Raw genomic sequence first — 109,695 nt, 5'->3', positions numbered from 1 at the left:
CCGATTACGACTTCCACCGCGCCGTGGCCGCCGCCAGCGGCAACGCGCTGTTCGTCGAGATGCTGGAAGCGCTGAACGAGACGATCCACCAATCCATGACCGTGGCCCTCGGCATCACCAATACCCGCTCCCGCGAGCGTGCCCGCCGCGTGATCGAGGAGCACGAGGCAATCGCCGAAGCCATCCGGCGCGGCGATGCCGAAGGCGCCAGCCTCTCCATGCGCTACCACCTCCACCGCGCCCGGCAGCGCGTGACCGATGGGCAGCGGGATCTCTGACCTGCTGATTGCCGGAGAGGGCTCTGCCCTCTCCGGACCTCACCTGCCAAGGGCCTGAGGCCCTTGGAACCCCGTCTGGCTGCCACGGATACGGTGCAACACGGGGTTTCTGCCCCCATCCTGCCCTTGCAGTCGCCTCCGGTCATGGACCGGAGGCGCACCGCCAGCCGAGCCTCTCCAACTGATAGAAAAAGATGATGGTGAGGGGTCCGGGGAGAGGAAGAATTCCTTCTTCCTCTCCCCGGGGCAGCGTCAGCGGCCAGGGCTGACCTGCCCCGGCCAGATCGGGGTTGGCGGCTCGATCACGTCACCACGGACCTTTCGAAGCCGGGGGATCGCGGCGCCGTGACCCTTGTCCTCACCGAGGAATGTTAGGCTGCCGGTTCGGTCAGGAGGGTGCGATGGACCAGACGCAGCTTCAGGCTCCTGATGTGTATGGCCGCACCTTCCAGATGGATGAGCAGACGCTTGGCGTCATCGCCACCCGGCTGGAGGCGCGGGGCAGGCACCCGTTCTTCCTGCGCGTCATCGACGAGTACATGGGCGAGCTGTCCCTCACTGCTGGCGAGAGCGTCCTCGACATCGGCTGCGGCACAGGGGTGGCGGCGCGCGCGATCGCCCGCCGCCCGGATATGCACGGGCCGATCACCGCGATCGACATCAGCGAGCATCTCGTGAAGGCGGGCAGGCGCCTTGCCGAGGAGGAAGGCCTTGGCGACCGGATCGACTTCCGTGTCGGCGACGCGCATGGCCTCGGCCTGCCCGAGGGGGGCTTCGACGTGGTGGTGATGCACACGCTGATCAGCCATGTGGCCGATCCGGCGGCGGTGCTGGCCGAGGGAAAGAGGCTGCTCAGGCCTGGCACCGGGCGGATGGTGGTGTTCGATGGGGACTACGCCTCGCTGACCCTTGCCACCGATGCGGCGGATGGCGGCGAGGCGACGGACCGGGCCGTGCAGCGCGGCATCATCGCCCAGCCGCGTGTCATGCGCGCCATGCCGCGCCTGCTGGCCGAGGCGGGGCTGGGGCTGCTCTGGTCACGTGCCTATGTCGTCGCTGACATCGGCCGCGCCGATTACTGCGCGCCGATGATCACGTCCTTTCGCGTACTGCTGCCGAAGGTCGGCGTGATGACCGAGGCGGAGGCGAACAGCTTCGCCGATGGGCTGGAGCGGGCATCGGCGGAGAACCGCTTTTTCGGCGCGAGCAACTTCTACACCTATCTCGCGGGGCGGAGCGCCTAGGGCAGCGGCCCGGTTCCGGGACAAGCCCCCTCCGTCTCAGCCGCCACCGCGCGCCGCCAGCCGCAATGCCTCCGCCAGGGCCCGCGCAGGCGGCGAGAGGGAGCGCCCGGCGCGCCGGATCAGCAGCACCTCCCGCTCCAGCTCCGGCGCATCCACGGAGGCGGCTACAACCGCCGGCGCAAGCGCCGCATCCACGGCCGATGAGGGCAGGATCGCCACGCCCAGACCCGCCCGCACCAGCCCGATGGCGGTGCTCATGTAGGTCACCTCGTAGGCCGGGCTCACCGGCAGTCCGCGCATGCTGAGGCAGCGCTCCACCAGCACGCGCACGCTGCTCTGCGGGTCCGTCAGGATCAGCGGCTCCCGCGCCAGCCGCTCGGGCGGAATCGAGCCGCCGGCCAGCGCGTGGCCACCCGGCAGCACCGCCACCATCCGGTCGCGCAGCAGAAGCTCCGTCCGCAGCTCCGGCTCCGGTCCCATGTCGGTGCCGATCGCCAGTTCCACCTCGCCCGCCTTCACCAGCGCGCCGATCCGGTGCGCCACCGCATCGCGGATCAGCACGCGGATGCCCGGGCTGGCCGCGCGCAGGCGCGCCAGCGCCTCCGGCAGCACCGTGGTGCCCACGGAGGGCAGCGCGGCCAGGCGCACCAGCCCCGCGCGCTGCGCCGCCACCTCCCGCGCCTCGCCCACCAGAAGGTCGAAATCCCCCACCAGCCGCCCGAAGGCCTCGGCCAGGCGCTGCCCTTCGGCGGTGGGCAGGCTGCCGCGCACCCCGCGGTCCAGCAGGGTCAGCCCCAGCGCCTCCTCCAGCCCGCGCAGCTGCACGGTCAGGGTGGGCTGGGAAACGCCCAGCGCCTGGGCCGCGCGGGTGAGGCTGCCCAGCCGCACCACCGCCACCAATGCCCGCGCCTGCCGGATCGAGACGTCCATAGAATAACTCTATGGAAGGCATCAGAACCTTTCCATTGCCTGATGACCCACCCCGTGCAGGATGCCCCGGTTCAGGCAAAGCCGCCGGTCCCAAGGGCCGCACCCACAGGAAACGTCCATGCCCCAGCCCACGCGCCGACTGCTGCTCGGCGGCCTCGCCCTTTCCGCCCTGCCGCGCCTCGCAATCGCCCAGGGAACCGCCCAGGGTGGCTATCCCAGCAAGCCGATCCGCATGATGGTGCCCTTCGGCGCTGGCACCTCCACCGACATCATGACGCGCCTCGTCACGCCCCGCATGTCGCAGACCCTTGGCCAGCCGATCGTGGTGGAGAACCGCGCCGGCGCGGGCGGCGTGGTCGGCTCGGACGTGATCGCCAAGTCGGCGCCGGACGGGCACAGCCTCGTCATGGGCTCCATCGCCTCGCATTCGGTGAATGCCTCGCTGATGCCGAATATGCCCTATGACGTGCTGCGCGACTTCGTGCCGGTCTCCCTTGTCACCAACGCGCCGAACCTGCTCGTCGTCAGCCCGCAGATCCCCGTGCGCACGCTGCCCGAATTCATCGAATGGGCGAAGAAGCAGCGCTCCGTCTCCTACGCCTCCGCCGGCAACGGCACCTCCTCCCATCTCGCGGGGGAGCTGCTGAAGCTGCGCACGGGCGCGCCGCTGGAACACGTGCCCTACCGCAACGCCGCCCAGGCGCTCACCGATGTCGTCGCCGGCCATGTGCCGATGACCATCTACCAGGTCACCGCCGTCCTCCCCTTCGTGCGGGAGGGCCGGATGCGCGCCCTGGCGGCCACCTCCGCCAACCGCCTGCCCTGGACGCCCGACGTGCCCACCGCGATGGAGCAGGGCGTGGAGAATTTCGAGGTTTCCGCCTGGCATGGCCTCTTTGCCCCGGCCGGCACGCCCGGCCAGATCCGGGACGCGATCTACGCCGCGCTGAAGGGCGCGCTGGAGGCCCCGGATCTTCGCCAGCAGCTTCTCGACCAGGGGCTGGAGCCTGTCGGCATGCCGCCCGTTGAATTCGCCACCTGGCTGCGCGGCGACATCGCCAAATGGGCCGAGGTGATCCGCGTGTCCGGCGCGAAGGCGGATTGAGGCTCCGCATGGCCCCGCTCCTCCGCATCGGCTGCGGCTCCGGCTTCTCCGGGGACCGCATCGACGCCCCCGGCCCCGTGGTGGATGCCCTCATTGCCGCCGGCGGTCCCGCCGCGCTGATGCTGGAGGTGCTGGGCGAGCGCACCCTGGCCCTGGCGCAGCGGGATCGCCGCGCCAATCCCGATGGCGGGTACGAGCCCGCGCTGGAAGCCCTGCTGCGCCCCATCCTGGCGCGCTGCGCGGCGCATGGCATTCCCATCGTCACCAATGGCGGCGCCGCCAATCCGCGCGGGGCGGCCAAGGCCGTGCTGCGCCTGGCCCGGGAGCTTGGCCTGCCCGGGCTCCGCGTCGCCGTGGTGGAAGGCGACGATGTCCGCGGCACCGATGCGCTGGACGACCTCCAGCCCTGGGAAGGCGACGAGGGCGCGGTGCTCGATCCCGCCCAGGTCATCGCCGCCAATGTCTATCTTGGCGCCGCGCCGATCGCGGAGGCCCTGCGCGGCGGCGCGCAGGTGGTCATCACCGGCCGCGCCGCCGATCCCGCCCTCGCCCTTGGCCCGATGATCGCGCATTTCGGCTGGGCCGAGGATGACTGGAACCGCCTGGCCGCCGGCACCGCCTGCGGGCACCTGCTGGAATGCGGATCCCAGGTCACCGGCGGCTACTTCGCCGATCCCGGCTTCAAGGACGTGCCCGGGATGCACGAGATCGGCTTCCCCATCGCCGAGATGGAGGCCGATGGCGGCTTCACCATCACCAAGCCCCCGGGCACCGGCGGCGTGGTGGACCTGCGCACGGTGAAGGAACAGCTCCTCTATGAGCTGCACGACCCCGCCGCCTATCTCACCCCCGATGTCACGCTGGACATCACGGGCATCACCCTCGCGGAGGATGGCCCGGACCGCGTGCGCGTCACCGGTGCCCGCGGAACCCCGCGCCCCGAGCGGCTGAAGGCCACGGTCAGCCTCCCCGGCGGATGGCTGGGCGAGGGCGAGATCTCCTATGCCGGCCCCAATGCCCGCGCCCGCGCCGAGCTCGCCGGCCGCACCCTGCGGGACCGCCTGCCGATGCTGGGCATCGGGGGCCGCGTGCGCGTGGACCTCATCGGCGTCGTCAGCGTCTTCGATGGTGATGCGGGCATCCTTGGCGACACCAGCCTCACCGCCGACCCCGCGGATCTCCGCCTGCGCCTTGCCGTCGCGACGGAGACGAAGGAGGAGGCCGAGCGCGCCGCGCGCGAGGTGCTCTCCCTTCTCTGCTGCGGCCCGGCGGGCGGCGGCGGCGCGCGCACCCGCGTGGTGGACCGGATCCGCACCCTGTCCTTCATGGTCCCGCGTGAGCGTGTGCATCCGCGCGTGACGATGCTGGCCCTCGGAGACGCGGCATGAGCGACATGGTCGAGATTCCCCTGCACCGCCTCGCCCATGCCCGCGCGGGCGATAAGGGCAACCGCCTGAATATCGGTCTCTTCGCCTACTACCCCGAAGCCTGGCCCCTGATCGCCGGGCAGGTGACGGAGGAGCGCGTCCTCGCCCTTTTCGCCCATCGCGGCGCGGCGCGCGTGCGCCGCTACGAGCTTCCCAAGCTGGATGGCTTCAACTTCGTCATCGACGACGTGCTCCAGGGCGGGGTGAACGGTGCCCTGAACCTGGACGGCCACGGCAAGACACTCTCCTTCCGCCTGCTCGGCCTTACCCTGCGCGTGCCGGAGGCGCTGGCGGAACGCGCCGGGCCCTGAAGCGCGGGAGTGGAACGGGGAAGCGGGGTTCCGCCTCCCGGCTCCACCCCGCCCATGCTATCGCCATGCCTGCGAATCCGGAGGAAAGCTGCATGCCCCTGAAGATCTATGGCGTCCTGCGCTCCCGTGCGACGCGCCCGGTCTGGGCCGCGATGGAGATGGGCATCGCCTTCGAGCATGTGCCTGTCATGCAGGCCTACCGGCTGAAGGATCCCGCCGCGGCGGACGCGCCCTTCAACACCGCCTCTCCCGGCTTTCGCGCCATCAACCCCAATGGCCTGATCCCGACGCTGGACGATGACGGCTTCATCCTGCACGAATCCCTGGCCATCACCCTCTACCTCGCCCGCAAGTACGGCAGCCCGCTGGGGCCGCAGGACGCGAAGGAGGAAGGGCTGACCGCCATGTGGTCCCTCTGGGGCCGGGGCATCGAGGATGACTGCCTTGCCATTCTCCAGAAGCGCGAGCCGGAAGCGGCGGCCGAGCGCCTGCGCGCCCCCTTCGCCGTGCTGGATGCCGCGCTGAAGGCCGGGGGCGGTCATCTGGTGGGCAAGCGCTTCACCATCGCCGACATCAACCTGGCCGAGGTGATCCGCTACGCCCAGCCGGACCGCTCGCTTTTCGAGGCGGCGCCGCATGTCCAGGCCTGGATCACCGCCTGCCAGTCGCGCCCGGCCTTCCAGGCCATGATGAAGAGGCGCGAAGCCGAGCCAATGTGAGCCGACCCCCTCGTGAAACCGGCGGCGGGCGTCCTATATTAACTTCCTGTGAGAATAACCCTCGGGAGGACCACCCCCATGCGCCGCCGCGCACGTCTCCTGGCTGCCTTCGCCACCCTGGCGCTCGCGCTCGGCCCCGCCATCGCGGAGGCCCGGCCGGGCGGCGGCTTCTCCTCGGGCAGCCGGGGCAGCCGTAGCTACAGCGCCCCGCCGAGCACCAACACGGCCCCGGGCACCGCCACCCCCTTCAACCGCAGCGAGGCGCCGCGCCAGGCCCCCGGCTCTACCCAGCCCGGCGCCATGGCCCCGCGCCCCGCGCCTTCCTACACTACCCCCAACCGGGGCGGCGGCTTCATGACCGGCCTGATGGGCGGGCTGCTGGGCGCCGGCATCATCGGCATGCTCTTCGGCAGCGGCGCCTTCGGCGGCATGTCGGGCGCGGCCGGCTTCCTCGGCTTCCTGCTGCAGATCGCGATGATCGCGGGCATCGTCTGGCTTGTCCTGCGCCTGGTGCGCGGCCGCCGCGCCGCCCCCATGGGCACCCCGGCCATGGCGGGCGCCACGGCGCATGGCATAGCCCCGGGCTCCTATGCGCGTGAGATGCACCAGGGCGCCGGCATGGGCGCGATGGGCGGCACGGGCAGCCGCGCCACCCAGCGCCCCGTGCAGATCACGCCGACGGACTTCTCCGCCTTCGAGAACGCTCTGGTCCGCGTGAACCAGGCCTGGTCGAACCGCGACATGGCCGCGCTCCAGCGCCTGGCGACGCCCGAGATGGCCCGCTACTTCGAGAACGACCTGCGCGACCTCGCCGCCCGCGGCTGGAACAACGAGACGCGCGATGTCCGCCTTGAATCGGGCGACCTGGCCGAGGCCTGGGCCGAGGATGGGATGGAATACGCCACCGTCGCCATGCGCTTCAGCATGATCGACGTGACGCGGGACAATACCGGCCGCGTAGTGGAGGGCGACCCCGATGCCCGCCAGGACGCGACGGAGATCTGGACCTTCGTCCGCCGCCCGGGCCAGAACTGGCTGCTCTCGGCCATCCAGCAGGCGCGCTGATCCGGACCAACCGGGCCGGATACCCGGCCCGGCCTGGGCCCAGGGGTCTGCACCCTGCGGCGACACAGGCACAAAAGAAGGGCCGCCGGCATTGCCGGCGGCCCTTTTTCGCGCCCAGGAACAAGGGGCCGCGCGGCCCCGGGTCCCTGCCTCAGGAGTGCTGGCCACCATTGCCGGTCGCCCCGGACCGCTCGAGAAAGGTCTGCGCGGCATTCGGGGCGGTGCTGCGGCCCGCCAGCGGCGTGCGGCTATCGGCCTGCTGCGTCCAGGCGGGAAGGGCAGTCGGGCCGGCCACATAGAAGCCCTCCGCCAGGGAAGGGGCAGCGGTCGCGCCGATCAGCGCGGCGGCAAGGCCCAGGGTGCGGAGAGTCTTGGACATCATCGGGTTAGACATCGCTCATATCCTGTTCGTGGATGGCGGCGGCATCATGTCGTCGTCTGGGCCCGATATATGTCCCGGCTGCCCGTCGCTCCAACGCGAACCCCGGATGGCTCCCATTTGTCCCATGGATAATGGAGCGGCTCCCCGGCTTCTTCCGGGGCGTGCTTGTTCTGATTTTTTGGCGCTCTTGGACCCCCGGGGAGAGGAAGAAGGAATTCTTCCTCTCCCCGGACCCCTCACCATCATCTTCTCGGCATGGGGCAGCAGCATCCACCAAATTCCGAAATCGGGTTGGGGCATCAGTCACTTAGGTTGGATCAATGAGCCGGAAGTACCGCTCCACTGAGAGAAGGGCTACCGGGCTTCCGGGCATAGGCTGCTCTTGAAGGCCACGGGCGCCGAAGCCGCAGCCTGCATCATCGGCAGACCTCGCTTCCGTAGCGGAAGGCACCCAGAACCTCCCCAAGTATCTGGACGCCCCGGACAATGGTTTGCGGATTGAGACTTGCGTAGCCAAGCACCAGTCCTGCCGCGTTGGGCCGGTTCGTTGCCGAAGACGGGGTGTAGAGAGGGGTAACGGGGTACACACCGAGGCCCGCCGCGCGTGCCCTGATGATCAGGCTGTCCTCCTGGTCCCTTGGTACGCCATTCAGCCAGACGACCACATGCAGCCCGGCCTCACCGCCGATCACCGTCACCGCATCACCCAGCGTGGCCGACAGCGCGGCGAGGAGCGCCGCCCGGCGTTCACCGTTGCGGCGGCGGACGCGGCGGACATGCCGCTCGTAGGCGCCGCTCTCCATGAAGTCGGCAAGCGCCTCCTGTTCCAGGCTCGGCGCGTGCCGGTCGGCCAGCCGCTTTGCCTTGGCAAAGGGCACCGACAGCACTTCCGGGACGACGGCGTAGCCGAGACGCAGGGTTGGCGAGAGCGTCTTGGACACGGTGCCGAGATAGATAACCCGCCCAGCGTCATCCATGGCCTGGAGTGTCGGGATCGGCGCGATGTCGAAGCGGTACTCGCTGTCGTAATCGTCCTCGATGACATAGGCACCGGAGCGTTGCGCCCAGGCGAGGAGTTCCCGCCGACGGCCGACCGACATGACCGCGCCGAGTGGGAACTGGTGGGAGGGCGTGACATAGGCCAGCCGTGCCGCAGGCAGACCTTCCGTCCGCATGCCCTCCCGATCCACGTTGACGGGAACCACCTCTGCTCCGGCCGCGGTGAACACCTGGCGCGCTAGACTATAGCCCGGTTCCTCCATCACGGCTCGGTCGCCCGGGTCGAGCAGCAGCCGCGCGCAGAGGTCGAGACCCTGCTGCGAGCCATTTACCACGATGATCCGCTCCGGCTCGCAGCGCAGGCCGCGGGCCCGCCACAGGTAGCCCTGCAACGCAGCCCGCAGGCGAAGTGAGCCGCAGGGATCGTCGTACCGGAGGCGTGGCTGTCGGCGCAGGATGACGCCGGTGACCGCTCTCCTCCAGGGAAGCGCGGGAAAGTCTGCTGCCGACAGATCCCCGTAGCGGAAGTCGGCCACAAGCAAGGGCGAGGTGGCGACGGAAGGCAGCGAGAACTCGGATAGCCGCCGTCCGAAAGCCGAGAGCTGGTCGTTGCTCACTGTGGGAGAGGGCCGTGCTGGCTGAGTGGAGGGTAGGCCAAGACCCCGCGCCACCTCGGCCCGAGCGCCCTGCCGCGTCTCGACGTATCCCTCTGCGATAAGCTGATCGTAGGCAGCGGTGACTGTTGTCCGGGAGACGCCCCACTCCGCGGCCAGCGAGCGGGTGGAGGGCAGCCGGTCGCCAGGACCCAGCAGGCCGGAGGCTATCTGGGCCTTGATGGTGTCGCAGATCCGCTGGGTGACCCGGGCTTGCGCGGGTGCATCCGACGCCATGGCAGAACTGGCCCTCTGTAATGCGCGAGAACTGGATGTTCCTTGTGGGCCAGGGTTCGGGCACCGTCCAGTCCGATCGAGGAGCCCTTCTGATGTACGTTCCGCCCGCCTTCCGCGAGGAGGATATCACTGCCCTGCACGGGACGATGCGGGACGCACGCCTGGCAAACCTTGTCACCGCCACGGCCGAGGGCCTGATCGCCACGCCATTGCCGCTCTTCCTGGCACCCGATGAAGGCCCTTACGGAACGCTCTACGGCCATCTGGCGCGCGCAAACGGTCAATGGAAGCTGCCGCCGATGGGCGATGCCATGGCCCTGTTCATGGGCCCGGACGCCTATGTCAGCCCCGCCTGGTACCCGTCCAAGCAGGAGCACGGGAAGGTGGTGCCGACCTGGAACTACATCGCCGTCCACGCTTATGGCCCTGCGGAGTTCTTCGAGGATTCCGACCGCCTGCTGCAGGTCGTGACGCGGCTGACGAACCTGCACGAGGGACCCCGCCCTGAGCCCTGGGCCGTGACCGACGCTCCCGAGAGTTTCATCCGGGCACAGCTCAGGGGGATCGTGGGCCTTCGCCTGCCCATCACTCGTCTGGAGGGCAAGCGGAAGATGAGCCAGAACCGAAGCGCCGAGGACCGGGCGGGGGTGGCCGCCGGGCTTGCAGCGAGTGACCGGCCCTCCGACCGGGCCACGGCGGCTTTGATCCCGACCTGACTTCTCCAGCCCTCGCCAAGGTTCCTACCGTGCCAGATCTAACTCAGCTCGCCCTCTACTTCGCCGCCGCCCTGCTGCTCGCCATCACGCCTGGCCCAGGCATTTTCTACGTCGCCGCGCGCACGCTCGCGGGTGGCCGCGCGGAGGGCGTGGCATCCAGCTTCGGGACCGGGCTCGGCGGCATGGTCCACGTGCTCGCGGGAAGCCTGGGCGTCTCCGCCGTCGTGCTCGCGAGTGCGGAGCTCTTCACCGCGCTGAAGCTGGTCGGTGCCGCCTATCTGGTCTGGATCGGGCTCCGCACCGTCCAGGCCGCTCGACGGGATGCATCGGCGGCCCTGGCCGACGGAGCCGCGGCGCCGCCGATCGGACCCCGCCGCGCATTCCGCGAGGGCGTGCTGGTCGAGGCGTTGAACCCCAAGACAGCGGCGTTTTTCCTCGCCTTCGTTCCGCAATTCGTGGATCCGGCCGCAGGCCCCGTGGCGCTGCAGTTCATGGTGCTTGGCTCCGTGTCGGTCGCCCTCAACACCCTTGCGGATGTCGTGGTCGCCTTTGCGGCGGGCGGCATCCGGGACGGCGCAGCGGCGCGCCCCGCGCTGATCCGCCGCCTCAGAGAGGGTTCGGGGGCAGCGATGATTGTCCTGGGCGTCGGGCTGGCGTTGGCGAAGCGCCCTACAGGCTAACCAATGTCCACTCCCCATCCGACCTGACCTTTGGACCTTCGGCGAGCTAGGTCCGCTTACGGGACGTCGGGTGAGACCGCCTCACGACCGCCATGGGCGCAAAGCAGAAATGGCAAGCCTAAGACTACTCCTCCGCCATGAGCGGACGTCAGGCGGACGGTCCAGGAATGTTAAAATTGAGGCCGCCCCGCGACCGCCATTCGCTTTCACGTTCGCTGCGGGGCTGCTCACTTGTGGACACTGCTACCCCATGCCGCATCTTCTTCTAGTAGTTTGGAAGGCTCGGCTGACGGTGCGCCTCCGGTCCATGACCGGAGGCGACTGCAAAGGCAGGATTAGGGGCAGAAACCCCTGCTTGCACCGTATCCGCGGCAGCCAGACGGGGTTCCAAGGGCCTCAGGCCCTTGGCGGGTGAGGTCCGGAGAGGGCAGCGCCCTCTCCGGGAACCGGCAGTTCAGGACCTGCGCCGCACCCCTCAGATCATTCCCTTCAGCCGCAGCATCCCGAAGGCCGCGATGCTCATCGCGTCCTGGATCACCCCGTCCCGCAGCATCGTCTCCAGTTCCGCCAGCGAAAAGTCGCGGCAGATCAGGTCCTGCTCGGTACTCTCGCGCGCCGTCTCGCCGCGCGTCAGCTCGGTTGCCAGGAACACGTGGCCGCGCTGGTTGCAGTAGCCCGCGCCCTGGAACATCCCGCCTGCGTACGTCATGCGCCCGGCGGTCCACCCGGTTTCCTCGCGCAGTTCGCCAGCCGCGATCTCGGCGGGGTCGGTGCCGGGGCGCGTTTCCCACATGCCCATCACGAATTCCCACATGCGCTGCTGCACGGGGTAGCGGAACTGCTCCACCAGCGTCACGCGCCCGTCCTGCACGGGCACCACCACCACGAAGTCCGAGCGCTCGACGACGCCGTAGAGGCCCTGGGAGCCGTCCGCGCGGCGGATGATGTCCTCCCGCACGCGAGTCCAGGGATTCTCGTAGGCCAAACGCGTGGAAAGCGTCTCGATCGTCACGCCATGCCCCCGTTGATGGAAATCACCTGGCCCGTGATGTAGCCCGCGCGCTCCGAGGCGAGGAAGGCGACGAGCTCCGCCACCTCTTCCGGCCGCCCCGCGCGGCGGGCCGGCACCAGGGCGCGGATCTGCTCCTTGCTGAACGCCTCCGTCGCCGGGCTTTCGATCACGCCCGGCGCCACCGCGTTCACCGTCACGCCCCGCGGCGCGCATTCGATGGAGAGCGACTTCACCGCCCCGTGCAGCCCCGCTTTCGCCGCCGCGTAATTCGCCTGCCCCCGGTTCCCCATGATGCCGGAGACGGAGGAGATGGCGATGATCCGCCCGCGCCGCGTGCCGATCATCGGCAGCAGCAGCGGCTGCACCAGATGGAAGAAGCCGTTCAGCGAGACATCCACCACGGAATGCCATTGCCGCGCGGACATGCCGGCCATCGGCGCGTCGTCATGTGTGCCCGCATTGTGCACCACGGCCTGCACCGGCCCCGCTTCCAGCAGCCGTGCCAGCGCCGCCTCGCAGGCCGCGGCATCCGTCAGGTCGAAGGCCAGCGCTTCCGCGCTGCCGCCCGAGGCGGCGATCTCCGCCGCCACGGCCCGCGCGCGGTCCGGGTTGCCGCTGCCATGCACGACCACATGGTGCCCATCCCGCGCCAGCGCGCGCGAGATGGCGGCACCGATCGGGCTCGCGCCCCCGCTGACGATCGCGCGGATCATGGATTCTCCGGAATGATGATGGCGGCCTGGCCCGAGATCAGCGGAACATCCCCGGCCAGCACGCGAAACTCATAGACGAAGCCCCGCGCCGCGCGGGACAGCGCCCGCGCTTCCACGCGCAGCTCCGCCGCCACGTCGTCCAGCCGCGCCACCTGAAGCGAGACGCCGCGCAGGCTTGCCAGATAGCCAGGCGGCTGCGCCGCGCCATCGCCGGTCAGCGCGCCATGCGCCGCCATGGCCTGCAGCGCGTATTCCACGCCGCACACGGCCGGCAGCATGCCGTCCCGCCGCAGCGGGTTGGCGGGATCGCGGTGGGACATGGCGGCGCAGAGGATCCTGTCCGCATCATGCGCGATTACGCGGTCCAGCAGGCGCATCGCGCCCGCATGGGGTACCTGCGGCATGATCGGGGGCGTCACGAAAGCCCGGGCTCCACCCCCAGCACCACCGCCCCGCCATCCAGCAGCGGCAGGCCGATCCGCTCCGCCCGGCCCGCGGCCAGCGCCTGCAGCAGGGGCAAGGCCCGCGCCGCCGGGTTGCCCGCCATCAGGGGCCCCAGCGCACCGGCCGAGGCCGGCTCCGCGCGGTCCGCCATCTCCACCGAAAGCGCCACCGGCGCATCCTCCGGCACCAGCACGAAGCCCACGCCGAAAACGCCTTCCGTCATCCGCCGCGCATCCAGCGGCGCGGTCAGCGGCGCGTCGTAGCAGCAGAACAGCACCGGCACGCGCCGCGCCACCACGGCGGCCACGGCCTGCAGCAGCCCCGCCGGGAAGCTGTCGTCATAGCCACCCAGGCTCACCGAGGGCCGCATCGACCCGACCGCGATCCCCCAGTAGCCCGCGGCGGCGTTGTGCACGGAGTTGTGGAACTGCGTGGGCGAAATGGCGCCCCCCGGCGTGGATAGCGCCTCCAGGATCGAGCCCACCACGGCGCCATCCCCGTTGGATGAGGCGAAGACCGTCTCCAGGCTCTCCGGCGCCAGGCCCGATGCCGCCGACGCCTCGGCTGCCACGGCCAGCGCCAGCCGCACCGCCGCGCTGGTGCGCCGCCGTTCCGTCGGCGGCAGGGCGGCAGGCGGCGGAAGCGCCACTGGCCCCGGCTCCCAGGGCGCCTCGCCCGTCAGCACGGCCTGGCTGGCCGCCCAGCCCGGCAGCCCGGGGCCCAGCAGCCCTACCCCCACGATCCCGCATCTCACGGCAGAAGAACCCTCACGCCTGCCCGATCACGAGGGCGCAGTTGCTGCCGCCGAAACCGAAGGAATTGCTCAGCACGCGCCGCACCGGCGCCCGGCGGTTCTCCACCGCCACATCCACCCCGAAGCCCGGATCGGGCAGTTCCACCCCCAGGCAGCCCGGCACCAACCCGTCGGCCACGCAGATCGCCGAGATCACCGCCTCCAGCGCGCCGGAGGCCCCCAGCGTGTGCCCTGTCCAGCCCTTGGTGGAGGAACAGGGCACGCGATCCCCGAACAGGGCGCGCACCGCATTCCCCTCCATCGCGTCATTCGCCCGCGTGCCGGTGCCGTGCATGTTGATGTAGTCCACCGGCAGGTCGCCGGCCGCGGCCAGGGCGTCGCGCATGGCCGCCACCGCGCCCAGCCCCTCGGGATGCGGAGAGGACATGTGATGCCCGTCCGCGCTCGCCCCCGCGCCCAGCAGGGCCACGCTGCCCGGCGGCGCATCCTCCAGCCGCATCAGCAGGGCGAAGCCCGCCGCCTCGCCGATCGAAATGCCGTCGCGGTCCGCCGCGCAGGGCCGGCAGGCGGCCTTGGAAAGCAGTTCCAGCGAGTTGAAGCCGTGCAGCGTCATCCGGCAGAGCGTGTCCACCCCGCCCACCACCGCGGCATCGCACAGCCCCGCCGCGATCATGGACTGCGCCTCCAGGAAGCTCCGCGCCCCCGAGGTGCAGGCGGTGGAGATCGCCACCGCCGGCCCGCGCAGCCCCAACCGCGCCCGCACATAGCGGGGCAGCGCGTAGAGATCATGCGTATGGGCGAAATCGAATTCCGGCGGCAGCGCCCCGTCCCCGTCCCGCTTCGCATAGGCCGCCTCGGTTTCCGCGATGCCGGAGGTGCTGGTGCCCATCACCACAGCCACCCGCTGCGCCCCGAAGCGGGCGGCCGCCGCTTCCGCGGCCGCGGCGAAGCCGTCCTGCGCCAGCCCCAGTTCCGCCAGCCGGTGGTTGCGGCAATCGAAGCGGCGCAGCCCCTCGGGCAGGGCCACATCCTCCAGCCCGGGCACCCGGCCCACCCATATCCCCTCGGGCATGCCCGGAAGATCACAGGGCGCCAGCCCGCCCCGGCGCGCATGCAGGGCTGCGCGGGTCGCGGCCAGGCCCGTGCCCATGGCGCTGGTGGCGGTGAAGGCCGTCATTGCGAGGGGAGGAATGGTCGAGTGCATTTCACCGCTGTATCGCATCGCGCCCCATCCCTGTGCAGCCAGGAATCGGCGGGATTGCGGCGCTTTAAGCTCGCGCCCCCGCCCGTGGTGCCAGCAGCAGCGCCAGGATGAAGGCCGCGGCCACCCCGGCCGAGACGGTGATGCCGATGCCGCGCAGCACCGGCGTCTCGCACAGGGCCAGCATTCCGAAGGTCAGCAGGGTCGTCACCGTGCAGGTCATCACCGCCCCGGCGGTCCGGGCCGCTTCCTCCGGATCGCGGGTTGCCGCGCCCAGGAACAGGGCATAGTCCAGCCCCACCCCCGCCATCAGCAGCAGCGCGACCAGGTGGAAGGGCGTCAGCCGCTCCCCCAGGGCGGAGAGCACGGCAAGCACCACCAGCACTGCCCCCGCGATCGGCGCCGCCCGCAGCAGCGCCGCCCCGCCCCCGCGCAGCCCCAGGCCGAGCAGCGCCAGCACCCCCAGCGCCCCCACTCCGCACCAGATCAGCGCCTCCGCCGTGGTGTCCGCGATCATCGCCTCCGTCTCGCCCTTCACATCCACGAAGAGCACGCCGGGATCGGCCAGCCCGGCCACCGCCGCCCGCACCGCGCCGGCATCCTGCACACCGGAGAGCAGCCCCATTCCCACCCATCCATCCCCGCGCCGGGACAGCAGCGGCGAAAGCCGGGTGGAGATCAGCGGCGCCACCGCCATGGCAGCGGTATCCAGCAGGGGCAGCCCCCGGCTCTCCTCCACCGCGTCCAGGAAGGGCGCGAAGGCGCCGGGGCGGAAGGGCAGGCCGCGCATCGCCCCGGCCAGCCGCGCCTCCAGCACCGTGCGCTCCGGCATGCCCGCCTGGCGCGCCGCCTGGGTCGCCCGGCTGGGCAGGTAGCGGCTCGGCAGTTCCAGCCCGCCCAGCCTTCCATCGGCCAGCAGCGGCGCCAGCGCCCCGGCCACCCGTTCCGAGGCGCGCAGCACCGCCTCCTCGCTCGCGCCGCGCAGCGCGACGAGATGCCGCACATCCGGCGCCCCCAGCTGCGCCCGAAGCAACGTGTCCAGCTCCTGGTCCGCCTTGGGCACCGGGCTCAGCCGGGCCATGTCGTCCTCCCAGCGGGGCGGGCCAGCCAGTGCCAGCCAGACCAGGGCCAGCGCCACCAGCGCCGCGGCCAGCACCGGCCGGCCGGATGCACCCTGCAGCCCCCGCATCACCGCGCCGGGCAGCGGCCGTGCCGGCACGGCATCCGGCGCCAGCCAGGGCAGCCCCCAGCGCGTCACCCCCGCCCCCGCCAGGAGCCCCGCCGCCCCGAACAGCCCGAGCTGCGCCAGCCCCGGGAAGCCGGAGGCCATCATCGCCACCAGCCCCAGCGCCGCAGCCCCCGCGGCCAGCCGCAGGGTGGGCCAGATCCGCCGCGCGGCATCCGCCATGGCCTCGCCCGGCCGCCGCCCGGTCAGCAGCAAGATCGGGTAGTCCACCGCCACGCCGAGCATGGTCACCCCAAAGCCCAGCGCCGCGCCCTGCAGACGCCCGAACACCAGCGCCACGGCCAGCGCCCCGGCTAGGGTTCCCGCCAGCAGCGGCACCCCCACCACCAGCAGCAGGGTCGCCGAGCGGTAGCGCCAGACCAGGAAGCCCAGCAGCAGCACGGCGGAGAGGATGGCCATCCGCTCCACATCGGCCCGCACCGCCGCCGCCGCGCTGGCCGCGAAGACACCGGGGCCGGAGAGCAGCAGCCGCGCCTCTCCCGGCCCGGCTCCCTCGAAGGCCGTGCGCACCGCCTCCACCGCCTCGCGCTGCGCCTCGGTATCCGTGCCCAGCGCCTTGCTGCGCGCCACCATCAGCGCCCGCGGCGGCCCCTCACCCGCGAACCAGGCACCGTGCCGGACCTGCACGGAGCTCCCGCCCAGCCAGCCCTTGATGGTTTCCAGGAACAGCCCGGTCGGGTCCGCGAAACCCAGCCGCGCCAGCACGCCCGACAACGAGGAGCGCAGCCCGTCCAGCAGCCCCTCCAGCCCCTTCCGCAGCGCCGGCTCCGCGAAAGCCCCCTCGGAATTCCCGAGCAGGTAGCGGTAGCGGAACAGCAGCGCCTGCTCCGGCTCCGTCAGGTCCGCCGTGCCATTGCCCACGAAGGCGAAGCGCCCCGTTGCCCGCAGCGCCTCCCCCATGGTGCGGGAGATCCGCGCCAGCTCCGCCTCCTCCGCCCCCTCGATGCCGGCGAGCAGCAGCGTGGTCGCCGCCCCCTCCCGCAGCTCGGCGAGCAGGAAGGCGGCCTCGGGCGTCTCCGCCGGGGGCAGGAAATCCGCCATGTCCGTGCGGATCTCGACGCTGCGGAACAGCAGCGCGCCCAGAAGCGCCAGCACGCCCAGCGCCAGCAAGGGGCGCAGCATGCCGGCCGGAACGAACTTCATCCTGTGCGATATCCTGTGCTGGCCATTCGCGCCGGGGGCTCCGGGGAGCCAGCCGGACCGCGCCATCTCTCCACGCTTCCCGCGGAGGCATGCCGGGAACCCCGGCGATCGTCATCCGGCCCGCGCTGCCAGATGCGGATGGCCCGCGCCACCGCAAGGGGCCGCTCAGGGCCGATATGTGATCCGCATCACCGAGGATTCGTTCCCCTCGGTCTCGAACTGCGCGATGCGCCCGCCTGAGCCGCGGATCTCCACCCGCTGCACCACCGCCCGCACCCGCACCGAGAGCGGGCTGAGCCGGATGGTCCAGTCGGGGACCGATCCCTCGAACCGCACCTCGTAATGCTGCCGCAGCACCGCCAGGTCGCCGGCCAGGGTGGAGCGGATAGCCTCCACCAGGGCCCGCATCTCCGGGGCCTGGTCCAGCCGCACCTCCTGCCGTTCCCGGCCCGCCCGCTCATAGACCAGCCGGTCGCCCGAGACCGTCACACGCTCCGGAAAGGGCTCCACCACCCGCTTCTCCAGGGTGGAGGGCGCCTGCCAGAGCAGTGTTCCCCGGCTGGGCAGCGTATCCGCCAGCCCGGCGATGGACTTGCTCTCCTCGAACTCCGCCTCCGTGCGCCGGGTGGCGGCCAGGGCGGCCATCACCGCCTCCAGCCCGCCCGGCTGGGCCTGGAAAGGGGCCTGGGCTTGGGCGGGCACGGCCAGGAAGGGCAGCCCCAGCACCGCGCGGCGCGCCACCCCGGCCGACGAAGGGGGCGCGGGCACCGGGGCGGCCTCCCCCATCTCCTCCCAGAAGTCGTAGAAGTTGAACCAGTTCTCCGGATGCGCCCGGGCCACCGCCTCCAGCCGCTCCGCATAGCGGGCCGCCACCGCGCGCAGGTCGGCCTCCCGCCGGGCGCGGTTCAGCACCACGCGCTCCGCGAATTCCTCGAAGATGATCTCGTAGCGGCGCGGCCCCTTCCAAATGCCGAAGGCCAGCATCACCGGTGCGCCCAGCACCGCTGCCAGGATATGCGGCCCCGCCGGGAAGGGCGCGTTCGCACCCAGGAAGGGCAGGGGCACCACCCGGTCCTCCCCCACCGCCGGGCGGCGGTCGGCCAGGATGCCCACCAGCCCCCCGCGCTCCAGGCATTCCTTCGCGCGCAGCATGGAATCCGGCTGCCCCAGCGGCACCACCTGCTGCGCCTTTTCCTGCGACAGGGCGGAGAACACTTTGTTCGCCAGCCGGGCATTGGCCTCGTACATGAAGGCCATCACCTCCACCGGGCAGCGCCGCCCGGCGCAGCCATCGGCCAGCGCGCGCATGGCGGTGAAGCTGCCGAGATGCGCGCCCAGCAGCACGCAGCCCTGCCCCGCCGCGATGCGCGCATCCAGCGCCTCCAGGCCGGAGACGCTGATCCGGAACCCCCTGGTTTCCCCGCGCAGGAGATAGACCCGGTCCAGCATCGTCGCCGCGAAGGCGAAATAGGGGCGCCAAAGGTCGCGCCAGCCCGGCTCCCGCCCCAGCGCCCGCCGCTGGAAGCGCCGCATCGCCGCCTTCTGCCGCGGGGGCGCCGAGAGGAGGAAATAGGCCGTGACCGGGAAGAGCAGCGCGTAGGAGACGTGCCAGCCCATGAAGCGGGCGATCCAGGCCATCAGCCGCAGGGCGAAGCCGCCGCGCTCCCGCTGGTTCAGCCAGCTCATGCGAGCTCCCCCTGGAAGGCCAGGCTGCCCCCCACATGTCCGGTGAAGGCCAGCCGCCCCGTGGCGCCGCGCCGCAGGGCGATCTCCACCACCTCCTCCGGCAGCACGGGCCGCAGGAACTTGGCCGAGGGCAGCCGCGCCCCGGCCTCCAGCCCCGCCTTCCGCGCGGCCTCCATCACGCCATCCAGCAGCACCACGCCCGGCACCACCGGCCGCCCCGGGAAATGCCCGGGCAGGCAGGGATGATCCGCCGGCACCACGAAGCGGGACGCCCAGGGCCCCTCGCTCACCCGGACGCTCCGTCCGGCAGGGCGGCGCGCAGCGCCTCCAGGCTGTGGCGGGTGATCTTGCCCACCGCGTTTCGCGGCAACCGCTCCACCATCACCACGGGGCGCGGCAGGAACACGGATTCCACCCGCTCCCGCAGCGCCGCCACGACCGCCGCGCTCGTCATGCCCGGCGCCACCACATAGGCCGCCAGCCGCGCGGCCGGATTGGCCTCCAGGTCCTCGGGCGCGACGAAGACCCCGTCCTCCACGCCCTTGATCTCCGAGAGCACGCGGTTCAGCCCGGCCAGGGAGGCCCGCTTGCCGCCCCGCTTCACCATGTCCCCGCGCCGCCCGATCAGGCGGAAGCGCCCATCGGCGCCCATCTCCACCAGATCCGCCAGGGGAACCGGCGCGGGCAGGCCGGGCACCAGCGCCTCGGCGCCCTCGGTGCCATCCGCCCGCAGCGCCACCCCGTCATAGAGGCGCCATTCCTCGCCCTCCGTGGTGCGGCGGCTGGCGATGGAGCCCATTTCGGTCGCGCCATAGATCTCGAGCACCGGCGCACCCAGCACCGCCTCCGCCTCGGCCGCGAGCGCGGGGGAAAGCGGCGCGGTGGCCGAGATCACGGCGGAGATCCCGGGCACGTTCCCGGCCAGCAGGGCCCGCAGCTGCAGCGGCGTGGTCACCACCACGCGCCGCCCCGGCGCGGCCGCCACGGCCTCCGCCACCTCCACGGGGTAGAAATGCGGGCCGGAATGCACGGCCATGGGCGCGCGCAGCGGCAGCACCATGGTCGTCTCGAATCCATACATGTGCTGGGCCGGCACCGTGCCGACGAGGGTGGCCTGGTCCGCCGCATCGTCCAGCCCGAAGCGTGCCGCCGCCGCCTGCGCGGCCGCGACCAGCGCCGCCCATGGCTTGGCATGCGCCGCCGGCTCCCCCGTGCTGCCGGAGGTGAAGCCGATCGCCGCCACCTGCTCCGCCGGGATGGCGAAATTTGCCCCCTCCCCTTCGCCCCAGGCGCCGGCGAGGGTGGAGGGAAGCACCACCTCCACCCCGTCCGAGATGGCATGGGTGCCGGGATAGCGCGCCGCCAGCTCCCGCTGCCGGTGCGCCGAGCGATCGGCCGAGAGCAGCGTCACCTGTCCCCGCGCCAGCGCCGCGCCGAAGCCCACCAGCGCCAGGTAACGGTCCGCGCACAGGTTCAGCGCATAGGGCGCATCCGGCAGCCGCGCCGCCAGCGCCGCCACATCGGCCAGGAAGCGCCCGGCGGTCACCGGCACGGCGCCCAGCCGCGCCAGCACATCGCCCGGCGCGCGGTCCAGGAACGGGATCTCAGCCATGATGCGCGCGCTCGGCCCGCAGGATCGCCGCCAGGGTCTGCGTCGGCCAGGCAATGCCGCCCGACGGGAAACGGATGCTTCGCACCACATGCTCCCCCAGGAAAAGGGCCAGGATCGCCGCTTCCGGCCAAAGGCCCAGGTCAAAACCGGCCCAGAGGGCCAGGAACTCCACCACCGAGACAAGGCCCAGCGCCACGGCCCAGAACAGGGTCAGCCCCCGGGCATAGCCCGCGCATTCCGCCGGGTCACGCCGCGGGTCGAAGCGGGTGTAGCGCGCGATCAGCGGCTCCCGCCCCGGGCGCAGCGTGCGGGCGAAGGCCCAGGCGAAGCCCGCCGTCCACAGCGCCGGCAACAGCGCCCAGGCCAGCGCCACCTCGTCCCGGATCGCGGCCGGCCAGGCCTCCTCCGGCAGGAGGGGCAGGAGGAGAAGGGGCAGGAGCGACCAGAGGCGCCAGCCCCCTGCCCTGCCACCGCCGGCAGCCGGGCCCCGCACCGGCATGCTCAGCCCACCCGGTTCTTCTCGATATGCGCCGCCAGGCTGCGGAGCGAGGCGAAAATCCGCCCGTTCCGCTCATCGTCGGAGCGGAGCTGGAAGCCGTATTGCCGCGAGATGGCAAGCGCCATCTCCAGCGCATCGATGCTGTCCAGCCCCAGCCCGTCCCCGAAGAGCGGCGCCTGGGGATCGATCTCCTCCGGCTGGATCTCAAGCTGCAGCGCGCTCACGATCAGCGCGGCCACTTCCGCCTCCAGCGCCGTCATCACGCTTGTCGTACTCACCCCTTCGTCTCCACCCTGGTCCGGTCAGTCACTTACGGATAAAGCACACAGAATGGTGAAGCGCCGCAAAAAAGCTCCGTGACAGCCCAGGAAAACCATCTCCAGAGACCAGCGGCCCTCTCCCAGGCCTGCGAGCCCGGTGGAATCTTCGCGGCTGTCCCACGGGAACTGAGCTTCACGGCCGACATCGAGCCAAGCCCGACGGATCGCAGCGGCACGCGCCACCTGGCGGCCACCGCCGCCCTGATGGACCTGCTGGACGAGAGCGGCGCCCGCGGCACCTTCTTCATCCTGGGAGAGGTGGCGGATTCCGCCCCCGCCCTGGTGCGCGAGATCGCGGCCCGCGGCCATGAGGTCGCCTCCCACAACCAGACCCACCGCTCGCTGGAGGAACTCGGCCCCAGCCGCCTGCGGCAGGAAGCCTTCCGCGCCCGCGCGAGGCTGCAGGACCTTTCGGGCCAGGCGGTGCCGGGCTTCCGCGCGCCCTATTTCTCCGTCACCCCTCGTACCGAATGGGCCGCCGAGGTGCTGCTGGAAGCGGGGCATAGCTATTCCTCCTCCGTCCTGCCCGCCCGCGGCTTCCTGCACGGCCACCCCGGAGCGCCGCGCCAGCCCTTCGCCTGGCCCTGCGGGCTGCTGGAGCTGCCAGCCCCCGTGGCGCGGCTCGGCCCCATGCACCTGCCTGCCCTGGGCGGCATGTATCTGCGCTACCTCCCTGGCTTCGACCTGCGCCGGATCCTTCCCAGGCTCGAAGGCCCCCTCGCCTGGACCTACTGCCACCCCTACGACATCGACGCGGCGGAGCCCTTCCACCGCAGGCCCGGCCACGCCCTGGCCGCCTGCGTCTTTCTCTGGGCCAATCGCGGGGTCAGCGCCCGCCGCCTCCGTGCCCTCCTTGCCGGCCGCGCCTCGGTGCCCCTGGCGGAGCGGCTGGAGGAAGGCTGGGCCCTTGCCCGCGCCCCGGCCCTTGCCGGACCGGGCGCGCAGGCCGGGCTCGTCCCGGCTGCCTGAAGCGGGCTCGCTTCTGTCCCGATCGCCGGGACAGGTCAGGCCAGCGGCCCCGTCCGGAACAGCGTCACCCGCAGCCCGCCATGGGGCACCGGGGCCTCCACCGGCAGGAAGGGCAGCCCGGTGGCATGGGCCAGCTTCGGTTCACTGGTGACGATCCCCACCCGCCATCCCGCGAAGCGGCTCCGCAGCACCTGCCCGAAGGCGCGGTAGAGCGGCAGGAGCGCCGCCTTGTCGCCGAGGCGCGAGCCATAGGGCAGGTTGGCGATCACCAGGCCCGGCGGCCCTTCCGGCGGGGTCACCTCGCTGATCGCGGCCTGCCGGAAGGCGGTGAACTCGGCCACCCCCGCGCGCCCGGCATTGGCCTGGCTCATGGTGATCGCGCCGGCATCCCGGTCGCTGCCATGGAAGCGGGCCGCCGGCACGCGCATGCTCTTCACCGCCCGCATCCGCTCCCAGGCCTCCGCATCAAAGGTCGCGAGCCTCTCGAAGGCGAAATGGCGCGCCCGGCCCGGGTTGAGCCGGGCCGCGATCTCCGCCGCCTCGATGACGAAGGTGCCGGAGCCGCACATCGGGTCCAGCACGGGCTCGGTGCCCTCGAAGCCGCATTGCCGCAGGAAGAGCGACGCCATGGTTTCCCGCATCGGCGCCGCGTTCACGGCTTCCTTGTAGCCGCGCTTGTGCAGCGGCTCGCCCGAGGTATCGACGCTGATGGTGCAGATGTCCTGCTCGATCCGCACGCGGACGAGGACGCCCTCCTCCGGCGAATGCGGCGCGCCCAGTGTCTCGCGGATGGCGGTTTCGATCCGCTCGGCCGCGGCGCCACTGTGATAGATGCGCGAGCCCGCGCAGGAAGCCTCCACCCGGAACGGCACATCCGGGCGCAGGACGGTGGCCCAGGGCACGCGGCGCGCACGGGCATCGAGCTGGGCGAGATGGGTGACGCGGAAGGAATCCAGCCGCGCGAGCACCCGCCCGGCCCCGCGGATCCACAGATTCGCCCGCCAGGCCTCCGGCCAGCCGCCCCGGATGACCACGCCGCCGGGCACGGCCTTCGGCTGGTTGAAGCCCTTGCCCCGCACTTCGGAGAGCAGCACGGGTTCCAGCCCCGGAGCCGCCGCGAGGAAGATCTCGAACATGTCGTCTCGGGTCATCGCGCCTGCATGGCTGGAAGGGGAAGCTCGCAGCGCCGCAAACCCGGAGCCAGGGGCCCGGGCCTTCTAGACCGGGTGCAAGGCCGGGCGAACCGAAAACGAAGGAGAACGGACCAGGGGGCGCATGGCCCCTGGCGAAGCCTGCGTCAGGTCCCGGTGCCGCGCCCCTGGCGCAGCGTGGCCAGTTCCTGCCGCAGGGCCGCGATCTCCTCGCGCATGGTTTCCACCTCGTCGGCGGGCGCGGGCTGGCTGGGCGCGCCGCCGCCGGCGCCGCGCGGGAAGGGCGAGAAAAGGCTCATCGCCCGCTCCAGCATCGCCAGGTTCTGCTTCCCCATCTCCTCGAAGGGGGCGAAGGCGTTGAACCCGCCCATGGCGGAGCCCATCGTCTCCTGGGCGACGCGGCGCATATCCTCCTGCTGCCGGGCGAAGGTGCCCATCGTCACCTCCAGGTAGCGCGGCACCACGGATTGCAGGCTGTCGCCGTAAAGCCCGATAAGCTGGCGCAGGAAGGGAACGGGAAGCAGGTTCTGCCCCTTGCTCTCCTGCTCCACGATGATCTGGGTGAGGACGGAGCGCGTGATGTCCTCGCCGGACTTGGCGTCGGAGACGGTGAAGTCCCGCCCCTGCCGCACCATGCCCGCCAGATCCTCGAGCGTGACGTAGGAGGAGGTCTCGGTGTTGTAGAGGCGCCGATTCGCGTATTTCTTCACCACCACGGGCGGGCGCCCCGCGTTCTCCTGGATCGTGTCCTGCGACGCGGTGGGCTCGGCCATATGCGGTCTTCCTCCCTGATGTGGTCCCGGAACCTGATCTCTCACATCCTTGCGCCCGGGGCGGGTAGCCGCCTTGGTGCCGGGCCCGCCTGTGATGCTAGACCCGCCATGCCGCGCTGCGGAAGAGCTTCGCGACGGATGCGCCCCATGCCCGGCCCCCCGGGCCCTGGGGCGCGGGATCAGGGATGCCAGCCGGGGAATGCATGAACGGTTCGGAAAACACCGGTTCGTCCAGCGAAATGGGCTCGGAAGAGGCGCCGGACCTGGCTCGGCTGGCCGCGGACTGGATCGCCCTCTGGCAGGGAGAGATGGCGGCGATGGCCATGGATCCCGAACTGATGGCCGCCTGGGCCGCCGCCTCGGCCCAATGGATGCGGAACTGGGCGCCGCCGCAGCCCGTTCCCGGATTCGCCTGGCCCGCCAGCCCGCCCGTGCCGCCGGGCTGGATGCCCTCCTGGCCACCCGCACCCTCCATGCCGCCCGGCATGGGCGTCTGGCCTCCTGCGTGGCCTCCCGCCTGGCCGCCCGCATGGCCCGCTCCGCCGGCCGGCCCCGCGCCGCATGACCCCCCGCCGCGGCCCGCGTCCCCTGCCGGCCCATCTCACCCTGGCGATGGGCCGGGCCTGGCTGGCGATCGCCGCGATCCCGGCGGGGAGAACGCCCTCCGCACCCGGCTCGACGGCCTGGAACGCGAGCTGGCCTGGCTTCGCGCCGCGCTCGGCGGCGGCCAGGGCGGAACGCGACCGGATCCTGCGAAGCCCCGCCGCCGCTGACCCGGATGCGCTGCGCGCCGAGGTCTGGCGCCGGCTCTGGCGGGAGGATGCCGCGCTCATCCGCGGCATCGCCGCCTACCGTAGCCATCCCTGGCGGCGCGACCTGCCCGACCCGCCCAGCCTGTGGTCCGAAGGCCCCGCCCGCATCCTGGATTACGGCGGCGCCGGCCCCGCCGCCCTTGTCATCCCCTCCCTCATCAACCGCGCGACCGTGCTGGACCTGATGCCGGGCCATTCCATGCTGCGCTGGCTGGCCGGGCAGGGTATCCGCCCGCTCCTGCTGGACTGGGGCAGCCCCGGCATGCCCGAGCGCGGCTTCACCCTCACGGACTGGATCGCGGGGCGGCTGGAACGGGGGATCGCCGCCGCCGCGGCCGCCACGGGCGGCCCGCTGGCCCTGGTGGGCTATTGCATGGGCGGGCTGCTCGCCCTGGCGGCCGCCCAGCGCCAGCCGGGCCTGTCCCGCGGCCTCGCCCTCCTCGCAACGCCCTGGGACTTCCACGCGGGCGGGCCGGAGGTGGAGGCGCGCGCCCGCGGGGCGTCCTCCCTCCTCCCGGCGCTGGAACCGCTGATGGCGGCCCATGCCGCCCTGCCGGTGGACCTGATCCAGCTTCTCTTCGCCGGGCTGGATCCCTTCGGCATCGCCCGGAAGTTCCGCGCCTTCGGCAGGCTGGACCCCACCTCCCCCCGCGCCGCGCATTTCGTGGCGCTGGAGGACTGGTTGAATGACGGCATCCCCCTCCCCGCCCCCGTGGCGCGCGAATGCCTGGGCGGCTGGTACGGGGCCAATACCCCCGCGCGGGGCGAATGGCGGGTGGCCGGCGCCCCGGTGACCCCCGCCGCCTGGCGTGGCCCCGCCTTCCTCGCCATTCCGCGCGGGGACCGGATCGTGCCGCCGGAAAGCGCCCGCGCCCTGGCCGCCCAGCTCCCCGGCGGGGCAGTGCTGGACGTGCCCGCCGGCCATATCGGCATGGCCGCGGGCATGAAGGCTGAGACCGTGCTCTGGCGACCCCTGCGGGACTGGGTGCGGGCCCTGCCCTGATCAGCCCATCAGCGGCCCGATGATGCGCTGGTTGAAGCGGCGGCACACCGCCTCCACCGCCGCCGGGTCATGCGGCACGGGCAGCGCGGCCAGGGCGGTGAAGAACCGGTCGTGCCGCCCCGGGGTGGAGACCAGCAGCATCCGCGCCGGCCCGCCTTCGGCCCGGAACCCATGCGCATCCCCCCGCCGCACCGCGATCCGCGCCCCCGCCACGGCCGTCACCTCCCCGCCCCCGGCCTCGCCGAGGTCGAAGCGGAACCGCCCCTCCAGCACCAGGAACAGCTTGTCCTCGTCGAAGGAGGCATGGAGCGGCGCGCCGTGGTCCGCCTCGACCCGCATGTCCAGGATGGTCACCGGCGGATCCTCGCCCCCGGCCAGGATCTCGGCCGCGATGCCGGAGAAGCGGGCAATGCCCTGCGGAGCCAGCCGCCCGGTCGGTGGAAAGCGCTCAGCCGCCATGGGCCAGGCCCCCGAGCAGCACGATGTCGCATTCCGCCGCGGCCATGCGGCGGGCCCGGGGCGGCCTGTCGTCGTGGCCCGGGAGGTGACGGGTGTTGAAGGGAAAGAAGGCGCTCATCGCCGCCGGCACTCCGTTTCCTGGGTGCCGCAGGTCTAGGCCCCGACCCGCTCGGCATTCGATCCGGCATTTGCTAGCAGGACTGTCCAGCAGGATGGACAATCCCGTGGACCTCAACGCGGTGCAGACCTTCGCCGAGGTGGTGCGCGCCGGCGGCTTCTCCGCCGCCGCCCGCCGCCTGGGCATCCCGCGCTCCACGGTCAGCCTCCGCGTCCAGGCACTGGAACGGGCGACCGGCACGCGGCTCCTCAAGCGCTCCACCCGCGCCGTCAGCCTCACCGAGGAAGGCCAGCGCCTCTACGAGGAAGCCTCCGGCGCGCTGGACACGCTCGCCCGCGCGCTCGGCGCCGTCCGCGCGGCGAAGGGGCCGCTGAAGGGCCTGATCCGCCTCACCGCCCCGGCGGATTTCCCCACCGCCGCCCTGGCCGGGGCCCTTGGCAGCTTCCGCGAAGCCCACCCCGCGATCCGGTTCGAGGTCGTGCTGACCAATGCCGTGCTCGACATGGTGGCCGAGCGGATCGACATCGCCCTTCGCATCGGCCTCGCCAACCCGCAGGACGCGGTGGCGCGCGGGGTCATGCGCTTCGCCTACGGCTTCTTCGCCAGCCCGGGCTACCTGGCCCGGCATGGGGAACCGGAGAGCCTTGAGAGGATTGCCGCCCTTATCCTTCCGCCCCCTGCCGTCCGACGGCACCTGGAACGGCTGGTGCTGGCCGGCCAGGCCCTGCCCCCGCCCGCCATGGAGGCGGACAGCTATCTCCTCATCCGCGACCTGATCCTGGCAGGGCATGGGGTGGGGCTGATGCCCGCCGGCCTCTGCGCCGGGGATCTCGCGGCGGGCCGCATGCGCCCCGTCCTCCCCGCCCTCACCCCCGGCGAGGTGCGGATGAGCCTCTCCTTCCCCACCCGCGCGGACATGACGGAGCGCGTGCGCGCCTTCGCGGACCACCTTGCCCGGCAGCTCGGCGGCCAGATGGGCTGATCGGTCCTGGCGGTGGCCTACGGCAGGGAGAAGGGATTCCGCCTCTCCCCTTCGGCCGTTCAGGCCCCTCCCCGCTCCGCCAGCATCAGCACGTTCGGCAGCGGCGTGCCCGCCCAGCAGGGCACCACGGTGCAGCGGAACCCCGCCGCCTCGAAGCGCGCCACCACCTGCGGCACGGGCATGGGGGCCACCGCCGTGCCCTCGCGGCTGATGGCGCGCCGCGCGCGTTCCATCACCATGCCCAGATTGCTTCGCCAGCCCAGATCGGGGTCGAAGAGCCGCATCACCACCCGCCGCCGCGCGGCCCGCGCCATGCGGTCCAGCACCTCCACCTGGCAGCCATCGGGCAGCTGGTAGAGCACATCCGCCATCAGCGCCGTGTCCACCTCCGGCAGTGCCGCCCGGGAGAGGTCAGCCTGTTCGAAGCGCGCCGGAAGCCCCTGCGCGGCCTCCCCGGCCTCCGCCACCTTCACCGCGTCGATATCCATGCCCGTGATGCGGGATGCCCCGCCCGAGAGCAGCAGCGCCAGCCCCAGCTGCCCGCGCCCGCAGCCGAGATCCAGCACATGGCCCAGCCCACCCACGCGTTGCGCATGGGCCAGGATCGCCGCCGTGGCAGGATCCCGCTTCAGCTTGGACGGCACGAAGCCCCGGGTGAAGCGCGAGGCCCCGGCATAGCGGCCCGCGACATCGGCGATCAACGCCTCGAGCCTGAGAGGAGTGAAAAGCGGACCGTCCGGCATGATTCCAGCATGCCGGGAAGGCAGCAGGCCGGCAATCAGTTCCGCCCCTTCCCCTTCCCTCCGCCGCCGGGCAGGCTGCCGGGCAAACCGGGAGAGAGCGCATGACCGAGGACGAGCTGATCCACGAGGTAAAGGAGGGCGGCATCCTGCTCACCACCCTCAACCGCCCGAAGGCGATGAACGCCTTCACCTTCGCCATGTATGAGGGGCTGGGCGCCAAGGCCGCCGAGATCGCCGGCGATCCCGCCATCAAGGCCTGGATCATCACGGGTGGCGGGGAGAAGGCCTTCGCCGCGGGCACCGATATCAGCCAGTTCACCAGCTTCACCACCGCCCAGCACGCGCTGGACTATGAGGAGCGGATCGGCCGCGTCCTCTCCGCCATCGAGGACTGCCCCAAGCCCACCATCGCCGCCATCAACGGCGCCTGCACCGGCGGCGGCGCGGGGGTGGCGGGGGTCTGCGACATCCGCATCGCCTCCGCCACCATGCGCTTCGGCGTGCCGATTGCGCGCACCCTGGGCAACACGCTTTCCCTGGGCAACTACGCCCGCTTCTCCGCCCTGCTGGGCCCTGCGCGCCTGCTGGAGCTGATCTACACGGCCCGGCTGGTGGAGGCGGAGGAGGCGAAGTCCCTCGGCCTCGTCACCGAGGTGCTGCCGGACCAGGCCGCGCTGCTGGCCCGCGCCGAGGCCCTGGCCCGCACCATCGCCGGCCACGCGCCCCTGACCCTGCGCGCGGCCAAGACCACGCTGAAGCGCCTGCGCGAGCATGCCATCCGGGGCGCCAATGCCGATGACATGGTGGCGCTGACCTTCACCAGCGCGGACTTCAAGGAAGGCGTCGCGGCCTTCCTGGAGAAGCGGAAGCCGGTCTGGCAGGGTCGCTGAAGCAGGGTCGCTAAAGCGGGGCCGCTGAACGCGAAAAGGGCCCCCGGCTTTCGCCGGGAGCCCCTTCGAGGCACAGGCCCGGAGGCCCGCGATCAGCGGCGCAGGCCGAGGCGCCCGATCAGGCTCTCGTAGCGCTGCTGGTTCTTGCGCTTCACATAGTCCAGCAGGCCGCGGCGCTGGCCGACGAGCACCAGCAGGCCACGCCGGGAGTGGAAGTCCTTCGGGTGGGCCTTCATGTGCTCGGTCAGGGCGACGATGCGCTCGGAGAGCAGGGCGACCTGCACTTCCGGCGAACCCGTGTCGCCCGGGGCGGTCGCGTATTCCTGGATGAGCGCGGCGCGGCGCTCAGGCGTGATCATCGACATCGGAATGTCCTAAGGAAAGGGGTTCAGCGGTCGCCGCGGGCGAGCCAGCGTTCGGGGCGGAGAAGCCCCTCCCCCAGGCGGCACAATCCCATCAGGCGCTCCCCCGACAACACGCGGACCAGGCCCCCATCGGGGCTGGCCGCCTGCGGAACCCGGCCCATGAACTCGACCAGGGAAAGCTCCTGGCCGAAGGAGAGCCGGGCGGCCTCGGCTTCGGTGACGGCCAGTGCCGGGATGTCGTCCAGCGCGGTCGTCACCGGCAGCAGAAGCGCCGGGGAAGGGGGCGGGGTATCCTCCGTAACGACCAGCCTGTCCAGCGGAATCGCGTTCTCCTCCCGGAAGGGGCCGACCCGCAGCCGGCGCAGGGCCGCGATATGCCCCACCGTCCCCGCCGCCCGCGCCAGGTCCCGCGCGAGGGAGCGCATGTACACGCCCTTGCCGGACTGCACGTGGAAGATGGCGGTGTCGTCGTCCACACGCTCCACCAGCTCGAACACATCCACCCGCGCCGGGCGGGGCTGCAGCTCCACCACCTGGCCTTCGCGCGCCAGGTCATAGGCGCGCTCGCCATTCACCTTGATCGCCGAGTAGATCGGCGGGATCTGCATGATGTCGCCGCGGAAGGCCGGCAGCGCCGCCTCCAGCTGCTCATTCGTGGGGCGGTGGTCGGAGGTGGCGATGGTCTTGCCGTCCGCATCGTCCGAATCCCGCTCGTCGCCCATCTTCAGCGTGAAGCGATAGACCTTCGTGCTGTCCATCACATAGGGCACGGCCTTGGTCGCCGCCCCGAAGGCGATCGGCAGGATGCCCGTGGCCAGCGGGTCCAGCGTGCCGCCATGGCCCACCTTCTGCGCCTGGAAGGCCCGCTTCAGCTTCGTGACGACATCGGTGGACCCCATGCCCGTGGGCTTGTCCACGATGAGCCAGCCATCGAGCGGCCGCCCCTTCGGCTTGCGGTTCTGCCGCCCCCGATGCCCGTTCTGCCCTGCCATGCGCGGCCTGCCTCTTATCGTCCTGGACCAGCGCGAACGCGGTCATCTCATTCTGGCCGGCCCGCTCGCGCAGGCCGGAAGGGCGCGCGTCTAGCACCAGGGGAGGCGCGGCAACCAGGGGGCATCGGCGCGGGCGAGGGTTGCCCTGGGCAGGCAGCGCCTCTCACTGCGGGTGCACGGGCGGCGCGCGGCGCCATCCCCGGGGCCGGCGCGCCTGTTCCCGCCGGAAGGTAAGGATGCCGGAGAGGATGATGACGGCGACGCCGAGGGCCATCATCGCGTCCAGGTGGTCGCCGAAGACGAGATAGCCGAAGCCGATGGCCCAGATCATCTGGCTGTACTGCGCCGGGGCGACGAGGCTGGCGGGGATCCGGGCGGAGGAGAGCATCACCAGGATGTTCGCCAGCGCCATGAACAGGCCATAGCCGAGCAACCACACCCATTGCATGGGCGTGGGCCAGGTGAAGCCGGGCAGCATCAGCAGGCCGGCGCCGATGGTGGGGCCGATGAGCCCTGCGCCATACAGGGACATGCGGGTCTCGCTCTGCCCGAAGGCGCGCAGCATCACCACGGTGACGGCACCGGAGAGGCCGCCCACCACGGCGCCGAGATGGCCGATATTCAGTTCGCGAAAGCCCGGCCGCAGCACGACCAGCACCCCGGCGAAGCCCATCAGCACCGCGCACCAGCGCCGCCAGCCCACCGGTTCCTTCAGGAAGATCACCGAAAGGATCGTCACGAAGGTCGGCATCAGGAAGAGCAGGGAGAAGGCCTCGGCCATCGAGAGATGGGTGAAGGCGGTCACGCTGCCGACGGCACCGGTGAGTGCGGCGCCGGCGTGGAGGAACCACATGGCGGGATTGCGGGCCCGGAAGGCATCCCGCATCCGCTCGCCCGGGCGGCGCAGGAAGGGCAGGGCCGCCACGCCGGAGAAGGCGCCGAAGAACACGGCCTCATAGGCGCTGAGGGAGCCGTGCAGCAGCTTCACCGAGGCGTCGCTGATGGCATAGGCGGAGTAGGCCAGGAAGGCGAGCAGGACGCCTTGGGCGGATCGGGTCATCAGGGCTCGGTTCAGGGCGGGGCAGGGGGCCTTCTACCAGCGCCTCCATCCGCTCCCCATGGCCCGATGGCGCTTTTTCGGCGCCCTCACGCCCTGCTGTCCGGCCAGGCCCTGGCCCGGCCATTGGACAAGCGGACGGGGCCGGGTTTGGAATGCGTCCCCATGACCGAATCCTGGCGCCTGACGGCGAGCGAGATCGCGGAGCACATCCGCAAGCGTGACCTCTCGGCCGAGGAGGTGGCGCGCGATGCGCTGGCCCGGCTGGAGGCGGCGAACCCGGCCATCAACGCCGTGGTGCAGTTCATGCCGGAGGAGGCGATGGCCGCCGCCCGCGCGGTGGATGCGGCGATCGCGCGCGGGGAGGATCCGGGGCCGCTGGCCGGCGTGCCCGTCACCACCAAGGTGAATGTGGACCAGAAGGGCTTCGCCACCACCAACGGGCTGCGGATCCAGAAGGACCTGGTCGCCAAGGCGGACAACCCCGTGGTGTCCAACCTGCGCAAGGCGGGGGCGGTGATCATCGGGCGCACCAACACGCCGGCCTTCTCGCTGCACTGGGTCACGCGCAATTCGCTGCACGGGCACACGCGCAACCCGCGCAATCCCGCGCTGACGCCGGGTGGTTCCTCCGGTGGCGCGGGGGCGGCGGTGGCCGCCGGGATCGGAGCGATCGGGCATGGCACGGATATCGGCGGCTCCGTCCGCTACCCTGCCTATGCCTGCGGCGTGCATGGGCTGCGGCCGACCATCGGGCGGGTGCCGGCCTGGAACCCTTCCTCGGCGGAACGGGCGATCGGGGCGCAGCTGATGGCGGTTTCCGGCCCGCTGGCGCGGAGCATCGCGGATATCCGCGTGGCGCTGCAGGCCATGGCGGCACCCGATGCGCGCGATCCCTGGTGGGTGCCCGCGCCGCTGGAAGGGCCGGCCTTCCCCAGGCGCGCCGCGCTCTGCGTGCGGCCGGAAGGGCTGGCGACCACGCCGGTGGTGGAGGAGGCGCTGCGTGCCGCCGGGCGCAAGCTGCAGGATGCCGGCTGGACCGTGGCCGAGACGCCCATCCCGAAGCTGCGCGAGCCCGCCCGGCTGCAGGCCATGCTCTGGCTGGCCGAGAGCCGGCGCGGGATGAAGAAGGCGCTGGTGGAGGAGAACGACCCCGACGCCAACTTCATCTTCGCGCAGATGGAGCGGCTCTGCCCCGAACCGGACATGAACGCCTTCCAGGACGCGCTGCAGGCCCGCGCCGGATACCTGCGGGAATGGAGCCTGTTCCTGGAGCGCTACCCCGTGGCCATCATGCCCGTCGCCTCCGAGCCGCCCTTCCCGGACCTGCAGGACCTGGAATCGCCCGAAGCCTTCGAACGGGTGATCGAATCCATCCTGCCGCAGGTGGGATTGCCGCTGATGAGCCTGCCCGGGCTGACCGTGACGACCGATCTCTCCGGCCCCGCGCCGCTGGGCGTGCAGCTCGTGGCCGGGCGCTACCGGGAGGACATCCTGCTGGAAGCCGGGGCGCTGCTGGAGACGACGATCACCGTGGCGGAGCCGGGCTGAAACCCGGTTTCCCCCATCGCCCCGGGGCGCCATAAGGCGCCCATGCAAGACGAAGGCGCCCTGGTCCTCTTCTCCGGCGGGCAGGATTCCACCACCTGCCTCGCCTGGGCGCTGGAGCGCTTCGGGCGGGTGGAGACGGTCGGCTTCGACTACGGCCAGCGGCACCGGATCGAGCTGGAATGCCGCGGCACCCTCCGCGACGGGTTGCGCGCGATGAAGCCCGGATGGGCGGCGCGGCTGGGCGAAGACCACACGATCGATCTCGCCTCCCTCGGCGCCATTTCGGACACCGCGCTGACGCGGGAGGTGGCGATCGAGATGGAGGAGGGCGGGCTGCCCAACACCTTCGTGCCCGGGCGGAACCTCATCTTCCTCACCTTCGCCGCCGCGCTCGCCTATCGCCGCGGGCTGCGCCACATCGTCGGCGGCATGTGCGAGACGGATTATTCCGGCTACCCGGATTGCCGGGACGACACGATCAAGGTGCTGCAGGTGGCGCTCAACCTGGGCATGGAGCGCCGCTTCATCCTGCATACGCCGCTGATGTGGATCGACAAGGCCGAGACCTGGCGCCTTTCCCGGCGCCTGGGCGGCGACGCGCTGGTGCGGCTGGTCGTGGAGGACACCCATACCTGCTACCGCGGGGAACGCGGGCCGATGCACCCCTGGGGCCATGGCTGCGGCACCTGCCCGGCCTGCGAGCTGCGGGCGGCGGGATGGCAGGGGTTCGTGGAAGGGTAAGGCCGGGGGGAGCGCTGCTTCCCCCAGCTCCCTTCGCAGGAGGCCTGCGGCTGCCTGTCACAGGATGGGACAGGCTGCGCCCAATCAGCGCCGGCGCCGCAGATCCCCGAGGTTGAGCGCGCCCAGCAGATGCGCCAGCCCGAAATAGGTGGCGAGCCCGGCGACGACATAGATACCCAGCACGACCAGCCGCGCGGTGGAGCCGACAGGGTCCGGCATCACCAGGCGCAGGGCAATCAACACCGCGGTCATCGCCAGGGTCGCGAAGAGCAGGCGGGGCAGGCGGCGGCGCAGGCGGCGATCCGGGCGCCACTGGTTGCGGCGGCGCAGGATCCAGGCCAGGGCGATGACGTTCACCCAGGCCGAGAGGCCGGTGGCGAGCGCGATGCCGACATGGGCGATGTAGCGCGTGAGAATGAGGTTAAGCGCAAGGTTCAGCGCCACGATCGCGATGCTGACCTTCACGGGGGTGGCCGTGTCCCCGCGCGCGAAAAAGCCGGGAACATAGGCCTTCACCAGGACGAAGGCGGGCAGGCCCAGGGCATAGACGGTGAGGGCGGCGGAGGTGGCGGCCGCTTCCAGTTCCCCAAAGGCACCGCGCATGAAAAGGGCGGAGATGATGGGCCAGGCGAGCACGGCCTGTGCGGCGGCGGCGGGCAGGGCGAGGGCGAAGGAGAGTTCCAGCGCCCGGTTCATGGTGCGGTGGGCCGCCAGCGGCTTGCCCCCGCGCAGCTGCTTCACCAGCAGCGGCAGCATGGCCGTGCCGATGGCGGCGCCGATGACGCCGAGCGGAAGCTGGCCGATGCGGTCCGCGTAATACAGGTAGGAAACGGCGCCCGCGGGCAGCAGCGAGGCGATGATGACATCCACCGCCAGGTTCAGCTGCGTCACCCCCGCCCCGACCAGCCCGGGGCCCATGCGGCGCAGCACCAGCCGCACCGCGGGCGTGATGCGGGGGCGGGAGACGATGCGCAGCGGCATGCCGGCGCGGGCGGCCGCGACCCAGACGAGAAGCAACTGCGCCACGCCCGAGACGGTGATGCCCCAGGCCAGCGCATGGCCCGGCGTGGCGACGAAGGGCGTGAGCGCGAAGAGCGCGGCCATGGAGAGAAGGTTGAACAGCACCGGCGCGCCGGCGGCGGCGGCGAAGCGGTCCAGCCCGTTCAGCACGCCGGAGATGAGCGCGGTGAGGCAGATGAAGACGAGATAGGGAAAGGTGATCCGCGTCATCTCGACGGCGAGTCCGAAGCGGATGGGTTCGTCGGTGAAGCCGGGCGCCAGCACGTGCAGCACCTGCGGCATGAAGATCATGCCGAGCGTGGCGAGCAGCGTCAGCCACAGCGTCATCAGCGTGGACATGCGCTCGGCCAGGGCGCGCGCCTGTTCGTGGCCGCTGAGGGTGAGGGTGGACGCGAAGGCGGGGACGAAGGCGGCGTTGAACGCGCCTTCGCCGAAGAGCCGCCGGAACAGGTTGGGCAGCTTGAGCGCGATGAAGAAGGCATCGGCGATCGGGCCGGCGCCGAGGCTGGCCGCGATCAGCATGTCGCGCAGGAAGCCGAGGAGGCGGCTGGCCATGGTCCAGCCGCCGACCGTGAGGATGCCCTTCAGCACGGGATCAGCGGCTCAGCGCGGCGGCAGGAAGCCGACCAGCTCCTCGGCCTTCGCGACGATCGGCTCCGCGATGGCGCGGGCGCGGTCGGCGCCGCGGCGGAGCAGGGCGTCCACCGCGCCGGGATCGGCCAGCAGGCGCTGCGCCTCGGAGGCGATGGGGGAGAGATGCGCCACCAGCGCCTCCGCCAGCACGCCCTTGAAGGTGCCGAAGCCCTGGCCGCCATGCTGGCGCAGCACATCCTCGGGCGTGGTGCCGGTGATGGCGGCGAGGATGCCGACAAGGTTCCGCGCCTCCGGCCGGCCTTCCAGCCCCTGCATCTCGGAGGGCAGGGGCTCCGGGTCCGTCTTCGCGCGGCGGATCTTCAGGGCGATGGTGTCGGCATCGTCGCTCAGGTTGATGCGCGACTGGTCGGAGGGGTCCGACTTGCTCATCTTCTTCGTGCCGTCGCGCAGCGACATCACGCGGGCGGCGACGCCCATGATGTGCGGATCGATATGCGGGAAGAAATCCACGCCGTAGTCGTGGTTGAACTTCTCGGCGATGTCGTTCGCCAGCTCCAGGTGCTGCTTCTGGTCCTCGCCCACCGGCACGCGCGTGGCGTGATAGGCGTGGATGTCGGCCGCCATGAGGTTCGGATAGACATAGAGCCCGCTGCCCGCGTTCTCGCGGTCCTTGCCGGCCTTGTCCTTGAACTGCGTCATGCGGTTCAGCCAGCCGATGCGGGCCACGCAGTTGAAGATCCAGGCCAGCCGCGTGTGGGCATGCACATGGGACTGCACGAAGAGGATGCAGCGGTCCGGGTCCAGGCCGCAGGCGATCAGGGCCGCGGCCATGTCCCGCGTCTGCCGTGCCAGCTCCTTCGGGTCCTGCCACACGGTGATGGCGTGCTGGTCCACCACGCAGAAGATGCTCTCATGCGTGTCCTGCATCGGCACCCAGTTGCGGATGGCGCCCAGGTAGTTGCCGAGGGTGGGGACGCCCGAGGGCTGGATGCCCGAGAAGACGCGCTGCATGGAGATGGGCTCCTGGCCCGCCGGCGGTTGGAGCGCCGGGGGCTTCGTGGTGACGGGGCATGGGGTGTCCCGCCACGGGCAGGCCGCGTCAAGGCGCGACGCCGCTCAGGCGGCGATCCTGTCACGGGCCGCGAGGGTGGCGAGAAGGCCTCGGCGGTCCACCGGCTTCATCACATGCCCGTCCATCCCGGCATTCAGGCAGGCGGCCACCTGTTCCGGCATGGCGCCGGCCGTCACGGCGAGGATGCGCAGGCGGCTTGCGGGGCCGGGCAGGGCGCGGATCCGCCGGGTGGCCTCCATGCCGTCCATTCCCGGCATCATCGCGTCCATCAGCACCACGTCGGGCAGCGGGCCGGGGCCGCCCAGGGCATCCAGGGCGGCCTGGCCGTCCCTGGCCTCCGTCACCTGATAGCCCGCCGGTTCCAGCATGGCGCGGAGGACCAGGCGGTTCACCGTCACGTCGTCCACCACCAGCACGCGCCGGCCCGGCGCGGCGGGCGCGGGCGCGGGCGCATCGGGCGGGGCGGGCAGGGGCGCCGCCTCGGCCTCGGGGAGGGGGAGCCAGACTTCGAAGATGCTGCCCTTGCCCTCGGGCGGGATGCCGAAGCGGATGGTGCCGCCCATGGCGCTGGCCAGTCCCGATGAGATGGCCAGGCCCAGCCCCGTGCCGTCGCCCTTCGCCGCTTCCCTGGTGGAGCGGGAATAGGTCTGGAAGAGCCGGTCGCGGAACTCCTCCGGCACGCCCGGGCCGTCATCCTTCACGGTCAGCAGCAGCCCGCCCTCCTCCGCGCGCCGGACGGAAAGAAGGACATCGCCCCCGGCGGGGGTGAACTTCACGGCGTTGTTCAGCAGGTTGTGCAGGATCTGCCGCACCCGCAGCGGATCGCAGAGCACGGAGGCGGGCAGGCCGGGTGCGGGCGCGATGCGGAGCGCGACGCCCTTCGCCTCCGCCCCCGCGCGGGCCAGGCCGGCCACATCCTCCAGCAGCGGCTTCAGCCAGGTGGGCACCGGTACCAGTTCCAGCCGCCCGGCCTCGATGGCGGAAAGGTCCAGCACGTCGTTCAGCAGGGCGTTCAGGTGGCGCCCGGCGCGTTCCAGCATGGCCGCGCGCCCGCGCTGCTCCTCGGGGAGGGCGGGATCCTGCGCCAGGGCCTGGGCCAGGCCGAGCACGCCGTTCAGCGGGGTGCGCAGCTCATGGCTCATATGGGCCAGGAAGCGGGTCTTCTCGGCGCTGGCGCGGTCGGCCGTGTCGCGCGCTTCCCGCAGGGCCGTGTTCGCCTCCCGCTCCTCCTTCTCCCGCTGCAGCGCCACCACGCCGAGCGCGGCGCTCCCGGCCAGGGCGGTGCCGAGGACGACGAGCAGGTCCAGCAGGACGGAGGTCGGATGGCCCATGGGCGAGGCGCCGACGGGCTGCAGCAGCAGCACGGGGATGCGCAGCAGGTAGCAGGCCGCGTTGGTGAGGAGGATACCGATGAGAAGGCGCTGCGACCGCAGGGTGTTCCCGGCGCCGCGTGGCCGGAACTCCCAGGAGGCCGCCACATAGTAGCCGGCGGCGACAAAGCCCATCAGCAGGACGCGCGCGGCGAGGCTCTCATAGAAGGCGGGGATCTGGCAGGCCGCCATCCAGGCGGTGCAGCCGGCGAGGATCGGGGCAAGACCGGCCCTTGCCCCGCGGAACTGGCGTGCCCCTGCCCAGACCAGCCCGTAGCTGACGGCCAGCAGCGCATTGCCGAGCTGGACCGAGGCGAAGGCGGGAATGGTCCCGCGCAGCGCCAGGAGCAGCAGCGCGAGGGCGCCGAGGCAATGGGCGACACCCCAGCTGGCGATGGCGGGCTGGCGGCGGTCCTGCCGGCCGAGCAGCAGGAGGATGACACCGCAGGTGAGAGCCAGGGCGAAGCTGAGAACGAAGGCTGTGGGAGGATGCAGCAACCCTCTGGCCTCTCAAAAACGTGATCTTTACAGGTTAGGCGAGGGCCGGGTCGCAACCAAGAGTTTTGTTCGCTTGCCCGAGGTTCCACCATGGCTGGCCGGAGGCGGTTCCTTATCGCCCATCCGGCACGCGGCATCGGGCACGAGACATCGGCGCTTCCTCTCCCCGGATTATCCGGTGGCGGCAACCAGGAAAGTGCGCGATGCGCGGCGATCAGGCCCGGGCGTGCTCGCGGCGGGCAAGGGCGGCAAGCAGGACCTGCCGGTCCACGGGCTTCACGAGGTGCCCGTTCATGCCTGCCTCCAGGCAGGCGGCGATCTGCTCGGGCATGGCGCCCGCGGTCACCGCCAGGATCCGCAGGCGGGATGCGGGGCCCGGCAGGGCACGGATGCGGCGGGTGGCCTCCAGCCCGTCCATCCCGGGCATGAGGACATCCATCAGCACCGCATCCGGCAGGCTGGGGGCGCCCGTGAGGATACCGAGGGCGGCCTGCCCGTCCTCCGCCTCGGTGACGCGGTGGCCCGCGCCCTGGAGCAGGCCGCGCAGGACCAGGCGGTTCACCGCGACATCATCGACCACCAGGACCTGCAGACTGGCGGAGCCCGGGGCCGGGGCCTCGGCGGGGGAGGCCGGCGGCTCGGCATCGGGCAGGGGCAGCCACACCTCGAAGATGCTGCCCCTGCCATCGGGCGGGGTGCCGAAGCGGATCGAGCCGTCCATGGCCTGCGCCAGCCCGGCCGAAATGGCCAGGCCGAGCCCCGTGCCTTCGCTCCTCCCGGCCACCTGGCTGGCCCGCGCATAGTCCTGGAAGAGCCGGTAATGGAAATCCCTGGGGATGCCGGGGCCGTCATCCCGCACCGAGAGCACCAGGCCGCCCGCATCACGCCGGTGGACGGAGAACACCACCTGTCCGCCCGGCGGGGTGAACTTCACCGCGTTGTTGAGGAGGTTGTGGAGGATCTGGCGCACCCGCAGCGCATCGCAGAGCACGCCCGCGGGCAGGTCCCGCGCGGGCTCGAAGAACAGCCGTACCCTCTTGGCCTCCGCCGCGGCCCGGGAGAGGCCGACCACGTCCTCCATCAGGGGAACCAGCGCCGTGGGGGTGGCCAGGAGCCTCAGCCGCCCGGCCTCGATGCTGGAGAGGTCCAGCACGTCGTTCAGCAGGGCGTTCAGGTGGCGCCCGGTGCGCTCCAGCATGGCCGCGTGCTCCCGCTGAAGGGGGGGCAGGGCCGGGTCCTCCTTCAGGATCTGCGCGAAGCCGAGCACGCCATTCAGCGGGGTGCGCAGCTCATGGCTCATATGGGCCAGGAAACGGCTTTTCTCGGCGCTGGCGCGGTCGGCCGCGTCGCGCGCCTCCCGCAGGGCGGCGTTCGCCTCCCGCTCCTCCATCTCCCGTTGCAGGGCCACCAGGCCCAGCACGAGGCTGCCGCCGGCCGCGATCCCGACCAGCAGGAAGGCATCGACGAAGGGGCTCACCGGCAGATCCATCGGGGATGGCTGGAGAGGCCGCAGCAGCAGGCCCGGGATCCGCAGCAGGTAGGCGGCCGCATTCGCGAGCAGGATCCCGATGATCAGGCGGCGTGAGCGCAGGGCCTTGCAGGGGCCATCCCGGTGGAATTCCCATGCCGCCGCGAGGTGGTACACGGCCGCGATCATCCCGAGCGCCAGGATCCGCGCCGACAGGCTTTCGGAGAAGGCGGGGAACTGGCAGGCGGCCAGCCAGCCCAGTATGCCCGCGAGGGTAGGGAGCACCCGCGCCTGGCCGCCGCCGAACTGGCGCGCCCCTGCCCAGATCAGCCCATAGGCGAGGGCCATGCCCGCATTGGCGAGCTGGACGGCTACGATGTCCGGAACCATGCCGCGCATCGGCATGAGGGCGAGCGAGACGGCAGCGATGAAATGCGCCGCGCTCCAGCTGACCATGGCGAGCTGCCGGCGGTGCTGAAGCCAGAGATAGAGGAGGATGGAGCCGTAGGTGGCGGCCAGGGTCGAGGCGATCACCAGGACGGTTGGGACGTGAAGCAAGCCGGCCAACCCTTTTGCAGCGCCGTTGCGGCAAGCTAGGCGAGCCGCTTCCTGCAACCAAGACGCTGCATTCGTTCCGCTCGGCACAACTTACGCGGGGCGAAACGCCATGGCGCCTCAGGCCGGCTCCCATCCCGGCGGCGCCATCTCGAAGCCTTCAAATCGGAAGGCGGGGCTGACGGTGCAGCCCACCAGCGTCCAGCCGCCCAGGCTTTCCGCCGCCTGCCATCGCCCCTTCGGCACCATCGCGAAGAGAGCCTCCCCGGCGGCATGGTCAGGGCCAAGCCGGACGAGGGAGGGGGGGCCGCCATCCGAGATTCGCAGGAGCAGGGGTGCGCCCGCATGCCAGTGCCAGCCCTCGGCCGCATCCACCCGGTGCCAGTGGCTCCGCTCCCCGGCCGCGAGCAGGAAGAGGATGGCGGTGCCGGCACCCCGGCCACCGCCATCCGGCGCGTCTCGCCAGGTCTCCCGGTAATGCCCGCCCTCGGGGTGCGGGCGCAGGTCCAGGGCCGCGATGATGGCGGCCGGATCCAGCCCGGGATCGCGCAGGTTCATGCCGGGGCGCTGCGGGCCAGGGCAGGGTGGGACTCCACCGAGGCCAGCCAGCCGGCCAGGCGCGGGAAGCGCTCACGCCAGGGCTCGGCGGGGAAGCGGAAGTCGAGATAGCCGAGGGCGCAGGCCACCGCGATGGCCCCCACATCGGTAAGGCCCTGCGGCGGGTCCGCCTCCAGCCGCGCCAGCCCGCGCTCCACCGCCGCCTTCTGGCGGGCATCGAAGGCCTGGCGGCCTTCGTCCTGCGGCAGGGCGATCTGCATGCGGCGGGCGACGGCGGCATCCATGATGCCATCGGCCAGGGCCTGCATGATGCCGGCGCGAAGCCGGGCCGGGCCGGAGGCCGGCATCAGTGACGGCGCGGCGCCCAGCGTGTCCAGGTAATCGCAGATCACCGGGCTGTCGAAGACAGCGGTGCCGTCCTTTAGGACGAGGACGGGAATTTTGCCGAGGGGATTGAGCCCGGGCAGCTCCGCGCTGGCCTGGGTGCTGGTGGGAACCAGCTCGATCCCGCCATCCACGCCCCGCGCGATGGCGCAGGCATAGGCCTTCCGGGCAAAGGGGCTGGCGGGGGAGGTGAGAAGGCGCATCGGGCGTTCCTGTGGCGAATCGAGCTTGGCTTATAGCGCTTCCAGGAGGGCGCCGCCCGCGCGCCATCCGGGCGAGGTTGCGCCCGGCGCGCCCGCGCCCGGGCATGGCGGATCAGGACCGAGGCCTGGCTCCAGCGGCCGCCGCTCTCCCCGTCAGCGTCCCGCGACCGCCCGGAACCCGGCCTCCGCCGCCTCCAGGGCCTGATCGATATCGGCCTCGGCATGGGCGCAGGAGAGGAACATGTTGTGGCGCGGATGGAAGTAGGCGCCGTGCCTCAGCGCGGTGGCGCAGAAGGTGTCGCCCATGCGCCAGTCCGGGTCGTTGTCGAAGATCATCAGCGGCATCTGCGCCGGGCCGGTCTGGCGAATGGGAAGGCCGTATTGGCGCGACAGGGCATCGAGCCCGTTGCGGAGGCGCTCGCCCATGGCGCGCATCCGGGCGGGGCCGTCGATCCGGCGGAGCTCGTTGATGGTAGCCACGGCGGCGGCCATGGGCACGGCGCCGCACCAGAAGGAGCCGGTGGTGTAGACCTGGGTGGCGGCCTGGCGGAAGCGCTCGCGCCCCGTGACGGCGGCGAGCGGGTGGCCGTTGGCAATGGCCTTCGAGAAGGCGGAAAGGTCGGGGCGTATGCCCAGGGGTTCCCAGGAGCCGCCGAGATCGATGCGGAAGCCGGCGCGCACGTCATCGATGATGAGGGCAGCGCCGGTGGCGTCGCAGAGCGCGCGGAGATGGCGCGCGAATTCGGCGGTGGGCATCTCCTGGTGGCGGCCGAAGTCATGGCGGAAGGCGGTGACGATGACGGCGGCGAGGTCGCCCTTCGCCTGGTCGGCAGCGGCTTCCAGGCTGGCGATGTCGTTGTAGTCGTAGGTGAGGAGATGGGCGCGGTCCTCCGCCGTGACGCCGGCGAGGGACGGGGAGCACCAGGGGACGGCACCGTGATAGGAGCCGCGGGCGACGAGGACCTTGCGGCGCCCGGTCTCGGCCCGCGCGATCGTGACGCAGGCGGTGGTGGCGTCCGTGCCGTTCTTGGCGAGGAGCGCCCAATCCGCGTGCGGGATGGTGTCCACCAGGAGTTCGGCGAGCTCGACCAGCACGGGGGCTGGGCCGTTCATGCAGTCACCCTGATCGGCCTGGCGGCGGGCGGCGGCCTCCACCACGGGGTGGCGGTGGCCGAGCACCACCGGGCCCCAGGAGCACATGAAGTCGATGTATTCGCGGCCATTGGCGTCGCGCAGGCGGCAGCCCTCGGCCGAGGTGAAGTATTGCGGGTAGCCCTCGGGCAGCTTGGCGGCGTTCAGATGGCCCCAGAGGCCGCCGGGGATCACCGCCTGGGCACGGGCGCGCAGGGCGGCGTCCGGTGGCGTGGTGCTGGTCTTCTCAGGGAGGAGGGCCTGCGACATGGACGGATCCTCGGCTTTGTCGGTTTGATATATCATATGCCGAAGTGACGGCGGAAGGGTGTTCCGCCTCACGTCATCAGGCGGCGGAGGGCGGTCTCGATCTTGGCGGCGTTGCCGAGCGCCGCGAGGTTGAGGGGGCGGGAGACGACGGGTGCGGCGGCGCCGCCGGTGACGCGGAGGATCTCGGCGTCGAGCCAATCGAAGCAGCGCTCCCCGATTTCCTGCGCGATGCGGGCGCCATGGCTGGTGCCGCGCGCGGTCTGCTCGGCGATCAGCACCCGGTTGGTGCGCTTCACGCTGGCCTCGATGGCGGGCCAGTCCAGGCCACCGGGGTCGAGGCTGCGGAGGTCGATGACCTCGGCGTCGATACCCGCGGCCTCGGCGGCCTCGATGCTCGCGCCGACCATGCTGGAATAGGTGAGGACCGTGCAGGCCTGGCCGGGGCGGGCGGTGCGGGCGGTGCCGAGGGGGATGATGTAGTCCAGGTCATCGCGCGGGACGGGGCCGGTGGTCTGGAAGAGGTCCTGGTGTTCGATGACCAGCACGGGATCGTCGCAGCGGAGCGCCGCGTTCATCAGGCCGATATAGTCGTGCGGGGTGGAGGGGGAGACGATCCGCCAGGCCGGGTAAAGGGAAAAGAGGGCGGAGGGGTCCATGGAGTGCTGGGAGCCGTAGCCCGCCTGGGGCGAGACGCGGGCGCGCACCACCACGGGCACGCCGAAGCCGCCACCGAACATGTGCGAGAACTTGCCGATGCCGTTGAACATCTGGTCGGCCGCGACGATGCAGAAATCGCCGAACATGATGTCCACGACCGGGCGCAGGCCGCAGACGGCGGCGCCGAGGGCCATGCCGGTGAAGCCGTTCTCGCAGATCGGGGTGGGGAAGACGCGTTCGGGGAAGCGCTCCATCACCCCCTTCGTGGAGCCGGAGACGCCGCCGCGCAGGCGGTGCACGTCTTCCCCGATGACCACGATACGCGGGTCGCGCTCCATGTTGCGGAGGAGGGTGGCGGCGATGGCGTCGATATATTTCATCTCCACCTGCGCCTCGGCGGGGACGGAGGGGGCCTCGAGGATGCGTTCGCCCGCGAGTTCGGAGAGATCGCCGCGGATGCCGTTCTCGATCTCCGCCACATCGGGGAAGGCGCCGGCGCGGATCTGCAGCGCGTTGGAATCGCGCGGGACCTCGGTGAGGGCTGCCGCCGCCTCTTCCACCATGCGGCGGGCGCGGGCGTCGAGGGCGGCGAGGCCGGCATCGTCCAGCACGCCCATCGCCTTCAGCCGCGCGGGCACCGTGGCGATCGGGTCCCGCGCGCGCCATTCGGCCTCCTCCTCCTTGCTGCGATAGCCGAGCTGGCTGCCGAGAAGCGGTCCGCTCTGGTGCAGGAAGCGGTAGAGGATGGCCTCGACGAAAACGGGGCCGCCGGTTTCGCGGATGGTCTGCACGGCCCATTGCATGGCGCGGCGAACAGCGACGAGGTCCATGCCGTCGCATTCGACCGAGGGCACGCCGAACATGGCGCCCCGCGTGGTCAGGCGCGTCTCCCGTGTCTGCTCTCGCACATGGGTGGAGACGGCGTAGAAGTTGTTCTCCAGGAAGAAGATGACGGGCAGGTTGTAGAGGGCGGCGAGGTTGATGGCTTCCATCGACTGGCCGGCCATGAGCGTGCCGTCGCCAAAGAAGGCGACGGAGACGTGGTCGCGGCCCAGCACCTTGTCGGCCAGCCCATAGCCCACCGCATGCGGCAGGTTGCCGCCGATGATGGCGCTGGTGCCGACGATGCCGGCGGGCGCCCAGCGCATGTGCATGGAGCCGCCGCGCCCGCCGCAGAAGCCTTCCGAAAGGCCCATGATCTCGGCCATGGCGCGGCGGACCAGGCCGCCCGCCTCATCCACGGGCCTGTCCTGGCGGGGGTCGTAGCCTTCCGGAAGAGCGCTGTTCAGCAGCTTCGCGAGGATCTGGTGGTGCGCGCGGTGGGTGCCGTTCAGCTTGTCCTGCGTGCCGAGCACGGACATGGCGCCGACGGCGCCGGCCTCCTGGCCGATGGAGGCATGGGCGGGGCCGTGGACGAGGCCCTGCCCGTGGAGTTCGAGGATTTTCTCCTCGAAGCGGCGGATGAGGAGAAGCTGTTCCATCCAGCGGGCGAGGGCAGCGGGGTCTTCCGCCGCCCAGTCGCTGTCGTCCACCTCCAGCCGGAACCAGGGGGTGTCGGTGGAGATGGGAGTGCGCTGCATGATCGGGCGAATTCCTGTGTCGCGCCTTTTGCCGGCGCAATCCTGCTGAGGAGCGATTCACGCCTCCGGGCAGATGCCCTCCAGCGATCGCTCCTGGGTGTCGAAGCCCTCGAAGGGGCTGGGATCGAGGAAGCGGCGGAGGACGTTGCCTGTCAGGCGGCTGACGGAGTTGTCGTAGTTGTTGTGGGACAGGGCGCAGGCCCAGGCGATGGAGCCGGTGGAGAAGACGGCACCACCGCGCGCGGTGGGGAAGAAGGCGATATCGGCGCGCACGCGCGCGTTCTGGTCGCCCATGGCGCCGCGATGGAGGGTTCGCAGCTCCTCCAGCGTGGGCACGCCGCCGTAGCCCAGCCGGTCCGCGGTGGCGAGCCAGAGGAGATGGGGCGGGGAGCCGAGGGTGGGTTCCACCCGATCCACCTCCAGCCCCGCCGCGCCGCCGCCGCGCAGGCCGAAATCGCCCAGCGGCGCGTCGAGGTCGATGCCCTCCACCGCCCAGGCGACGCGCGGGTCGCGCGCGGGTTCGCGCCACTCATAGGGGTAGGAGCGGGTGAAGACCTGCGCGTCGAAGCCGACGCCCACGAGGCGCTGCGGCGGGCGGCCATTGCTGCGCCAGAGGCCGGATGGTTCGCCGGTGAAGGAAAGGGCGTTCTCGCCCGCCTCGCCTTCCCAGGTGCGCAGCCCGTTCATGCCGCGGCGGATCTCCATGGCGTGCGGCTGGGTCGGGTGCCAGCCGATGCGCCAGTAGAAGCCGTTGCCGCCGAGATAGATGTGGCGGCCGCCATTGCGCTGGTAGGAATCGAAGGCCTCGATCATCGAGCGGCTGAAATACTCGGGATGCGAGCCGGTGATGACGCAGCGATAGGGTGCGAGGGCCTGCGCGCCGTGCCTGTGAATGTCGTCATCCACGATGATGTCGTGGTCCTGGCCGATCTGCTCCAGCCAGTCGATAATGTGGGTGTCGTTGCCGTAGTTGAAGGTGGCGCCGCGCGGCCGCATGTTGATGATGGGGCGCCTGGCGGTGGAATAGCACCAGCCGCTGCCGTCGCTGTGGGTGTCATAGGTGGAGAGACCGAGCTCGCGGTGCTCCTGCAGGTACACGTCATCGCGGGAGAGGGCGAGAAGGCCTTCCAGCATGGCTTCCGCATGCACCTGGTCCATCCGCAGCGCTGAGTTGGCATAGGCGAGGAAGGTGGCGGTGCTGGCGACGAAAGCGAGTTCGGAGCGCGGCTTGCCGAGCGGCGCGCGGACGAAGAAGGCGACGAAGCTCTCCACCGGATCGTCGCTGTCCTGGCGCGCGCACAGGCGCAGCGCGTAGAAGCCGCTGCGCCATTCCGCGGGAATGGTGAAGCGCAGGTCCGGCGACCAGCCGGCATCGTGCATGTCGTCGCTGTGGAAATGGATGGCGCCGTAGAGCTCGGGCGCCTCGGTCCATTGCACCGTGCGGCCGTCCCAGTTCGCGCCCGTCGCGGCACGCATGGGCATCTGGCGAAGCGTGCCGTCCAGGCGGTTGGCGGAGAGGTCGCGGATGATGTCGGTGGACATGTCGCGCGAGAAGTCCCAGGCGGCGACCAGGTCCGGCTCAGCCGGGGCAGGGGAGGGATTTTCCGCCAGGGCACGGATCGCCGCCGCGTCCAGCGCGGCGGATAGGATGCGGGGACGATCGATCTTTCCGTCGAAATGGCCGGCGGTCCGGGGCGCCGCGCCGGGTTCCAGCGCATGGGCGGCGATGGTGAGGGCGGTTTCGGTGGCCCAGGTGATCGCGCCGGGACCCTCGGCCGTCGTGGTGCAGCCCGTGTCGCGGCCAGCCTGGGGGTCCAGGCTGGATTGGGTGAGGGCGATGCGGCCGGCCCCTGTGTCGAGGCTGGCCGCGACGAAGATCCATTCGCGCTCGATCACCGCGCGCGGGGCGGTGGCGCGCCAGAGGCGCCCGCCCGCGCCGATGGTGAATTCGAGCTGGGCTTCGGTGTTGAGGGCGAGGCGCCAGCCCTCGGCCGTGTCGTCGCGCCAGCGGGCGAGGATGGTCTGTGCCCCCGCGAGCGGCGCGGTCGGGTAGAGGAAGAGGCCGAGCGAGAGGGAGCCGGGCCGGTTCAGGGCTGGTGCATCGGGGATGATGGCGCAGGAACCCGGGCGCAGGGGCTGGTTGCGCAGTGCGACCGGACCGTCGATGGCCGTGCCGGGCTGGTGGAAACGCAGGCCGGGGCCGTCCGGATCCGGATCGGCGCAGCGGACGCGGATAAGCGTGGCCTCCGCGCCTTCCAGAGTGGCGCTGGAGAGGTGGAAGGCGACCTCCTCCCCCGGGGAGACGACGAGGGGCCAGGCGTAGCCGAGGACGGCGGTTGTATCGGTCATCAGGGCTCGTTCCCGGCGTTCTCGATCTTCTGGCCGGTGAGTGCTTCCCAGCGCATGGCGAAGACGGCCCATTCGGCATCGGCCAGGCTGGTGAAAACGCGGTTGGGGAAGGTTTCCACCGGCACGCCGCGCTTTCCGGGCAGGCGCCCGAGCATCCAGCGCCGGTTCGGCTCCAGCGTGACAAGCACGTAGCGGCGGCCGACACCGGACCAGCGCATGCGGTGCAGCAGCTTCTGCAGATCGTCGCTGTGCGGGCCGCGGGGCTTGCGGCGGAATTCCTCGGCGAGGTCGAGGCGGGACGGGTCAACCGGCCAATGCGCCGCCTCGGGGTCGTTCACCAGCATGAAGGAAGGGTTCCGGTGGTGGATGCGGTGCGGGCGGGCCAGGACGGCCCGCCCGGAGCAGGAATCAGCGCGTGAGCCAGTTCACCCAGCGCTCGCGCATCGCGTTGCGGTGGTTCGCGATCCATTCGTAGTCCGCGATGACCAGCTTCTCCCAGTTCTCGGGCCAGGAGGGGCGGTAGCGGCGCTCGCCCTCGGGCACCAGGGCCGCGGTGTCGCGGTTGTTGGAATCGAAGGACACCTTGTCGCTGAAGGGCAGGTGCTCGCGCGGGTTCTGGACGAAGAATTCCAGGAAGCGCATGGCATTGGCGGTGTTCGGCCCGCCCTTCAGCACGGCCCAGTTGCCCACGTCGCGGATGGCGCCGTTCCACGTGAAATCGAACTCGCCGCTCTTGGCCAGGGGCACGGAACGGGAGGAATAGAGCATGCTCATCACCGCGTCCCCGCCGCGCATGATCTGCATGGAGTTGTCGCCGCTCTTCCACCAGGCGGCCACATGGGGCTTCAGCGCATCGAGCTTCCGGTAGGCGCGGTCGAGATCCATCGGGAAGAGCTTGTCGCGCGGGACGCCATCCGCGATCAGCGCGGCGAGCGGGACCCACCATTCACGGTCGCCGGTATCCGGCAGGGAGCGGGGACCCGGGAATTTCGCGACATCGAAGAAATCCGCCCAGCTGGCAGGGCCGCCATTGGGGAAGGCCTTCTTGCTCCAGGTGATGGCCATTCCGCCGGCGGTGCGGATGATGCCGGTGGGGAAGCAGCCGCCGGGCAGGGCGTGCTGGGTCATCGCCGGGGTGTTGCAGTCGATCGGCGCCAGAATGTCGGCGTGCTGGATGAGGTCCGGCGGGGTGGCGGTGACGACGTCAAAGGGAATGTTGCCGCTGCGCTGGCCGGCGCGGGCGCGGGCCCACTGGTCCGGCAACTCGATGGGGATGGAGCGGACGCGGATGCCCACCTCCTGCTCGAAGCGGCGGTAGAAATGCTCCTGCAGGCTGCGCTCCATCAGGCCGCCGGTGGCGCAGATCACCACCTCGCCCGAGCCGCGCTGGGCCAGGGCCGGTCGCGCCAGGCTTGCCGCCCCCGCGCCCAGCGCGGAGGCCGCGAGAAGAGTTCTCCGATTCACGCCCATGCCCTGTCTCCTGTCCGTGTTGGTTGAAGAATGGCCCGGGTTCCCCTGGTCAGGTGGGGGTGGCCCAGGCCGCGTCGCGTTCCATGCGGCCGAGGAGCGCGACAAGATTGGCGCCGCCCTCCGTCAGATCCGCGCGTAGGGCGGCGCGCGTGGCCTTCGGGTCGCGCGCGCGGAGGCCTTCGATGATGTCCAGGTGCCGGTGCCGGCCCGGATAGGCCGGGCGCGCATCGGGATAGAGGAAGGCATGCATGGGGCCGTTGCGGAGCCAGATGCTCTCGATGATGGAGAGCAGCTCCGGCATCGCGGCGGCGGCGTAGAGCGTGTGGTGGAAGGCCCAGTTGGCGCGATTGGCAGCGAGCGGCTCGCCGGCTTCCTCGGCCTCGGAAAGAGTGTCGTGGGCGCGTTCCAGCGCCTCCAGCTCGCTGGGGGAGATGCGGAGGGCGGCGGCTTCGGCCGCCAGGCCTTCCAGTTCCAGCCGGATGGTGCGGAGTTCCAGATATTGCTCCAGGCTGAGGCCGGCGACGGTGATGGAGCGGGCGGCCTCCAGGCGAAGCGCGCGCTCGCGGGCCAGCTGCACCACGGCTTCCCGCACCGGGGTTTCGGAAACCTGCATGGCGGCGGCGAGGTCGCGGATCTTCAGCCGCTGGCCCGGGCGCATGCGGCCCTCGAACAGGGCTGTGCGAAGTTCGTCATAGACACGGCCGGCCAGGTTTTCCCGGCCGATGGGGGTGACGAAATCGAGCACTCTTGCCGCTTCGGGCATGGTCTTCACGGTCCTGTATCAGCCGCGCGCGCCCGCCGCTCCATGCTGCGCTTCAGCCCGTAGCCGATCAGCAGCGCGAGGATGGTGAGGGCGGTCAGCATGGTGGCGACGGCGGCAAGGGTGGGCGAGATGTTGAAGTCGATATCCTCGAACATCTTCCGCGGCAGCGTCTTGCGGTCGAGGTCGGAGATGAAGAAGGAGACCACCGCCTCGTCGAAGGAGATGATGAAGGCAAAGAGCGCGGCGGAGACGAGACCCGGCGCGATCAGTGGCAGCGTGACGTAGCGGAAGGTGCGGAAGGCGCCGGCGCCGCAGGACAGCGCGGCGCGCTCCAGCTCCGCATCGAAACGGTAAAGGGCGGCCAGCACGGTGAAGACCACGAAGGGCAGGGCCAGCACCGTATGCGCCATGGCGAAGCCGATGAGCGAGCCGGTCAGGCGCAGCTGCTCGAAGACCAGGAACATCGCGACGGCCAGGGCGATGTGCGGGACGATGACGGGGCCGATGACCAGCAGCTCGATCAGGCCCTTGCCGGGCAGGCGGCCGCGCACCAGGGCGAGGGCGAGCATGGTGCCGATGACCGTGGCGCAGACCGCCGAGATGAGGCCCGCCTCGGCGCTGAAGAGGGTGGCGCGGATCCAGTCGGTGTCCTGGAAATATTCGGCATACCAGCGCAGCGAGAAGCCTTTGGGCGGGAAGCTCAGCAGGCGCTCGGGGCCCACCGACATGGGGGCGATGATGAGGGTGGGCAGCAGCAGGAAGACCGTGACGGCATAGGCCGCGGCATTCAGCGCCATGCGCCCGGCGCGGTTATGGCGTTGCGCGCGGCTCCTCATGCCGACCCCACGAAGCGGTCGAGCCGCACGGCGCGCTTGAAGAGGATGGTGATGCCCAGGACGAAGACGAGAAGGATTCCCACCAGCGCGCCGGCGAAGGGCCAGTCCAGCATCTCCCGCACCTGCTGGGAGACAAGGGTGGCGATCATCATCTGCTGCGGGCCGCCGATCAGGGCGGGGGTGACGAAGAAGCCCAGCGCCAGGAGGAAGACCATCAGGCAGCCCGAGGTCACGCCGGGGAGGGCGAGGGGCCAGATCACCTCGCGGAAGGTGGACCAGGCGGAGGCGCCGAGCATCTGGGCGGCGCGGGCGTAATCCTCCGGAATGCCTTTCAGCGCGGAATAGATGGGCAGCACCATGAAGGGCAGCAGCACATGCGCCATCGCGAGCACCACCGCGCCCTGCGTATAGAGGAGGCGCATGGGGGCATCGATCAGCCCGGCCCCCTGCAGGAGCTGGTTGATGACGCCGTTGCGCTGCAGCAGGACCATCCAGGCATAGGTGCGGACGAGGACGGAGGTCCAGAGCGGCAGCAGCACGGCGGCGGCCAGCAATGCGAGGCCGATGCCGGTGCTGCGCGACATCACCCAGGCCATGGGCCAGGCGAGAACGAGGGCCAGCGCCGTGACGAGCACCGCGATCCAGAGCGTGCGGAGCATGACGCGGAGATAGACGGGTTCCTCGAAGGCGCGGGCGTAATGCGCCGTGGTCGGCCCGGGGACGAAGGCGCTTTCATGCAGCAGCGTCGCCAGGGGCAGGATGAAGATGATGGCGATGAGGAGAAGAAAGGGCGCCGCCAGCATGAGGCTGGCCGCCGGGCTGTAGCGACGGCCGCCGAGGAAGAACCAGGAGGGGCGGCCGCCGCTCATGCGATGAAGGCCCGGGCGTCGGCGGTCTGCCAGGAAAGGCGCACGGCATCGCCCGGGCGCGGCTCATGCAGGCCGGCGCCGGCGGGGATGCGGGCGCGGAGAAGCTGCCCGCCCTGCCCTTCCAGCATCAGCGTGGTGGCGTTGCCGGCATAGATCGCTTCCGTGACCCGCGCCGTGGCCGTTTCGTTGCCCGCCGGCAGCACGCGCAGGCGCTCGGGGCGAAGGGCGACCTTGATGAGCTGGCCGGCCGGCAGGGGCTGGGCGGCGACGGCGTCCATCTGCCCGCCGCCGAGAAGCGCGACGGAGACGGGCTCGCCCGGGCGGGCGGCGTGGGGGATGCGGCCCTCGCAGAAATTGGTCTCGCCGATGAAGCCGGCGACGAAGACCGTTTCCGGCGCCTCATAGAGGTCGCGCGGGGCGCCGAGCTGCTGCAGGCGGCCATGGTCCAGCACCGCCACGCGGTCCGCCATGGTCAGCGCCTCGGTCTGGTCATGGGTGACGAAGATGACGGTGATGCCGATCTCGCGCTGCAGATGCTTGATCTCGATCTGCATCTCCTCCCGCAGGTTCTTGTCGAGCGCGGAGAGGGGCTCGTCCATCAGCAGGACGCGGGGCTGGTAAACGATGGCGCGGGCGATGGCGACGCGCTGCTGCTGGCCGCCGGAGAGCTGGGCGGGCCTGCGGTCCCCCATCTGGCCCAGCCGCACCGTGGCCAGCGCGGCGCGGGCGCGTTCCTCGCGCTCGGCGCGGCCGATGCCGCGCATCTTCAGTGGGAAGGCGATGTTCTCCAGCACGCTCATATGCGGGAAGAGCGTGTAGCGCTGGAACACCATGCCCAGGTTCCGCCTGTTCGGCGGTGCCCAGGTGATGTCCTCGTCCCCGATGAGGATGCGGCCCTCGTCCGGGTATTCGAATCCGGCGATGGCCATGAGGATGGTGGTCTTGCCCGAGCCGGAAGGGCCGAGCAGCGCCAGGAACTCGCCGGAGCTGACCTCGAGCGAGACATGGTCCACGGCATTCACCGGGCCGAAACGCTTGACGAGATCCTGCACCGCCACGCGGCCCTGCTGCCCGTTCGTGACCCCCATCCCGGCTCCTTCAGCGGCGGTTCGGCGCGGATGCTATTTGATATATCGACACGGCTGCAACCCGGTTTCACACTCACCCCGGCACGGGGAGGAGAACGGGAATGCCGGTATTCGATGCGCAGACATTGCAGGCCGCGCTGCCGCCGATGGAGGGGGAGCTGCGCCTGCCCGGCCTTTCCGGGCCGGTGGAGGTTCTGCGCGACACCTATGGCATTCCGCATATCCGCGCGGGCGCGACAGGCGATGCCTGGCTCGCGCTGGGCTTCGTGCATGCGCAGGACCGGTTGTTCCAGATGGAGCTGACGCGGCGCCGCGCCCTGGGGCGCGCGGCGGAATGGCTGGGCGCGGGCGCTGCGGAAGCGGATATCCTCGTGCGGCGCCTGGGGATGGAGGCAGCCTGCCGGCGCGACCATGCGGCGCTGGGCGAGGCCGCGCGCGCGATGCTGGATTCCTATGCGGCGGGGGTGAATGCCTTCGTCGCCTCCGGCGCGCCGCTGCCGGCGGAATATGGCCTGCTGGACGCGAAGCCGGAGCCCTGGGAGGGGTGGCACAGCATCGCGGTGATGCGGCGCCTTGGGCTGCTGATGGGATCGGTCTGGTTCAAGCTGTGGCGCGCCGCGGCGCTGCCCGTGGTGGGCGCGGGGAATGTCGGCAAGCTGCGCTACGACGATGGCGGGCGCGACCTGCTCTGCATTCCGCCAGGCGCGGAGGCGCAGCGCTTCGAGGCGGATCTGGCGGCGCTTTCGCCAGCCATCGGCGCGCTGCTGGAATCCCTCGGCCTGCCCGGGGACGAGACGGGCGGCGGCAGCAACAACTGGGCGGTTGGGCCTTCGCGCAGCGGCACGGGGCGGCCGGTGCTGGCGGGCGACCCGCACCGGGTGTTCGAGATGCCGAACATGTATGCGCAGCATCATGTGGCCTGCGATGCCTTCGACATGATCGGGCTGACCGTGCCGGGCGTGCCGGGCTTCCCGCATTTCGCGCAGAACGGGCGCGTGGCCTATTGCGTGACGCATGCCTTCATGGACATCCACGACGTGTTCCTGGAGCGTTTCGACGCCGATGCGTCGCAGGTGATGCATGCCGGGGAATGGGTGCCGGTGCGACGGCGCGAGGAGAGCATCCAGGTTCGCGGCGGGGACGCGCGGCGCTTCGAGGTGCTGGAGACTCCGAACGGCCCGGTGATCGCCGGTGATGCGCGCGCGGGCACGGCGCTTTCGCTGCGCTCCGTGCAATTCGCGGAGACGGATCTCTCCTTCGACTGCCTGCCGCGCATGACCGGCGCGGAAAGCGTGGAAGGGCTGTTCGAGGCGACGCGGGGCTGGGGGCTGATCGACCACAACCTCGTCGCGGCGGACACGGCCGGGCATATCGGGCATCTGGTGCGCGCCCGCGTGCCGCGGCGCCCGCGCGAGAGCGGGTGGCTCCCGATGCCGGGGTGGACGGGCGAGCATTCCTGGCAGGGCTGGATCGCGCATGACGACATGCCCCGCGTGATCGACCCGCAGGAGGGCATGCTCGTCACCGCCAACAACCGCGTGGTGGCGGATGACCATCCGGACTACCTCTGCACGGATTGCCACCCGCCCTATCGCGCCGCGCGCATCCTGGAACGGCTGCGGGAGATGCCCGATTTCGGGCCGGAGGATGCGGCGGGGATCCATGGCGACACGCTCTCCCCCAATGCGGCGCTGCTGAAGGCGCGGCTGGCGGCCATGCCGGCGGCGGAGGGCGAGGCGGAGGCCATGCGGCAGCGGCTGCTGGCCTGGGATGGGCGGATGGAGGCGGGCGCCACCGCGCCGACCGAGTATGTCGCGCTGCGCCGGGCGCTGACGCGGATCCTGGCGGAGCGGAGCGGGCTTTCCGGCGCGGGTTCGCATCCCTGGCTGGCGGTGGCACCGGGCGTGGTGCCGATGAACCAGCTCTGGTGGACCCTGCCCAACCTGCTGCGGCGGGACGATGCCTCGCTGCTGGACGGATGGAGCTGGGACGACGCCCTTCAGGCGGCGCTGCGGGAGGTGGCGGGGCAGCCCGCCGCGCCCTGGGGCGAGGCGCACCGGCCGCGCTTCGTGCACCCGCTCTCCGCCCAGTTCCCGGAGGCGGCGCCGCTGCTAGACGCGCCGGCCCTGCCTATCGGCGGGGACAATGACACGGTGCTGGCGAACGGGCTGCTGGCCTCCGTGGGGCCGGCGGCGGGCTATGGTGCCCTCGCGCGCTATGTCTTCGACGTGGGGAACTGGGACAACAGCCGCTGGGCGGTGTTCCACGGTGTTTCCGGCCAGCCCGGCAGCCCGCACTACACCGACCAGCACGCGGAATGGGCCGCGGCGCGGATGGTGCCGATGCTCTATGGCTGGGATGCCGTGCGGGCCGTGGCGCGGAGCACGCAGCGGCTGGTTCCGTGAATGGCCGAAGGCGGGGTCCGGGAAGCCCGTTGGCTTCCCGGTGGAGGGGGCCCGGTTTCACCCCGGGACCGAGTGGCGCGGGACGGTCGGGGCGCGTATCCTGACCGTGATGTCCAAGCCCCGCGTCGCCCTGTTCGTCACCTGCCTCGTTGATCTGTACCGGCCCACGGTCGGCTTCGCGGCGATCAAGCTGCTGGAGCAGGCAGGGTGCGAGGTGCAGGTGCCGGCGGGCCAGACCTGCTGCGGCCAGCCGGGCTACAATGCCGGGGACCGGGCGGCGGCGCGGGACCTGGCGCGGGCCGTGATCGACGAGTTCCGGGGCTGCGACTACGTGGTTGCGCCCTCGGGCTCCTGCGCGGGGATGATCGCGCATCACTATCCCGGCCTGTTCGAGGATGATCCGGAATATCGCGCGAAGGCGGATGCGCTGGCCGCGCGCACCCATGAACTGACCTCCTTTCTGGTGGATGTCATGGGCGTGGATGTTGCCCGCGCCCCATATGATGGCGTGGTGGCCTATCACGACAGCTGCTCCGGCCTGCGCGAGCTGGGGGTGAAGGCGCAGCCGCGGAAGCTGCTGGCCCAGGTGCCGGGCGTGACGGTGAAGGAACTGGCGGAGCCGGAGCTGTGCTGCGGCTTCGGCGGCACCTTCTGCGTGAAATACCCGGACATCTCCACCCGCATGGTGACGGACAAGGTGGCGGATATCCGCGCCACCGGGGCGGATACGCTGCTGGCGGGCGACATGGGCTGCCTGCTGAACATGGCCGGGCGGCTGAAGCGCGAGGCAAGCGAGGTGCGGGTGCGCCACGTGGCCGAGGTGCTGGCGGGCATGACAGGCGAGGTGCCGCCGATCGGCGAGGCGGCCGAGGACCGGCGCTGAGCCGCCGCGGGAAGGCCCGCCGGGGCATGGACGGCCCGGCACCGAGGGCCCACATCCCGCTCTGATGCCCCTGCCCCGCCGCGCCCTTCTCGCCCTGCCGCTGGCCGGCTGCACGCCCCAGCTGATTCCCGCCGGTCCCCGCATCGCGGATGCCATCCTGGGCGATGATGCGCTGGTGATGGAGGACGGAGCGCGGCTGCCCCTGCGTAGTTGGCTGCCGGACGGGGCGCCCAAGGCCGTGCTGCTCTGCCTGCATGGCTTCAACGACAGCCGCAACTTCATGACCGAGCCAGCCCCGGCGCTGAACGAGGCGGGGGTGGCGGTCTATGCCTATGACCAGCGGGGCTTCGGCGGGGCGCCGCACAGGGGGGTGTGGCCGGGATCGCCGACCCTGGCGGCCGATGCGGTGACCGCCGCGCGGCTGGTGAAGGCGCGGCACCCGGATGCGCCGCTCTTTCTGCTGGGCGAGAGCATGGGCGGGGCGGTGCTGCTGCTGGCTTCCACGCGGCCCGAGCCGCCGCCGGCCCAGGGCTATGTGCTGCTGGCCCCCGCGGTCTGGGGACGCGTGACCATGCCCAGGCTGGCTTCAGGGCTGCTGGACATGCTGGCCCATGTGGTGCCCCGCGTGGCCGTGGCCTCCTACGTGCCCGGCATCGTGCCCACGGACAACATGCGCGCCCTGCAGCGCATGGCCCGGGACCCGCTGACCATCCGCGAGACGCGGGTGGACACGACCAAGGGGCTGGTGGACCTGATGGACGATGCCCTGGCCGCCGGGGCGCGGCTGCGGCCCGGCATGCCACCCGTGCTGCTGGTCTATGGCGCACGGGACCAGCTTGTGCCGCCGGTCGCGACACGGGCCCTGCTGGACCGCATCCCACCCGGGGTGCCGGCCCGGATCGCCTTCTACAACGGCGTGTACCACATGCCGCTGCGGGACCTGCAGGCGCCGACCGTGATCGGGGACATGCTGGCCTGGATGGAGCGGCCCGCCGCGCCCCTTCCCTCGGGGGCGGACAGGACGGGGGAGGCCTGGGTCCGGATGCCGCTGCCGCTCTGGTAAGGCGGGCGGCCGCCCCAAGCCCAGCTCCTGGGTGGTGAGGAAGGCGCGTTGGCCGGTGGCGGGTGGGGGCCGGCCCGATCGACCCAGGATGAGAGCCATCCCGGGCCGGGGGGCAGGGGTTTACCGCAGCGCCGCGAGGAAGTCGGGCCGATCCAGGATCTGGTCGATGGCGGCAGCCATAGAACGGAGCATGGTGCTGCGCAGTTCCTCGGGATCGGCGATGATGCCGGCCGCGACGATGTTGCCCGCCTCGATCAAATCCGAGCGGCCCTCACCGGTCCAGGCGGCAATGCCCGTGGCGCGGTTGACGAGGACGGCCTGGAACTGGGTATTGGCCTCTGTCCGGATGAGCTTGTTGGCATTGTACCGGATGACCCGGACACGAAGCTCATAAGCCCCGCTTCCGCCGCCCGCGAGAAGGCCGCGTGCCGCCAGCGCATCGCGGAAGCCCTGGGCCACCACCTCCGCCACCGGCTGCGGGGCGGCCAGGCGGCGCAGCGGGTTTCCGTAGCCGCCCCGGATCGTGCCGAACTGGGCTGTGTTGGCCTGGCCGTCCTGCCGCTCATCCGTGACCGTGCCGACCGTGACCACCGGACGTGCCGTCGCGACCGGGCGGGGTGCGACGGAGGGGCTGTAGGTCATGGGAAGTTCTGTCGTGCCGCAGGCCGCCAGGGGGAGGAATGAGGCCAGAAGAAGGGTTCGGAAGGCTGGGCGGCGCATGGAAGGTGTTCCGGCTTGTTGCAACGCCATTCAGCGGCGCTGCCTCGGTAGGGGCAAGCCGGGTCACGTTCCGCGGGGCTGGGCGGCGTAGTGCCGCACGAAACCGGCGCCGATCGCCACCAGGCGCTCCACCAGAGCCTGGCCGGTTTCGGCGCTGCACAGCCGGGGATCGCCGGGGCCGATGCCATCGGGCGAGGGCAGGTCGTATTCGGCCGGGACGTTGATCTCCGCGCCTTCGAAGGAGAGCGCGCCCCAGGCGGAGAAAGGCAGGCCGAGCATGGTGGCCGGCGGCGTGGGGGTGGCGGGGACCTGGTCCATCCGCATCCGCTCCGGCGCCAGGTGCAGGGCGATGCTGGTGAGGGGGTCCGCGCCATGGCCGGCGGAGCGGCGGGCCCTTTCCGGGCCGATCACCTCGGGCAGCAGGGCGCCGGCGACCTTCCACAGATAGAAGCAGGGAAAGGTGCCGCGGCCGGCGAGCAGGAAATGCTGCGTCACGTCGTGGATGACGGGCGCGTTCCCGCCATGGCCGTTGAGGATGAGGATGCGGGCCAGCCCGTGGCGGAGCAGCGCCTCGATCATCTCGGTCAGCACCAGGGCGAAGGCGCGGTGGGACAGGGCGATGCCGCCGGGCATGGCGCCGAAGAAATCCGCCTTGCCGAAGGGAAGCACGGGGGCGACGACGGTCTCGGTGCCGGCCCCGGTGGCGGCGCGGGCGATGCGCTCGGCCATCAGCTCGGCCAGGAGATAGTCGCCCATGGGGGCATGGGGGCCCTGGTCCTCATGGCTGCCCAGGGGGAGCAGCACCACAGGCTTGCGCGCATAGAGGGCGCGCGCCTCGGCGCCCGTGATCTCGCCCATCCTGACCTTCATGCGGCCCTCCTCTTTCCCCCGGTCTCGCCCGGCGGCCCGGTGGAGGCAACCTCCGAAGCCCCTGAACGTTTAGGGAACATCATTGGAGGAGGATGCAGGCATGGCCAAGCAGGCCGAGCAGCATGAGGCGAACCCGAAGGCGGATCCCAATCCCGGTTCCAACACGGTGAAGGACCCGGATGACTGGACCACGGGCGACGAGGCGATGACAGGGGCGCAGGCCTCCTATCTCAAGACCCTGTCCGAGGAGGCGGGGGAGGAATTCGATCCGGGGCTGAGCAAGGCCGAGGCATCGAAGCGGATCGACGCGCTGCAGGAGAAGACCGGGCGCGGGAAGTAGCAAAAGGGGAGGCCCGTGGCCTCCCCCTTCTCCTGTGTCAGTTCCGCGCGTTCTCGCGGTGGAAGATCATGCCGCCATGGTGGAGGACGCCGTCGCGGAATTCGCCATCGGCGGTGAAGCCGGTGTCGTCCAGGTATTCGATGCGGTTCCCCTCCAGCCAGTAGCGGCCCCGATAGGCGCTTTGCCGGTTGCCGCGCGCCTCGTCATAGCGGCCATCGGACAGCAGCTCATGGCGAATGCGGCCATCGGCGGTGACCCACATCCCGACATAGGGATTGTCGGGCGCAGGGCTGGGCCGATCGGTGATGCGGGACATTTCGGCGCTCCTTTCGATGCGCGTGGGCTGCGGGGCGGGTTGCGCCCCGGCGAGCGATGCATGGGCGAGAAGGGTGGCCAGGAAGAGCGGCCAGGCGGCTTCGGTCTGCATCAGGGCGTTCCTCAGTGCGGGCTGGCGGTGGGGCGCACGATCACCTCGCTGACATCCACCTCGTCAGGCTGGGCGATGGCATAGGCAATGGCGCGGCCGATCGCCTCCGCCGGAATGGCCTTGGAGCGGAAGGAGGCCATGGCGTCGCGCGCCGTCTCGTCGGTGATGGTGTCGGCGAGTTCGGATGTCGTCACGCCCGGGCTGATGGTGGTGACGCGGATCCGGTCGGTTTCCTGCCGCAGCCCGTCCGAGATGGCCCAAACCGCGAACTTCGTCGCGCAGTACACGGCCGCCGTGGGCGAGACGGCATGCGCGCCGATCGAGGCGACATTGATCACATGGCCGGCGCCCTGGCGTTCCATCCGCGGCAGCACGGCGGCAATGCCGTGCAGCACGCCGCGGATGTTCACGTCGATCATGCGGTTCCACTCGTCGATCTTCAGCGCGTTGAGCGGCGAGAGCGGCATCAGGCCGGCATTGTTGACGAGCACATCGACGCGGCCGAACTCGGCTTCGGCGAAGTCGGCGAAGGCCTGCATCTCCGCCGCATCCGTCACGTCCAGCGCGCGGTGGCGGGCCTGTCCACCGGCTTCCTCGATCTCTCGCACGAGCGCGGAGAGCCGGTCGGTGCGGCGGGCGCCGAGGACGAGGCGCGCGCCCCGGGCCGCGAGAACGCGGGCCGTTGCCTCGCCAATGCCGCTGCTGGCGCCGGTGATGAGAACGGTCTTGCCGGAAATGGTGCCGGACATCGGGTTTCTCCTCTTCGGCGCTGCGTTGCGCCGCTGGGGAGAAACTGGCGGCTGGGCCGCTTCAGGCGGTAGACCGGAACTCCACGGTGATTGCCCGATCCTCCGGACTAGCCGGAAGCGGCCATCCTCGCTCCCTCCTCGCCGCCGCGCAGCCGCGCGATGTCGCGCAGGGGCGGTGCGCCGAAGAGCCGGGCATATTCGCGGCTGAACTGCGAAGGGCTGCCATAGCCCACGGCGAAGCTGGCGCCGGCGGCATCGGATTGCGCCGAGAGGATCAGGCGCCGTGCCTCCTGCAGGCGGAGCTGCTTCTGGTATTGCAGCGGGCTCATTGCCGTCACGGTCTTGAAGTGCTGGTGCAGGGCGGATGGGCTCATATGCGCGATCTCGGCCAGCTTCTCCACGCGCAGCGGCTCGCGGAAATGGTCCTTGATCCAGTTCACCGCGCGCGCGATGCCGGCTGCGCGGCTTTCGCCCATGGCAATGCCGTGCAGCATGGCGGCCTGGTCACCGTTGACGAGGCGGTAGAGAAGCTCGCGCTCCACCAGCGGCGCGAGGACGGGAATGTCGCCCGGCGTGGAGAGCAGCCGCGTGAGGCGGATGACGGCATCCATGATCTCCGGCGTGGTGTAGCTGAGCATGATGCCGAGCCCGGGCTCCGGCTCCCGCCGCCGGTGCATGCCGGCTTCGATCAGCAGCCCGCCGAGCATGGCGGGATCGAGATCCAGCCGCAGGCAGAGATAGGGCTCTTCGGCAGTGGCGCGCGTGACCTGCCCGATGACGGGAATCTCGACCGAGACGATGAGGTAGTGGCCGGGCGCGTAGTCCAGCACGGCTTCCCCGGCGATGGTGCGCTTCGTGCCCTGGGCGACGATGCAGACGGAGGGGCCATAGACCGTGTGCAGCCCATCCGTGGGCTGGGCGGAGCGGATCAGGGCAAGGCGGGGAATGCGCGTCGTGTGGATGCCATCCCCGAGATCCTCGGTAAGGCGGTCGATCAGCAGGGCGAGTTCGGCATGGCGGGACATGGGGCGATCCTCGGCGGGGGAGGATGAGGATAGGTGGCCAGGCCGGCATGAAAACCCGCGCTTCGCCGGCGCTGGAGAATCGGGCAAGGATCCAGGAGGATCGGGTGCGGCCCGTGAAACGCAAAGGGGCGCAATTCCTGCTTCAGCCAGGCTGTGTGGCCTGCTGGACGCGCCGGTACTCGCAGGCCACGGCGTCGGCCGCGCGCGGGCTGGCATCGCGCAGCCAGTTGGCCGGGCGTGCGTGGAAATCCTGCCGGATGGCCTCGCCCGGATCGCCGGTACCGAGATGGATGGAGGCCAGCTCGGGCGCGATGAGGAGCACCGTCTTGGCCCATCGCCAATAGGTGGCGCGCAGAAAGGCCTCGTATCCCTCGATCGAAGCCAGGATGCTCGTCGCTGCGCCCGCGCTGGTGGTGTCTTCCGGAGAAGGGCTAACGCAGCAGCACGCCATGCTGCCGGAGGAAGCCGAGCAGCGGCAGCAAAGGAAGGCCGAGGATGGCGGCGTGCTCGCCTTCCACCCGGTCGAAAAGATGAATGCCCGGGCCTTCCAGCCGGTAGGCACCGACCGTGGTGGTGACCGTGTCGCCCTCCAGTGCAAGATAGGCATCCAGGAAGGTGTCCGAAACCGGGCGCATGGTCAGGCGCGGGGTGGCCACGTGCTGCCAGATGCGCTGGCCCCCGCGCCAGCAGAGCACCGCGGTAACGAGCTGGTGCGAGTTGCCGCGCAGCGCCTCCAGATGGGCGCGGGCCTCCGCGCGGGATGCCGGCTTGTCGAACCAGCGATCCCCGAGCGTGAGGATCTGGTCGCAGCCGATGACCAGGGCTTCGGGATGCCGGGCGGCGATGCGGCGCGCCTTGGCCTCGGCCAGCATCAGGGCGGCCTCGGCCGCGGTGAAGCCTTCCTCCTTCGCGCTCTCCTTGATCGCGGCCTCGTCCACCGCCGCGGCGATGGCCTGGAAGCGCAGCCCTGCCGCCTCCAGCACGGATTTCCGGGCCGAGGAGGCGCTGGCGAGGATGACCGGCGGCCCGGCTGGTTGGAGATCGGTCATGGGATGGTCCATCAGCGGGCCGGCGGCCCCTGGTTGGCGCCATGCGGCGTGCCGGGCGCCGCGTTGCGGGCGTGCCAGGCCTCCATCAGCTGGAGGACGGTGGCCGCGGTCTCCTCGATGCTGCGGCGGGTCACGTCGATCACCGGCCAGCCGCGGGAGGTGCAGAGGCGGCGGGCGGCGAGGATTTCGGCCTTCACCGCCTCGGGGTCCACGTAGTCGGTGCTGTCCTGGCGGATGGCGCCGGGGCCAGCGCCCTGGCCGATGAGCTTCAGCCGGTGGCGGCGGATCTCGAGCAGCGCATTGACCTCGATGGTCAGGCCGATGACGGGGCAGGGGGGATTGTCCAGCTCCACCGGCAGGGGAGCACCGGGCACGATCGGGACGTTGGCGGCCTTGATGCCCCGGTTGGCCAGATAGAAGCAGGTGGGCGTCTTGCTGCTGCGGGAGACACCGACGAGGCAGGTATCGGCCTCGAAGATCCCGGCGGTTCCCTGCCCGTCATCATGGGCCAGGACGTAGTGCATGGCATCTATGCGGCGGAAGTAATCGGCATCCAGCACGTGCTGGGCGGCGCGCTTTTCCTTGGCGGCCGCGCCGAGCTCCCGCTGCAGCAGGTCCAGGGTCTGGTCCAGCACGGAGAGGCTGGTGACGCCGAGCCGGGCGCAGAACTCCTCCAGGCTGTGGCGGAGGGACTTGTCGGCCAAGGTGAAGAGCACAGGCCCGGGCTCCGCCTGGATGCCCTCCAGCACCTGTTCCAGCTGGAAGCGGGAGCGCACGAGGAACCAGCGGTGCTGGATCACATGCGGGTCCTCGAAGCGCGCAAGGGTGGCGCGCGCCATGGAGTTCAGCGTTTCCCCCGTGCTGTCGGAGACGAGGTGGAGGTTGGTGGTGCGGGGCATCGGGGCAGAGCCTAGCGGAGTGGGGACAAGCTGGGGAGGACGCGACTCATGAACGTGAGTCCTGGGGATAGATCCGGGCCTTTTCCCGCCCTCCATGAGTCATGGGGGCGGCGAGTCACGACTCACGCCACCCGGGACGGAATCCCGGGCACGGTGGATGAGTCCTGCGGAGCGAGTCACCGACTCGCATCCCGTTAGCGAGTCGCTGGGCCTTCCAGCCTGTGGAAAACCCTCGGGATCAGGAGTCCCGCGGATTGCGTCCACAGGACTCACAGGGCACTACAGTCACTTCTCCTTTCCTAAAAAATCTAATTCGAGTGAAAGGGGCGCCATGGACGCCGTGGACAAGCCCTTCCTCCGAGCCCTGGCCGGCGAGGCCGTGTGGCCGCCGCCGATCTGGCTGATGCGCCAGGCCGGGCGCTACCTGCCGGAATACCGGGCGACGAAGGAGAAGGCGGGCGGGTTCCTGGAGCTCTGCCTGAACCCGGCCCTCTCGGCCGAGGTGACCTTCCAGCCCCTGCGGCGCTTCCCGCTGGACGCCGCGATCCTGTTCACGGACCTGCCGATGCTGCCCTGGGCCATGGGGCAGGGGCTTCGCTATGGCCAGGGCGGAGCGGATGGGGTGGGGCCCATCCTGGATCCCGTGCGGGACGCGGCGGCGATCGAGGCGCTGACGCCCGGCAGGGCCGCGCAGAAGGCGGCGCCGATCATGGAGACGGTGCGCCGGATCCGCGCCGGGCTCGAGAAAGACCATCCGGGGGTGGCGCTGATCGGCTTTGCCGGCGCGCCCTGGACGGTGGCCTGCTACATGGTCGATGGCCGCGGCGGGCATGGCTTCCCCCTGGCGCGGCACATGGCCGAGGAGAACCCGGCGCTGCTGGGGCGGCTGTTCGAGCGGCTGCTGGAAGCCTCGGAGGAGTATCTGGTGGCCCAGGCCGAGGCGGGGGCCGAGGCGCTGATGCTGTTCGACTCCTGGGCCGGGTTGCTGCCGCCCGAAGGCTTCGAGCGCTGGGTGGTCCAGCCCACGGCGGAGCTGGTGCGGCGCCTGCGCGCGCGCCTGGGCCCGGACTACCCGCTGATCGGCTTTCCTCGCCTGGGTGGGGAGGGGATCCCGGCCTATGCCGGGCGCGTGGGCGTGAATGCCGTGGGGCTGGACGAGACGCTTGACCCGGCCTGGGCCGCCGGAGCCATGCCACCGGGCGTGACGCTGCAGGGCAACCTGGATTCCAAGGTGCTGGTGGCCGGTGGCGCGGCGCTGGAGGAAGCGACCGCGAGCATCCTTTCCGCCATGAAGGGCCGCCCCTTCATCTTCAACCTGGGCCACGGTATCACGCCCGATACCCCCATCGAGCATGTCGCCGCGCTGGTCGCCCAGGTGAAGGCCGCCCAGGTGAAGGCCACGAGGTGACCCCCGCGCCACAGCGCTGAGCCCGAGGAAGCGAAGGGGGGCCGGGGGTATACCTCCTCCCCCTCTTTCCCCCCTATCTAGGGCCCATGTCCCGCGCCCTGATCCTCGATACCGAAACCACCGGCCTGGACCCCGCCACCGGTGACCGCGTGCTGGAGGTGGCCGCGATCGAGGTGGTGAACCTGATGCCCACGGGCCGGCACTTCCACCGGCTCATCAACCCCGAGCGGGAGGTGCCGCCCGAGGCGACGAAGGTGCATGGATTCACCGCCGAGATGCTGGCGGACAAGCCGCTGTTCCGCGCCATCCTGCCGGAACTGCTGGAATTCCTGGGCGATGATCCCGTGATCGCCCATAACGCGCCCTTCGACTTCAACTTCCTGGACCATGAGTTCGACCGCTGCGGCGTGCCGCGCATCCCGCGCAGCCGGATGGTCGATACGCTGGACATGGCCAAGAAGCGCTTCCCCGGCCTGCCGAACAGCCTGGATGCGCTGTGCCGGCGCTTCGGCATCGATCTCTCGGCGCGCACCACCCACAATGCGCTGCTGGACGTGCAGCTGCTGGGGCAGGTCTATCTCGAGCTGATGGGCGGCAAGCAGCCCGGGCTGGAGCTGGCGACGAGCATCGGCGGCGCGCGGTCCAGCCTGGCGGCCATGGAGGGGCCGGTGCGGCGCACGCCAAGGCCGATCCAGCCAAGCCCGGAGGAGCTGGAGCGGCATGCCGCCTTCGTGGCAAAGCTGAAGGAGCCGGTCTGGGCCACGCTGGAGGCCCAGGCACCTTCCTCCTAGCCGGTGCTCAGGCCCGGCATTCCAGGGCCTGGAAGGTTGCGGCATTTCTCCGGGGCTGTCGGGTTGAAGCTGCCGCCTCCCCTTCCCATGTACTACGAGTCAAACTCGTTTGGTTCGGCCTGTCCTCCTTGCTCCTCGCGGAGTGCCGAGCCTGGTGTCCGTTTCTTCTCGATGCTTGATCCGGCGTGCGATGTTGCGTGCCGGTTCCATCAGGTAAACGGAACACCCATCATGGCCATTGGCACCGTCAAGTGGTTCAACAGCACCAAGGGCTTCGGCTTCATCCAGCCGGATGACGGCACGAAGGATGTGTTCCTGCACATCTCCGACGTCCAGAGCGCTGGCCTGCAGGAGCCCCGCGAGGGCGACAAGATCGAGTATGATCTGCAGCGCGGCAACCAGGGCCGCGTCTCCGCGGGCAACCTGAAGGCTGCCTGAGGCGCGGGGCCGTCCGCGGCCCATTGGCGGAGTGGCAGGCAGGGCCATGAAGGCCGGCCCGCCGCTTCCGCAGCATTTTCTTTCTTCCCGACCGGATGCGGGGCCATGAAGGCCTGTCGCGGCACCGGTCACTTGCATCGCGGTGCCGAATGAATTCGGGCCGCGTAAGGATCACGTTCACTTGTCAGTTTCCCGGGCCGCTACCGGTCCTTCGACTTTGCTGTCTGCCTTTTCCTCGCCGGCTGCTACCATGCCCGCCGAGGCCATTCCCGCCGGTCTCTCGCCCGACGAGATCCGCCGGATCATCCTGGACTTGATCGGGTAAGCTGGGGGCTCAGCCCTGCCGGAGGAGTGACCATGAAGGCCCATCGTTTCAAGATCGGCGAGAATATCGAGCTGCTGGCCGGGCATATGACCCCGAATGATGCCCTCGGCCAGAGCTACACCGTGGTCCGGCTGCTGCCCAATGACGCGCCGGACCGCGAATACCGCATCCGGAATGACCGGGGCGGGCAGGAGCGGGTGGTGCGTGAAAGCCAGATGCGCCTTGGCTCCTTCGCCGCGCTCGGCCGGAACATGCCTCTCCCGGGCTGACGGCCCCGGACCGGCAAGGCGGGCTCCGAACCAGCGCGGGCGAAAGCCGGGCTGGCCATAGCCGATGTCTGACGTCCCGACCAACACCCACGCCGAGTACGCGGCCGATGCCGCCATCCATGGCATCGGCCTGGCCGCGGTCCTGGCCGGCTGCGTGTCGCTGGCACTCGTCACACCCTGGGCCCTGTGGCCCGGCGCCGCCATCGGGCTGTACGCGCTGGGGCTGGTGGCGACCTTCACCTGCTCGGCCGCCTACAACCTGGCGCCGGCCGGCCGCGGCAAGGCGCTGCTCCGCCGCTTCGACCACGCGGCCATCTTCCTCATGATCGCGGGCACCTATACGCCGGTCTCGCTTCTGGCGATCGGTGGGACCTGGGGCGCGGTTCTCCTGGCCATTGTGTGGGGCGGGGCGCTTCCCGGCGCCGCCGTCAAGCTCCTGGCGCCCGGACGGTATGAGCGGGCCTCGATCGCGGCCTATCTTCTTCTCGGATGGGTGGGGGTGGCGGCGCTTGCGCCGCTGATCCAGTCCATGGAGGCCTGGCAGCTCGGGATGCTGATTCTGGGCGGGGCGCTCTACAGCCTTGGGGTGTTTTTCCACCTCTCGCCAGGGCTGCCTTACAACACGGCCATCTGGCACGGCTTCGTGGTCACGGCCGCGGCCTGTCACTTCGCGGTGGTCTTTCCCCTGGCAAGGGGCTGAGGCAGTTCCCTATTCGCTGGCCACGGCGCGGCGCTTGCCCCGCAGGGCCATGCGCAGGGCCAGCTGGCCCGTCAGGGCCGCGCCGGCCAGCACCAGGGCCGCGGTGAGCGCGGGGTCTTTCCCCAGCCCCGCCAGGCCCGAGCAGAGCGCGCCGACGGCCATCTGGGTGAAGCCGTAGATGCCGGACGCCGAGCCCACCACGCGCGGGTTGAGGCTGATGGCCTGGGCCAGGGCCGAAGGGCCGCCGATCCCGATGCACAGGGTGAAGACGAACATGCAGCCCATGGCCGATGCGACGGACAGCCCGCCGGCCAGCACCACGCCGAGCAGCGCGAGGGTGGAGGCAAGGCTCGTCGCGCCCGCGATGAGCAGCACGCGGTCGAGCGCCGCGCGCGCGACCAGGCGGCTGGCCAGCCAGTTGCCGATGGAAATGCCGATAATGAGCAGGGCCAGGTAGATGCCGGCCTCATGCTCCGGCCGGCCGAGTTCGCGGAAGATGAACGGCGCCGAGCCGAAGAAGGCGTAGGAGGCCGTGGTCATGCAGCCGCCGCAGATGGCGTAGCCCAGGAAGGTTGGGGAACGGAGCAGGCGCAGATAGTCCCGCAGCAGGGCGGAGCTGTCCGGCGGGGATGTGCGCCGCCCGGTTTCGGGCAGGATCCGCCAGGTGAAAAGCAGGTTCGCCACCCCGAGAAGGCAGAGCAGCCCGAGCGCCATGCGCCATCCGGCCGTGGCCACCACCGCGCTGCCGAGAAGGGGGGCGAGGCCGGGGCCCAGCGTGACCATCAGGTTCAGCAGGGCCAGCCGCTGGGCGGCCACAGTGGCTTCGGAGGTGTCGCGCACGATGGCGCGGCCGAGCACCAGCCCGGCGCCGCCGCCCAGGGCCTGGAAGAAGCGGGCGGCGATCAGCACCTCGGCATTCGGGGCGATGCAGGTGAGCAGCCCGGCCAGGGTGTAGAGGACAAGGCCGCCCACCAGCACGGGGCGCCGGCCGAACCGGTCTGACAGGGGGCCATAGACCGGCTGGCCCAGGGCGAGGCCGAGCACATAGAGGCTGACGGTGAGCTGCATGGCGCCCGTCGTCGCACCCAGTTCCGCAGCGGCGGAGGGCAGGGCGGGCACGAAGACATACATCCCGACCGTGCCGCTGAAGGTGATGAGCGCCAGGAGCCAGAGCGGCACGTGGCGGCGTGGCGCCTGGGCCGGATCGCTCATGCGGGCCATCCCCCTTCCCCGGCGCTTGGCGTGGGGGCGGCGTTCCGGATAGCGGGGTGGCGTTGCATTCCCCTATGGGAGACCAAGGAATGCTGCGGTGCAACGTGCCGGAGCCGTGCGGACTGCTTGTCCCGCCGCCCGACGGACCCTAGGTGAGGCCCGAGACGAGCCTTCCAGGGCCAGGAAAGACCAGAACCACCCGATGAGCGATACCCCGAACACCCCATCCCCCGAGGCCGAGCTCCAGCCCGGCGCCGCGAACGATGCCCCGGCCGAGGCCGGGACGCCGGACCTGGCCACCCAGCTCAGCGAGATGCGCGACAAGTGGCTGCGGGCCGAGGCCGAGATGCAGAACCTGCGCAACCGCCACAAGCGGGAGCTGGAGGATGCCCGCAACTACGCCGTGACCAAGTTCGCGCGCGACGTGGCGGATGCGGCCGAGAACCTGCGCCGCGGCCTGGACGCCCTTCCCCCCGTGCCTGAGAGCGACGAAGGCCCCATCGCCAAGCTGCGTGGCGGCTTCGAGGGCGTGGAGCGTGCCTTCATCGCCATGCTGGAGCGGCATGGGGTGAAGGCCGAGGACCCGGCCGGCAAGCCCTTCAACCCGGAGCTGCACCAGGCGATGGCCGAGCAGCCCGCGCCCGAGGGCGTGGAGCCCGGCACCGTGATCACCGCCTGGACCCCCGCCTGGACCATCAATGGCCGCCTGCTGAAGCCGGCCATGGTGGTGGTGGCGGGCAAGGCTGCCTGATCTGCTTATTTCGGGGGCAGCGGGGTCTTGTCCCGCGCCCCGCCCCTGAATACATCGAGGGCCGACGGGGCGTTCCCCGTCTCCCCAACCCCCATCCGATTGAACAATGGGGCCGCGCACGGCGCCTGATCATGGGCCGTGCCCCGGCCGCCGCGAAAAGGAGTGACGGATGAGCAAGGTCATCGGTATCGACCTCGGCACGACCAATTCTTGCGTCGCCATCATGGAAGGCGGCGACACCAAGGTCATCGAGAACGCTGAGGGCGCCCGGACCACCCCCTCGATGGTCGCTTTCGCCAAGAATGGCGAGCGCCTCGTCGGCCAGGCCGCGAAGCGCCAGGCGGTCACGAACCCCACGGATACGCTGTATGCCGTGAAGCGCCTGATCGGCCGTCGCTTCGACGACCCGACGGTGCAGAAGGACATCAATCTCGCCCCCTTCAAGATCGTGCGCGCCGACAATGGCGACGCCTGGGTCGAGGCTGGCGGCCAGAAGCAGGCCCCGCAGCAGATCTCGGCCTATGTGCTGGGCAAGATGAAGGAGACGGCCGAGGCCTATCTCGGCGACAAGGTGACGCAGGCCGTCATCACCGTCCCCGCCTACTTCAACGACGCCCAGCGCCAGGCCACCAAGGAGGCCGGCAAGATCGCGGGCCTCGAGGTGCTGCGCATCATCAACGAGCCGACGGCGGCCGCGCTCGCCTATGGCATGGACAAGAAGAACGGCGGCACCATCGCGGTCTATGACCTCGGCGGCGGCACCTTCGACGTGTCCATCCTCGAGATCGGCGACGGCGTCTTCGAGGTGAAGTCCACCAACGGTGACACCTTCCTGGGCGGCGAGGACTTCGACCAGCGGGTGATCGACTACCTGGCGGACGAGTTCCGCAAGGAGAACGGCATCGACCTGCGCGGCGACAAGCTTGCCCTGCAGCGCCTCAAGGAGGCCGCCGAGAAGGCGAAGATCGAGCTGTCCTCGGCCAAGCAGACCGAGATCAACCTGCCCTTCATCACCGCCGACGCGTCCGGCCCGAAGCACCTGGTGCTGCAGCTGTCCCGCGCGAAGCTGGAGAGCCTGGTCGAGGACCTGGTCCAGCGCACGCTGGAGCCCTGCCGCGCCGCGCTGAAGGATGCCGGCCTCACGGCTGGTGAGATCGACGAGGTGATCCTGGTCGGCGGCATGACCCGCATGCCCAAGGTCATCGAGGCGGTGAAGTCCTTCTTCGGCAAGGAGCCGGCCCGCAACGTGAACCCGGACGAGGTCGTCGCCATCGGCGCCGCGATCCAGGGCGCGGTGCTGAAGGGCGAGGTGAAGGACGTCCTTCTGCTCGACGTGACCCCGCTGTCGCTGGGCATCGAGACGCTGGGCGGCGTGTTCACCCGGCTGATCGACCGCAACACCACTATCCCGACGAAGAAGTCCCAGACCTTCTCCACGGCTGACGACAACCAGACCGCGGTGACCATCAAGGTCTACCAGGGCGAGCGCGAGATGGCGGCGGACAACAAGCTGCTGGGCAATTTCGACCTGCAGGGCATCCCGCCCGCGCCGCGCGGCGTGCCGCAGATCGAGGTGACCTTCGACATCGACGCGAACGGCATCGTCTCCGTGTCCGCGAAGGACAAGGCGACGGGCAAGGAGCAGCAGATCAAGATCCAGGCCCGCTCCGGCCTGTCGGATGCCGATATCGAGCGCATGGTGAAGGACGCCGAGGCGAATGCCGAGGCCGACAAGCGCCGGCGCGAGACGGTCGAGGCGAAGAACAACCTCGAGGCCCTGGTGCACTCCACCGACAAGGCCCTGGCGGAGAACGGCGACAAGCTCGCCGATGCCGACAGGGGCGAGGTCGAGGCTGCCCTCTCCGCCGCGCGCAGCGCGCTGGAGGGTGCGGATCCCGATGCGATGAAGACGGCCGGGGAGCGCCTCTCCGCCGCCTCCATGAAGATCGGCGAGGCCATGTACAAGGCCCAGTCCGAGGCGCAGGCCCAGGCCGGCGGCGAGGCGGGCAGTGCCAGCGCGAGCGCCGGCGCCAGCGCCAGCGGCCCGAACGGCAAGGTGGTCGACGCCGAGTTCGAGGATGTCGACCCCTCGAAGAAGAAGCAGGGCTGATCGCCCGTGCAGTAAGGATGAAGCGCCCGGCATCGCGAGGAGCGGGCCGGGCGCTTCTCTTTGCGGCATGATTCCTGGTTCCAACCCAAGGGGGCCTGAACCCGCCCCGCACGGGAACAACGATGGCCAAGCGTGACTATTACGAGGTGCTCGGCGTCCCCCGCGACGCCAACGAGGACACGCTGAAGAAGGCGTTCCGCAAGCTCGCCATGCAGCACCACCCGGACCGCAACCCGGGCGACAAGGCGGCCGAGGCGAAGTTCAAGGAATGCAACGAGGCCTATGACGTCCTGAAGGACGCCGAGAAGCGGGCCGCTTATGACCGCTACGGCCATGCCGCCTTCGAGGGCGGCGGCGGCGGGGGCGGCGGGCCCTTCGGCGGCGGCTTCGCGGGCGGCGGCTTCGAGGACATCTTCGAGCAGATGTTCGGCAACCTGGGTGGCCGCCGTGGCGGCGGGCAGCCCAGTGGCCGCGGCTCCGACCTCCGCACCGAGGTGACCATCACCCTTGAGGAGGCCTTCGCGGGCACGAAGACGACGATCCGCGTTCCGTCCTCCGTCAGCTGCGACAACTGCTCCGGCACGGGCGCCGAGGGCGGCAAGGCGCAAACCGAGAACTGCCCGACCTGCAAGGGCGCGGGCAAGGTGCGCGCGCAGTCCGGCTTCTTCCTGGTGGAGCGCACCTGCCCCACCTGCGGCGGCGCCGGGCGCAGCATCAAGAATCCCTGCAAGGTCTGCCATGGCGCCGGCCGGGTGGAGAAGGACCGCAACCTCAACGTCACCATTCCTGCCGGGGTGGAGGAAGGCACGCGCATCCGCCTGGCCGGAGAGGGCGAGGCGGGGCTGCGCGGGGCACCGCCTGGCGATCTCTATGTCGATATCGGCATCAAGCCCCACCCGATCTTCCAGCGCGAGGGGAACAACATCTTCATCCGCGTGCCCCTGCGCATGACGCAGGCGGCCCTGGGCGGCACGGTGGAGGTGCCGAGCATCGATGGAGGGCGCGCCCGCGTCTCCATCCCCACGGGCACCCAGGCGGGCGATCAGTTCCGCCTGCGCGGCAAGGGCTTCTCCGTGCTGCGCAGCGCCACGCGCGGGGACATGTATGTGCAGGTTTCGGTGGAGACGCCGCAGAACCTCACGCCCAGGCAGCGCGAGCTGCTGGAGCAGTTCGAAGCCGAGGCGGAGGCGAACAGCCGGACCAGCCCGGAGAGCGAAGGCTTCTTCAGCCGCGTGAAGGAGTTCTGGGAGGGGCTGGGGCGGTAAGCCGCCCTTCCGCCGACCGCTCCCGGCGCTTGTTGCCCCAGGGAGGCCTTGCCTCCCAGGAACCTCCTGGGCTGCCTCTTCGGTCGCCCGAGCATTCCGGGGGAGAGAAGGCCTTCTCTCCCCCGGATGCCACCCGGTCCAACCGCTGATCGCTATGTCAGCGGCAGTTCCAGCGCCGAGGAGCGCTCACCACCCCGCAGCACCGCCAGCACCGGCGGGCGTCCATGCGGCACCTGCACGCAGTGATCGGCATCGGCGCCCGCGATGGAGAGGCGGATACGGCTGCCGGTGGAGAAGCGCCAGGCCGTGGGAAGCAGCGGGATGCGGATGCGGGTGGCCTCGCCCGGCACCAGCGGCGCCGCATCCTCCCGCCGGAAGCTGCGGAAGGGCCAAGTGGCGCGGTAGGCCTGGGGCGCCGGGCTTTCCTTGCGATGCAGGGCGCGCAGCAGGCCTTCGGTGACGTAGCGCACCGTGCCATCCGCCTCGACTTCCGAAAGATAGACGAAGATCGATGCATCCGGCTCGCTGGAGGTGATCCAGAGCTCCGCGACGCCATGCCCCGCCAGTTCCTGCGATGCCGCTAGCGGGGCCGAGGTCCAGGACAGCATATTGGCGGACTTCTCCGCCCAATCGGCGTGATAGACGGTGCTGTTGATGCCGGCGATGCGCTCATAGCGCGTACCGTTGCCGGTGCCCGCGGCGAAGTCGGCACGCATCTCGTCGCTTCCTGCCTCGCCGGGTTCCAGGGCCAGGCTGGAATCCGCTGCCAGCACCAGCCGCTCCGTCTCCACCACCGGCGGCCAGGCCTCGGCGGAGCGCCATTCCTCCGCATGCAGGGCGAAGTAGTGCACCCGCGCCTCGCCGCGAAGGCCAGTATCACGGCCCATCAGGTACTCGTCGAAGAAGCGCAGTAGCGCGGCGAGCAGGTCGAACTCCGGCGTCACGCCGTCTCGCCAGGGGGAGACGTTGCAACGCGCCCCATGGTCCCAGGGGCCGAGAAGCAGGTGCACCGGGTTCTCGCGCAGCGTGAGAAAGCGCGAGATCGCGCCGTTCGCGTAGCCCGCGCCATCCATCCAGCCGGAGGTGGCCATGACCGCCACATCGGGCCGGATGCCCGGGCTGACCGAATAGGGGCTGAAGGAGGCCGAGCTGAAGCCCGGATCGTAGGGCAGGGGCTCCTCGCGGAAGCGGAACTCGCCCATGAAATCCGGCTGGCGGAAATTGCCGAGATGCTCGTGGATCGCCTGCGCCAGCAGCGTGCCGTCCGCATCCTCGTCCACCGGATGCGGGCCGCGCAGGTCGGGGTTGGCATAGTAGACGTAGTTCTTCAGCAGGTCGCGCCGGTCATGGTCCATGGCGACCATCAGCGCATCGTAGCTGCGCGCCAGCTCCTTCAGCAGGATGCCGCCGGGATAGTAGTTGTCGGCATAGGTGTCCCACACGGCAAAGAGCGGCGCGATGGCGCGCACGGCCGGGTGGCCCGTGCTCGCCAGGAAGTCCGAGGCGGCGCCGGGATAGGAGATGCCGGTGGCGCCCACCCGCCCGTCGGACCAGGGCTGGGCCACGACCCAGTCCGTGATCTCGCGGCTGTCCTCGCGCTCCTTCGGGGAGCGGAAGCTGTCGCGCGTGCCGAAGCTGGCGCCCGTGCCCCGCACATCCACCACCACGACCGCATAGCCGCGCGGCACGAGGTAGCGGATGAACTTGCCCGCATTGGGGATGGCATCCGCATCGCTGCCCGGCGCCACGGCGAAGCGGCGGTAATAGGGGGTGAGGATGAGCACCGCCGGCAGGGGGCCGGTGGCGCCTTCGGGCAGCCAGACATCGATGGCGATGCGACAGCCATCGCGCATCGCCAGGTATTGCGAGGCCGGGCGTGCCGGCAGTGCGAATTCCACCTCACGCGAGGCCGCGTAACGGGACGGGGCGACCCGCCAGGCGCCGCCTTTCAGGTCGCTGTCCGACATGTCCTGCTCCTCCTTACCGCTTCGCCTCGATCGCGTCCCAGATCGCCTTTTCCAGATGCACGCCGTCGAAGCGCGCAACCTCCTGCAGGCCGGTGGGGGAGGTGACGTTGATCTCGGTGAGATAGCCGCCGATCACGTCGATGCCGACGAAGATCATGCCGCGCTTCCTCAGCTCCGGCCCGATCGCCGCGCAGATCTCCTTCTCGCGGTCGGTCAGCGTGGTCTGCACCGCCTTGCCGCCCACATGCATGTTGGAGCGCGCCTCGCCCTCGGCCGGCACGCGGTTGATCGCGCCCATTGCCTCGCCATCGACGAGGATGATCCGCTTGTCGCCCTGGCGCACGGCCGGGACGTATTTCTGGATCACCAGCGGCTCGCGCGAGCGCTCGGTGAACATCTCGATCAGCGAGTTCATGTTCGGGTCTTCGGGGCGCAGGTGGAACACGCCCGCGCCGCCATTGCCGAAGAGCGGCTTGATGATGATGTCCCCGTGCTTCTCGCGGAAGCGCATAATGCGGCGGCGATCCGCCGTCACCAGCGTCTCCGGCATGAGGTCGGGGAAGTGGGTGACGAAGAGCTTCTCCGGCGCGTTGCGAACCTGGCCTGGGTCATTCACCACCAGCGTCCTGGGGTGGATATGTTCCAGGATATGCGTGGCCGTGATGTAGGCCATGTCGAAGGGCGGGTCCTGGCGCATCAGCACCACATCCACGTCACGGCCGAGATCAAGCTCCACCGGCTCGCCGAAGGTGAAGTGGTCGCCCTTCACGCGGCGCACCTCCACCGGATGGGCCCAGGCCGTCACCCGGCCATTGTCCAGCGCCAGGTCGCGCACATGGTAGTGCCACAGCGCATGGCCACGCGCCTGGGCCTCCAGCATGAGGACGAAGGTGCTGTCCCCCTCGATCCCGATGCTCTCCATCGGGTCCATCTGCACCGCCACCCGCAGGGTTTTCGCCATGGCTGTCCATCCGTAATCGCGTTGGTTGCTTTGGTCGCATCCCTCGCGCCCGCGCGCCAGGGGGAGGCGCCGTGGTGACGCGGCGGGGGGCCGGCGGCATCATGCGACACCGGCATGGGACAGGGCGGCATGGAACCAGCGGACGAATTGCGCCTCGCCATCATCGGGCTGGGCAAGATCGCGCGGGACCGTCATCTCGGCGCCATTGCCGGCATTCCCGGCCTGCGCCTCGTCGCCACGGCGGACCCGCGATCCTCGCTCACGGGGGTGCCGGCCTTCCCTTCCCTGGAGGCGCTTCTCGCCTCGGGCACGGGCTTCGATGCCGTCGCGCTCTGCACACCATCGCAGATCCGCGCGCGGCTCGCAGCCGGGGCACTGCGGGCGGGCAAGCATGTGCTGCTGGAAAAGCCACCGGGCGCGACGGTGGCGGAGATCGCGCCCCTGCTGGAACTGGCGCGCCGGAAGGGCCGCAGCCTTCATGCCAGCTGGCATTCCCGCCACGCCCCGGCCGTGGAACCCGCGCGGAGCATGCTGGCCAGCCGCCGCATCCGTGCCGTGCGGATCGAGTGGATGGAGGATGTGCGCCGCTGGCATCCGGGCCAGGACTGGATCTGGGAGCCGGGCGGGCTCGGCGTGTTCGATCCGGGCATCAACGCCCTGTCCATCCTGACCCGCATCCTGCCCCAGCCGGTCTTCCTGACCGGCGCCGATCTCCTCTTCCCCGGCAATCGCAGCGCGCCGATCGCGGCGGATCTTCGCTTCACCGATGCCCATGGGCTGGATGGAAGCGCGGCCTTCGACTGGCGCCCGCAGGGCCCGGAGAACTGGACCATCCGGGTGGATACGGAGGAGGGATCGCTCACCATCGAGGGTGGCGGCCGCCGCCTGTTGGAAGGGGAGCGCCTGCTGCTGGAGGAGCCCAAGGCGGAATATGATGCCATCTACCGGCATTTCGCCGCCCTGGCCCGCAGCGGTGAATGCGATGTGGATCTGGCGCCGCTGGTGCATGTGGCCGATGCCTTCCTTCTCGGCCGCCGGATGTTGGTCGAGGATTTCGCCTGACCATCGGCCCTGACGCGCCGGCACGGCTGCGCTATCCCTTCCCCATGCAACCCATGCCCCGCACCCTCTCTGGCAAGACGCGCATGGCGGGCCTTCTCGGCTGGCCCGTTTCCCATTCCCGGTCCCCGCGCATGCACGGGATCTGGCTGGCGCGGCATGGGATCGACGGGGCCTATGTGCCCCTTCCCGTCGCGCCGGACCGCTTCTCCGGTACGGTGCGGGCGCTGGTGGATCTGGGCTTCCGCGGCGCCAATGTGACCATTCCCCACAAGGAGGCCGCGCTCACCGCCTGCGACATGGTGGAGGATGAGGCGCGCCGGATCGGGGCCGTGAACACGCTGGTGTTCCACGAGGACGGGCGCATCGAGGGCTGGAACACGGATGGCTGGGGCTTCATCGAGAGCTTGCGGGAACAGGCGCCCGCGTTCCACGTGAAACAGGGCCCGGCGGTGATCCTCGGCGCCGGGGGCGGGGCGAGGGCGGTGGCCCATGCGCTGCTCTCTGCCGGATGCCCTTCGCTGACCCTGGTGAACCGCAGCCCGGCACGGGCAGAGGCCCTGGCCCAGGAGCTTGCCGCCCGTGGCGCGCGGGTGAATGTGGCGGTCAGGCCGCCGCTTGAGGGCGCTGCGCTGCTGGTGAACACCACCAGCGCGGGCATGCAGGGCCAGCCCGCGCTGGAGATTGACCTCTCGCCCATGTCCCCGGGGTCGGTGGTGGCGGACATCGTCTATGTGCCCCTCGAAACCCCGCTGCTGGCGGCTGCCCGCGCCCGCGGGCTGGTGGGGGTGGATGGCCTTGGCATGCTGCTCCACCAGGGCCGCCGCGGCTTCCAGGCCTGGTTCGGTGCCATGCCCGAGGTGGATGCGGAACTGCGCGGGATGGTCGCCGCCGATATCCCCCGGCACGCCAAATGAAGGTCTGGGCCCTCACAGGCGGGATCGGCATGGGCAAGTCCACCGCCACGGCCATGCTGCGCCGGTTGCGCATCCCTGTCTTTGACGCCGATGCCGCCGTGCACCGGCTGCAAGGCCCGGGCGGAGCGGCCGTGCGCCCGATCGAGGCGACCTTCCCCGGTACCACCCGCCCGAGTTCCAAGGGCCCGTATGTGGACCGCGAGGCGCTGCGGAAGGTGGTGCTGGGCAATGAGCCTGCCCTGCGGAAACTGGAAGCCATCGTTCACCCGCTGGTGCGAAAGGCGGAGCAGCGCTTCCTCGCCGCCGCCCGCCGACGCGGCACACGGCTGGCCGTGCTCGACATCCCCCTGCTCTTCGAAACGGGGGGCGAGAAGCGGGTGGACAAGGTGCTGGTGGTCACGGCGCCGCCCGCCATCCAGCGCACCCGCGTGCTACGGCGCCCTGGCATGACGAAGGAGCGGCTGAAGGCCATTCTTGCCCGCCAGGTGCCGGACAGCCTGCGTCGCCGCCGGGCCGACCACCTCGTGCATAGCGGCCTTTCCCGGCACTTCGCCCAGCGCGCCATCCGCCGGCTTGTCGCGTCGTCAGGCTAGCTGGCGGGGCTTTCAGCCGGCGGGATCCGGCCTCACAGTCCCGTGATGCGACCCGTCCTTCCGATTCTTCTCTCCCTCCTCGCAACCCCTGCCCTGGCGCAAGCGCCGGCAGGCTCCTGGCGCGTGGTGAACCGCACCGGCCAGGCGGCACTGGGGCTGGTGGCGGTGGAGGCCGGGGCCGCGAACCCGCAAGGCCGCAACCGCCTGCGGGAGGCCGTGGCGGATGGCGCCGAGAAGCGCTTCCGCCGCAAGGCCGATGCCCCCTGCCGCCTCGATCTCCGCCTCCGCCTCTCCGATGGGCGGGAAGCGGTGCGGAGCGGCCATGATGTCTGCGCCGATCCCATGGTGGTGTTCGATCCCGCCTCGGTGCAGGCCACCGCGGCGGCGCAGCCGCCCCAGCGCCCCGCTTCGGGCACCGGCCTGCTGGTGGCGCCCGAGCGGGTGCTGACCTCCCGCGCCCTCACGGATGGCTGCACCCGGATCACCCTGCGCGGGGCGAATGGGCAGGCCTACAGCGCCGTGCCGCCTGTCCAGGGCAATGGCGAGCTGGGCCTGGCCATTCTGTCCGTGCCCGGGCTCAGCGGGCCCCGGCTGCCCTTCCGTGCCGACACGCCCAAGCGTGGGGAAGCGGTGATGGCCCTCGGCTTCGCGGCGGCGCAGCCCGCGCGGGTGGAGGTGAGCGGGCTGGGAAGCCCGCGCGGGGATGCGAACCGGCTGGCCTTCAACGGCCCCGCCCCGCCCGGCAGCCCGTTGCTGGACCTTCGCGCCCGCGTCGTCGGCATCACGCTGGAGATGCCGGAACCGCAGGCGCGCCGGTCTCGGAAGCTGCAGGCGGTCCGGGCGGAGCGCGCCATGGCCTTCCTGCGCGCCGCCGGGGTGGCGCCTTCGCTGGGCCCCGATTCCCTGCCGGAGCGCAGCGCCGAAGCCGTGGAGGAGGCCGCGGGCCGCTCCGTCCTCGCGGTCAGCTGCGAGCGGGGATGAGGCCCGGGGGCCTCAATGCGCCTCCGCCCAGGAATGCCCGGTGCCGATCTCCACGGCCAGCGGCACGGAAAGGGTGGCCACGTTCTCCATCACCTGCCGCACCACGGGCGTGGTTTCCTCCACCTCGCCCTCCGGTACCTCGAACAGCAACTCGTCATGCACCTGCAGCAGCATGCGCGCGGAGAGCTTCGCCTCGCGCAGCGCATCGGGCAGGCGCACCATGGCGCGCTTGATCACCTCGGCCGCGCCGCCCTGGAAGGGGGCGTTGATCGCCGCGCGCTCCGCGTTGCCGCGCAGCCCCTGGTTCTTTGAGGCAATCTCGGGGATCCACAGCTTTCGCCCGAAGGGGGTCTGCACATAGCCGTTGCTGCGCGCATCCTCCTTGAAGCGCTCCATGGCGTCGCGGATGCCCGGATATTGCGCGAAATAGGCATCGATGATGCCGCGCGCCTCGGCCGGCCCGATGCCCAGCCGCCCGGCCAGGCCGAAGGCGGACATGCCGTAGATGATGCCGAAGTTGATCGTCTTCGCCCGCCGCCGCGCCTCGCGGTCCACCTGGTCCAGCGGGATGCGATAGATGTCCGAGGCGGTGCGGGCATGGATGTCCTGCCCGGTGGCGAAGGCCTCCAGCAGGGAGGGCACCTGCGCAACATGCGCCAGCAGCCGCAGTTCGATCTGCGAGTAGTCGGCCGCCAGCAGGACATGCCCTTGCTCCGCCACGAAGGCACGGCGGATCCGCACGCCTTCCTCGGTGCGGATCGGGATGTTCTGCAGGTTCGGCTCGGTGGAGGAGAGGCGCCCCGTGCTCGTCACCGCCATGGAGAAATCCGTGTGCACGCGCCCATCGGATGCGATCTGCGCCTGCAGCCCCTCCACATAGGTGGAGTTCAGCTTCGAGAGCTGGCGCCAGTCCAGCACCTTGCGCGGCAGCGGGTGCCCCGTGCTCGCCGCCAGCTCCTCCAGCGTCGCCGCATCGGTGGAATAGGCGCCGGACTTGCCCTTCTTGCCGCCCTGCAGCCCCATCTCGCCGAACAGGATGTCGCCGAGCTGCTTGGGCGAGCCCACGGCGAAGGGCCGGCCCGCTATCTCGTGGATCTCCTTCTCCAGCGCCGCCATGCGCTCGGTGAACTCGGCGCCGGTCTGCTTCAGCGCGGGGCCGTCCACCCGCACGCCCGCCACCTCCATGTCGCGCAGCACGGCGATCATCTGGCGCTCCACCTGCTCATAGAGCACGAGCGCCTTCTCCTCGCGCAGCTTAGGCCGCAGCGCCTGCCACAGGCGCAGCGTCACATCGGCGTCCTCGGCGGCGTAGGCGGTGGCCATGTCCAGCGCCACCTGGGCGAAGGGCTTTCGCCCGCGCCCCGTGCCCGTCACCTCGTCATAGGTGATGGGCTGGTGGTTGAGGTGGCGGCGGGAGAGCTCGTCCATCCCATGCCCGTGCCGCCCGGCATCCATGCTGTAGGAGATCATCATGGTGTCATCCACCGGCGACACCACGAAGCCCCCATTCGCCTCGCGCCCCAGCACCTCCAGGTCGTATTTCGCGTTGTGCAGCACCTTCAGCACGGAAGGATCAGCCAGCAGCGGCCGCAGCACGCGCGCCGCCTCCTCGAAGCCCAGCTGCTCCGGCGCGGGGGAGAGCATGTCCGTCCCCTCGTGCCGCAGCGGCAGGTAGGCGGCCCTGCCCGGCGCCACCGCCATGCTGATGCCGACAAGCGAGGCGTTCAGCGCATCCAGGCTGCTCGTCTCGGTGTCGAGCGCCATCACCCCCGCCTCGCGCGCCGCCGCCGCGAAGGCCTCCAGCGCATCGAGGGTGGTGATCGTCTCATAGGGGCCGAAGGCCGCGCCCTGCTCGGGCAGGGAAAGCGCCGCCGGCGCGGGGGCCGGGCCCGCCGGGCGGGAAAGCGGCACCTCCCCGGTCGCATCCAGCCTCAGGCGGTGCTGCACGCTGCGGAAGCCATGGGTCTTCAGGAAGGCCGCGAGCTTGCCCGTCTCCGGCGCCCGCGTCCGCAGATCGTCCATCGGGCAGGGCAGGGGCGCGTCCCGCATCAGCTCCACCAGCTTGCGGGAGATGCGGGCCTTCTCCGCGTTCTCCTCCAGCGCCTGGCGCCGCTTGGGCTGCTTGATCTCGGCGGTGCGGGAGAGAAGCGTCTCCACGTCGCCATACTGCTCGATCAGCTGCGCCGCGGTCTTGATGCCGATTCCCGGCACGCCCGGGATGTTGTCGGTGCTGTCGCCCGCCAGCGCCTGCACCTCCACCACCTTCTCCGGCATCACGCCGAACTTTTCCATCACCTCCGCGGCGTGGATCGGCTTCTGCTTGATGGGATCCAGCATGCGGATGCGGTCATCCACCAGCTGCATCATGTCCTTGTCCGAGGACACGATGGTGACCTGCCCGCCCTCCTTCGCGAAGGCCGTGGCATAGGTCGCGATCATGTCATCGGCCTCGTAGCCGTCCAGCTCCACGCGGGCGACGCCGAAGGCCTCTGTCGCCTCGCGGATCAGGCCGAATTGCGGCGCCAGCTCCGGCGGGGCCTCGGGCCGCTGCGCCTTGTATTCGGGATAGAGCTGGTTGCGGAACGTGGAGCGCGAGGCATCGAACACCACCGCGATATGGCTGCCCGCATGCTTGGAGAGAAAGTTCGCCAGCATCTGGGTGAAGCCGAACACGGCGTTCACCGGCACGCCCGCCGGGTTGGTCATGGGCGGCAGGGCGTGGAAGGCGCGGAAGATGTAGCCGGACCCGTCCACCAGGATCAGGTGGCGATCCGTGTCCACCTCGGCGGTGACCGGATCCTGAACCGGCGCCTTGTCGGCGGCCTCGTCGGCGTTCTCGCGATCCGTGGCCATCTCTCGTCCTGTGCGGAGGAAAAGACCGGGGAGAGATATCCCCCCGGACCCCCTCCTATGCCTGGAGTTTAGCACTGGCGCGCCGGCGGAACCCGCGCGCTCCAATTCGTAGGAACAAAGGAGGAGGCCCTGGGGGAGTAGCTTCTCCCCCGGCCTTCCTCAGTGATGCTCGTCGTCGCCCGCGCCGGGCGCCAGGTGATAGGTGCGGGAGCAATAGGGGCAGGTGATCTCCGCCCCCTCGATCCGCAGCCAGATCAGCGGGTGCCCCAGGGCGCCGCCGCCGCCATCGCAGGGCACATGGCGGGAGGTGACGGTGATCACGTCCTCCGCCGTCACGCCGGGAACGCGGTTGGGGGTGTAGCCTGTGAAATCGGGGTCGCGCATCGGGCCTGGGCCAGTCCTGGGAAATCCTGGCCGGAAGATAATGGGCAGGGCCCCATCCGGCCAGGGCGGGCCGGTCCGTAACCGGCTGTGACAAACACCCTCGCCCTGCGTTCCCCCCCGGTCCCGAGTGCCGTGGAGACCATGCCGGAACCGATCGCCCCCCGCGCCCTGCAGCAGACGGGCGCCCGTCTTTCCTCCTCCAACCTGGCCGGCGAGGTACAGGCCGCCGGCGTGCCCTATGGCGGGCCGGGGATCTTCTATGCCGGCATCGCCGTGGTCGGGATCCTCTACTTCACCCGGGAGCTTCTGGTTCCGCTTGCGATGGCGGTGCTGCTGGCCTTCGTGCTGGCCCCCGTGGTGAAGGCCTTCCGCCGCATCGGCGTGCCCCGGGTGGCTGCGGAGCTCCTGGGCGTGATCCTGGCGGTCGGCCTGCTCTCCGGCGTCGGGGCCGTGATGGGCCGCCAGCTGGCGGACCTGGCGAATGAGCTGCCCTACTACCAGGCGACCATCACCCAGAAGCTGAACGGGCTGTTCGGCGGCGGCGGGCTGATCGGCCGCGCCTCCGAGATGCTGCAGTCCCTGGGGGAGAGCCTGTCGCCCCGGTCCGAGGCACCCGCCGCCACGACCCGCGAGACGGCGTTGCCGCCCCTTCCCGTGGAGGTGCGGGAGCCGACGCCCGGCATCCTCACGGTCATGCAGCGCGTGGTCGGGCCGCTGCTGGGCCCCGTGGCCACGACCGGCATCGTCATCGTCTTCGTCGCCTTCCTCCTCCTCTACCGGGAGGACCTGCGGGACCGGCTGATCAAGCTGATCGGCTCGCGCGACCTGCAGCGCACCACCGCCGCGCTGAACGAGGCCGCCTCCCGCCTCTCCCGCTACTTCCTGGCGCAGACCATGCTGAACACCGGCTTCGGCGTGTTCATCACGATCGGGCTCTGGGCCATCGGCATCCCCAACCCGGTGCTCTGGGGCGTGATCGCCGGGATGATGCGCTTCGTCCCCTTCATCGGTGGCTTCATCGCCGCGGCCTTTCCCCTGCTGCTGGCCATCGCCGTGGATCCGGGCTGGACCATGATGATCTGGGTGGTGGTCCTCTTCGGCGTGGCGGAGCCGACCATGGGGCACATCTTCGAACCCCTGGTCTATGGCCATTCCACTGGGCTTTCCCCTGTGGCCGTGCTGCTCGCCACCGCCTTCTGGGCCTGGCTCTGGGGACCTATCGGCCTGCTGCTGGCCACCCCGCTGACCGTCGGGCTTGTGGTGCTGGGGCGCCATGTGGACCGGCTGGAATTCCTGGACGTGCTGCTGGGGGACCGGGCCGCGCTGGAACCGCCCGAGGCCTTCTACCAACGCGCCCTGGCCGGGGACGGGGATGGCCTGGCCGAGCAGGCGGAGCTGCAGCTCCGCACCCTGCCCCTCCAGGCCTATTACGACACGGTCGCCCTGCCCGGCCTGGCCCTGGCGCAGGGGGACGCGACGCGCGGCGCCCTGAACCGGGCCCGGCTGGACACGCTGCGCGCCCGGGTGGACGGGCTGCTGGACGACCTGTCCGAGCATGAGGACGTGGAAGCCCCCGCCCTGGTGGCGGACGGGCCCATGGAGCACCCGAACGAGGGAGCGGCCGAGCCCCTGCCGGACCCGGTGCTGGCGCCGGAATGGACGGCGCCCGGGGCCGTGCTCTGCGTGGCCGGCCGGGGGCGGCTGGACGAGCAGGCGACCGTCATGCTCGCCCAGGTGCTGTCCCTCAAGGGGTTCGGCGTGACCGCCCTGCCGAACGAGGCGCTGCGCGACGCGACCCCGACGGAAGGCGTGCGCGCCGTGATCCTCTCCGCCCTCAATGGCGGCAGCGGGGCCGTCAGCGCCCGCTACACCATGCGCCGCCTTCGCCGCCGCTTCCCCGGCGCCACCCTCGTGGCCGGGCTCTGGGGGGCGGAGCGCGACAGCGCCGTCATGACCGCGCTGCGCGAGGCCGGTGGCGGAGTCTGCGAGGCCCGTTCCCTGCGCGACGCCGTCCTATGCCTCGTCCAGGCGGCCGAGGCGCCGAAGACCGAGGAGCAGGCGGCGGCCGGGTGAGCGCCGCCTAGCGCATCCATCCCGTCGGGGCGCCGGGCGTCACCAGCCCGCCCCCCTCGAAGGCGCGAAGGGAGGGATCATCGCCATAGGCGACCGCGGTGGTCCCGTAGCCGCCGCCCGCGTATTCCGCCCATGGTCCGGTGGCGACCACCTCCGGGCCGAGGCGCGGGGTGACGCTGGCGAGGTAGTGAATGGTCTCGTCCGGCAGGATCATGGAGCCGGAGAGAAAGCCGTCCACCCGGTCCGGCCCGGCATTATAGGCCGCGGCGAAGCCGGGGGCCCCGTAGCGGTCATGCATCTCGCGGATATAGGCGGCACCGGCGAGGATGTTGTCCCGCGGCTCATAGGGATCGTCGCCCAGGCCGTGCCGGGCGCGCAGGATGTCATAGGTGCGCGGCATCACCTGCATCAGCCCCATGGCGCCGACCGGGGAGGTGATGGGATAGCCATTGGCATCGTAAAGCCGGCCGCCGCTCTCCTGGCGCATGATGGCGCGGATCCAACGCTCCGGCACGCCGAAGCGGGCCGAGGCTTCGCGGATATGCGGGCCCCAGGGATCGGATGGCGGCCCGGGAACCGCATAGCTGCGCGCGGCATGAGCACGATAGGTGAAGGCCTCGGCGCGGGAGGCCGTGAGGTCGTAGCCATAGTCCCCTGTCCCGCCATAGCCGCGGCGGCCGTCCCAGGCCGCCTGCGGGGCGGGGCCGGCGCAGCCCGCCAGGGCAGCGGCCAGGAGCAGGGCAGGGAGGCGGCCGGGCTGGTTCATGGTCATGGACGGCTCGGGCTGCTTCCAGGGGCGGGATGAGGAAGGGGAATGTGCCGCATCGCGCGGGCCCGGTGCAGGCCGCGGCGCACCCTTCCCGGCGAAGCCCGGGGCGATGTGGACCGGGATCCACCATGGGCTGGGGCCATGATGTTATGATGGCGCGGTCGTTTCCAGGGCCATGACGCGGCCTTGCCCCTTGACCGGGGGTGGCGAGGTGGCATCTGGCGCCATCATGAGCACCAGCATCGCTGACCAGCCCGCGCCCCCGGCCGGGCCGCCTCCCTCCGAAGGAACGGGGGGGCGGCGGAAACTCGCCGTCGTCCTGTTCAACCTCGGAGGGCCTGACAGCCCGGAGGCGGTGCGTCCCTTCCTGACCAACCTCTTCACCGATCCGGCCATCCTGCGCCTGCCCGGCTTCATCCGGCAGCCGCTGGGCCGCTTCATCGCCGCGCGGCGCACCAGGGAGGCCTCGGCGAATTACGCCATCCTTGGCGGCAAATCCCCGCTGCGGGAGCTGACCGAGGAGCAGGGGCGGACGCTGGAGGCGGTGCTCTCGGCGGAGGGCGTTCAGGCACGCTGCTTCGTCGCCATGCGCTACTGGCACCCCTTCACCGAGCAGGCCCTGCGCGAGGTGGTGGCCTGGGGCCCGGACGAAGTGGTGCTGCTGCCGCTCTACCCCCAGTTCAGCACGACCACGACGGGCAGCAGCCTCACCGCCTGGCATGAGGCGGCGGCCAGGGCCCGGCTTTCCGTGCCGACGACCACCCTGTGCTGCTGGCATTCCGACGAGGGTTTCGCCCAGGCCACCGCCGCCATCGTGCGGCGTGCCTGGGACGAGGCACGTGCCGCGGTGCCGGAGGGCACGCGGCTGCGCCTGCTGTTCAGCGCCCATGGCCTGCCCGAGACGATCGTGAAGCAGGGCGACCCCTACCAGTGGCAGGTGGAGCGCAGCGTGGCCTCCGTGCTGGAGGCGCTGGACCTCCCGGGGCTGGACCACGCGCTCTGCTACCAGTCCCGCGTGACGCCGCAGAAATGGCTTGGGCCGAGCGCGGAGGAGGAGGTGGCCCGCGCGGGGGCTGAGGGCGTGGCGCTGCTGATCTGCCCCATCGCCTTCGTCTCCGAGCATTCCGAGACGCTGGTGGAACTGGACGTGGAATACCGCGAGCTGGCCCATGAGAAGGGCGTGCCCGGCTATTTCCGCGTGCCCGCGCAGAATTCCGACCCGGCCTTCATCCAGGCCGTGGCGGGGCTGGTGCACAGGGTGCGGGCGGAGACGCGCGGATCCCGCGACGTGGCGGGCGGCAAGCTCTGCTCCTTCGCCGGCGGGCGGCAATGCCCCAGGAACCACAAGGACTGCCCGCATGGCGCGGCCCAGCCGCTGCGGGTGAACGCCTGATGCGCCCCGCCGCCGTTCTCTTCGATTGCGATGGCGTGCTGGTGGACAGCGAGGCCCTGGCGAATGGCGCCGTGGCCGAGGACCTGACCGAGCGTGGATGGCCGATGACCATGGAGGCCGCGAAGCTGGCCTTCATGGGCACGGCCCTGCCGGACATGGTGCCGCGCATCGAGCATCACCTGGGCCGCAAGCTGCCGGCGGACTGGCCGGAGCAGATCGTGGCCCGGATCATCGCGCGCTATCACTCGGGCATGCTGGAGCCGATTCCGGGCGCGGAAGCCGCCGTGGCCGCGGTGGCGGCGGCGGGGCTCCCCATGGCCGTCGCCTCCAATTCCGGCCGCGACGAGCTGCGCAACAAGGCCGGCCTCTTCCCCTTCTTCCGCCATTTCGAGGGGCGGCTTCTCTGCTTCCAGGACGTGGCGCGGCCCAAGCCCCATCCGGACCTCTACCTGGCGGCCGCGAGGCTCTGTGGCGCGGACCCGCGCGATTGCGTGGTGATCGAGGACAGCGTGACCGGCGCCAGGGCCGGGCTGGCCGCGGGCTGCCGGGTGCTGGGTTTCGCGCATGACACCCGGCCCGTGGACCTGCTGGAGGCTGGGGTGGCCGAGGTGTTCACCAGCCACGCCGCCCTGCCGGGGCTGCTGGGCATCGCCCGGGCGGGGGCGGCCGCATGACGGTCGACTGGTTCGCGAACCTCTATCCCTGGACCAAGGCGCTGCACCTGATCGCGGTCTTCGCCTGGATGGCCGGGATGTTCTACCTGCCGCGGCTCTACGTCTATCACTCCACCGTTCCCGTGGGCTCCGAGATGTCGGAGATGTTCAAGGTGATGGAGCGGCGGCTGCTGCGCGCCATCATCAACCCCGCCATGGGCGCCGCCTGGCTGCTGGGCATCACCCTGGTGCTGACCCCGGGCGTGGTGGACTGGGGCGCGGGCTGGTGGCACGGGAAGATGGCCGGCTTCCTGGGCATGAGCGCCTTCCACGGGCACCTGGCCGCCGCGCGCAAGAGGTTCGAGCGTGACGAGCGCCCGAGGAGCGAGCGCTACTGGCGGGCCGCGAACGAGATCCCGACCGTGCTTCTCGTGCTGATCGTCATCATGGTGATCGTGCGGCCCTTCTGAGCCGCCCGGCCTCTGTCCCTCCTCCGGGCGGGGGCGCCTCCTCTTGATTTCGCGGTTCTTTTTCCCATGTGACCGCTTGACGCGTGGTGGACCGCCCTTTTAGGTTTCATGCCGGTGTAGAGCCCTGGGTTCCCGGAAGCCTCCACCGCCCCGTGCATCGCCATCGGAATCCCGCCGCCCGGCGGAGGATCTGGCCCCAGGCCAGGTTCGATCCAGGTTCCGTGCACCCTTCCCCTTCGGCCAGAGGTTCACCACCCCTGGCGATCGAGACCACCCCGAATGCACCTCTCCGAACTCAAGGCCAAATCCCCGGGCGACCTGCTCGCCTTCGCGGAGGAGGTCGGCGTCGAGAACGCCTCCTCGCTGCGCAAGCAGGACATGATGTTCGCCATCCTTAAGCAGGTCGCCGAGAACGGACAGGCGATCTACGGCGATGGCACGCTCGAGATCCTCTCCGATGGCTTCGGCTATCTGCGGAACCCCCAGTCCAACTTCCTTCCGGGGCCGGACGACATCTACATCTCGCCCGCCCAGGTCCGCCGCTTCGCGCTGCGCACCGGTGACACGGTCGAAGGGCAGATCCGCGCACCCAAGGACGGGGAGCGCTACTTCGCCCTCCTGAAGGTCAACACGGTGAATTTCGAGCCGCCCGAGGCGGTGCGCCACCGGGTGAACTTCGACAACCTCACCCCGCTCTACCCCACCCGGCGCCTGCGGATGGAGAACCCGGAAGCCGAGGCGGCGCAGGCCGACAAGAAGGGCCCGCTGAAGGACAACACGCACCGGGTGATCGACCTGGTCTCGCCGATCGGCATGGGCCAGCGCGCGCTGATCGTCGCGCCCCCGCGCACCGGCAAGACGGTGATGCTGCAGAACATCGCCAAGTCCATCTCCGCCAACAATCCCGATGTCTTCCTCATCGTGCTGCTCATCGACGAGCGGCCGGAAGAGGTGACGGACATGGCGCGCACCGTGCGCGGCGAGGTTGTCGCCTCCACCTTCGACGAGCCGGCCACGCGCCACGTGCAGGTGACGGAAATGGTGCTGGAGAAGGCCAAGCGCCTGGTCGAGCACAAGCGGGACGTGGTGATCCTTCTGGACTCCATCACGCGCCTCGGCCGCGCCTACAACTCCGTCGTGCCCTCCTCGGGCAAGGTGCTGACGGGCGGCGTGGACGCCAACGCCCTGCAGCGGCCGAAGCGCTTCTTCGGCGCGGCGCGCAACATCGAGGAAGGCGGCTCGCTCACCATCATCGCAACTGCCCTGATCGACACGGGCAGCCGCATGGACGAGGTGATCTTCGAGGAGTTCAAGGGCACCGGTAACTCGGAAATCGTCCTTGACCGCAAGCTCTCGGACAAGCGCGTCTTCCCCGCGATCGACATCACCAAGTCCGGCACCCGCAAGGAAGAGGTGCTGGTGGATCGCGCTGAGCTGTCGAAGATGTGGGTGCTGCGCCGGATCCTGAACCCGATGGGCACGCAGGACGCGATGGAGTTCCTGCTGGACAAGCTGAAGTACAGCAAGACCAACCAGGACTTCTTCGACGCGATGAACACCTGAGGCTGCCCGCTGCGGCGGGGCCATGAAGAAAGGGCCTGCCCCGTTGCCGGGGCAGGCCCTTTTCGTATCCGGTTACCCGGTTCGGCTCAGCGGCCGATCTGGGACGGCGCCTGGGTGCCGGGAACGCCAGCCTGCGGGCTGGTGGGCAGGCCGGCGCCGCCGGGAGCGGCCGGGGAGGCAGCGATGCCAGGCACGCCAGCGCCCTGGTCCGGGGCAACGCCACCCGGCGCGCGCGGCGTCGGCGCCGTGGAAACCGGGCCCTGCGGGGCCGGGGACTGGGCGAGGGCGGGGCCCGCGATCAGGCCGGCGGCGAGGGCAAGTGCGAGGTGGGTCTTCTTCATCTGGTTTGTCTCCATGAACCGTCGTGGTGTGGGTGACCAACGCGGCCCTTGAGGCCCGGTTGCGGGACCGGCATCACGCTGCGGTGGAAAGACGTCCGGCGGGTGCGGAGCCGGGCTGCGGGGGTGGAAGCATCCGCGGCCGCTTCTCCGGGGCAGCATCCCACCGATGGGAGCGATGAGAGAGCTTGAACGGATGGCTTTGACGGAAACCACTGATATCGGCGCTTTGGAGCGGGCCGCGCTGAACGCCGTGCCGGCGCCGCGGGTGGCATGGGATGGCGGCTTCGTCATCCGCGCGTTCCTGGGCGGCACGGGCCGCGCCAATGCCGCCTGTTCCCTGGACCCCGCGCCGGATCCCGGCCTGGAAGGGCGCGTGACCCGGATCGAGGCGCATTATGCCCGGCTCGGCATGCCTTGCTGCTTCCGTTCCACCCCGCTCGACCCACCCGGGCTGCTGGGGCTGCTGGAGGGCCGCGGCTATCGGGAGAAGGAAGGCGCGCTGGTCATGCTGGGGCAGGTGCCCGCGGCCGAGGACCCCGCCGCCCGCTGGCTGGCCGGCCCGGAGGCCGACTGGCTCTCCATCCTGGCCACGGCCGAGCATCAGGGCCCTGCCAGGCGCGCCGAGAAGGAGCAGGCCCTGCCCCTCTTCGCCCGGCCTGCCGCCTGGCTCGTGCTGGAAGAGGGCGAGGAGCCTGCCGCCTGCGGGCATGCCGTGGCGGATGGAGCATGGTGCGGGCTCTTCGACCTCGCGGTGCGGCCGGAGTTCCGCCGCCTTGGCCTCGGGCGGCGCCTGCTGGGCGCGCTGGCGGGCTGGGGAAGGCGGCAGGGCGCGGAAACCTGCTGGCTCCAGGTGGCCCCCGGCAACGTCAACGCGCGCCGTGTCTATGAGGCAGCTGGGTTCCGGGAGGCCTATCGATACCGCTACTTCATGAAGGGCTGAAAAGGAAAAGGCCACCGTCAGGTGGCCTTTCTGCAGGATTTTTTGCGGTAACGGAAAACTTGCCTCTTCGCCGGAAAGATTACGGCAGAAGGATCGTACTGCCCGTGGTCTTTCTGGCCTCAAGCGCCCTGTGCGCCTCGGCCGCGTCGCGCAGCGCGAAGGTCTGGTTGATCTCGATCCTCACCTTGCCGCTGCGCACGACCTCGAACAGGTCCTCCGACATGGCCAGCAGGTCCTCGCGCCGCGCGGTATGGGTCGCCAGGGTCGGGCGGGTCACGAAGAGGCTGCCCTTGGCCGCGAGAATGCCAAGATCGACACCCGTGACGGGGCCGGAGGCGTTGCCGTAGGAGACCATCAGCCCGAAGGGCGCGAGGCAGTCCAGCGAAGCGAGGAAGGTGTCGCGGCCGATGCTGTCATACACCACGGGCAGGCGGGCCCCCCGGGTGATCTCGTCCACGCGGGCGGGAAGATCCTCCCCCTGGAGAATGACATGGTCGCAGCCATGGGCGCGGGCCAGCTCGGCCTTTGCTTCCGTCCCGACCGTGCCGATGACCGTGGCGCCCAGTGCCTTCGCCCACTGGCAGAGGATGAGGCCCACGCCGCCTGCCGCCGCATGCACCAGGATCGTCTCACCGGCCTGGAGGCGATAGGTGCGGCGCAGGAGATACTGGGCCGTGAGGCCCTGGAGCATCATGGCGGCGGCCGTGCGGAAATCGATGTCGTCCGGCAGCTTCACCAGCACCTTGGCGGGGATGGTGCGGAACTCCGCATAGGCGCCGATCGGCCCCATGGCATAGGCCACGCGGTCGCCAAGCTTGAGGTCTTCCACCCCTTCGCCCACGGCCTCCACGGTGCCCGAGGCTTCCATGCCGATCACGGCCGGAAGCGAGGGGGCCTTGTAGAGTCCCGTGCGGAAATAGATGTCGATGAAGTTGAGCCCGACCGCCGCGTGGCGGACCAGGGCTTCGCCCGGCTTGGGGCTGGGAAGCGGCACTTCCTCCCAGGTCAGGTTCTCCGGGCCGCCCGGCTCATGAAGGCGAATGGCGTGGTTCATGGGCAGGGTTCCTAGGACGCCTTGGAGGCGCCAGGGGCGCCTTCTCCGTGCGGGGTGGGGGGGATGCTGTCCAGCAGGTCCGGCCGGTCCGGGTCGGCGCGGCGGGTCCGCCGCTCCAGGGCCAGGAGCCAGCGCTTGGTCGCGACGCCGCCCTCGGCCGAATAGCCCCCGATCACCCCGCCCGCGCCGATCACGCGGTGGCACGGGATGATGATGGGGATCGGATTGGCGCCATTCGCCCCGCCGATGGCGCGGGACGCGGTGCCGAGCAGGCGGGCGAGGTCAGCATAGGAGCGGGTTTCCCCATGCGGGATCTCCCGCAGGGCTTGCCAGACACGCTGGCGGAAGGGGCTGCCCATGGGCTTCAGCGGCAGGTCGAACTCCGTCCGCAGCCCATCCATGTAGTCCTGCAGCTGGTCGGCGGCGCGCCGCAGCAACGGGGATTCCTCCCGGTCGCGGCCCTGGCCCCAATCGAGGGCAACGATGGCGCCGTCCTCCTCCGAGATGGTGAGGGTGCCGAGAGGGGTGTGGATGAAGGTCTGGGGCATGGGTTGGCCTGGGGCATTCGTCGGGCGAGCCGGGCCCCGCGTCAAGCGGGGTTTGCAGGAAGCTCGTGAGTGCGACTTCCTTACCCGCCCAGCCCTCGCGCGGAAGCGGCGTGGGCTCTACATGCGGGAAAGCTTCTCCATCGAGGATGCCCTTTCCTTGGCCGATTACCACCCCGCCGTTTCACGTGAAACAGAAACGGATCCGCCGCTCTGGTTCGATGTGCACCTTTTCGTCTGCACCAACCGCCGGCCCGATGGGCACCGCCGCGGCTCCTGCGCCGCGCGAGGGGGGGAGGCACTGCGGGACTACATGAAGGCACGGGCCAAGGAGATGGGCCTGAAGCGCGTGCGCGTGAACAGCGCGGGCTGCCTGGACCGCTGCGAGTTCGGCCCTGCCATGGTCATCTACCCCGAGGGCGTCTGGTACCGCGCGGACACGCGTGAGGACATCGACGAGATCCTGGCCACCCACGTCCGCGACAAGGGGCGCGTACCCCGGCTCATGCTGACCGAAAAGGACGTGCCACCCGGCAAGGAGAAGGGCTGAACACATCCCGCCCGGCAGGATGGGCGCCATGCCTGACACGATCTTCGCCCTGGCCACGGCGCCAGGCCGCGCGGCCATTGCTCTCATCCGTCTCTCCGGCCCGGGGGCGGGGGGGCTGCTGGCTGCCATGGCCGGAACCCTCCCGCAGCCCAGGCTCGCCTCCCTGCGCCGCTTGCGCGACCTCCGCGGCGAGGTGCTGGACAAGGCGCTGGTGCTCTGGTTTCCCGGCCCATCCTCCTACACCGGCGAGGATTCGGCGGAGCTGCACCTGCATGGGGGCCCCGCCGTGGTGGAGGGGGTGGGCGATGCCCTGGTCGCGCTCGGCGCCCGCCCGGCAGAGCCTGGAGAATTCACCCGCCGCGCGGTGCTGAACGGCCGCATGGACCTGACCGCCGCCGAGGGCGTGATCGACCTCATCGAAGCCGAGACGGCCGCACAGGCAAGGCAGGCGCTGCGCCTGGCCGGTGGCGGGCTGGCGGTGCTCTGCCATGGCTGGGCAGACCGGCTGGCCGGGCTGCTGGCCCGGCAGGAGGCCCTGATCGAGTTCGAGGACGAGGACCTGCCGGGCACGCTGGAGCGAAGCGTGGGGGAGGGCATCGCATCCCTTGCCGCCGAGATCGGGAACCGGCTCGAAGCCGATGCGGGTGGGGAGCGCATCCGCACCGGGCTGGATGTCGCCATCCTCGGCGCCCCGAATGCCGGCAAATCCTCGCTGCTGAACGCGCTGGTCGGGCGAGAGGCCGCCATCGTCTCCGCCCGGGCCGGAACCACGCGGGACATCGTCGAGGCGCGCCTGGTGCTGGCCGGCCTGCCGGCCGTGCTGGCCGATACGGCGGGGCTGCGGGAGGCCGCCGACGAGATCGAGGCCGAGGGCGTCCGCCGCGCGCTGCACAGGGGCGAGGAGGCCGATATCGTCCTGGCCGTGCTTCCGGGCGATGCGCCGCCCGATCCCGCCACCCTAGCCCTGCTGGAGCGGCGGCCCTGCATCCCGGTCGTCTCCAAATCCGATGTGGGCAGCCTGCCCTTCCCTGGCGCGCTGCGCGTCTCCGCGCGCACGGGGCAGGGGCTGGAGGAACTGCGTGCCCGGCTGGAAGCGGAGGCCATGCGCCTCGCCCCCGCATCCGGCGCCACGCTCATCTCCCGCCCGCGCCACCGGGCGGCCCTGCGCGATGCCCTCGCATGGCTGCGGGAAGCCGCGGGTGCCGCCCTGCCCGAGCTGCGCGCGGATGCGCTGCGCGAGGCGCTTCGCGCCCTCGGCCGCCTTACCGGGAAGGTCGGGGCAGAAGAAATTCTGGACCGCGTCTTCGCCGAGTTCTGCATCGGGAAGTGACCCGGGGCGACCGCTTCGGTATAGGCGCCACATGGCGGCTGACTTTGACGTGGTGGTGGTGGGTGGCGGGCATGCCGGGGCCGAGGCGGCCGCGGCGGCGGCCCGTTGCGGCGCGCGCACCCTGCTGCTGACGCACCGGATCGACGGGCTGGGTGAGATGTCCTGCAACCCGGCGATCGGCGGCGTGGGCAAGGGGCACCTCGTGCGCGAGGTGGACGCGCTGGACGGGCTGATGGGCCGGGCGGCCGATGCCGCAGGCATCCATTTCAAGCTCCTGAACCGGAGCAAGGGCCCGGCGGTACGCGGGCCGCGCGCCCAGGCGGACCGAGGCCTCTACCGCCGCGCCATTCGCGCCCTGCTGGAGGCCACGCCCAACCTCACCCTCCGCGAAGGCGTGGCGGAGGGGCTGGAGCGCGGGGCTGATGGCGGGATCGATGCCGTGCTGACCGGCGACGGCACCCGGATCGCCTGCGGCGCCGTGGTCGTCACGGCCGGCACCTTCCTGCGCGGCGAGATCCATTTGGGCGAGGAGCGGATGCCCGCCGGGCGGCATGGCGACCCGGCCTCGGTCGGGCTGGCCCTCGCGCTGCTGGGCCTTGGCCTGCCCGTGCGCCGGCTCAAGACTGGCACACCGCCCAGGCTGGATGGCCGCACGATCGACTGGGACGCGGTGGAGCCGCAGCCCGGGGACGACCCGGCCGAACCCCTCTCCTGGATGACGGAGCGGATCACCGGCCCGCAGGTGGTCTGCGGCATCACGGCCACCACGCCCCGCACGCATGAGATCATCCGCGGCGCGCTGGACCGTGCGCCGATCTACACCGGCCAGATCCAGGGTGCCGGGCCGCGCTACTGCCCTTCCATCGAGGACAAGGTGGTGCGCTTCGCGGAGCGCGAGCGGCATCAGATCTTCCTCGAACCGGAAGGGCTGGACGACCCCACGGTCTATCCGAACGGCATCTCCACCAGCCTTCCGCGAGAGGTGCAGGAAGCCGCCATCGCCAGCATTCCCGGCCTGGGCCGCGCGCGCATCCTGCGGCACGGCTATGCCATCGAATACGACCACCTGGACCCCCGCGCCCTGCGGCCCAGCCTGGAGGTGCGGGCCGTGCCGCGCCTCTTCCTGGCGGGCCAGGTGAACGGCACCACAGGCTATGAGGAAGCGGCCGCCCAGGGCCTCCTGGCCGGGCTGAACGCGGCGCAGAGGGCAGGGGGCGGCGAGCCACGCCTGCTGCTGCGAACCGAAGCCTATGCCGGCGTGCTGGTGGATGACCTCGTGACCCAGGGCGTGACGGAACCCTATCGCATGCTCACCGCCCGCGCGGAGCACAGGCTGCGGCTGCGGGCCGACAATGCCGGGCTGCGGCTGACCGAGCGCGGCATCGACTGGGGCTGCGTGGGGCCGGAGCGCGCGGCGCGGCACCGCGCCTTTGCCCGGGCAGTGCAGGATGCCCTGGCGCGTGCGAGGGCATCGGTCGCCACCCCCGCCGCCCTGGCCGCGGCCGGCATCGCGGTGAACCAGGATGGCGTGCCCCGTTCCCTGCTGGAGGTGATGGCCCTGCCCGCCGCCGCCGGCCCGGCTCTGGAAGCCGCCTTCCCCTGGCTGCATGACCTGCCGCGCGGCGTCCGGGAGCAGCTGGAGACGGAGGCGCTCTACGCTCCCTATCTCTCCCGCCAGGCCGCCGAGTTTGCCGCCCTGGAGCGCGAGGAGCGCCTGCCCATTCCCGAGGATGTCGACTTCGCCATCATCGCCGGCCTCTCCACGGAGATGAGGCAGCGCCTCTCCACGGCCCGGCCCGCCACGCTGGGCGCTGCCGGGCGCGTGCCGGGCGTGACGCCCGCCGCGCTGGTGGCCCTGGCGGGCTTCCTCCGGCGTTCACAGGCACTTGCCAGGGCGGGGGCGGCGTGAAGGCACCGGACGCCGTGATTTCACGTGAAACGGAGGCCGGGCTGGATGCTTTCCTCGCCCTGCTCCTCAAGTGGAATGCCCGCATCAACCTAGTGGCGGAGCGCGATGCAGCCACGCTGCGCGCCCGTCACATCGCGGATTCGCTGCAACTCCTTCCACTGCTGCCCCCCGGCGGCGGACCGGCGGCTGATCTCGGCACCGGCGGCGGCTTCCCCGGGCTGGTGCTGGCCATTGCGGACAGGTCGCGCCCCTGGCACCTCGTGGAATCGGACCGGCGCAAGGCCGCCTTCCTGCTCGCCGCCTCGGCCGAGCTCGGCCTGTCGCATGTCCGCGTGCATGCCGAACGGATCGAGGCCGTACAGCTTCTGCCGCTGGCCCTGGTCAGCGCGCGCGCCCTGGCGCCCCTGTCCGTGCTGCTCGGCCATGCAGCCCGGCTGCTCGCCCCTGGTGGCGTTGCGATCTTCCCGAAGGGCCGGAACGCGGAAGCCGAATTGACCGCCGCCGAGGCGGGTTGGACAATGACCGCCGAGCGCTTCGAGAGCCGTACCGAACCGGGCGCCACCATCCTTCGCATATCCGGAATCTGCCGTGCCGGCACCTGACCGCCCCAACCCCGCGCGTGCCTCCGGCCCGCGCCGCATCGCGCTCGCCAACCAGAAGGGCGGCGTGGGCAAGACCACCACGGCCATCAACCTGGCCACCGCCCTGGCCAGCACCAAGCGCGTGCTGCTGCTGGACATGGATCCCCAGGGAAATGCCTCCACCGGCCTCGGCGTGCCCCGCAACGGGCGCGGCGCCGGCACTTATGCCCTGCTGGTGGGGGACCGCCCGCTGGCCGAGCTGATCCGCCCCAGCAAGATCCCGGGCCTCGATCTCCTGCCCGCCGACAACGACCTCGCCGGCGCGGAAATCGAGATGGTCGGCATGGAGGACCGCGAGCGGCGCCTCGCCGACGCCCTGTCGCGCGATGCCGCCACCCTGGCCCGCTACGACTACCTGTTGGTCGACTGCCCGCCCTCGCTCGGGCTGCTCACCCTCAACGCCCTCGTCGCGGCGCAATCCGTCATGGTCCCGCTGCAGACCGAGTTCTTCGCGCTTGAGGGGATCTCCCAGATCGCGCGCACGGTGGAGCGCGTGAAGCGGCTGAACCCGGAGCTGGCGCTGGACGGAATCGTCCTGACCATGTTCGATCGCCGCAACAACCTCTCCGAGCTGGTTGCGCGCGATGTCCGCAGCTTCTTCAAGGACCGGGTGTACGACACGGTGATCCCCCGCAACATCCGCGTCTCCGAGGCGCCATCCCACGGCCTTCCCGTGCTGCTCTACGATATCCGCTCCTCCGGCGCGCAGGCCTACATCAAGCTGGCGGCCGAGCTGCTGAAGCGCGACCGCGCCCGGGCACGCCAGGCCAAGGCAGGCGCCGCATGAGCCGCAAGCCCACCCGCCTCGGAATGGGCCTCTCGGCCCTGCTGGGCGACGAGTCCGCCCCGGCGGCTGCCACCCCCCAGACCCTGCCCGTGGAGGCGCTGGAGCCCGGCCCCTTCCAGCCGCGCGGCCCGATGGACGAGGAGGCCCTGGCCGAGCTGACCGCCTCCATCCGCGAACACGGCGTTCTCCAGCCCATCCTCGTGCGGCCCAAGCCCGGGGCGAAGGGCAGCTACCAGATCATCGGCGGGGAGCGCCGCTGGCGCGCCGCCCAGGCCGCCCGGCTGCATGAGGTGCCCGTCAGCGTCCGCGAGATGGACGACCGCGCCGCCATGGCCGCCGGCCTGGTCGAGAACCTCCAGCGCGAAGACCTGAACGCCCTGGAGGAGGCGGAGGGCTACCGCCGCCTCACGGAGGAGTTCGGCCTGAAGGCGGAAGCCCTGGGCGCCGCCGTCGGCAAAAGCCGCAGCCATGTCGCCAATACCATGCGCCTGCTGGGCCTGCCGCAGGGTGTGCGCCAGATGCTCGGCCGCGGCAGCCTGACCGCCGGCCATGCCCGTGCCCTTCTGACCGCACCCGACCCGGTGCGCCTGGCCGAGATGGTCGTGACCCGCGGCCTGAACGTGCGGCAGACCGAAGCCCTGGCCGCCGCCGCCGACCGACCCCGCGCCGCCCGCAGGGGCCAGGATGCCGAAACCCGCGCGCTGGAACGCGAACTGTCGGAGCGCCTGGGCCTGAGGGTGGCCATCGAGCACGGGGGAAAGGGGGGGAAGGTGACGATCTCCTACCGGGACCTCGACCAGCTGGACGGGATTATTCGCCTGCTGCAGGGCTAGGCTGGATAGGGAAACTGACGCTGCTGGCGTCCCCATGGCCGGGCACGCCGAGTTCTGAAATCTTGGTTTCCGGAGAGGGCTCTGCCCTCTCCGGACCTCACCCGCCAAGGGCCTGAGGCCCTTGGAACCCAGTCTGGCTGCCGCGGATACGATGCAACACGGGGTCTCTACCCCTGCTCCTGCCCTTGCAGTCGCCTCCGGTCATGGACCGGAGGCGCACCGTCAGCCGAACCGCTCCAACCGATAGAAAAAGACGATGGTGAGGGGTCCGGGGAGAGGAAGAATCCCTTCTTCCTCTCCCCGGGACAGACCACCCCCACAAGATAAGAAAACCACTGTCACCCCCGCCGCGCCAGGATCGCCGACTGTCGTGCCAGCGTCAGCAGGGCTGCCCGTGCCACTGCCGCATCGGGAACAGGCCGCCCGGTTCCGCCGGACTTGCTCTGCCGCTCCGCTTCCAGCAGCCCCGCCAGCACGGCTTCCAGCGCTTCCGGCCGCCAGATACGCAGCGCCTTCTCGAAGCCCGGCTTGCTCCGGAAGAAGACGGGCGGCTGAAGCGCCTGGATGCCGGCCACGGAGGCCAGGTGCAGGCGCTGCACATGGCGTAGCAGGGCCCGCAGCACCTGCACGGGGTTGGCGCCCTCGGACATGGCGGATTCCAGTGCCCGGTCGGCCATGGCCACGTCCCCGGCCGTGGCGGCCACCAGCGCCTCGTCCATCTCCAGCGCGGAGCCATCGCCGATGCAGGCGAGAACATCCTCCTCCGCCAGTTTTCCACCCCGCCCGGCATAGAGGGCCAGCTTTTCCAGTTCTCGCCGCAGCGTCTGGCGATCATCGCCCAGGCGGCCGGCCAGCCAGGCAATGGCGGCCGCCTCGGCCGTGACGCCTTCCTCCTTCAGGATGGCGGCGATGGTGGCCGAAAGCTCCGCCCCGCGCTCCCTGTAGCAGGGGATGGCAGCGGCGCGCGCATGGGTCTCGGCCAGCTGGCGGAGCTTGGACCGGGCCTGCAACTCGCCGGCTTCAAGGATGATCAGCGTGTCGCCGGGGGCTTCCAGTACCTCCCGCAGCGCGGGGGCAAGAGCATCCGTCGCGTCCCGCACCCGCACCACGCGGCGCCCGCCTGTCAGCGCCAGCGCCGCTGCCTCGCCGGCCAGGGCGCCAGGACGGGCAGCCGCCTCGCGGGGCAGCTCGGCCACGCGGAACGGATCATTGCCGGGCGCCACGGCCTCCTGCAGCGCATCGGCGCGTTCCCGCGCCAGCCCGGCATCTTCCCCGAAGAGAAGGGCGGCACGGGTAGCGCCGGGATCCTTCAGGAAGGCCGGAAGGCGGCGCGCATCGAGCTTCATGGGCGGCTCAGGCCGGCGGGTTCTCGCGGAAGGCAATGGCGAGCCGCGTCACGATGTCCTGGGCCACCTGTTCCACCAGGCGGCGCTCCGCGGCCTCGCTGCTGAGGAGGGAGGCGAAATATTCGTTGTCGAGATAGTTGTAGGCGTCGATCGCGCGCGCATTGCCATTGGCCACCGGACGGGGCGGCACGCCGATGGTCTGCAGTGTCCAGGGCGCCGTCATCACCATGCGGAAACGCGAGGGCGCGCCGTCGCGGCGGTAGCCCTGGGCCTCATAGGCCGTCTGCGGCACCACCGTCAGCTCGTAGCGGGCCGCGGGACCGCTGCGGTCGGCCGCCGCGAGCCGCCTCTCCAGCGCCTGATGCAGCAGCTGCCCGGTGCGGTTGGTCAGCCGTCCCACCCGCACCGAGGCCAGCTGCGGCGCGATGGCCGGCTGGCCTGCCTCGGATGGGCCGTAGAGCGGGCGGAAGCCGCAGCCCCCCAGGCTGGCCGCCAGCCCGGCCAGGAGAAGGCTCCGGCGGGGCAGGGGGCGTTCAGACAACGAAGTTGACCACGCGGCCTGGGACATGGATGCGCTTCCGGATGGGCTTGCCGCCGATGGCACGCTGCACATTCTCCTCCGCTTCCGCCAGGGCCATCAACTCCGCCTCGCCGATGCCCACGGGCACGGAAAGGGTGGCGCGCAGCTTGCCCAGCACCTGCACGGCAATGGTCATGCTCTCCGCCACCAGCAGCGCGGGATCCGCCTCGGGCCAGGCCATGCCGGCCACCAGCTCCGTGCTGCCCGGATGCAGGATGGACCAGATCTCCTCTGCCAAGTGCGGCATCATCGGCGCCACCAGTCGGGCCAGGATGGCAACGGCCTCGCGCCGCGCGTCCAGCGGGGCGGGGGAGGATTCGATGGCATTGGCGAATTCATGCAGCCGGGCCACCGCCACGTTGAAGGCGAAGCTCTCCAGCGCCCCGGTCACCGCCGCGATGGTGCGGTGGCTGGCCTGCATCAGCGGCCGCGCCTCGCCATCGCCGGCACGCTGGTCCAGCGTGGTGGCAAGCCGCCAGATGCGCTGCACGAAACGATGCGCGCCGGACACGCCGGCCTCGCTCCACTCCATATCCCGCTCCGGCGGGTTGTCCGAGAGGATGAACCAGCGCGCCGTATCGGCCCCGTAGCGGGAGATGATGGCCCCGGGGTCGATCGTGTTCCGCTTGGACTTCGACATCTTGTCATTGCGCGAGACGATGAGCGGCACGCCCGTGCCCTTCTCCGTCGCGCTTCCATCCGCGGCCACGTCCACCTCGTCCGGCGCCAGCCAGCGGCCATCGGGCGCCTTGTAGGAGGCGTGCTGAACCATTCCCTGGGTGAAGAGCCCGGCGAAGGGCTCGGGCGTCTTCAGCTGGCCCATGGTGGACAGGGCGCGGGTGAAGAAGCGGGAATAGAGCAGGTGCAGGATCGCGTGCTCGATCCCGCCGATATACTGGTCCACCGGCAGCCAGCCATTCGCGGCCTCCGCCACCAGCGGCGTCTCCGCGCGCGGGGCGGTAAAGCGGGCGAAATACCAGGAACTGTCGACGAAGGTGTCGAAAGTGTCCGTCTCACGCCGGCCCTGCTTGCCGCAGGACGGGCAGGCGACATGCTTCCAGCTGGGATGGTGGTCCAGCGGGTTGCCGGGGCGGCTGAAATCCACATCCTCCGGCAGGCGCACCGGAAGCTGGTCCTTGGGCACGGGTACGATGCCGCAATCATCGCAATGGATGACCGGGATGGGGCAGCCCCAGTAGCGCTGGCGGGAAACCCCCCAGTCGCGCAGGCGCCAGTTCACCACGCCCTGGCCGAGGCCCTTCTTTTCCAGCGCGTCGATGGCGGCGCGCTTTCCGGCATCGCTGCCCAGCCCATCCAGGAAGGCGGAGTTGAACAGCGTGCCGTCCCCGGTCCAGGCATTCTTCCCGATGGCGAAGCTGGCGGGATCCTCGCCCGGCGGCAGCACCACGGGCGGCACGGGCAGGTCATACTTGCGGGCGAAGTCCAGGTCGCGCTGGTCATGCGCGGGGCAGCCGAACAGCGCGCCCGTGCCGTATTCCATCAGCACGAAATTCGCGATCCAGACCGGGAAGGTCGCCCCCTCGATGAAGGGGTGCTTCACCCGGAAGCCGGTGTCGAAGCCCTTCTTCTCCGCCTGCTCGATGGCTGCCTCGCTGGTGCCCTGGCTGCGGCACTCAGCGATGAAGTCGCCCGCCGCCGGGTTCCGCGCGGCCGCGGCGGCGGCCAGCGGATGCTCGGCCGCGACCGCCAGGAAGGACATGCCGTAGAGCGTGTCCGGGCGGGTGGTGAAGACCTCCACCTCGCTTGTGCCGTCCACCGGCTCGGCCAGCTGGAAGCGCACCCGCGCCCCTTCGCTGCGGCCGATCCAGTTGGCCTGCATCGTCCGCACGCGCTCGGGCCAGCGCTCCAGCGTGTCCAGGGCTTCCAGCAGCTGCGGCGCGAACTTGGTGATGGCCAGGAACCACTGGGAAAGCTCGCGCTTCTCCACCGGCGCACCGGAGCGCCAGCCCTTGCCGTCGATCACCTGCTCATTGGCCAGCACGGTGCCGTCCACCGGGTCCCAGTTCACCCAGGACTTGCGGCGCTCCACCAGCCCGGCCGCCAAGAAATCCAGGAACAGGGCCTGCTGCTGCCCGTAATACTCGGGATCGCAGGTGGCGAATTCGCGCGCCCAGTCCAGCGAGAGCCCCATGCTCTTCAGCTCGGACCGCATGTTCGCGATATTGGCATAGGTCCAGGCGGCCGGATGCGTGCCGCGCTCCCGCGCCGCGTTCTCCGCCGGCAGGCCGAAGGCATCCCAGCCCATGGGGTGCATCACTTGGTGACCACGTGCCCGCTTGTAGCGTGCCACCACGTCGCCCAGCGTATAGTTCCGCACATGCCCCATATGGATCTTGCCCGAGGGATATGGGAACATTTCAAGAACGTAGTACTTGGGTTTCGTGCCATCCGGAACGTCCGGCGCGGCGAAGCTGGAGGCATCGCTCCAGGCCTGCTGCCAGCGCGGCTCGGCAGCGGCGAAATCATAACGGGCGGGGCTGTCGGACGGGCCGTCGGTCATCGAGGGGTGACTATGAGGCTTTTCTGGTGGTCCGTCCTGTTATCCCCCCCGGCGCGGGGTGGGAAGGGGCTTGGCGGCCCTGAAACCGGATGGGAGGCACGGGGTTCTATGGCGCTTCCAGGGAAGGAAAGCCGAAATGCGGATCATCCCCATTGCCGCGCTGCTCGCGGCCACCCTCGCTGCCCCAGCCATGGCCCAGTCTTCCGCCGCCAGCCAGGCCTCGGGCGTGCCCGCGGGCCATATCCGGGCCGAGCAGCTGCTGGACCGTGACGTCTACAGCACCGACAATGTCGAGATCGGCGAGGTCGAGGACCTGGTGATCGACCCGGCGCAGGGCCGCATCACCGCCGTGGTGATCGAGCTGGAGAACCGCCTGGGCCTTACCCAGAAGCATGTCTCCGTCACCATGGACCAGCTGCGGGTCACGCCTGGCGAGCGCCGGGTGACGCTGAACATGGCCTCGGGCGAGATCCGGTCCCTTCCCGCCTTCAACAGGTAAGCAGATCGGGTAAGCAGATCGGGGCTGTGGCCAACCGGCCGCGGCCCCGAAGCGGTGCTCAGAGAGAGGCGGACTGGCTGCGCAGCTCGCGGGCCCGGGCCAGCACCTTGTCCTCCAGCTCCGCGCTGGTCGCCGTGGCCACGGGCGCATCCACCCAGGCGCCATTCCGCAGCTCCTGGCGGAAGACGGAGACGCGGACGCCGTCGGAACGCAGCTGGCGGCCAAGGATATAGGCCGTGGCGCGGAACCGCTCGCCCTGCGCGGCCGGGGGCGAGTACCAGTCGGTGATGATCACGCCGCCATAGGGGTCGGCCGAGGAAAGGGGCATGAAGGACAGCGTGTCCAGCGTGGCGCGCCAGAGATAGGCATTCACGCCCAGGCCACTACTGGCTTCCGGCGCCCCGGCCGTGTTGCGGTTGCGGCTGCGATCGGTGCCGAGGACCAGCAGCCCGTCATCATTGCCCGAGAGCCGGCCGGCAACGCGGGCGCGCTGGCTGTCGTCGGTATATTCGCTGTTCTCGACGATTCGACCCTGGCTGCAGGCAGCGAGGAGGACGGGCAGCGCGAGGGCTGCGAGGCGAATATGGCGCATGGCGCGGCACGTAAGGCGGGGGCGCGACCGGGCGCAAGTGAGAAAACGTGAAAAGCCGCCCATCCGGGCCCTGAAATGAAAAGAGGCGGCGGGTTTCCCCGCCGCCTCCCTTCCGTTCGGCTGAAGCCGGATCAGAACGCGACCCGGAAACCGGCGAGCACGATGTCCACGTCGGCGCTGCCGGCGGGGCCCACGTTCGTGAACTGCACGCCGCGCTCCTTGCGGTCGTAGTTGATGTACTCGGCGAAGAAGTCGAGGCCGGGGGCGACGCGGTAGTTGCCGCCAACGGCCCAGCCGAGGTCACGACGACCAGCCGGGGCGGTCTGGCTGCCAGCCGACCAGTTCATGGCGAGATGGCCACCAACCGTGAAGGCGTCGATCGTGTAGGTGGCGCCCACGAGGAAGGCGTCCGAACGGCGGTCGTCACGCACCGCACCGCCGGCGCGGGTCACGGTGGCGAAGTTGCCGTTGTTGCCGTGGCCACCATGGTACCAGCCGCCGACGGAGAAGCCATAGGCCGTCACCACGGCGCCGGCCCAGATCAGGTCCATGCGGTCAGCGGAGTTGCCGGTGATGTTCTTCACCGAGTCAGCGCCGATGTAGCCGACCGTTGCGGCCAGGCCGACCGGGCCGAAGGACCCGCGCCAGCGCAGGGCGGCCTGGATCTCGTTGCGGCGGCGGCTGTTGCCACCGGCCACGGCGGAGAGCTTGTCGCAGGTGGTGACGGTCGCGACGGTCACGGCGTCGCAGCCCGACAGGGCGCCTTCCTGGTTGTTGAAGGCGAAGCTCACGCCCGCGTCGAAGCCAGCGAACTGCGGCGTCAGGTAGATGAGCTTGGTGTTGTCGCCCAGGTCGTTCGGACCCATCAGGCTCATGCGGTAGTTGCCGCCGATCACCTGCTGGTTGTTGTCGCCCGAGTCGAGGCCGCCCAGGCCGAAGCCGGTGATGTGGCCGGACTGGAGCTGGCCGATGGCGCCGTCTTCGTCACCGAAGCGGATCTGGCCGAACGTGCCCTGCAGGTAGGCCCAGGCCTCGTCATAGTCGAGGGTGTTCTTGGAACCCTGCGTGGTGTTGCGCACGGAGTCGTTCTGGATCTCGAGGGCAACGCCGTAGCGCAGGCCGTTCGCGGCCTTGCCGGAGGCCAGGACGTGGATCTCGATCTCGTTCGAGAAGTCCGAGCTGCCGATGCGGGCATCCGGCGTGTTCACGTTGTCCTGGCGGGTGTAGTTGTACATCGCCTTGTAGTAGCCGCCGATGCGGACCTCGAGGCCACGCAGCGAGGTGCCGGCCGCGGGGAGACGGGACGAGAAAGCGTCACCGCTCAGCGACTGGGCCATCGCCCCCGGCGCGAAAAGGGCAGCGGCGGCAACGGCCGTGCTGCCAAGAAGAAGCTTGCGCATCCCAAATCCTCCTGACGTGCCGGGAAACCGTCCCGGCGCTACCTGCGACCCGCCCGCCCCCCTCGGCGGGTTTGCCGCGAGATGTGCACCGTTCGATGCGCCCCGTCGGCCGAGCCCGCCGGGACTATGGTTCAGGCGCTTCGGGGGCGTCCATCGTGCAATGGCCCCGGGCGCGACATGCGCGAAACACTGTGTCTGTCGTGCCACAGATGGAGCAGGGGCCCGAAAGGGCTCGGGAGAGCCCTCAGGACAGGCCGCCGATCGCGGCCCAGCCGGACGCAGCCGGGGGCAGCCGCCGGCTGTTCCGGGCATTCACCCCGCCCAGCGCAATCACCGGCCGCCCGGCCCGCCGCGCCAGGGCCGCCCAGCGCAGCGTCCCCAGCCCGGGTGCCCCGGGATGGCTGGCCGTGGGGAAGACAGGGGAGAGCAGCACCAGATCCGCCCGCAGCCGCCGGGCCCGCGCGATGCCGGCCCGGCCATGTGCCGCCACGGAGAGCAGGGGCGGGCGGCGCCGGCGCCGGGCCAGCAGGAAAGGCAGCAGCCCCCGCGCCGGCCGCCTGTCCGGCAGGTGCAGCCCGGCCCGCAGCGCCAGGGCGGTCCGCCCCTCCGCCGCGACCACCAGCGCCAGCTGCCGTTGCCGGGCCAGGGCCGCCAGGGGCCGGAGCAGCGCCGGGGCCATGTCCCGCGCCAGCACAGCCCCGCCCCGGGGCAGGCGCAGGGCGGCCGCGCGCGGGTCCGGCAGGCGCCGCGCATCGCTGAGAAGCCACAGGCGGGGGATGGGCGCGTTCCAACCCGACCGGTTCTGCCCTAGCCTTCCCCGCCGCATGACCGACCTTCCCTCCCCTGACGCCGACGCCATCGCCGCGAACCTCGCCCGTATCAAGGCACGCATCGCCGAAGCCTGCGACAAGGCCGGGCGCGATCCCGCCGGGGTGACGCTGGTCGCCGTCTCCAAGACCCATCCGGCCGGGGCCGTGCGCGCCGCGCTGGCCGCGGGCCAGTCCGTGTTCGGGGAAAACCGGGTGCAGGAGGCGGCGGGCAAGTTCCCGGAACTGCGGCCGGACCATCCCGCCATGCGCCTGCACATCATCGGCGGGCTTCAGACCAACAAGGCGCGGGACGCCGTGCGCGTGGCCGACGTGATCGAAAGCCTGGACCGCCCGAAGCTGGCCGCCGCCATCGCCGAGGCCATCCGCAAGGAAGGCCGCGCGCCCGGCCTGCTGGTGCAGGTGAACACGGGCGCCGAGCCCCAGAAATCCGGCGTGGCGCGGGACGAGGCCTCCGCCTTCCTCCGCCAGTGCCGGGAGGAGCACGGCCTCGCCATCTCCGGCCTCATGTGCATCCCGCCCGAGGGCGAGGACCCCACCCCCCATTTCCGCTGGCTGGCTGAACTGGCCGCGAGGGAGGGGCTGGGCATCCTCTCGATGGGCATGAGCAGCGATTTCGAGGCCGCGATCGCCTGCGGGGCCACCCAGCTGCGCGTCGGCAGCGCCATTTTCGGGGCGCGCCCCTACCCGGCATGAGCGACGCCGCCGCATGGGACGCCCGCTATGCCGAGGGCGGCTTCGCCTTCGGGGAGGCGCCGAACCGCTACCTCGAAGCCCAGTCCGCCCGGCTGAGGCCCGGGATGCGCGCCCTGGCGATCGGCGATGGCGAGGGGCGCAACGGCGCCTGGCTGGCCGGGCGGGGGCTGGATGTCACCGCCGTGGACTGGTCCGCCACCGGGCTGGCCAAGGCGGAGAAGCTGGCCCAGGCGCGCGGCGTGCCCCTACGGACCGTGGTGGCCGACCTCACCGCCTGGAACTGGCCGCGGGTCGGATTCGACCTGGTCGCCTGGATCTTCGTGCATCTCCCGCCAGCCGACCGCGCCCTGGTCGCCGCCCGGGCGGCCGAGGCGCTGGCGCCGGGCGGGCTGCTGGTGCTGGAAGCCTTCACCCCCGCCCAGGAAGGGCGCCGCTCCGGCGGCCCGCGCGATCCGGACCTCCTCTGGTCCGCCGCGCTGGTGCGGCGGCATTTCGCCGGCCTGGAGATGCTGGAATGCCTGGAAGGCACGGTGCTCCTGGACGAAGGGCCGAAGCACCAGGGCCATGCCGAGGTGGTGCGGGCCCTGCTGCGCAGGCCCTGATCCGGAAAGGCCGGGCCGGGCGCTCAGCCCGGCGCCGTGTCCCGGGCGGAGGCGGCAAGCCACCCCCCGCCGATCACCAGCCCCGCCGCCACGGCGATCCGCGCCGTCAGCGCGCCTTCTCCGGCGAGGAGAAGGAGAAGGGTGGAGGCGACCGGAACGGCATAGGCCAGCGTGCCCAGCAGCCGCGGGTCGCCCCGCTTCATGCCCCGGTCCCACAGGAAGAAGGCCGCGCCCACCGGTCCCAGCCCCAGCAGCAGGGCGGAAACCCATTGCCGCGCATCCGGCACCACCACCGGCTCGAAGACCAGATGCGCCAGCCCGGCCAGGATGCCGGAGGCCAGGCAGAAGCCGGCCACCGCCTCGGTCGGCACCCCTGAAAGCCGCCGCGCCGTGACGGAATAGACCGACCAGGTCAGCGCCGCCCCCGCCGCGCAGAGAAAGCCGGGCACCGCGCCAGGCGGAAAGGAGGCGCCGGGCCCCACCACCAGCGCGCAGCCCAGGAAGCCCAGCGCCACGCCCCCCAGCCGCCTCGGGCCGAGTCGCATCCCCAGGATCGGTGCCGAGAGCAGCACGATCAGCAGCGGCCAGAGATAGTTGATCAGGCTCGCTTCCACGGGCGGGGCCCAGGCCAGGGCCGCGAAATACAGGGCATGGTAGCCGAACAGCCCGCCCACCCCGTGCAGCCAGGCCAGGGGCGGCTGCCGCAGCGCCCCGAGCTGCCCGCGAAGGGCCAGCCAGCCCATCGCCAGGAGGCCCGCCGTGCAGAAGGCCATGGCCGTGACCTGCAAGGGCGGCAGCCCGGCCGCGCCGCGTGCCAGCAGCGCCAGGAAGGCCCAGAGCACCAGCGCTCCAACCCCGGACAAAGTCGCCGGGCTCATGCGGCGTGCCGCCCGGGGAAAGGGGCAACCGGGCCGCAAAGGGCGCGTTGCCCCCGGGTCCCGCCGGGTTCCCCCGGCAGTGCCTGGAAATAGGAGTGGAGCAAGGTGGGCTTCCTGATTCGTACGGCGATCACGGCCGTGGCCTTCTACATCGCCGCCAACCTCGTCACAGGCCTCTATTTCCCAAGCCTGGCCAACCTCATCATCGCCGCCATCATCTTCGGGGTGGTGAACGCCGTAATCCGCCCGATCGTGGCCACCCTCTCGCTGCCTCTCACGGTGCTGACGCTGGGCCTGTTCACCCTTGTCATCAACGCACTGATGCTGGCGCTCACCGCCCTGCTGATGCCGGGGATGCGGATCACCAGCTTCGGCACCGCCTTCCTGGCTGCCATCATCATCTGGGTGGTGTCCTGGATCGCGAACAAGCTGATCGGGGACCGGGCCTGAGCCAGCGCTGCGCCCCCCGGCCAATGACCGGAGACGAAAACTCCGTGCTGCACCCCATCCGCGGCAGCCGGCCGGGGGTCCAAGGGTGTCAGGCCCCAGGTTGGTGGCACGGCACCTCCTCGAACCTCCGGAGAGGGCAGGGCCCTCTCCGGTCATGCGAAACCAGCTAAGCCATCCCGGGCAGGGGCCGGTAGGGCAGGGGCGCCAGGCGCGTGGCGTGCCAGGTGATCGCCTGCCACACCCCGCCGGTCACATAGGGATCCCCGGCCCACCAGGCCTTCGCCGCCTCCAAGGTGGGATGAGCGGTAATGGCGACGGAGCCCGCCATCCCGCCGCCTGGCGCATCCAGGATCGCCCCGCCCAGAACCAGGGTGCCGTCCTCGGCCGCGGGGTGCACGCGGGCCAGATGCGCGTCCCGCACTGAAAGCCGGCGCGCCAGGGCCCCGGCATCCTTCCCGTCCAGCGCGATGGCGATGCTATGGGTCGGCGCCGTCGGCACCGGCCCGTCCTGCGGCAGGGGGCGGTAGGGCAGCGGGGCGATGCGGAAGGGATGGACCTCCTGGCTTTCCCAGATCCCCTCCCGCCGGAAGGGCTCAGCCTTGAGGTAGCGGTCCAGCGCCTCCGCCCTCACCAGCATCAAAGAGCCCTCATAGGCTCCCATCCCATCCAGCAGCGGGACGCCCAGGATCAGCTCCCCGCTTTCCGCCATGGGGCGCAGCAGGGCCAGATGGTCGGCCCGCACCGCGCCGATCCGGGCGCCGGCATCCGCCGCCGCCCGTGCCAGCACCAACCGGCATTCCGTCATCGCGCCGTTCCTCCCCCGCGAAGGCTCGCGCGGGGGAGGAGGGGGCGCAAGCCCGGCTACTTGTTGGTGCGGCCCAGATGGCCGGGCGCGACGCCGCCCTGGGGCGTGGTGTCGTTCGCCGTGTCGCCCTCATCCGTGTTGTCGGCCTGGAGCACGGCCGGGTCGGTCCCCCGGCCGAATACCCCCTTGGAGGAACCGATGCCGGGGTTGCGCTCGTCATCGGAAGGCGGGCGCGGGATCCCGTCGCCCAGCCCTTCCTCGTTCGGGCCACCCTTGGGGTGCTTCGAAGCGGTCATGCAAACCTCCCGTTCCTTGCAAGCGCAGGTAACGGCCAGCGCCCCCGGGCGGTTCCGAACGCCATCAATACATGTGCTGGCCACCATTGATGGAGAGGGTGGAGCCGGTGATGAAATCCGCATCATCGGCCGTGAGGAAGGCAACGCCGCGCGCGATGTCATCCGCCGTGCCCAGCCGGCCGCGGGGAATGCGCGCGATGATCTTTTCCAGCACGTCTGGC

The 109,695-nt window shown here is 70.9% G+C and carries 112 protein-coding genes (2 of these 112 only partly in view); 48 read left to right on the top strand and 64 right to left on the bottom strand.

What is annotated here, in order from left to right; genetic code table 11:
- Window positions 1-278, top strand: partial view of a FadR/GntR family transcriptional regulator gene (locus tag J8J14_RS08435; RefSeq protein WP_209379030.1) — the 3' end only. It extends 430 nt beyond the left edge of the window; the window shows 278 of its 708 coding nt (coding positions 431-708); the start codon falls outside the window, past its left edge; its stop codon occupies window positions 276-278.
- A gap of 401 nt (window positions 279-679) precedes the next feature.
- The gene (locus tag J8J14_RS08430; protein ID WP_209379029.1) at window positions 680-1,522 is read left to right on the top strand and encodes a methyltransferase domain-containing protein; all 843 of its coding nucleotides are present in this window, start codon (window positions 680-682) and stop codon (window positions 1,520-1,522) included.
- A 36-nt stretch (window positions 1,523-1,558) separates the two neighbouring features.
- Here J8J14_RS08430 and J8J14_RS08425 read toward each other — a convergent pair whose 3' ends face one another.
- Window positions 1,559-2,452 (bottom strand): LysR family transcriptional regulator, encoded by an 894-nt coding sequence (locus J8J14_RS08425; protein ID WP_209379028.1) that lies wholly within the window; start codon window positions 2,450-2,452, stop codon window positions 1,559-1,561.
- Between the two features lie 118 nt (window positions 2,453-2,570).
- On the opposite strand from J8J14_RS08425, the gene J8J14_RS08420 reads away from it, so the two are divergent.
- From J8J14_RS08420 to J8J14_RS08400, 5 genes are all read left to right on the top strand, one after another.
- Window positions 2,571-3,557, top strand: a complete 987-nt coding sequence (locus J8J14_RS08420) for a Bug family tripartite tricarboxylate transporter substrate binding protein (RefSeq protein ID WP_209379027.1) — start codon at window positions 2,571-2,573, stop codon at window positions 3,555-3,557.
- Between the two features lie 8 nt (window positions 3,558-3,565).
- Window positions 3,566-4,945: an acyclic terpene utilization AtuA family protein gene (locus J8J14_RS08415; RefSeq protein ID WP_209379026.1), complete on the top strand. Its 1,380-nt coding sequence runs from the start codon at window positions 3,566-3,568 to the stop codon at window positions 4,943-4,945.
- Window positions 4,942-5,295: an AtuA-related protein gene (locus J8J14_RS08410; RefSeq protein ID WP_245215560.1), complete on the top strand. Its 354-nt coding sequence runs from the start codon at window positions 4,942-4,944 to the stop codon at window positions 5,293-5,295. Before J8J14_RS08415 ends, J8J14_RS08410 begins: the two co-directional genes overlap by 4 nt.
- 92 nt (window positions 5,296-5,387) lie before the next feature.
- Window positions 5,388-6,014, top strand: coding sequence for a glutathione S-transferase family protein (locus J8J14_RS08405; RefSeq protein ID WP_209379025.1), 627 nt, complete (start codon window positions 5,388-5,390; stop codon window positions 6,012-6,014).
- Between the two features lie 78 nt (window positions 6,015-6,092).
- A complete protein-coding gene (locus J8J14_RS08400; protein WP_209379024.1) occupies window positions 6,093-7,079 on the top strand; it encodes a Tim44 domain-containing protein in 987 nt (328 codons plus the stop codon).
- A 151-nt stretch (window positions 7,080-7,230) separates the two neighbouring features.
- On the opposite strand, the gene J8J14_RS08395 is transcribed toward J8J14_RS08400, so the two are convergent.
- Window positions 7,231-7,473, bottom strand: coding sequence for a hypothetical protein (locus tag J8J14_RS08395; RefSeq protein WP_209379023.1), 243 nt, complete (start codon window positions 7,471-7,473; stop codon window positions 7,231-7,233).
- Window positions 7,474-7,877: 404 nt separating this feature from the next.
- Window positions 7,878-9,350 carry a MocR-like pyridoxine biosynthesis transcription factor PdxR gene (pdxR, locus tag J8J14_RS08390; protein WP_209379022.1) on the bottom strand — a complete coding sequence of 491 codons (1,473 nt, stop codon included), beginning with the start codon at window positions 9,348-9,350 and terminating at the stop codon, window positions 7,878-7,880.
- Window positions 9,351-9,442: 92 nt separating this feature from the next.
- On the opposite strand from pdxR, the gene J8J14_RS08385 reads away from it, so the two are divergent.
- Both J8J14_RS08385 and J8J14_RS08380 read left to right on the top strand, forming a co-directional pair.
- Window positions 9,443-10,066, top strand: coding sequence for an FMN-binding negative transcriptional regulator (locus J8J14_RS08385; protein WP_209379021.1), 624 nt, complete (start codon window positions 9,443-9,445; stop codon window positions 10,064-10,066).
- A 29-nt stretch (window positions 10,067-10,095) separates the two neighbouring features.
- Entirely contained in the window at window positions 10,096-10,746 is a 651-nt protein-coding gene (locus J8J14_RS08380; protein WP_209379020.1) for a LysE family translocator, read from the top strand.
- A gap of 475 nt (window positions 10,747-11,221) precedes the next feature.
- Here J8J14_RS08380 and J8J14_RS08375 read toward each other — a convergent pair whose 3' ends face one another.
- The 11 genes from J8J14_RS08375 to J8J14_RS08325 form a co-directional block, all read right to left on the bottom strand.
- On the bottom strand, window positions 11,222-11,758 hold the full coding sequence (locus J8J14_RS08375; protein ID WP_209379019.1) for an NUDIX domain-containing protein: 537 nt from the start codon (window positions 11,756-11,758) through the stop codon (window positions 11,222-11,224).
- Entirely contained in the window at window positions 11,755-12,471 is a 717-nt protein-coding gene (gene fabG, locus J8J14_RS08370; RefSeq protein WP_209379018.1) for a 3-oxoacyl-ACP reductase FabG, read from the bottom strand. Before fabG ends, J8J14_RS08375 begins: the two co-directional genes overlap by 4 nt.
- The gene (locus J8J14_RS08365) at window positions 12,468-12,890 is read right to left on the bottom strand and encodes a phosphotransferase (protein WP_209379017.1); all 423 of its coding nucleotides are present in this window, start codon (window positions 12,888-12,890) and stop codon (window positions 12,468-12,470) included. The genes fabG and J8J14_RS08365 overlap by 4 nt, the downstream gene beginning before the upstream one ends.
- On the bottom strand, window positions 12,887-13,669 hold the full coding sequence (locus J8J14_RS08360) for a beta-ketoacyl synthase chain length factor (protein WP_209379016.1): 783 nt from the start codon (window positions 13,667-13,669) through the stop codon (window positions 12,887-12,889). The genes J8J14_RS08365 and J8J14_RS08360 overlap by 4 nt, the downstream gene beginning before the upstream one ends.
- A 13-nt stretch (window positions 13,670-13,682) precedes the next feature.
- Window positions 13,683-14,846: a beta-ketoacyl-[acyl-carrier-protein] synthase family protein gene (locus J8J14_RS08355; RefSeq protein ID WP_245215559.1), complete on the bottom strand. Its 1,164-nt coding sequence runs from the start codon at window positions 14,844-14,846 to the stop codon at window positions 13,683-13,685.
- Window positions 14,847-14,937: 91 nt separating this feature from the next.
- Window positions 14,938-17,259, bottom strand: a complete 2,322-nt coding sequence (locus J8J14_RS25415; RefSeq protein WP_209379015.1) for an MMPL family transporter — start codon at window positions 17,257-17,259, stop codon at window positions 14,938-14,940.
- A 165-nt stretch (window positions 17,260-17,424) separates the two neighbouring features.
- Window positions 17,425-18,945, bottom strand: a complete 1,521-nt coding sequence (locus J8J14_RS25410; protein ID WP_209379014.1) for an LpxL/LpxP family acyltransferase — start codon at window positions 18,943-18,945, stop codon at window positions 17,425-17,427.
- Entirely contained in the window at window positions 18,942-19,235 is a 294-nt protein-coding gene (locus J8J14_RS08340; RefSeq protein WP_209379013.1) for a 3-hydroxyacyl-ACP dehydratase FabZ family protein, read from the bottom strand. Before J8J14_RS08340 ends, J8J14_RS25410 begins: the two co-directional genes overlap by 4 nt.
- Window positions 19,232-20,557, bottom strand: a complete 1,326-nt coding sequence (locus J8J14_RS08335; protein WP_209379012.1) for an AMP-binding protein — start codon at window positions 20,555-20,557, stop codon at window positions 19,232-19,234. The genes J8J14_RS08340 and J8J14_RS08335 overlap by 4 nt, the downstream gene beginning before the upstream one ends.
- Window positions 20,550-21,056, bottom strand: a complete 507-nt coding sequence (locus J8J14_RS08330; RefSeq protein ID WP_209379011.1) for a hypothetical protein — start codon at window positions 21,054-21,056, stop codon at window positions 20,550-20,552. The genes J8J14_RS08335 and J8J14_RS08330 overlap by 8 nt, the downstream gene beginning before the upstream one ends.
- A gap of 2 nt (window positions 21,057-21,058) precedes the next feature.
- Window positions 21,059-21,334, bottom strand: a complete 276-nt coding sequence (locus J8J14_RS08325; RefSeq protein WP_342452414.1) for a phosphopantetheine-binding protein — start codon at window positions 21,332-21,334, stop codon at window positions 21,059-21,061.
- 78 nt (window positions 21,335-21,412) lie between these two features.
- Between J8J14_RS08325 and J8J14_RS08320 the strand changes: the two genes are divergently transcribed.
- Window positions 21,413-22,345, top strand: coding sequence for a polysaccharide deacetylase family protein (locus J8J14_RS08320; RefSeq protein ID WP_209379010.1), 933 nt, complete (start codon window positions 21,413-21,415; stop codon window positions 22,343-22,345).
- 35 nt (window positions 22,346-22,380) lie between these two features.
- On the opposite strand, the gene J8J14_RS08315 is transcribed toward J8J14_RS08320, so the two are convergent.
- Both J8J14_RS08315 and phaR read right to left on the bottom strand, forming a co-directional pair.
- Complete coding sequence (locus J8J14_RS08315) at window positions 22,381-23,496, bottom strand: THUMP domain-containing class I SAM-dependent RNA methyltransferase (protein ID WP_209379009.1); 1,116 nt, start codon at window positions 23,494-23,496, stop codon at window positions 22,381-22,383.
- Between the two features lie 146 nt (window positions 23,497-23,642).
- On the bottom strand, window positions 23,643-24,269 hold the full coding sequence (gene phaR / locus J8J14_RS08310) for a polyhydroxyalkanoate synthesis repressor PhaR (protein WP_209379008.1): 627 nt from the start codon (window positions 24,267-24,269) through the stop codon (window positions 23,643-23,645).
- Between the two features lie 367 nt (window positions 24,270-24,636).
- Here phaR and J8J14_RS08305 point away from each other — a divergent pair, with 367 nt between their 5' ends.
- Both J8J14_RS08305 and J8J14_RS08300 read left to right on the top strand, forming a co-directional pair.
- The gene (locus tag J8J14_RS08305) at window positions 24,637-24,834 is read left to right on the top strand and encodes a hypothetical protein (protein WP_209379007.1); all 198 of its coding nucleotides are present in this window, start codon (window positions 24,637-24,639) and stop codon (window positions 24,832-24,834) included.
- Window positions 24,831-26,084 (top strand): alpha/beta hydrolase, encoded by a 1,254-nt coding sequence (locus J8J14_RS08300; protein WP_209379006.1) that lies wholly within the window; start codon window positions 24,831-24,833, stop codon window positions 26,082-26,084. Before J8J14_RS08305 ends, J8J14_RS08300 begins: the two co-directional genes overlap by 4 nt.
- Here J8J14_RS08300 and J8J14_RS08295 read toward each other — a convergent pair whose 3' ends face one another.
- The gene (locus J8J14_RS08295; RefSeq protein ID WP_209379005.1) at window positions 26,085-26,543 is read right to left on the bottom strand and encodes a cupin domain-containing protein; all 459 of its coding nucleotides are present in this window, start codon (window positions 26,541-26,543) and stop codon (window positions 26,085-26,087) included.
- Window positions 26,533-26,661: a hypothetical protein gene (locus J8J14_RS25405; protein WP_280842903.1), complete on the bottom strand. Its 129-nt coding sequence runs from the start codon at window positions 26,659-26,661 to the stop codon at window positions 26,533-26,535. The genes J8J14_RS08295 and J8J14_RS25405 overlap by 11 nt, the downstream gene beginning before the upstream one ends.
- A gap of 94 nt (window positions 26,662-26,755) precedes the next feature.
- Here J8J14_RS25405 and J8J14_RS08290 point away from each other — a divergent pair, with 94 nt between their 5' ends.
- Window positions 26,756-27,643 (top strand): LysR family transcriptional regulator, encoded by an 888-nt coding sequence (locus J8J14_RS08290; RefSeq protein ID WP_209379004.1) that lies wholly within the window; start codon window positions 26,756-26,758, stop codon window positions 27,641-27,643.
- A gap of 59 nt (window positions 27,644-27,702) precedes the next feature.
- Here J8J14_RS08290 and J8J14_RS08285 read toward each other — a convergent pair whose 3' ends face one another.
- The gene (locus J8J14_RS08285) at window positions 27,703-28,386 is read right to left on the bottom strand and encodes a methyltransferase domain-containing protein (RefSeq protein WP_209379003.1); all 684 of its coding nucleotides are present in this window, start codon (window positions 28,384-28,386) and stop codon (window positions 27,703-27,705) included.
- A 101-nt stretch (window positions 28,387-28,487) separates the two neighbouring features.
- On the opposite strand from J8J14_RS08285, the gene J8J14_RS08280 reads away from it, so the two are divergent.
- A complete protein-coding gene (locus J8J14_RS08280) occupies window positions 28,488-29,276 on the top strand; it encodes an enoyl-CoA hydratase (protein WP_209379002.1) in 789 nt (262 codons plus the stop codon).
- 92 nt (window positions 29,277-29,368) lie between these two features.
- On the opposite strand, the gene rpsO is transcribed toward J8J14_RS08280, so the two are convergent.
- From rpsO to J8J14_RS08265, 3 genes are all read right to left on the bottom strand, one after another.
- On the bottom strand, window positions 29,369-29,635 hold the full coding sequence (rpsO, locus tag J8J14_RS08275) for a 30S ribosomal protein S15 (protein ID WP_245215582.1): 267 nt from the start codon (window positions 29,633-29,635) through the stop codon (window positions 29,369-29,371).
- Between the two features lie 29 nt (window positions 29,636-29,664).
- Window positions 29,665-30,633: a tRNA pseudouridine(55) synthase TruB gene (gene truB / locus J8J14_RS08270; protein ID WP_209379000.1), complete on the bottom strand. Its 969-nt coding sequence runs from the start codon at window positions 30,631-30,633 to the stop codon at window positions 29,665-29,667.
- Window positions 30,634-30,796: 163 nt separating this feature from the next.
- Window positions 30,797-31,693, bottom strand: a complete 897-nt coding sequence (locus tag J8J14_RS08265) for a DMT family transporter (protein ID WP_209378999.1) — start codon at window positions 31,691-31,693, stop codon at window positions 30,797-30,799.
- Window positions 31,694-31,855: 162 nt separating this feature from the next.
- On the opposite strand from J8J14_RS08265, the gene J8J14_RS08260 reads away from it, so the two are divergent.
- Both J8J14_RS08260 and queC read left to right on the top strand, forming a co-directional pair.
- Window positions 31,856-33,241: an amidase family protein gene (locus J8J14_RS08260; RefSeq protein WP_209378998.1), complete on the top strand. Its 1,386-nt coding sequence runs from the start codon at window positions 31,856-31,858 to the stop codon at window positions 33,239-33,241.
- 42 nt (window positions 33,242-33,283) lie between these two features.
- Entirely contained in the window at window positions 33,284-33,982 is a 699-nt protein-coding gene (gene queC, locus J8J14_RS08255) for a 7-cyano-7-deazaguanine synthase QueC (RefSeq protein WP_209378997.1), read from the top strand.
- Window positions 33,983-34,066: 84 nt separating this feature from the next.
- Here the strand turns inward: queC and murJ are convergent, their stop codons facing one another.
- From murJ to J8J14_RS08180, 15 genes are all read right to left on the bottom strand, one after another.
- Window positions 34,067-35,593 (bottom strand): murein biosynthesis integral membrane protein MurJ, encoded by a 1,527-nt coding sequence (gene murJ / locus J8J14_RS08250; protein ID WP_209378996.1) that lies wholly within the window; start codon window positions 35,591-35,593, stop codon window positions 34,067-34,069.
- 12 nt (window positions 35,594-35,605) lie between these two features.
- Complete coding sequence (gene trpS / locus J8J14_RS08245) at window positions 35,606-36,607, bottom strand: tryptophan--tRNA ligase (protein WP_209378995.1); 1,002 nt, start codon at window positions 36,605-36,607, stop codon at window positions 35,606-35,608.
- 105 nt (window positions 36,608-36,712) lie between these two features.
- Window positions 36,713-38,536: an ATP-binding protein gene (locus tag J8J14_RS08240; RefSeq protein WP_209378994.1), complete on the bottom strand. Its 1,824-nt coding sequence runs from the start codon at window positions 38,534-38,536 to the stop codon at window positions 36,713-36,715.
- 214 nt (window positions 38,537-38,750) lie between these two features.
- Window positions 38,751-40,562 carry a hybrid sensor histidine kinase/response regulator gene (locus J8J14_RS08235; protein ID WP_209378993.1) on the bottom strand — a complete coding sequence of 604 codons (1,812 nt, stop codon included), beginning with the start codon at window positions 40,560-40,562 and terminating at the stop codon, window positions 38,751-38,753.
- A gap of 117 nt (window positions 40,563-40,679) precedes the next feature.
- Entirely contained in the window at window positions 40,680-41,117 is a 438-nt protein-coding gene (locus J8J14_RS08230) for a cupin domain-containing protein (protein WP_209378992.1), read from the bottom strand.
- On the bottom strand, window positions 41,114-41,704 hold the full coding sequence (locus J8J14_RS25400; protein ID WP_209378991.1) for a glutathione S-transferase N-terminal domain-containing protein: 591 nt from the start codon (window positions 41,702-41,704) through the stop codon (window positions 41,114-41,116). The genes J8J14_RS08230 and J8J14_RS25400 overlap by 4 nt, the downstream gene beginning before the upstream one ends.
- 153 nt (window positions 41,705-41,857) lie before the next feature.
- A complete protein-coding gene (locus tag J8J14_RS08220) occupies window positions 41,858-43,105 on the bottom strand; it encodes an aminotransferase class III-fold pyridoxal phosphate-dependent enzyme (RefSeq protein ID WP_209378990.1) in 1,248 nt (415 codons plus the stop codon).
- 68 nt (window positions 43,106-43,173) lie between these two features.
- The gene (locus tag J8J14_RS08215; RefSeq protein ID WP_209378989.1) at window positions 43,174-45,342 is read right to left on the bottom strand and encodes an alpha-ketoacid dehydrogenase subunit alpha/beta; all 2,169 of its coding nucleotides are present in this window, start codon (window positions 45,340-45,342) and stop codon (window positions 43,174-43,176) included.
- A 57-nt stretch (window positions 45,343-45,399) separates the two neighbouring features.
- Complete coding sequence (locus tag J8J14_RS08210; protein WP_209378988.1) at window positions 45,400-47,691, bottom strand: N,N-dimethylformamidase beta subunit family domain-containing protein; 2,292 nt, start codon at window positions 47,689-47,691, stop codon at window positions 45,400-45,402.
- Entirely contained in the window at window positions 47,691-48,035 is a 345-nt protein-coding gene (locus tag J8J14_RS08205; RefSeq protein ID WP_209378987.1) for a hypothetical protein, read from the bottom strand. Before J8J14_RS08205 ends, J8J14_RS08210 begins: the two co-directional genes overlap by 1 nt.
- 64 nt (window positions 48,036-48,099) lie before the next feature.
- Window positions 48,100-49,161 carry an extracellular solute-binding protein gene (locus tag J8J14_RS08200; protein WP_209378986.1) on the bottom strand — a complete coding sequence of 354 codons (1,062 nt, stop codon included), beginning with the start codon at window positions 49,159-49,161 and terminating at the stop codon, window positions 48,100-48,102.
- Window positions 49,162-49,210: 49 nt separating this feature from the next.
- Window positions 49,211-49,924 carry a GntR family transcriptional regulator gene (locus J8J14_RS08195; RefSeq protein ID WP_209378985.1) on the bottom strand — a complete coding sequence of 238 codons (714 nt, stop codon included), beginning with the start codon at window positions 49,922-49,924 and terminating at the stop codon, window positions 49,211-49,213.
- Window positions 49,925-49,929: 5 nt separating this feature from the next.
- On the bottom strand, window positions 49,930-50,760 hold the full coding sequence (locus J8J14_RS08190) for an ABC transporter permease (RefSeq protein WP_245215558.1): 831 nt from the start codon (window positions 50,758-50,760) through the stop codon (window positions 49,930-49,932).
- A complete protein-coding gene (locus J8J14_RS08185; protein WP_209378984.1) occupies window positions 50,757-51,629 on the bottom strand; it encodes an ABC transporter permease in 873 nt (290 codons plus the stop codon). The genes J8J14_RS08190 and J8J14_RS08185 overlap by 4 nt, the downstream gene beginning before the upstream one ends.
- A complete protein-coding gene (locus tag J8J14_RS08180) occupies window positions 51,626-52,717 on the bottom strand; it encodes an ABC transporter ATP-binding protein (RefSeq protein ID WP_209378983.1) in 1,092 nt (363 codons plus the stop codon). The genes J8J14_RS08185 and J8J14_RS08180 overlap by 4 nt, the downstream gene beginning before the upstream one ends.
- A gap of 101 nt (window positions 52,718-52,818) precedes the next feature.
- Between J8J14_RS08180 and J8J14_RS08175 the strand changes: the two genes are divergently transcribed.
- The 3 genes from J8J14_RS08175 (at window position 52,819) to J8J14_RS08165 (ending at window position 57,068) form a co-directional block, all read left to right on the top strand.
- Entirely contained in the window at window positions 52,819-55,122 is a 2,304-nt protein-coding gene (locus tag J8J14_RS08175; RefSeq protein ID WP_209378982.1) for a penicillin acylase family protein, read from the top strand.
- A 109-nt stretch (window positions 55,123-55,231) separates the two neighbouring features.
- Entirely contained in the window at window positions 55,232-56,005 is a 774-nt protein-coding gene (locus J8J14_RS08170; protein ID WP_209378981.1) for a (Fe-S)-binding protein, read from the top strand.
- A 64-nt stretch (window positions 56,006-56,069) separates the two neighbouring features.
- Complete coding sequence (locus tag J8J14_RS08165; protein WP_209378980.1) at window positions 56,070-57,068, top strand: alpha/beta hydrolase; 999 nt, start codon at window positions 56,070-56,072, stop codon at window positions 57,066-57,068.
- 120 nt (window positions 57,069-57,188) lie between these two features.
- Here J8J14_RS08165 and J8J14_RS08160 read toward each other — a convergent pair whose 3' ends face one another.
- Entirely contained in the window at window positions 57,189-57,710 is a 522-nt protein-coding gene (locus J8J14_RS08160; protein WP_209378979.1) for a hypothetical protein, read from the bottom strand.
- A gap of 141 nt (window positions 57,711-57,851) precedes the next feature.
- Window positions 57,852-58,658, bottom strand: a complete 807-nt coding sequence (locus J8J14_RS08155; protein ID WP_245215557.1) for a creatininase family protein — start codon at window positions 58,656-58,658, stop codon at window positions 57,852-57,854.
- 100 nt (window positions 58,659-58,758) lie between these two features.
- Between J8J14_RS08155 and J8J14_RS08150 the strand changes: the two genes are divergently transcribed.
- Window positions 58,759-58,998, top strand: a complete 240-nt coding sequence (locus J8J14_RS08150; RefSeq protein WP_209378978.1) for a DUF3072 domain-containing protein — start codon at window positions 58,759-58,761, stop codon at window positions 58,996-58,998.
- A 37-nt stretch (window positions 58,999-59,035) separates the two neighbouring features.
- Here the strand turns inward: J8J14_RS08150 and J8J14_RS08145 are convergent, their stop codons facing one another.
- The 6 genes from J8J14_RS08145 to J8J14_RS08120 all read right to left on the bottom strand — a co-directional run bounded on the left by J8J14_RS08145 (window position 59,036) and on the right by J8J14_RS08120 (window position 63,147).
- Window positions 59,036-59,425, bottom strand: a complete 390-nt coding sequence (locus J8J14_RS08145) for an Atu4866 domain-containing protein (protein WP_209378977.1) — start codon at window positions 59,423-59,425, stop codon at window positions 59,036-59,038.
- Between the two features lie 11 nt (window positions 59,426-59,436).
- The gene (locus J8J14_RS08140; protein ID WP_209378976.1) at window positions 59,437-60,174 is read right to left on the bottom strand and encodes an SDR family oxidoreductase; all 738 of its coding nucleotides are present in this window, start codon (window positions 60,172-60,174) and stop codon (window positions 59,437-59,439) included.
- Between the two features lie 107 nt (window positions 60,175-60,281).
- The gene (locus J8J14_RS08135; RefSeq protein WP_209378975.1) at window positions 60,282-61,199 is read right to left on the bottom strand and encodes an AraC family transcriptional regulator; all 918 of its coding nucleotides are present in this window, start codon (window positions 61,197-61,199) and stop codon (window positions 60,282-60,284) included.
- Between the two features lie 142 nt (window positions 61,200-61,341).
- Window positions 61,342-61,650 (bottom strand): hypothetical protein, encoded by a 309-nt coding sequence (locus tag J8J14_RS08130; protein ID WP_209378974.1) that lies wholly within the window; start codon window positions 61,648-61,650, stop codon window positions 61,342-61,344.
- Window positions 61,631-62,248: a Maf family protein gene (locus J8J14_RS08125; protein ID WP_209378973.1), complete on the bottom strand. Its 618-nt coding sequence runs from the start codon at window positions 62,246-62,248 to the stop codon at window positions 61,631-61,633. Before J8J14_RS08125 ends, J8J14_RS08130 begins: the two co-directional genes overlap by 20 nt.
- Window positions 62,249-62,259: 11 nt before the next feature.
- Window positions 62,260-63,147 (bottom strand): pyruvate, water dikinase regulatory protein, encoded by an 888-nt coding sequence (locus tag J8J14_RS08120; protein WP_209378972.1) that lies wholly within the window; start codon window positions 63,145-63,147, stop codon window positions 62,260-62,262.
- 331 nt (window positions 63,148-63,478) lie between these two features.
- Here J8J14_RS08120 and hemE point away from each other — a divergent pair, with 331 nt between their 5' ends.
- The 5 genes from hemE to trhA all read left to right on the top strand — a co-directional run bounded on the left by hemE (window position 63,479) and on the right by trhA (window position 67,078).
- Window positions 63,479-64,555 (top strand): uroporphyrinogen decarboxylase, encoded by a 1,077-nt coding sequence (gene hemE, locus J8J14_RS08115; RefSeq protein WP_209378971.1) that lies wholly within the window; start codon window positions 63,479-63,481, stop codon window positions 64,553-64,555.
- A gap of 86 nt (window positions 64,556-64,641) precedes the next feature.
- Complete coding sequence (gene dnaQ / locus J8J14_RS08110) at window positions 64,642-65,346, top strand: DNA polymerase III subunit epsilon (protein WP_209378970.1); 705 nt, start codon at window positions 64,642-64,644, stop codon at window positions 65,344-65,346.
- Window positions 65,347-65,577: 231 nt separating this feature from the next.
- On the top strand, window positions 65,578-65,784 hold the full coding sequence (locus J8J14_RS08105; RefSeq protein ID WP_209378969.1) for a cold-shock protein: 207 nt from the start codon (window positions 65,578-65,580) through the stop codon (window positions 65,782-65,784).
- A 357-nt stretch (window positions 65,785-66,141) separates the two neighbouring features.
- Window positions 66,142-66,378, top strand: a complete 237-nt coding sequence (locus tag J8J14_RS08100; RefSeq protein ID WP_209378968.1) for a hypothetical protein — start codon at window positions 66,142-66,144, stop codon at window positions 66,376-66,378.
- Between the two features lie 64 nt (window positions 66,379-66,442).
- Window positions 66,443-67,078, top strand: coding sequence for a PAQR family membrane homeostasis protein TrhA (trhA, locus tag J8J14_RS08095; protein ID WP_209378967.1), 636 nt, complete (start codon window positions 66,443-66,445; stop codon window positions 67,076-67,078).
- 9 nt (window positions 67,079-67,087) lie between these two features.
- Here the strand turns inward: trhA and J8J14_RS08090 are convergent, their stop codons facing one another.
- Window positions 67,088-68,290 (bottom strand): multidrug effflux MFS transporter, encoded by a 1,203-nt coding sequence (locus J8J14_RS08090; RefSeq protein ID WP_245215556.1) that lies wholly within the window; start codon window positions 68,288-68,290, stop codon window positions 67,088-67,090.
- A 202-nt stretch (window positions 68,291-68,492) separates the two neighbouring features.
- Here J8J14_RS08090 and J8J14_RS08085 point away from each other — a divergent pair, with 202 nt between their 5' ends.
- From J8J14_RS08085 to dnaJ, 3 genes are all read left to right on the top strand, one after another.
- A complete protein-coding gene (locus tag J8J14_RS08085) occupies window positions 68,493-69,041 on the top strand; it encodes a nucleotide exchange factor GrpE (protein ID WP_209378965.1) in 549 nt (182 codons plus the stop codon).
- A gap of 169 nt (window positions 69,042-69,210) precedes the next feature.
- Window positions 69,211-71,151 carry a molecular chaperone DnaK gene (gene dnaK, locus J8J14_RS08080; protein WP_209378964.1) on the top strand — a complete coding sequence of 647 codons (1,941 nt, stop codon included), beginning with the start codon at window positions 69,211-69,213 and terminating at the stop codon, window positions 71,149-71,151.
- 122 nt (window positions 71,152-71,273) lie between these two features.
- Complete coding sequence (gene dnaJ / locus J8J14_RS08075; protein WP_209378963.1) at window positions 71,274-72,416, top strand: molecular chaperone DnaJ; 1,143 nt, start codon at window positions 71,274-71,276, stop codon at window positions 72,414-72,416.
- Between the two features lie 152 nt (window positions 72,417-72,568).
- Here the strand turns inward: dnaJ and J8J14_RS08070 are convergent, their stop codons facing one another.
- Together J8J14_RS08070 and gshB are read right to left on the bottom strand one after the other, a co-directional pair.
- Entirely contained in the window at window positions 72,569-74,383 is a 1,815-nt protein-coding gene (locus J8J14_RS08070; protein ID WP_209378962.1) for a CocE/NonD family hydrolase, read from the bottom strand.
- A 13-nt stretch (window positions 74,384-74,396) separates the two neighbouring features.
- Window positions 74,397-75,344 (bottom strand): glutathione synthase, encoded by a 948-nt coding sequence (gene gshB / locus J8J14_RS08065; protein WP_209378961.1) that lies wholly within the window; start codon window positions 75,342-75,344, stop codon window positions 74,397-74,399.
- 129 nt (window positions 75,345-75,473) lie between these two features.
- On the opposite strand from gshB, the gene J8J14_RS08060 reads away from it, so the two are divergent.
- From J8J14_RS08060 to J8J14_RS08045, 4 genes are read left to right on the top strand one after another with little or no spacing between them, the layout of a single operon-like run.
- Window positions 75,474-76,406: a Gfo/Idh/MocA family protein gene (locus J8J14_RS08060; RefSeq protein ID WP_209378960.1), complete on the top strand. Its 933-nt coding sequence runs from the start codon at window positions 75,474-75,476 to the stop codon at window positions 76,404-76,406.
- Between the two features lie 53 nt (window positions 76,407-76,459).
- Window positions 76,460-77,320, top strand: a complete 861-nt coding sequence (locus J8J14_RS08055; protein WP_245215555.1) for a shikimate dehydrogenase — start codon at window positions 76,460-76,462, stop codon at window positions 77,318-77,320.
- Window positions 77,317-77,913: a dephospho-CoA kinase gene (gene coaE, locus J8J14_RS08050; protein ID WP_209378959.1), complete on the top strand. Its 597-nt coding sequence runs from the start codon at window positions 77,317-77,319 to the stop codon at window positions 77,911-77,913. The genes J8J14_RS08055 and coaE overlap by 4 nt, the downstream gene beginning before the upstream one ends.
- Window positions 77,914-77,958: 45 nt before the next feature.
- Entirely contained in the window at window positions 77,959-78,894 is a 936-nt protein-coding gene (locus tag J8J14_RS08045) for a S1 family peptidase (RefSeq protein ID WP_209378958.1), read from the top strand.
- Between the two features lie 12 nt (window positions 78,895-78,906).
- On the opposite strand, the gene polA is transcribed toward J8J14_RS08045, so the two are convergent.
- Complete coding sequence (gene polA, locus J8J14_RS08040) at window positions 78,907-81,675, bottom strand: DNA polymerase I (RefSeq protein WP_408895710.1); 2,769 nt, start codon at window positions 81,673-81,675, stop codon at window positions 78,907-78,909.
- Between the two features lie 231 nt (window positions 81,676-81,906).
- A complete protein-coding gene (locus J8J14_RS08035) occupies window positions 81,907-82,131 on the bottom strand; it encodes a zinc-finger domain-containing protein (RefSeq protein WP_209378956.1) in 225 nt (74 codons plus the stop codon).
- Between the two features lie 141 nt (window positions 82,132-82,272).
- On the opposite strand from J8J14_RS08035, the gene J8J14_RS08030 reads away from it, so the two are divergent.
- Window positions 82,273-84,204, top strand: coding sequence for an AI-2E family transporter (locus J8J14_RS08030; protein ID WP_209378955.1), 1,932 nt, complete (start codon window positions 82,273-82,275; stop codon window positions 84,202-84,204).
- A gap of 7 nt (window positions 84,205-84,211) precedes the next feature.
- On the opposite strand, the gene J8J14_RS08025 is transcribed toward J8J14_RS08030, so the two are convergent.
- Window positions 84,212-84,976, bottom strand: coding sequence for a lytic transglycosylase domain-containing protein (locus tag J8J14_RS08025; protein ID WP_209378954.1), 765 nt, complete (start codon window positions 84,974-84,976; stop codon window positions 84,212-84,214).
- 226 nt (window positions 84,977-85,202) lie between these two features.
- Between J8J14_RS08025 and hemH the strand changes: the two genes are divergently transcribed.
- The 4 genes from hemH to rho all read left to right on the top strand — a co-directional run bounded on the left by hemH (window position 85,203) and on the right by rho (window position 89,052).
- Entirely contained in the window at window positions 85,203-86,366 is a 1,164-nt protein-coding gene (hemH, locus tag J8J14_RS08020; protein ID WP_209378953.1) for a ferrochelatase, read from the top strand.
- Window positions 86,366-87,040, top strand: a complete 675-nt coding sequence (locus tag J8J14_RS08015; protein WP_209378952.1) for an HAD family hydrolase — start codon at window positions 86,366-86,368, stop codon at window positions 87,038-87,040. Before hemH ends, J8J14_RS08015 begins: the two co-directional genes overlap by 1 nt.
- Window positions 87,037-87,489 carry a protoporphyrinogen oxidase HemJ gene (gene hemJ, locus J8J14_RS08010; RefSeq protein ID WP_209378951.1) on the top strand — a complete coding sequence of 151 codons (453 nt, stop codon included), beginning with the start codon at window positions 87,037-87,039 and terminating at the stop codon, window positions 87,487-87,489. The genes J8J14_RS08015 and hemJ overlap by 4 nt, the downstream gene beginning before the upstream one ends.
- Window positions 87,490-87,768: 279 nt before the next feature.
- On the top strand, window positions 87,769-89,052 hold the full coding sequence (gene rho / locus J8J14_RS08005) for a transcription termination factor Rho (RefSeq protein WP_209378950.1): 1,284 nt from the start codon (window positions 87,769-87,771) through the stop codon (window positions 89,050-89,052).
- A gap of 86 nt (window positions 89,053-89,138) precedes the next feature.
- On the opposite strand, the gene J8J14_RS08000 is transcribed toward rho, so the two are convergent.
- The gene (locus J8J14_RS08000) at window positions 89,139-89,393 is read right to left on the bottom strand and encodes a hypothetical protein (protein WP_209378949.1); all 255 of its coding nucleotides are present in this window, start codon (window positions 89,391-89,393) and stop codon (window positions 89,139-89,141) included.
- Between the two features lie 199 nt (window positions 89,394-89,592).
- Between J8J14_RS08000 and J8J14_RS07995 the strand changes: the two genes are divergently transcribed.
- The gene (locus J8J14_RS07995) at window positions 89,593-90,333 is read left to right on the top strand and encodes a GNAT family N-acetyltransferase (protein WP_245215554.1); all 741 of its coding nucleotides are present in this window, start codon (window positions 89,593-89,595) and stop codon (window positions 90,331-90,333) included.
- A 79-nt stretch (window positions 90,334-90,412) separates the two neighbouring features.
- Here J8J14_RS07995 and J8J14_RS07990 read toward each other — a convergent pair whose 3' ends face one another.
- Window positions 90,413-91,387, bottom strand: a complete 975-nt coding sequence (locus J8J14_RS07990; protein WP_209378947.1) for a quinone oxidoreductase family protein — start codon at window positions 91,385-91,387, stop codon at window positions 90,413-90,415.
- Between the two features lie 11 nt (window positions 91,388-91,398).
- Complete coding sequence (locus tag J8J14_RS07985) at window positions 91,399-91,935, bottom strand: methylated-DNA--[protein]-cysteine S-methyltransferase (protein ID WP_209378946.1); 537 nt, start codon at window positions 91,933-91,935, stop codon at window positions 91,399-91,401.
- A 52-nt stretch (window positions 91,936-91,987) separates the two neighbouring features.
- Here J8J14_RS07985 and J8J14_RS07980 point away from each other — a divergent pair, with 52 nt between their 5' ends.
- Genes J8J14_RS07980 through J8J14_RS07955 form a run of 6 tightly spaced genes read left to right on the top strand, consistent with a single transcriptional unit; the run spans window position 91,988 to window position 97,982 of the window.
- A complete protein-coding gene (locus J8J14_RS07980) occupies window positions 91,988-92,482 on the top strand; it encodes a (2Fe-2S) ferredoxin domain-containing protein (RefSeq protein ID WP_456307509.1) in 495 nt (164 codons plus the stop codon).
- 28 nt (window positions 92,483-92,510) lie between these two features.
- The gene (mnmE, locus tag J8J14_RS07975) at window positions 92,511-93,812 is read left to right on the top strand and encodes a tRNA uridine-5-carboxymethylaminomethyl(34) synthesis GTPase MnmE (protein ID WP_209378945.1); all 1,302 of its coding nucleotides are present in this window, start codon (window positions 92,511-92,513) and stop codon (window positions 93,810-93,812) included.
- A 31-nt stretch (window positions 93,813-93,843) separates the two neighbouring features.
- Window positions 93,844-95,721 (top strand): tRNA uridine-5-carboxymethylaminomethyl(34) synthesis enzyme MnmG, encoded by a 1,878-nt coding sequence (gene mnmG, locus J8J14_RS07970; RefSeq protein WP_209378944.1) that lies wholly within the window; start codon window positions 93,844-93,846, stop codon window positions 95,719-95,721.
- 14 nt (window positions 95,722-95,735) lie between these two features.
- Window positions 95,736-96,323, top strand: a complete 588-nt coding sequence (rsmG, locus tag J8J14_RS07965; RefSeq protein WP_342452413.1) for a 16S rRNA (guanine(527)-N(7))-methyltransferase RsmG — start codon at window positions 95,736-95,738, stop codon at window positions 96,321-96,323.
- Window positions 96,310-97,149 (top strand): ParA family protein, encoded by an 840-nt coding sequence (locus tag J8J14_RS07960; RefSeq protein WP_209378942.1) that lies wholly within the window; start codon window positions 96,310-96,312, stop codon window positions 97,147-97,149. Before rsmG ends, J8J14_RS07960 begins: the two co-directional genes overlap by 14 nt.
- Window positions 97,146-97,982, top strand: coding sequence for a ParB/RepB/Spo0J family partition protein (locus J8J14_RS07955; RefSeq protein WP_209378941.1), 837 nt, complete (start codon window positions 97,146-97,148; stop codon window positions 97,980-97,982). The genes J8J14_RS07960 and J8J14_RS07955 overlap by 4 nt, the downstream gene beginning before the upstream one ends.
- A 338-nt stretch (window positions 97,983-98,320) precedes the next feature.
- On the opposite strand, the gene holA is transcribed toward J8J14_RS07955, so the two are convergent.
- The 3 genes from holA to leuS are packed head-to-tail and all read right to left on the bottom strand — an operon-like array spanning window position 98,321 to window position 102,429.
- Complete coding sequence (holA, locus tag J8J14_RS07950) at window positions 98,321-99,328, bottom strand: DNA polymerase III subunit delta (protein WP_209378940.1); 1,008 nt, start codon at window positions 99,326-99,328, stop codon at window positions 98,321-98,323.
- A 7-nt stretch (window positions 99,329-99,335) separates the two neighbouring features.
- Entirely contained in the window at window positions 99,336-99,869 is a 534-nt protein-coding gene (gene lptE, locus J8J14_RS07945; RefSeq protein WP_209378939.1) for an LPS assembly lipoprotein LptE, read from the bottom strand.
- The gene (gene leuS / locus J8J14_RS07940) at window positions 99,862-102,429 is read right to left on the bottom strand and encodes a leucine--tRNA ligase (RefSeq protein WP_209378938.1); all 2,568 of its coding nucleotides are present in this window, start codon (window positions 102,427-102,429) and stop codon (window positions 99,862-99,864) included. Before leuS ends, lptE begins: the two co-directional genes overlap by 8 nt.
- Before the next feature lie 136 nt (window positions 102,430-102,565).
- Between leuS and J8J14_RS07935 the strand changes: the two genes are divergently transcribed.
- Window positions 102,566-102,928 carry a PRC-barrel domain-containing protein gene (locus J8J14_RS07935; protein ID WP_209378937.1) on the top strand — a complete coding sequence of 121 codons (363 nt, stop codon included), beginning with the start codon at window positions 102,566-102,568 and terminating at the stop codon, window positions 102,926-102,928.
- 58 nt (window positions 102,929-102,986) lie between these two features.
- Here J8J14_RS07935 and J8J14_RS07930 read toward each other — a convergent pair whose 3' ends face one another.
- From J8J14_RS07930 to J8J14_RS07920, 3 genes are all read right to left on the bottom strand, one after another.
- Window positions 102,987-103,520 (bottom strand): DUF3576 domain-containing protein, encoded by a 534-nt coding sequence (locus J8J14_RS07930; RefSeq protein ID WP_209378936.1) that lies wholly within the window; start codon window positions 103,518-103,520, stop codon window positions 102,987-102,989.
- Window positions 103,521-103,651: 131 nt separating this feature from the next.
- Entirely contained in the window at window positions 103,652-104,920 is a 1,269-nt protein-coding gene (locus tag J8J14_RS07925) for a porin (RefSeq protein WP_209378935.1), read from the bottom strand.
- A gap of 244 nt (window positions 104,921-105,164) precedes the next feature.
- Window positions 105,165-105,746, bottom strand: a complete 582-nt coding sequence (locus J8J14_RS07920; RefSeq protein WP_209378934.1) for a thiamine phosphate synthase — start codon at window positions 105,744-105,746, stop codon at window positions 105,165-105,167.
- Here J8J14_RS07920 and J8J14_RS07915 point away from each other — a divergent pair.
- Together J8J14_RS07915 and J8J14_RS07910 are read left to right on the top strand one after the other, a co-directional pair.
- On the top strand, window positions 105,745-106,443 hold the full coding sequence (locus J8J14_RS07915; protein WP_209378933.1) for a YggS family pyridoxal phosphate-dependent enzyme: 699 nt from the start codon (window positions 105,745-105,747) through the stop codon (window positions 106,441-106,443). The genes J8J14_RS07920 and J8J14_RS07915 overlap by 2 nt on opposite strands.
- A complete protein-coding gene (locus J8J14_RS07910; RefSeq protein WP_209378932.1) occupies window positions 106,440-107,045 on the top strand; it encodes an SAM-dependent methyltransferase in 606 nt (201 codons plus the stop codon). Before J8J14_RS07915 ends, J8J14_RS07910 begins: the two co-directional genes overlap by 4 nt.
- Window positions 107,046-107,068: 23 nt before the next feature.
- Here J8J14_RS07910 and yddG read toward each other — a convergent pair whose 3' ends face one another.
- On the bottom strand, window positions 107,069-107,923 hold the full coding sequence (gene yddG / locus J8J14_RS07905) for an aromatic amino acid exporter YddG (RefSeq protein WP_209378931.1): 855 nt from the start codon (window positions 107,921-107,923) through the stop codon (window positions 107,069-107,071).
- A 105-nt stretch (window positions 107,924-108,028) separates the two neighbouring features.
- Here yddG and J8J14_RS07900 point away from each other — a divergent pair, with 105 nt between their 5' ends.
- Entirely contained in the window at window positions 108,029-108,373 is a 345-nt protein-coding gene (locus J8J14_RS07900; RefSeq protein WP_209378930.1) for a phage holin family protein, read from the top strand.
- 166 nt (window positions 108,374-108,539) lie between these two features.
- Here the strand turns inward: J8J14_RS07900 and J8J14_RS07895 are convergent, their stop codons facing one another.
- The 3 genes from J8J14_RS07895 to phbB form a co-directional block, all read right to left on the bottom strand.
- Window positions 108,540-109,178 carry a YciI family protein gene (locus J8J14_RS07895; protein WP_245215553.1) on the bottom strand — a complete coding sequence of 213 codons (639 nt, stop codon included), beginning with the start codon at window positions 109,176-109,178 and terminating at the stop codon, window positions 108,540-108,542.
- Between the two features lie 56 nt (window positions 109,179-109,234).
- A complete protein-coding gene (locus J8J14_RS07890) occupies window positions 109,235-109,474 on the bottom strand; it encodes a hypothetical protein (protein ID WP_209378929.1) in 240 nt (79 codons plus the stop codon).
- Window positions 109,475-109,538: 64 nt separating this feature from the next.
- On the bottom strand, window positions 109,539-109,695 hold the 3' portion of the coding sequence (gene phbB, locus J8J14_RS07885; protein WP_209378928.1) for an acetoacetyl-CoA reductase. It continues 566 nt past the right edge of the window; 157 of the gene's 723 nt are visible here — the last part of the coding sequence; its start codon lies off the right edge, out of view — the gene reads right to left on this strand; the stop codon is at window positions 109,539-109,541.

Origin of the sequence: Pararoseomonas baculiformis (genome assembly GCF_017813395.1) — a bacterium.
GTDB lineage: Bacteria > Pseudomonadota > Alphaproteobacteria > Acetobacterales > Acetobacteraceae > Roseomonas > Roseomonas baculiformis.
This window is presented reverse-complemented; position numbering and strand designations above follow the sequence as displayed.

Bases quoted from the DNA above. Each gene is read 5' to 3' on its own strand.
- J8J14_RS08125 (WP_209378973.1), bottom strand. From the start codon at position 62,248: ATGACCGATCTCCAACCAGCCGGGCCGCCGGTCATCCTCGCCAGCGCC.
- J8J14_RS08200 (WP_209378986.1), bottom strand. From the start codon at position 49,161: ATGGGCGTGAATCGGAGAACTCTTCTCGCGGCCTCCGCGCTGGGCGCG.
- holA (WP_209378940.1), bottom strand. From the start codon at position 99,328: ATGAAGCTCGATGCGCGCCGCCTTCCGGCCTTCCTGAAGGATCCCGGC.
- J8J14_RS08085 (WP_209378965.1), top strand. From the start codon at position 68,493: ATGAGCGATACCCCGAACACCCCATCCCCCGAGGCCGAGCTCCAGCCC.
- J8J14_RS07930 (WP_209378936.1), bottom strand. From the start codon at position 103,520: ATGCGCCATATTCGCCTCGCAGCCCTCGCGCTGCCCGTCCTCCTCGCT.
- J8J14_RS08045 (WP_209378958.1), top strand. From the start codon at position 77,959: ATGCGACCCGTCCTTCCGATTCTTCTCTCCCTCCTCGCAACCCCTGCC.
- fabG (WP_209379018.1), bottom strand. From the start codon at position 12,471: ATGATCCGCGCGATCGTCAGCGGGGGCGCGAGCCCGATCGGTGCCGCC.
- J8J14_RS07985 (WP_209378946.1), bottom strand. From the start codon at position 91,935: ATGCCCCAGACCTTCATCCACACCCCTCTCGGCACCCTCACCATCTCG.
- rpsO (WP_245215582.1), bottom strand. From the start codon at position 29,635: ATGATCACGCCTGAGCGCCGCGCCGCGCTCATCCAGGAATACGCGACC.
- J8J14_RS08415 (WP_209379026.1), top strand. From the start codon at position 3,566: ATGGCCCCGCTCCTCCGCATCGGCTGCGGCTCCGGCTTCTCCGGGGAC.
- J8J14_RS08070 (WP_209378962.1), bottom strand. From the start codon at position 74,383: ATGTCGGACAGCGACCTGAAAGGCGGCGCCTGGCGGGTCGCCCCGTCC.
- J8J14_RS08190 (WP_245215558.1), bottom strand. From the start codon at position 50,760: ATGAGGAGCCGCGCGCAACGCCATAACCGCGCCGGGCGCATGGCGCTG.
- J8J14_RS08160 (WP_209378979.1), bottom strand. From the start codon at position 57,710: ATGACCTACAGCCCCTCCGTCGCACCCCGCCCGGTCGCGACGGCACGT.
- queC (WP_209378997.1), top strand. From the start codon at position 33,284: ATGCAAGACGAAGGCGCCCTGGTCCTCTTCTCCGGCGGGCAGGATTCC.
- hemE (WP_209378971.1), top strand. From the start codon at position 63,479: ATGGACGCCGTGGACAAGCCCTTCCTCCGAGCCCTGGCCGGCGAGGCC.
- J8J14_RS08105 (WP_209378969.1), top strand. From the start codon at position 65,578: ATGGCCATTGGCACCGTCAAGTGGTTCAACAGCACCAAGGGCTTCGGC.
- J8J14_RS08395 (WP_209379023.1), bottom strand. From the start codon at position 7,473: ATGTCTAACCCGATGATGTCCAAGACTCTCCGCACCCTGGGCCTTGCC.
- J8J14_RS08035 (WP_209378956.1), bottom strand. From the start codon at position 82,131: ATGCGCGACCCCGATTTCACAGGCTACACCCCCAACCGCGTTCCCGGC.
- J8J14_RS08355 (WP_245215559.1), bottom strand. From the start codon at position 14,846: ATGACGGCCTTCACCGCCACCAGCGCCATGGGCACGGGCCTGGCCGCG.
- J8J14_RS08410 (WP_245215560.1), top strand. From the start codon at position 4,942: ATGAGCGACATGGTCGAGATTCCCCTGCACCGCCTCGCCCATGCCCGC.
- J8J14_RS25400 (WP_209378991.1), bottom strand. From the start codon at position 41,704: ATGCGCCTTCTCACCTCCCCCGCCAGCCCCTTTGCCCGGAAGGCCTAT.
- J8J14_RS08185 (WP_209378984.1), bottom strand. From the start codon at position 51,629: ATGAGCGGCGGCCGCCCCTCCTGGTTCTTCCTCGGCGGCCGTCGCTAC.
- J8J14_RS08385 (WP_209379021.1), top strand. From the start codon at position 9,443: ATGTACGTTCCGCCCGCCTTCCGCGAGGAGGATATCACTGCCCTGCAC.
- J8J14_RS07920 (WP_209378934.1), bottom strand. From the start codon at position 105,746: ATGCGGCGGGGAAGGCTAGGGCAGAACCGGTCGGGTTGGAACGCGCCC.
- J8J14_RS08230 (WP_209378992.1), bottom strand. From the start codon at position 41,117: ATGAACCTGCGCGATCCCGGGCTGGATCCGGCCGCCATCATCGCGGCC.
- J8J14_RS08145 (WP_209378977.1), bottom strand. From the start codon at position 59,425: ATGCAGACCGAAGCCGCCTGGCCGCTCTTCCTGGCCACCCTTCTCGCC.
- J8J14_RS08175 (WP_209378982.1), top strand. From the start codon at position 52,819: ATGCCGGTATTCGATGCGCAGACATTGCAGGCCGCGCTGCCGCCGATG.
- J8J14_RS08060 (WP_209378960.1), top strand. From the start codon at position 75,474: ATGGAACCAGCGGACGAATTGCGCCTCGCCATCATCGGGCTGGGCAAG.
- J8J14_RS08155 (WP_245215557.1), bottom strand. From the start codon at position 58,658: ATGAAGGTCAGGATGGGCGAGATCACGGGCGCCGAGGCGCGCGCCCTC.
- dnaQ (WP_209378970.1), top strand. From the start codon at position 64,642: ATGTCCCGCGCCCTGATCCTCGATACCGAAACCACCGGCCTGGACCCC.
- pdxR (WP_209379022.1), bottom strand. From the start codon at position 9,350: ATGGCGTCGGATGCACCCGCGCAAGCCCGGGTCACCCAGCGGATCTGC.
- J8J14_RS07955 (WP_209378941.1), top strand. From the start codon at position 97,146: ATGAGCCGCAAGCCCACCCGCCTCGGAATGGGCCTCTCGGCCCTGCTG.
- trhA (WP_209378967.1), top strand. From the start codon at position 66,443: ATGTCTGACGTCCCGACCAACACCCACGCCGAGTACGCGGCCGATGCC.
- J8J14_RS08000 (WP_209378949.1), bottom strand. From the start codon at position 89,393: ATGAAGAAGACCCACCTCGCACTTGCCCTCGCCGCCGGCCTGATCGCG.
- J8J14_RS08280 (WP_209379002.1), top strand. From the start codon at position 28,488: ATGACCGAGGACGAGCTGATCCACGAGGTAAAGGAGGGCGGCATCCTG.
- J8J14_RS08015 (WP_209378952.1), top strand. From the start codon at position 86,366: ATGCGCCCCGCCGCCGTTCTCTTCGATTGCGATGGCGTGCTGGTGGAC.
- hemH (WP_209378953.1), top strand. From the start codon at position 85,203: ATGAGCACCAGCATCGCTGACCAGCCCGCGCCCCCGGCCGGGCCGCCT.
- J8J14_RS08215 (WP_209378989.1), bottom strand. From the start codon at position 45,342: ATGCAGCGCACTCCCATCTCCACCGACACCCCCTGGTTCCGGCTGGAG.
- J8J14_RS07910 (WP_209378932.1), top strand. From the start codon at position 106,440: ATGAGCGACGCCGCCGCATGGGACGCCCGCTATGCCGAGGGCGGCTTC.
- J8J14_RS08400 (WP_209379024.1), top strand. From the start codon at position 6,093: ATGCGCCGCCGCGCACGTCTCCTGGCTGCCTTCGCCACCCTGGCGCTC.
- J8J14_RS08100 (WP_209378968.1), top strand. From the start codon at position 66,142: ATGAAGGCCCATCGTTTCAAGATCGGCGAGAATATCGAGCTGCTGGCC.
- rho (WP_209378950.1), top strand. From the start codon at position 87,769: ATGCACCTCTCCGAACTCAAGGCCAAATCCCCGGGCGACCTGCTCGCC.
- J8J14_RS08315 (WP_209379009.1), bottom strand. From the start codon at position 23,496: ATGACCCGAGACGACATGTTCGAGATCTTCCTCGCGGCGGCTCCGGGG.
- J8J14_RS08420 (WP_209379027.1), top strand. From the start codon at position 2,571: ATGCCCCAGCCCACGCGCCGACTGCTGCTCGGCGGCCTCGCCCTTTCC.
- J8J14_RS08285 (WP_209379003.1), bottom strand. From the start codon at position 28,386: ATGCCGGACGGTCCGCTTTTCACTCCTCTCAGGCTCGAGGCGTTGATC.
- gshB (WP_209378961.1), bottom strand. From the start codon at position 75,344: ATGGCGAAAACCCTGCGGGTGGCGGTGCAGATGGACCCGATGGAGAGC.
- J8J14_RS07925 (WP_209378935.1), bottom strand. From the start codon at position 104,920: ATGCGCAAGCTTCTTCTTGGCAGCACGGCCGTTGCCGCCGCTGCCCTT.
- J8J14_RS08205 (WP_209378987.1), bottom strand. From the start codon at position 48,035: ATGCTGGTGAACGACCCCGAGGCGGCGCATTGGCCGGTTGACCCGTCC.
- J8J14_RS07895 (WP_245215553.1), bottom strand. From the start codon at position 109,178: ATGACGGAATGCCGGTTGGTGCTGGCACGGGCGGCGGCGGATGCCGGC.
- mnmG (WP_209378944.1), top strand. From the start codon at position 93,844: ATGGCGGCTGACTTTGACGTGGTGGTGGTGGGTGGCGGGCATGCCGGG.
- J8J14_RS08335 (WP_209379012.1), bottom strand. From the start codon at position 20,557: ATGGCTGAGATCCCGTTCCTGGACCGCGCGCCGGGCGATGTGCTGGCG.
- J8J14_RS08300 (WP_209379006.1), top strand. From the start codon at position 24,831: ATGACCCCCCGCCGCGGCCCGCGTCCCCTGCCGGCCCATCTCACCCTG.
- J8J14_RS08260 (WP_209378998.1), top strand. From the start codon at position 31,856: ATGACCGAATCCTGGCGCCTGACGGCGAGCGAGATCGCGGAGCACATC.
- J8J14_RS08165 (WP_209378980.1), top strand. From the start codon at position 56,070: ATGCCCCTGCCCCGCCGCGCCCTTCTCGCCCTGCCGCTGGCCGGCTGC.
- J8J14_RS25415 (WP_209379015.1), bottom strand. From the start codon at position 17,259: ATGAAGTTCGTTCCGGCCGGCATGCTGCGCCCCTTGCTGGCGCTGGGC.
- yddG (WP_209378931.1), bottom strand. From the start codon at position 107,923: ATGAGCCCGGCGACTTTGTCCGGGGTTGGAGCGCTGGTGCTCTGGGCC.
- J8J14_RS08180 (WP_209378983.1), bottom strand. From the start codon at position 52,717: ATGGGGGTCACGAACGGGCAGCAGGGCCGCGTGGCGGTGCAGGATCTC.
- J8J14_RS08090 (WP_245215556.1), bottom strand. From the start codon at position 68,290: ATGAGCGATCCGGCCCAGGCGCCACGCCGCCACGTGCCGCTCTGGCTC.
- J8J14_RS07935 (WP_209378937.1), top strand. From the start codon at position 102,566: ATGCGGATCATCCCCATTGCCGCGCTGCTCGCGGCCACCCTCGCTGCC.
- J8J14_RS08150 (WP_209378978.1), top strand. From the start codon at position 58,759: ATGGCCAAGCAGGCCGAGCAGCATGAGGCGAACCCGAAGGCGGATCCC.
- mnmE (WP_209378945.1), top strand. From the start codon at position 92,511: ATGCCTGACACGATCTTCGCCCTGGCCACGGCGCCAGGCCGCGCGGCC.
- J8J14_RS08120 (WP_209378972.1), bottom strand. From the start codon at position 63,147: ATGCCCCGCACCACCAACCTCCACCTCGTCTCCGACAGCACGGGGGAA.
- J8J14_RS07990 (WP_209378947.1), bottom strand. From the start codon at position 91,387: ATGAACCACGCCATTCGCCTTCATGAGCCGGGCGGCCCGGAGAACCTG.
- J8J14_RS08405 (WP_209379025.1), top strand. From the start codon at position 5,388: ATGCCCCTGAAGATCTATGGCGTCCTGCGCTCCCGTGCGACGCGCCCG.
- J8J14_RS25410 (WP_209379014.1), bottom strand. From the start codon at position 18,945: ATGAGCTGGCTGAACCAGCGGGAGCGCGGCGGCTTCGCCCTGCGGCTG.
- J8J14_RS08135 (WP_209378975.1), bottom strand. From the start codon at position 61,199: ATGTCCCGCCATGCCGAACTCGCCCTGCTGATCGACCGCCTTACCGAG.
- phaR (WP_209379008.1), bottom strand. From the start codon at position 24,269: ATGGCCGAGCCCACCGCGTCGCAGGACACGATCCAGGAGAACGCGGGG.
- leuS (WP_209378938.1), bottom strand. From the start codon at position 102,429: ATGACCGACGGCCCGTCCGACAGCCCCGCCCGTTATGATTTCGCCGCT.
- J8J14_RS08425 (WP_209379028.1), bottom strand. From the start codon at position 2,452: ATGGACGTCTCGATCCGGCAGGCGCGGGCATTGGTGGCGGTGGTGCGG.
- J8J14_RS08330 (WP_209379011.1), bottom strand. From the start codon at position 21,056: ATGCCGGTGCGGGGCCCGGCTGCCGGCGGTGGCAGGGCAGGGGGCTGG.
- J8J14_RS25405 (WP_280842903.1), bottom strand. From the start codon at position 26,661: ATGAGCGCCTTCTTTCCCTTCAACACCCGTCACCTCCCGGGCCACGAC.
- dnaK (WP_209378964.1), top strand. From the start codon at position 69,211: ATGAGCAAGGTCATCGGTATCGACCTCGGCACGACCAATTCTTGCGTC.
- J8J14_RS07915 (WP_209378933.1), top strand. From the start codon at position 105,745: ATGACCGACCTTCCCTCCCCTGACGCCGACGCCATCGCCGCGAACCTC.
- J8J14_RS08430 (WP_209379029.1), top strand. From the start codon at position 680: ATGGACCAGACGCAGCTTCAGGCTCCTGATGTGTATGGCCGCACCTTC.
- J8J14_RS08290 (WP_209379004.1), top strand. From the start codon at position 26,756: ATGGACAATCCCGTGGACCTCAACGCGGTGCAGACCTTCGCCGAGGTG.
- coaE (WP_209378959.1), top strand. From the start codon at position 77,317: ATGAAGGTCTGGGCCCTCACAGGCGGGATCGGCATGGGCAAGTCCACC.
- J8J14_RS08295 (WP_209379005.1), bottom strand. From the start codon at position 26,543: ATGGCGGCTGAGCGCTTTCCACCGACCGGGCGGCTGGCTCCGCAGGGC.
- dnaJ (WP_209378963.1), top strand. From the start codon at position 71,274: ATGGCCAAGCGTGACTATTACGAGGTGCTCGGCGTCCCCCGCGACGCC.
- J8J14_RS08170 (WP_209378981.1), top strand. From the start codon at position 55,232: ATGTCCAAGCCCCGCGTCGCCCTGTTCGTCACCTGCCTCGTTGATCTG.
- trpS (WP_209378995.1), bottom strand. From the start codon at position 36,607: ATGCAGCGCGTCTTCTCGGGCATCCAGCCCTCGGGCGTCCCCACCCTC.
- J8J14_RS08140 (WP_209378976.1), bottom strand. From the start codon at position 60,174: ATGTCCGGCACCATTTCCGGCAAGACCGTTCTCATCACCGGCGCCAGC.
- hemJ (WP_209378951.1), top strand. From the start codon at position 87,037: ATGACGGTCGACTGGTTCGCGAACCTCTATCCCTGGACCAAGGCGCTG.
- J8J14_RS08055 (WP_245215555.1), top strand. From the start codon at position 76,460: ATGCCCCGCACCCTCTCTGGCAAGACGCGCATGGCGGGCCTTCTCGGC.
- J8J14_RS08210 (WP_209378988.1), bottom strand. From the start codon at position 47,691: ATGACCGATACAACCGCCGTCCTCGGCTACGCCTGGCCCCTCGTCGTC.
- truB (WP_209379000.1), bottom strand. From the start codon at position 30,633: ATGGCAGGGCAGAACGGGCATCGGGGGCGGCAGAACCGCAAGCCGAAG.
- J8J14_RS08220 (WP_209378990.1), bottom strand. From the start codon at position 43,105: ATGTCGCAGGCCCTCCTCCCTGAGAAGACCAGCACCACGCCACCGGAC.
- J8J14_RS08305 (WP_209379007.1), top strand. From the start codon at position 24,637: ATGGATGCGGAACTGGGCGCCGCCGCAGCCCGTTCCCGGATTCGCCTG.
- J8J14_RS08130 (WP_209378974.1), bottom strand. From the start codon at position 61,650: ATGGCGTGCTGCTGCGTTAGCCCTTCTCCGGAAGACACCACCAGCGCG.
- J8J14_RS08030 (WP_209378955.1), top strand. From the start codon at position 82,273: ATGCCGGAACCGATCGCCCCCCGCGCCCTGCAGCAGACGGGCGCCCGT.
- J8J14_RS08265 (WP_209378999.1), bottom strand. From the start codon at position 31,693: ATGACCCGATCCGCCCAAGGCGTCCTGCTCGCCTTCCTGGCCTACTCC.
- J8J14_RS08195 (WP_209378985.1), bottom strand. From the start codon at position 49,924: ATGCCCGAAGCGGCAAGAGTGCTCGATTTCGTCACCCCCATCGGCCGG.
- J8J14_RS08025 (WP_209378954.1), bottom strand. From the start codon at position 84,976: ATGACCATGAACCAGCCCGGCCGCCTCCCTGCCCTGCTCCTGGCCGCT.
- J8J14_RS07890 (WP_209378929.1), bottom strand. From the start codon at position 109,474: ATGACCGCTTCGAAGCACCCCAAGGGTGGCCCGAACGAGGAAGGGCTG.